Source organism: Vibrio sp. K4, assembly GCF_051122595.1.
GTDB classification, from domain to species: domain Bacteria; phylum Pseudomonadota; class Gammaproteobacteria; order Enterobacterales; family Vibrionaceae; genus Vibrio; species Vibrio owensii.
In genome coordinates this window covers 633,463-748,805 of sequence record NZ_CP178577.1, presented here as the reverse complement: position 1 = coordinate 748,805, position 115,343 = coordinate 633,463, and the positions used below count along the sequence as shown (strand labels likewise).

General features: G+C 46.6%; 111 protein-coding genes (2 of these 111 only partly in view). 32 read left to right on the top strand and 79 right to left on the bottom strand.

Annotation, left to right across the window (positions count from 1 at the left end; genetic code table 11):
• Positions 1 to 1,101, top strand: the 3' portion of a protein-coding gene (sppA, locus tag ACLIIY_RS03515; protein WP_039842432.1) for a signal peptide peptidase SppA. It extends 750 nt beyond the left edge of the window; the window shows 1,101 of its 1,851 coding nt (coding positions 751-1,851); the start codon falls outside the window, past its left edge; the stop codon is at positions 1,099 to 1,101.
• A gap of 113 nt (positions 1,102 to 1,214) precedes the next feature.
• A complete protein-coding gene (ansA, locus tag ACLIIY_RS03510) occupies positions 1,215 to 2,228 on the top strand; it encodes an asparaginase (RefSeq protein ID WP_005439732.1) in 1,014 nt (337 codons plus the stop codon).
• Between the two features lie 79 nt (positions 2,229 to 2,307).
• Here the strand turns inward: ansA and ACLIIY_RS03505 are convergent, their stop codons facing one another.
• Complete coding sequence (locus tag ACLIIY_RS03505; protein ID WP_009707311.1) at positions 2,308 to 2,592, bottom strand: YeaC family protein; 285 nt, start codon at positions 2,590 to 2,592, stop codon at positions 2,308 to 2,310.
• A gap of 101 nt (positions 2,593 to 2,693) precedes the next feature.
• Between ACLIIY_RS03505 and ACLIIY_RS03500 the strand changes: the two genes are divergently transcribed.
• Complete coding sequence (locus ACLIIY_RS03500; protein WP_199483806.1) at positions 2,694 to 3,515, top strand: DUF2989 domain-containing protein; 822 nt, start codon at positions 2,694 to 2,696, stop codon at positions 3,513 to 3,515.
• A 104-nt stretch (positions 3,516 to 3,619) separates the two neighbouring features.
• Here the strand turns inward: ACLIIY_RS03500 and msrB are convergent, their stop codons facing one another.
• Positions 3,620 to 4,033, bottom strand: a complete 414-nt coding sequence (gene msrB / locus ACLIIY_RS03495; RefSeq protein ID WP_005439736.1) for a peptide-methionine (R)-S-oxide reductase MsrB — start codon at positions 4,031 to 4,033, stop codon at positions 3,620 to 3,622.
• A 334-nt stretch (positions 4,034 to 4,367) separates the two neighbouring features.
• Here msrB and gap point away from each other — a divergent pair, with 334 nt between their 5' ends.
• The 3 genes from gap (at position 4,368) to ACLIIY_RS03480 (ending at position 6,862) form a co-directional block, all read left to right on the top strand.
• A complete protein-coding gene (gene gap / locus ACLIIY_RS03490) occupies positions 4,368 to 5,363 on the top strand; it encodes a type I glyceraldehyde-3-phosphate dehydrogenase (protein WP_005432905.1) in 996 nt (331 codons plus the stop codon).
• Between the two features lie 154 nt (positions 5,364 to 5,517).
• Positions 5,518 to 6,402, top strand: a complete 885-nt coding sequence (locus tag ACLIIY_RS03485; protein ID WP_061008730.1) for a D-hexose-6-phosphate mutarotase — start codon at positions 5,518 to 5,520, stop codon at positions 6,400 to 6,402.
• Positions 6,403 to 6,514: 112 nt separating this feature from the next.
• Positions 6,515 to 6,862, top strand: a complete 348-nt coding sequence (locus ACLIIY_RS03480) for a spore gernimation protein (protein ID WP_425668914.1) — start codon at positions 6,515 to 6,517, stop codon at positions 6,860 to 6,862.
• Between the two features lie 10 nt (positions 6,863 to 6,872).
• Here ACLIIY_RS03480 and ACLIIY_RS03475 read toward each other — a convergent pair whose 3' ends face one another.
• A complete protein-coding gene (locus ACLIIY_RS03475; RefSeq protein WP_434528118.1) occupies positions 6,873 to 7,841 on the bottom strand; it encodes a nucleoside hydrolase in 969 nt (322 codons plus the stop codon).
• 364 nt (positions 7,842 to 8,205) lie between these two features.
• Here ACLIIY_RS03475 and ACLIIY_RS03470 point away from each other — a divergent pair, with 364 nt between their 5' ends.
• From ACLIIY_RS03470 to ACLIIY_RS03435, 8 genes are all read left to right on the top strand, one after another.
• A complete protein-coding gene (locus ACLIIY_RS03470; protein ID WP_009707317.1) occupies positions 8,206 to 10,242 on the top strand; it encodes a methyl-accepting chemotaxis protein in 2,037 nt (678 codons plus the stop codon).
• Positions 10,243 to 10,351: 109 nt separating this feature from the next.
• Positions 10,352 to 11,194, top strand: coding sequence for a 23S rRNA (guanine(745)-N(1))-methyltransferase (rlmA, locus tag ACLIIY_RS03465; protein ID WP_434528117.1), 843 nt, complete (start codon positions 10,352 to 10,354; stop codon positions 11,192 to 11,194).
• A gap of 84 nt (positions 11,195 to 11,278) precedes the next feature.
• Positions 11,279 to 12,226 carry a ChaN family lipoprotein gene (locus tag ACLIIY_RS03460; protein ID WP_434528116.1) on the top strand — a complete coding sequence of 316 codons (948 nt, stop codon included), beginning with the start codon at positions 11,279 to 11,281 and terminating at the stop codon, positions 12,224 to 12,226.
• Positions 12,227 to 12,420: 194 nt separating this feature from the next.
• Positions 12,421 to 12,780: a hypothetical protein gene (locus tag ACLIIY_RS03455; RefSeq protein WP_005439760.1), complete on the top strand. Its 360-nt coding sequence runs from the start codon at positions 12,421 to 12,423 to the stop codon at positions 12,778 to 12,780.
• A gap of 711 nt (positions 12,781 to 13,491) precedes the next feature.
• Positions 13,492 to 15,069, top strand: a complete 1,578-nt coding sequence (locus ACLIIY_RS03450) for an alkaline phosphatase (protein ID WP_434528115.1) — start codon at positions 13,492 to 13,494, stop codon at positions 15,067 to 15,069.
• Positions 15,070 to 15,208: 139 nt separating this feature from the next.
• Positions 15,209 to 15,505 carry a ribbon-helix-helix domain-containing protein gene (locus ACLIIY_RS03445; protein WP_005439764.1) on the top strand — a complete coding sequence of 99 codons (297 nt, stop codon included), beginning with the start codon at positions 15,209 to 15,211 and terminating at the stop codon, positions 15,503 to 15,505.
• A 100-nt stretch (positions 15,506 to 15,605) separates the two neighbouring features.
• Positions 15,606 to 16,001, top strand: a complete 396-nt coding sequence (locus ACLIIY_RS03440; RefSeq protein ID WP_045480672.1) for a VOC family protein — start codon at positions 15,606 to 15,608, stop codon at positions 15,999 to 16,001.
• A gap of 68 nt (positions 16,002 to 16,069) precedes the next feature.
• Positions 16,070 to 16,354, top strand: coding sequence for a putative quinol monooxygenase (locus ACLIIY_RS03435; RefSeq protein ID WP_009707322.1), 285 nt, complete (start codon positions 16,070 to 16,072; stop codon positions 16,352 to 16,354).
• Between the two features lie 77 nt (positions 16,355 to 16,431).
• On the opposite strand, the gene ACLIIY_RS03430 is transcribed toward ACLIIY_RS03435, so the two are convergent.
• Positions 16,432 to 18,123, bottom strand: a complete 1,692-nt coding sequence (locus ACLIIY_RS03430; RefSeq protein WP_039842444.1) for a mechanosensitive ion channel domain-containing protein — start codon at positions 18,121 to 18,123, stop codon at positions 16,432 to 16,434.
• Between the two features lie 363 nt (positions 18,124 to 18,486).
• On the opposite strand from ACLIIY_RS03430, the gene ACLIIY_RS03425 reads away from it, so the two are divergent.
• The 3 genes from ACLIIY_RS03425 (at position 18,487) to ACLIIY_RS03415 (ending at position 22,063) form a co-directional block, all read left to right on the top strand.
• Positions 18,487 to 19,881, top strand: coding sequence for a glutamate decarboxylase (locus ACLIIY_RS03425; RefSeq protein WP_009707323.1), 1,395 nt, complete (start codon positions 18,487 to 18,489; stop codon positions 19,879 to 19,881).
• A 77-nt stretch (positions 19,882 to 19,958) separates the two neighbouring features.
• Positions 19,959 to 21,686, top strand: a complete 1,728-nt coding sequence (locus ACLIIY_RS03420; RefSeq protein ID WP_434528114.1) for an aspartate:alanine exchanger family transporter — start codon at positions 19,959 to 19,961, stop codon at positions 21,684 to 21,686.
• A gap of 125 nt (positions 21,687 to 21,811) precedes the next feature.
• Positions 21,812 to 22,063, top strand: a complete 252-nt coding sequence (locus tag ACLIIY_RS03415; protein WP_434528113.1) for a GlsB/YeaQ/YmgE family stress response membrane protein — start codon at positions 21,812 to 21,814, stop codon at positions 22,061 to 22,063.
• A gap of 63 nt (positions 22,064 to 22,126) precedes the next feature.
• Here the strand turns inward: ACLIIY_RS03415 and ACLIIY_RS03410 are convergent, their stop codons facing one another.
• Positions 22,127 to 22,567 (bottom strand): YcgN family cysteine cluster protein, encoded by a 441-nt coding sequence (locus ACLIIY_RS03410; protein ID WP_009707325.1) that lies wholly within the window; start codon positions 22,565 to 22,567, stop codon positions 22,127 to 22,129.
• Between the two features lie 218 nt (positions 22,568 to 22,785).
• Here ACLIIY_RS03410 and ACLIIY_RS03405 point away from each other — a divergent pair, with 218 nt between their 5' ends.
• A complete protein-coding gene (locus ACLIIY_RS03405; protein WP_434528112.1) occupies positions 22,786 to 23,043 on the top strand; it encodes a hypothetical protein in 258 nt (85 codons plus the stop codon).
• Positions 23,044 to 23,160: 117 nt separating this feature from the next.
• Complete coding sequence (locus ACLIIY_RS03400) at positions 23,161 to 23,409, top strand: YkgJ family cysteine cluster protein (protein WP_009707328.1); 249 nt, start codon at positions 23,161 to 23,163, stop codon at positions 23,407 to 23,409.
• On the opposite strand, the gene ACLIIY_RS03395 is transcribed toward ACLIIY_RS03400, so the two are convergent.
• The 3 genes from ACLIIY_RS03395 to ACLIIY_RS03385 are packed head-to-tail and all read right to left on the bottom strand — an operon-like array spanning position 23,406 to position 25,763.
• The gene (locus tag ACLIIY_RS03395) at positions 23,406 to 24,062 is read right to left on the bottom strand and encodes a helix-turn-helix transcriptional regulator (RefSeq protein WP_009707329.1); all 657 of its coding nucleotides are present in this window, start codon (positions 24,060 to 24,062) and stop codon (positions 23,406 to 23,408) included. The two genes, ACLIIY_RS03400 and ACLIIY_RS03395, sit on opposite strands and share 4 nt — an antisense overlap.
• 28 nt (positions 24,063 to 24,090) lie before the next feature.
• On the bottom strand, positions 24,091 to 25,368 hold the full coding sequence (locus ACLIIY_RS03390) for a serine dehydratase subunit alpha family protein (RefSeq protein WP_171370619.1): 1,278 nt from the start codon (positions 25,366 to 25,368) through the stop codon (positions 24,091 to 24,093).
• 14 nt (positions 25,369 to 25,382) lie between these two features.
• A complete protein-coding gene (locus ACLIIY_RS03385) occupies positions 25,383 to 25,763 on the bottom strand; it encodes a RidA family protein (protein ID WP_010643983.1) in 381 nt (126 codons plus the stop codon).
• 314 nt (positions 25,764 to 26,077) lie between these two features.
• Between ACLIIY_RS03385 and ACLIIY_RS03380 the strand changes: the two genes are divergently transcribed.
• The gene (locus ACLIIY_RS03380) at positions 26,078 to 27,337 is read left to right on the top strand and encodes an amino acid permease (RefSeq protein ID WP_033006068.1); all 1,260 of its coding nucleotides are present in this window, start codon (positions 26,078 to 26,080) and stop codon (positions 27,335 to 27,337) included.
• 215 nt (positions 27,338 to 27,552) lie between these two features.
• Positions 27,553 to 28,251 (top strand): aquaporin Z, encoded by a 699-nt coding sequence (gene aqpZ, locus ACLIIY_RS03375; RefSeq protein ID WP_434528111.1) that lies wholly within the window; start codon positions 27,553 to 27,555, stop codon positions 28,249 to 28,251.
• 53 nt (positions 28,252 to 28,304) lie between these two features.
• Here aqpZ and recR read toward each other — a convergent pair whose 3' ends face one another.
• The 7 genes from recR to ACLIIY_RS03340 form a co-directional block, all read right to left on the bottom strand.
• Positions 28,305 to 28,904 carry a recombination mediator RecR gene (recR, locus tag ACLIIY_RS03370; RefSeq protein ID WP_005432989.1) on the bottom strand — a complete coding sequence of 200 codons (600 nt, stop codon included), beginning with the start codon at positions 28,902 to 28,904 and terminating at the stop codon, positions 28,305 to 28,307.
• A 30-nt stretch (positions 28,905 to 28,934) separates the two neighbouring features.
• Positions 28,935 to 29,264, bottom strand: coding sequence for a YbaB/EbfC family nucleoid-associated protein (locus ACLIIY_RS03365; RefSeq protein ID WP_005432961.1), 330 nt, complete (start codon positions 29,262 to 29,264; stop codon positions 28,935 to 28,937).
• An 82-nt stretch (positions 29,265 to 29,346) separates the two neighbouring features.
• Positions 29,347 to 31,536, bottom strand: a complete 2,190-nt coding sequence (gene dnaX, locus ACLIIY_RS03360) for a DNA polymerase III subunit gamma/tau (RefSeq protein WP_434528110.1) — start codon at positions 31,534 to 31,536, stop codon at positions 29,347 to 29,349.
• Positions 31,537 to 31,544: 8 nt separating this feature from the next.
• Positions 31,545 to 32,090 (bottom strand): adenine phosphoribosyltransferase, encoded by a 546-nt coding sequence (gene apt, locus ACLIIY_RS03355; protein ID WP_005452085.1) that lies wholly within the window; start codon positions 32,088 to 32,090, stop codon positions 31,545 to 31,547.
• Between the two features lie 167 nt (positions 32,091 to 32,257).
• Positions 32,258 to 32,662: a YbaN family protein gene (locus tag ACLIIY_RS03350; protein WP_027726854.1), complete on the bottom strand. Its 405-nt coding sequence runs from the start codon at positions 32,660 to 32,662 to the stop codon at positions 32,258 to 32,260.
• A 15-nt stretch (positions 32,663 to 32,677) separates the two neighbouring features.
• The gene (locus ACLIIY_RS03345; protein WP_005380608.1) at positions 32,678 to 32,809 is read right to left on the bottom strand and encodes a hypothetical protein; all 132 of its coding nucleotides are present in this window, start codon (positions 32,807 to 32,809) and stop codon (positions 32,678 to 32,680) included.
• 224 nt (positions 32,810 to 33,033) lie between these two features.
• Positions 33,034 to 34,140, bottom strand: a complete 1,107-nt coding sequence (locus tag ACLIIY_RS03340) for a response regulator (RefSeq protein WP_434528109.1) — start codon at positions 34,138 to 34,140, stop codon at positions 33,034 to 33,036.
• A 283-nt stretch (positions 34,141 to 34,423) separates the two neighbouring features.
• Between ACLIIY_RS03340 and ACLIIY_RS03335 the strand changes: the two genes are divergently transcribed.
• Positions 34,424 to 35,299, top strand: coding sequence for a LysR family transcriptional regulator (locus ACLIIY_RS03335; protein ID WP_005439791.1), 876 nt, complete (start codon positions 34,424 to 34,426; stop codon positions 35,297 to 35,299).
• A gap of 66 nt (positions 35,300 to 35,365) precedes the next feature.
• Here ACLIIY_RS03335 and purF read toward each other — a convergent pair whose 3' ends face one another.
• The 10 genes from purF to fabB form a co-directional block, all read right to left on the bottom strand.
• A complete protein-coding gene (purF, locus tag ACLIIY_RS03330) occupies positions 35,366 to 36,880 on the bottom strand; it encodes an amidophosphoribosyltransferase (protein WP_005439792.1) in 1,515 nt (504 codons plus the stop codon).
• A gap of 36 nt (positions 36,881 to 36,916) precedes the next feature.
• Positions 36,917 to 37,408 (bottom strand): CvpA family protein, encoded by a 492-nt coding sequence (locus tag ACLIIY_RS03325; RefSeq protein WP_005432921.1) that lies wholly within the window; start codon positions 37,406 to 37,408, stop codon positions 36,917 to 36,919.
• A gap of 61 nt (positions 37,409 to 37,469) precedes the next feature.
• A complete protein-coding gene (locus ACLIIY_RS03320; protein ID WP_009707340.1) occupies positions 37,470 to 38,063 on the bottom strand; it encodes an SPOR domain-containing protein in 594 nt (197 codons plus the stop codon).
• A gap of 14 nt (positions 38,064 to 38,077) precedes the next feature.
• Complete coding sequence (gene folC, locus ACLIIY_RS03315; RefSeq protein ID WP_039842456.1) at positions 38,078 to 39,340, bottom strand: bifunctional tetrahydrofolate synthase/dihydrofolate synthase; 1,263 nt, start codon at positions 39,338 to 39,340, stop codon at positions 38,078 to 38,080.
• Between the two features lie 46 nt (positions 39,341 to 39,386).
• Positions 39,387 to 40,313 carry an acetyl-CoA carboxylase, carboxyltransferase subunit beta gene (gene accD, locus ACLIIY_RS03310; protein ID WP_005439795.1) on the bottom strand — a complete coding sequence of 309 codons (927 nt, stop codon included), beginning with the start codon at positions 40,311 to 40,313 and terminating at the stop codon, positions 39,387 to 39,389.
• A gap of 196 nt (positions 40,314 to 40,509) precedes the next feature.
• Positions 40,510 to 41,304 (bottom strand): tRNA pseudouridine(38-40) synthase TruA, encoded by a 795-nt coding sequence (truA, locus tag ACLIIY_RS03305; RefSeq protein ID WP_434528108.1) that lies wholly within the window; start codon positions 41,302 to 41,304, stop codon positions 40,510 to 40,512.
• A gap of 90 nt (positions 41,305 to 41,394) precedes the next feature.
• Positions 41,395 to 45,804 carry a FimV/HubP family polar landmark protein gene (locus tag ACLIIY_RS03300; protein WP_434528107.1) on the bottom strand — a complete coding sequence of 1,470 codons (4,410 nt, stop codon included), beginning with the start codon at positions 45,802 to 45,804 and terminating at the stop codon, positions 41,395 to 41,397.
• A 199-nt stretch (positions 45,805 to 46,003) separates the two neighbouring features.
• Entirely contained in the window at positions 46,004 to 47,017 is a 1,014-nt protein-coding gene (locus tag ACLIIY_RS03295) for an aspartate-semialdehyde dehydrogenase (protein ID WP_005433088.1), read from the bottom strand.
• Positions 47,014 to 48,147, bottom strand: a complete 1,134-nt coding sequence (locus tag ACLIIY_RS03290; protein ID WP_434528106.1) for a 4-phosphoerythronate dehydrogenase — start codon at positions 48,145 to 48,147, stop codon at positions 47,014 to 47,016. The genes ACLIIY_RS03295 and ACLIIY_RS03290 overlap by 4 nt, the downstream gene beginning before the upstream one ends.
• Before the next feature lie 327 nt (positions 48,148 to 48,474).
• Positions 48,475 to 49,686 (bottom strand): beta-ketoacyl-ACP synthase I, encoded by a 1,212-nt coding sequence (gene fabB, locus ACLIIY_RS03285; protein ID WP_005433116.1) that lies wholly within the window; start codon positions 49,684 to 49,686, stop codon positions 48,475 to 48,477.
• Positions 49,687 to 49,814: 128 nt separating this feature from the next.
• Here fabB and mnmC point away from each other — a divergent pair, with 128 nt between their 5' ends.
• Entirely contained in the window at positions 49,815 to 51,833 is a 2,019-nt protein-coding gene (gene mnmC, locus ACLIIY_RS03280; protein WP_434528105.1) for a bifunctional tRNA (5-methylaminomethyl-2-thiouridine)(34)-methyltransferase MnmD/FAD-dependent 5-carboxymethylaminomethyl-2-thiouridine(34) oxidoreductase MnmC, read from the top strand.
• Positions 51,834 to 52,060: 227 nt separating this feature from the next.
• On the opposite strand, the gene ACLIIY_RS03275 is transcribed toward mnmC, so the two are convergent.
• The 3 genes from ACLIIY_RS03275 to ACLIIY_RS03265 all read right to left on the bottom strand — a co-directional run bounded on the left by ACLIIY_RS03275 (position 52,061) and on the right by ACLIIY_RS03265 (position 53,571).
• Positions 52,061 to 52,585 carry an NADPH-dependent FMN reductase gene (locus ACLIIY_RS03275; protein WP_020197100.1) on the bottom strand — a complete coding sequence of 175 codons (525 nt, stop codon included), beginning with the start codon at positions 52,583 to 52,585 and terminating at the stop codon, positions 52,061 to 52,063.
• A 176-nt stretch (positions 52,586 to 52,761) separates the two neighbouring features.
• On the bottom strand, positions 52,762 to 53,025 hold the full coding sequence (locus tag ACLIIY_RS03270; RefSeq protein ID WP_005433127.1) for a YfcL family protein: 264 nt from the start codon (positions 53,023 to 53,025) through the stop codon (positions 52,762 to 52,764).
• A gap of 15 nt (positions 53,026 to 53,040) precedes the next feature.
• Positions 53,041 to 53,571 (bottom strand): elongation factor P hydroxylase, encoded by a 531-nt coding sequence (locus ACLIIY_RS03265; RefSeq protein WP_434528532.1) that lies wholly within the window; start codon positions 53,569 to 53,571, stop codon positions 53,041 to 53,043.
• A gap of 328 nt (positions 53,572 to 53,899) precedes the next feature.
• Between ACLIIY_RS03265 and ACLIIY_RS03260 the strand changes: the two genes are divergently transcribed.
• Positions 53,900 to 54,523, top strand: a complete 624-nt coding sequence (locus ACLIIY_RS03260; protein ID WP_009707348.1) for a trimeric intracellular cation channel family protein — start codon at positions 53,900 to 53,902, stop codon at positions 54,521 to 54,523.
• 85 nt (positions 54,524 to 54,608) lie between these two features.
• Here the strand turns inward: ACLIIY_RS03260 and aroC are convergent, their stop codons facing one another.
• Both aroC and prmB read right to left on the bottom strand, forming a co-directional pair.
• Positions 54,609 to 55,694 carry a chorismate synthase gene (gene aroC / locus ACLIIY_RS03255; RefSeq protein WP_039842461.1) on the bottom strand — a complete coding sequence of 362 codons (1,086 nt, stop codon included), beginning with the start codon at positions 55,692 to 55,694 and terminating at the stop codon, positions 54,609 to 54,611.
• A gap of 219 nt (positions 55,695 to 55,913) precedes the next feature.
• The gene (gene prmB / locus ACLIIY_RS03250) at positions 55,914 to 56,846 is read right to left on the bottom strand and encodes a 50S ribosomal protein L3 N(5)-glutamine methyltransferase (protein WP_005433096.1); all 933 of its coding nucleotides are present in this window, start codon (positions 56,844 to 56,846) and stop codon (positions 55,914 to 55,916) included.
• 61 nt (positions 56,847 to 56,907) lie between these two features.
• On the opposite strand from prmB, the gene smrB reads away from it, so the two are divergent.
• Complete coding sequence (gene smrB, locus ACLIIY_RS03245) at positions 56,908 to 57,438, top strand: endonuclease SmrB (protein ID WP_017817810.1); 531 nt, start codon at positions 56,908 to 56,910, stop codon at positions 57,436 to 57,438.
• A 102-nt stretch (positions 57,439 to 57,540) separates the two neighbouring features.
• On the opposite strand, the gene sixA is transcribed toward smrB, so the two are convergent.
• Positions 57,541 to 58,005, bottom strand: coding sequence for a phosphohistidine phosphatase SixA (gene sixA / locus ACLIIY_RS03240; RefSeq protein ID WP_005438776.1), 465 nt, complete (start codon positions 58,003 to 58,005; stop codon positions 57,541 to 57,543).
• A gap of 377 nt (positions 58,006 to 58,382) precedes the next feature.
• Between sixA and ACLIIY_RS03235 the strand changes: the two genes are divergently transcribed.
• Both ACLIIY_RS03235 and ACLIIY_RS03230 read left to right on the top strand, forming a co-directional pair.
• Complete coding sequence (locus ACLIIY_RS03235; RefSeq protein WP_434528104.1) at positions 58,383 to 61,160, top strand: insulinase family protein; 2,778 nt, start codon at positions 58,383 to 58,385, stop codon at positions 61,158 to 61,160.
• Positions 61,161 to 61,257: 97 nt separating this feature from the next.
• On the top strand, positions 61,258 to 61,512 hold the full coding sequence (locus tag ACLIIY_RS03230; RefSeq protein ID WP_409594148.1) for a CG2 omega domain protein: 255 nt from the start codon (positions 61,258 to 61,260) through the stop codon (positions 61,510 to 61,512).
• Positions 61,513 to 61,579: 67 nt separating this feature from the next.
• Here the strand turns inward: ACLIIY_RS03230 and fadJ are convergent, their stop codons facing one another.
• Positions 61,580 to 63,694, bottom strand: a complete 2,115-nt coding sequence (gene fadJ / locus ACLIIY_RS03225) for a fatty acid oxidation complex subunit alpha FadJ (RefSeq protein WP_434528103.1) — start codon at positions 63,692 to 63,694, stop codon at positions 61,580 to 61,582.
• Positions 63,694 to 65,001 (bottom strand): acetyl-CoA C-acyltransferase FadI, encoded by a 1,308-nt coding sequence (fadI, locus tag ACLIIY_RS03220; protein ID WP_434528102.1) that lies wholly within the window; start codon positions 64,999 to 65,001, stop codon positions 63,694 to 63,696. Before fadI ends, fadJ begins: the two co-directional genes overlap by 1 nt.
• 641 nt (positions 65,002 to 65,642) lie before the next feature.
• Here fadI and ACLIIY_RS03215 point away from each other — a divergent pair.
• The 4 genes from ACLIIY_RS03215 (at position 65,643) to ACLIIY_RS03200 (ending at position 70,048) form a co-directional block, all read left to right on the top strand.
• Positions 65,643 to 66,191, top strand: a complete 549-nt coding sequence (locus ACLIIY_RS03215) for a sigma-70 family RNA polymerase sigma factor (RefSeq protein ID WP_020197092.1) — start codon at positions 65,643 to 65,645, stop codon at positions 66,189 to 66,191.
• Complete coding sequence (locus ACLIIY_RS03210; RefSeq protein ID WP_020197091.1) at positions 66,184 to 66,918, top strand: DUF3379 domain-containing protein; 735 nt, start codon at positions 66,184 to 66,186, stop codon at positions 66,916 to 66,918. The genes ACLIIY_RS03215 and ACLIIY_RS03210 overlap by 8 nt, the downstream gene beginning before the upstream one ends.
• A gap of 298 nt (positions 66,919 to 67,216) precedes the next feature.
• Positions 67,217 to 68,440, top strand: a complete 1,224-nt coding sequence (locus ACLIIY_RS03205) for an outer membrane protein transport protein (RefSeq protein WP_039842468.1) — start codon at positions 67,217 to 67,219, stop codon at positions 68,438 to 68,440.
• Between the two features lie 309 nt (positions 68,441 to 68,749).
• A complete protein-coding gene (locus ACLIIY_RS03200; RefSeq protein WP_009707357.1) occupies positions 68,750 to 70,048 on the top strand; it encodes an outer membrane protein transport protein in 1,299 nt (432 codons plus the stop codon).
• 94 nt (positions 70,049 to 70,142) lie between these two features.
• Here the strand turns inward: ACLIIY_RS03200 and ACLIIY_RS03195 are convergent, their stop codons facing one another.
• The 31 genes from ACLIIY_RS03195 to ACLIIY_RS03045 form a co-directional block, all read right to left on the bottom strand.
• Complete coding sequence (locus ACLIIY_RS03195; RefSeq protein WP_009707358.1) at positions 70,143 to 70,922, bottom strand: MlaA family lipoprotein; 780 nt, start codon at positions 70,920 to 70,922, stop codon at positions 70,143 to 70,145.
• A 198-nt stretch (positions 70,923 to 71,120) separates the two neighbouring features.
• Positions 71,121 to 72,338: a c-type cytochrome biogenesis protein CcmI gene (gene ccmI / locus ACLIIY_RS03190; protein WP_005438757.1), complete on the bottom strand. Its 1,218-nt coding sequence runs from the start codon at positions 72,336 to 72,338 to the stop codon at positions 71,121 to 71,123.
• Positions 72,338 to 72,823 (bottom strand): cytochrome c-type biogenesis protein, encoded by a 486-nt coding sequence (locus ACLIIY_RS03185; RefSeq protein ID WP_005433110.1) that lies wholly within the window; start codon positions 72,821 to 72,823, stop codon positions 72,338 to 72,340. The genes ccmI and ACLIIY_RS03185 overlap by 1 nt, the downstream gene beginning before the upstream one ends.
• Positions 72,820 to 73,374 carry a DsbE family thiol:disulfide interchange protein gene (locus ACLIIY_RS03180; RefSeq protein ID WP_005438756.1) on the bottom strand — a complete coding sequence of 185 codons (555 nt, stop codon included), beginning with the start codon at positions 73,372 to 73,374 and terminating at the stop codon, positions 72,820 to 72,822. Before ACLIIY_RS03180 ends, ACLIIY_RS03185 begins: the two co-directional genes overlap by 4 nt.
• A 3-nt stretch (positions 73,375 to 73,377) precedes the next feature.
• Entirely contained in the window at positions 73,378 to 75,360 is a 1,983-nt protein-coding gene (locus tag ACLIIY_RS03175; RefSeq protein WP_039842472.1) for a heme lyase CcmF/NrfE family subunit, read from the bottom strand.
• The gene (ccmE, locus tag ACLIIY_RS03170; RefSeq protein ID WP_005438749.1) at positions 75,357 to 75,842 is read right to left on the bottom strand and encodes a cytochrome c maturation protein CcmE; all 486 of its coding nucleotides are present in this window, start codon (positions 75,840 to 75,842) and stop codon (positions 75,357 to 75,359) included. The genes ACLIIY_RS03175 and ccmE overlap by 4 nt, the downstream gene beginning before the upstream one ends.
• The gene (gene ccmD, locus ACLIIY_RS03165) at positions 75,839 to 76,045 is read right to left on the bottom strand and encodes a heme exporter protein CcmD (RefSeq protein ID WP_005433154.1); all 207 of its coding nucleotides are present in this window, start codon (positions 76,043 to 76,045) and stop codon (positions 75,839 to 75,841) included. Before ccmD ends, ccmE begins: the two co-directional genes overlap by 4 nt.
• 11 nt (positions 76,046 to 76,056) lie before the next feature.
• Positions 76,057 to 76,800, bottom strand: coding sequence for a heme ABC transporter permease (locus tag ACLIIY_RS03160; protein ID WP_009707361.1), 744 nt, complete (start codon positions 76,798 to 76,800; stop codon positions 76,057 to 76,059).
• 108 nt (positions 76,801 to 76,908) lie between these two features.
• Positions 76,909 to 77,577, bottom strand: a complete 669-nt coding sequence (gene ccmB / locus ACLIIY_RS03155) for a heme exporter protein CcmB (protein ID WP_005438746.1) — start codon at positions 77,575 to 77,577, stop codon at positions 76,909 to 76,911.
• Position 77,578: 1 nt separating this feature from the next.
• Positions 77,579 to 78,196 carry a cytochrome c biogenesis heme-transporting ATPase CcmA gene (gene ccmA, locus ACLIIY_RS03150; RefSeq protein WP_020197085.1) on the bottom strand — a complete coding sequence of 206 codons (618 nt, stop codon included), beginning with the start codon at positions 78,194 to 78,196 and terminating at the stop codon, positions 77,579 to 77,581.
• Positions 78,197 to 78,394: 198 nt separating this feature from the next.
• A complete protein-coding gene (locus tag ACLIIY_RS03145) occupies positions 78,395 to 78,886 on the bottom strand; it encodes a DUF2802 domain-containing protein (protein ID WP_005438735.1) in 492 nt (163 codons plus the stop codon).
• Positions 78,887 to 78,900: 14 nt separating this feature from the next.
• The gene (locus ACLIIY_RS03140; protein WP_005438733.1) at positions 78,901 to 79,395 is read right to left on the bottom strand and encodes a chemotaxis protein CheW; all 495 of its coding nucleotides are present in this window, start codon (positions 79,393 to 79,395) and stop codon (positions 78,901 to 78,903) included.
• 36 nt (positions 79,396 to 79,431) lie between these two features.
• Positions 79,432 to 80,577: a chemotaxis protein CheW gene (locus tag ACLIIY_RS03135; RefSeq protein ID WP_434528101.1), complete on the bottom strand. Its 1,146-nt coding sequence runs from the start codon at positions 80,575 to 80,577 to the stop codon at positions 79,432 to 79,434.
• A complete protein-coding gene (locus ACLIIY_RS03130; protein WP_005438728.1) occupies positions 80,567 to 81,346 on the bottom strand; it encodes a ParA family protein in 780 nt (259 codons plus the stop codon). The genes ACLIIY_RS03135 and ACLIIY_RS03130 overlap by 11 nt, the downstream gene beginning before the upstream one ends.
• A gap of 8 nt (positions 81,347 to 81,354) precedes the next feature.
• Positions 81,355 to 82,470: a protein-glutamate methylesterase/protein-glutamine glutaminase gene (locus tag ACLIIY_RS03125; protein WP_078608322.1), complete on the bottom strand. Its 1,116-nt coding sequence runs from the start codon at positions 82,468 to 82,470 to the stop codon at positions 81,355 to 81,357.
• A 29-nt stretch (positions 82,471 to 82,499) separates the two neighbouring features.
• Positions 82,500 to 84,743, bottom strand: coding sequence for a chemotaxis protein CheA (locus ACLIIY_RS03120; protein ID WP_434528100.1), 2,244 nt, complete (start codon positions 84,741 to 84,743; stop codon positions 82,500 to 82,502).
• A gap of 9 nt (positions 84,744 to 84,752) precedes the next feature.
• On the bottom strand, positions 84,753 to 85,493 hold the full coding sequence (locus ACLIIY_RS03115; RefSeq protein WP_005438710.1) for a protein phosphatase CheZ: 741 nt from the start codon (positions 85,491 to 85,493) through the stop codon (positions 84,753 to 84,755).
• 119 nt (positions 85,494 to 85,612) lie between these two features.
• Entirely contained in the window at positions 85,613 to 85,981 is a 369-nt protein-coding gene (gene cheY / locus ACLIIY_RS03110; protein ID WP_017635949.1) for a chemotaxis response regulator CheY, read from the bottom strand.
• A gap of 45 nt (positions 85,982 to 86,026) precedes the next feature.
• Positions 86,027 to 86,761: an RNA polymerase sigma factor FliA gene (locus ACLIIY_RS03105; RefSeq protein ID WP_005438709.1), complete on the bottom strand. Its 735-nt coding sequence runs from the start codon at positions 86,759 to 86,761 to the stop codon at positions 86,027 to 86,029.
• A complete protein-coding gene (locus tag ACLIIY_RS03100; protein ID WP_005438708.1) occupies positions 86,754 to 87,641 on the bottom strand; it encodes a MinD/ParA family protein in 888 nt (295 codons plus the stop codon). The genes ACLIIY_RS03105 and ACLIIY_RS03100 overlap by 8 nt, the downstream gene beginning before the upstream one ends.
• Positions 87,642 to 87,655: 14 nt before the next feature.
• The gene (flhF, locus tag ACLIIY_RS03095) at positions 87,656 to 89,167 is read right to left on the bottom strand and encodes a flagellar biosynthesis protein FlhF (RefSeq protein ID WP_009707369.1); all 1,512 of its coding nucleotides are present in this window, start codon (positions 89,165 to 89,167) and stop codon (positions 87,656 to 87,658) included.
• A gap of 28 nt (positions 89,168 to 89,195) precedes the next feature.
• Positions 89,196 to 91,295, bottom strand: a complete 2,100-nt coding sequence (flhA, locus tag ACLIIY_RS03090; RefSeq protein ID WP_005438706.1) for a flagellar biosynthesis protein FlhA — start codon at positions 91,293 to 91,295, stop codon at positions 89,196 to 89,198.
• A 239-nt stretch (positions 91,296 to 91,534) separates the two neighbouring features.
• Positions 91,535 to 92,665: a flagellar biosynthesis protein FlhB gene (gene flhB, locus ACLIIY_RS03085; RefSeq protein WP_038896138.1), complete on the bottom strand. Its 1,131-nt coding sequence runs from the start codon at positions 92,663 to 92,665 to the stop codon at positions 91,535 to 91,537.
• A 9-nt stretch (positions 92,666 to 92,674) separates the two neighbouring features.
• Complete coding sequence (gene fliR, locus ACLIIY_RS03080) at positions 92,675 to 93,457, bottom strand: flagellar biosynthetic protein FliR (RefSeq protein WP_005438703.1); 783 nt, start codon at positions 93,455 to 93,457, stop codon at positions 92,675 to 92,677.
• Between the two features lie 8 nt (positions 93,458 to 93,465).
• A complete protein-coding gene (gene fliQ, locus ACLIIY_RS03075; RefSeq protein WP_005433008.1) occupies positions 93,466 to 93,735 on the bottom strand; it encodes a flagellar biosynthesis protein FliQ in 270 nt (89 codons plus the stop codon).
• Positions 93,736 to 93,762: 27 nt separating this feature from the next.
• Positions 93,763 to 94,632 (bottom strand): flagellar type III secretion system pore protein FliP, encoded by an 870-nt coding sequence (gene fliP / locus ACLIIY_RS03070; RefSeq protein WP_032802991.1) that lies wholly within the window; start codon positions 94,630 to 94,632, stop codon positions 93,763 to 93,765.
• Entirely contained in the window at positions 94,619 to 95,032 is a 414-nt protein-coding gene (gene fliO / locus ACLIIY_RS03065; protein WP_005438699.1) for a flagellar biosynthetic protein FliO, read from the bottom strand. The genes fliP and fliO overlap by 14 nt, the downstream gene beginning before the upstream one ends.
• Before the next feature lies 1 nt (position 95,033).
• On the bottom strand, positions 95,034 to 95,444 hold the full coding sequence (fliN, locus tag ACLIIY_RS03060) for a flagellar motor switch protein FliN (protein ID WP_005438697.1): 411 nt from the start codon (positions 95,442 to 95,444) through the stop codon (positions 95,034 to 95,036).
• A 101-nt stretch (positions 95,445 to 95,545) separates the two neighbouring features.
• A complete protein-coding gene (gene fliM / locus ACLIIY_RS03055; protein WP_005438695.1) occupies positions 95,546 to 96,592 on the bottom strand; it encodes a flagellar motor switch protein FliM in 1,047 nt (348 codons plus the stop codon).
• Positions 96,593 to 96,599: 7 nt separating this feature from the next.
• Entirely contained in the window at positions 96,600 to 97,100 is a 501-nt protein-coding gene (gene fliL / locus ACLIIY_RS03050) for a flagellar basal body-associated protein FliL (RefSeq protein WP_005438693.1), read from the bottom strand.
• 38 nt (positions 97,101 to 97,138) lie between these two features.
• On the bottom strand, positions 97,139 to 99,196 hold the full coding sequence (locus ACLIIY_RS03045; RefSeq protein ID WP_434528099.1) for a flagellar hook-length control protein FliK: 2,058 nt from the start codon (positions 99,194 to 99,196) through the stop codon (positions 97,139 to 97,141).
• Between the two features lie 282 nt (positions 99,197 to 99,478).
• On the opposite strand from ACLIIY_RS03045, the gene ACLIIY_RS03040 reads away from it, so the two are divergent.
• Positions 99,479 to 99,793: an NIPSNAP family protein gene (locus ACLIIY_RS03040; RefSeq protein ID WP_434528098.1), complete on the top strand. Its 315-nt coding sequence runs from the start codon at positions 99,479 to 99,481 to the stop codon at positions 99,791 to 99,793.
• A 36-nt stretch (positions 99,794 to 99,829) separates the two neighbouring features.
• On the opposite strand, the gene fliJ is transcribed toward ACLIIY_RS03040, so the two are convergent.
• The 15 genes from fliJ to ACLIIY_RS02965 all read right to left on the bottom strand — a co-directional run.
• Positions 99,830 to 100,273 (bottom strand): flagellar export protein FliJ, encoded by a 444-nt coding sequence (fliJ, locus tag ACLIIY_RS03035; RefSeq protein WP_005438686.1) that lies wholly within the window; start codon positions 100,271 to 100,273, stop codon positions 99,830 to 99,832.
• Positions 100,274 to 100,279: 6 nt separating this feature from the next.
• Complete coding sequence (gene fliI / locus ACLIIY_RS03030; protein ID WP_005433019.1) at positions 100,280 to 101,599, bottom strand: flagellar protein export ATPase FliI; 1,320 nt, start codon at positions 101,597 to 101,599, stop codon at positions 100,280 to 100,282.
• Positions 101,600 to 101,602: 3 nt separating this feature from the next.
• Positions 101,603 to 102,403 (bottom strand): flagellar assembly protein FliH, encoded by an 801-nt coding sequence (gene fliH, locus ACLIIY_RS03025; RefSeq protein ID WP_039842490.1) that lies wholly within the window; start codon positions 102,401 to 102,403, stop codon positions 101,603 to 101,605.
• A 113-nt stretch (positions 102,404 to 102,516) separates the two neighbouring features.
• Complete coding sequence (gene fliG, locus ACLIIY_RS03020) at positions 102,517 to 103,572, bottom strand: flagellar motor switch protein FliG (protein ID WP_005438679.1); 1,056 nt, start codon at positions 103,570 to 103,572, stop codon at positions 102,517 to 102,519.
• The gene (gene fliF, locus ACLIIY_RS03015) at positions 103,565 to 105,307 is read right to left on the bottom strand and encodes a flagellar basal-body MS-ring/collar protein FliF (protein ID WP_005438677.1); all 1,743 of its coding nucleotides are present in this window, start codon (positions 105,305 to 105,307) and stop codon (positions 103,565 to 103,567) included. Before fliF ends, fliG begins: the two co-directional genes overlap by 8 nt.
• Positions 105,308 to 105,322: 15 nt before the next feature.
• On the bottom strand, positions 105,323 to 105,634 hold the full coding sequence (gene fliE / locus ACLIIY_RS03010; protein WP_005438670.1) for a flagellar hook-basal body complex protein FliE: 312 nt from the start codon (positions 105,632 to 105,634) through the stop codon (positions 105,323 to 105,325).
• Positions 105,635 to 105,760: 126 nt separating this feature from the next.
• Positions 105,761 to 107,170 (bottom strand): sigma-54-dependent transcriptional regulator, encoded by a 1,410-nt coding sequence (locus ACLIIY_RS03005; protein WP_041057872.1) that lies wholly within the window; start codon positions 107,168 to 107,170, stop codon positions 105,761 to 105,763.
• A 36-nt stretch (positions 107,171 to 107,206) separates the two neighbouring features.
• Positions 107,207 to 108,238: a sensor histidine kinase gene (locus ACLIIY_RS03000; RefSeq protein ID WP_005438668.1), complete on the bottom strand. Its 1,032-nt coding sequence runs from the start codon at positions 108,236 to 108,238 to the stop codon at positions 107,207 to 107,209.
• 192 nt (positions 108,239 to 108,430) lie between these two features.
• On the bottom strand, positions 108,431 to 109,897 hold the full coding sequence (locus ACLIIY_RS02995; protein WP_005438666.1) for a sigma-54 dependent transcriptional regulator: 1,467 nt from the start codon (positions 109,895 to 109,897) through the stop codon (positions 108,431 to 108,433).
• 286 nt (positions 109,898 to 110,183) lie between these two features.
• A complete protein-coding gene (fliS, locus tag ACLIIY_RS02990) occupies positions 110,184 to 110,594 on the bottom strand; it encodes a flagellar export chaperone FliS (protein WP_005438665.1) in 411 nt (136 codons plus the stop codon).
• A gap of 12 nt (positions 110,595 to 110,606) precedes the next feature.
• Entirely contained in the window at positions 110,607 to 110,912 is a 306-nt protein-coding gene (locus ACLIIY_RS02985; protein ID WP_005438664.1) for a flagellar protein FliT, read from the bottom strand.
• Positions 110,913 to 112,925, bottom strand: coding sequence for a flagellar filament capping protein FliD (fliD, locus tag ACLIIY_RS02980; RefSeq protein WP_354393818.1), 2,013 nt, complete (start codon positions 112,923 to 112,925; stop codon positions 110,913 to 110,915).
• 20 nt (positions 112,926 to 112,945) lie between these two features.
• The gene (flaG, locus tag ACLIIY_RS02975; protein ID WP_009707380.1) at positions 112,946 to 113,374 is read right to left on the bottom strand and encodes a flagellar protein FlaG; all 429 of its coding nucleotides are present in this window, start codon (positions 113,372 to 113,374) and stop codon (positions 112,946 to 112,948) included.
• Between the two features lie 80 nt (positions 113,375 to 113,454).
• Positions 113,455 to 114,585 carry a flagellin gene (locus tag ACLIIY_RS02970; RefSeq protein ID WP_009707381.1) on the bottom strand — a complete coding sequence of 377 codons (1,131 nt, stop codon included), beginning with the start codon at positions 114,583 to 114,585 and terminating at the stop codon, positions 113,455 to 113,457.
• Positions 114,586 to 114,884: 299 nt separating this feature from the next.
• Positions 114,885 to 115,343: the 3' end of a flagellin gene (locus ACLIIY_RS02965; protein ID WP_005438659.1), read on the bottom strand. It continues 675 nt past the right edge of the window; 459 of the gene's 1,134 nt are visible here — the last part of the coding sequence; the start codon falls outside the window, past its right edge; the stop codon is at positions 114,885 to 114,887.

The window sequence follows — 115,343 nt, the reverse complement described above, 5'->3', positions numbered from 1 at the left end:
CTCAATCCGACTATGGATGAATTGCTTGCAGAGATGAAATCGGTAGATGGTGACCTAGCACAACTGGCAGTAAAAATGGGTCTAGTCGACGAACTGGCTACTCGCCAAGACGTACGTAAGCTATTTGCGAAAGAGTTTGGTAGCGATGGTAAAGACAGCTACAACGCGATTGGTTACTACGACTACTTAGCGACTATGCGCCCTAATCTCACTCCTTCAGAGAACGACATTGCAGTAGTCGTCGCAAGCGGCACAATCATGGATGGTCAACAGCCTCGCGGTACTGTGGGCGGCGACACGGTTGCAAGCCTACTTCGTCAGGCACGCAATGACGACAAAGTGAAAGCGGTTGTACTGCGTGTTGATAGCCCTGGTGGCAGCGCGTTTGCCTCTGAAGTCATTCGCAATGAAGTAGAAGCGCTAAAAGAAGCAGGTAAACCTGTCGTGGTTTCAATGTCGAGTCTTGCAGCATCTGGTGGTTACTGGATCTCTATGAGTGCAGATAAGATCGTTGCTCAACCAACGACTCTGACAGGTTCAATTGGTATCTTCAGCGTTATCACGACGTTCGAGAAAGGTTTCAACAAACTTGGCATCAGCACTGACGGTGTTGGCACATCTCCATTCTCTGGTGATGGCATCACGACAGGTCTTTCTACTGGCGCTTCCGAGGCGTTCCAATTGGGCATTGAGCACGGCTACAAACGCTTTATTTCTCTGGTTGGTTCAAACCGAGATATGTCATTAGACGAAGTCGATAAAGTAGCACAAGGTCGCGTTTGGACAGGCCAAGATGCACTATCGTTCGGTCTAGTAGACCAAATGGGTGACTTCGATGATGCCGTGAAACTTGCTGCGAAACTTGCTGAAGTTGAAAACTACGAAATCTATTGGGTTGAAGAGCCTCTTTCACCAACGGAGCAATTCATTCAAGAATTCATGAATCAGGTGAAAGTCTCTTTGGGCATCGATGCAACGAGCTTTCTTCCAAAGAGCCTTCAACCAGTCGCGCAACAGTTTGAACAAGACGCGAGCATGATGCAAAGCTTCAACGATCCAAAAGGTCAGTACGCCTTCTGTCTGAACTGCGAAGTGCAATAGCTTTTCCAGCTTAGCCAAAAAGGGGCATCTCTGTGCGAGATGCCCCTTTTTATTAGGTGTCATTTCGCTATAATCCTCGCCACTGTTCCCTCTACATGAAATAAAGTAGAACGATGACTAGAAAACACATCTACATCGCTTACACCGGTGGCACCATCGGTATGCAAAAATCGGATCACGGCTACGTGCCTGTGGCTGGCTTTATGGAAAAACAACTAGCCAGTATGCCCGAGTTCCACCGCCCAGAAATGCCGGAATACACCATCCATGAGTACGAGCCTCTGATCGACTCATCTGATATGACACCGGCAGACTGGCAGCAAATCGCAGACGACATCCGTGATAACTACGAGAAATACGATGGCTTTGTGATTCTGCATGGTACTGACACCATGGCATACACAGCTTCTGCTTTGTCTTTCATGTTGGAAAACCTAGGTAAGCCAGTAATCGTAACAGGCTCACAAATTCCTCTAGCAGAACTGCGCTCAGACGGCCAAGCAAACCTACTGAATGCACTGCATATTGCAGCAAACTACCCTATCAACGAAGTGACGTTGTTCTTCAACAATCAGTTGATGCGCGGTAACCGCAGCACTAAGTCTCATGCAGATGGTTTTAATGCCTTTACTTCACCAAACCTTCCACCACTATTGGAAGCGGGTATCAACATCCAAATCAGTAACAACATTGCTGTTGGTGAGCAACCAGAAGGTGAGTTCAAAGTACATAACATCACACCTCAACCTATCGGTGTGATCACCATGTATCCGGGCATTTCGCACGAAGTTATTCGTAATACACTTCGTCAGCCAGTTAACGCAATGATTCTACTGACGTTTGGTGTGGGTAATGCCCCTCAAAATCCAGAATTACTTGGTCATTTAAAAGAAGCATCTGAGCGTGGCGTTATCGTCGTGAACCTAACTCAGTGTTTGGCTGGTAAAGTTAACATGGGTGGTTACGCGACAGGCTGTGCTCTGGCTGATTCTGGCGTAATCAGCGGTTTTGACATGACACCAGAAGCGGCACTAGCAAAACTTCACTACCTTCTAAGCCAAGATTTGTCGTACGAAGAAATTAAGCAAAAGATGCAAGAAGTGTTGCGTGGCGAAATGAGCCTGTAAACGGTTCTCTTCAACATCCGAAATACGAAAAAGCCCAATTTACAAAATTGGGCTTTTTGCTTTGAAAGAGGCGTGCTGTTTAGTTCAAGTTTGGGTTCACTCGAACGATGTCTTGCTCTTCTCCACTGAATTGTTTCTTCAATTCTTGCTTAGATTTAAAGCTGATTTCACCACCAGCGGCGACCGTCATGTGCTGCGCCTCGGTGTTATGTTTTGATTGATACAACATCACAGCTTGCATACATGAGTCTCGCTGCTCTTGGGAAAGTGGTGTACCCTCAGGCCATCTTCCTGTCTCTACTGCGTAAACCAATCGCTCATAGACTTCTGGAGTTATCGCATTTAATAATTGTTCTGCGTCCATAATGTACCTTCTTATTACATTCTATTTACAGAACATAACGGTATAGAAAGCAGAGTCAAGAGCTCGAAAATGAATTGGTGTAACGGATCACAAGCAAAACCATGAAACGAACATACTGGTTACTCGCAGGCCTTGCCAGCCTGACATTAACAGGTTGCTTCGAAGGCAACGTCACCACTGAAGAATTGTGCCAAAAGAATCCACAGCTTCGCTGTGAAAACTTAAATATGGACGATGGTCAATGTCGCATACCTCGTACCAATTTGGTTTGGCATCGCTTTGAGCTACTCAAAGATCCATCAGAAGCCAATCAAGTCATCGAATACGGGTTAGTTGCTGAGTATCGCAAATGTTTAGAACTCGCGTCACAGATCACTCCGATTGATCAAAGCGCGCTAAAACGTAAAAGATTTGATGCCTTGGTGCACAGCATTGATGAGCTGGACCGTATCGTCAATAACCTAAAAGGCTCTAATGACCCAGCAACACTTTACTTCTTATGGTCTCAAACGGGTGACGACCAAGCACGTCGTCAGTTTTTACAAATGGAAGGCAAACCAGAGCTCAATACCGCAGAAATGCAGTACGCACTCGCCACCTTCTATACCAACCGCGATCCACAAAAGACATTAACATTACTTCATAATTCGCTATCAATGTCGAACGAAGACAACTTAAAACCAGAAATTTTGAAGTCGTTGGCCAGCATTAACCAAGGTCTAGGTAAGAAAGAACAGGCTTACTTATGGGCCATGGTTGCAAAGCGCTACGATGTCCCGCTTGCTGACGAGCAACAATTGCAGCGCATGTTTAACTTTGCCGACCCAGAGAAATATGAGCAATTAGATGATTTGGCTAAATCTATATCTAAGGCAATAGATAAAGGGAATTATTCACCAAGGATGATTCCTAGCGATTTATAAAATAAAAAACTCCCGTTCATGTCGGGAGTTTTTTATTTCTACTAGTAACGGTTCAGTATTTTATTAATTGAAAGGATGAAACATTCTTTCTACCAAAACTGGCGTTATTGATCGGATTTGTTGAAAATTAACGACACCGAGTTGACACAAAAACGCTCACCCGTTGTTTGCGGTCCATCTTCAAAAACGTGACCTAAATGACTGTCACAAGTGGCACATCGAATCTCAGTTCGGACCATTCCGTGACTCAAATCCTTAAGATAACGCACCGCAGAATCGTTAATCGGGGCATCGAAACTCGGCCAACCACAGCCAGAGTCATACTTGTTATCGGAGATAAATAGAGGGGTGTTGCAACAGGTACAGGCATACACACCTGTCTCTTTATTATGAAGCAGTTTACCGGAGAACGGAGGCTCTGTGCCTTGCTCGCGACAGACGCGAAACTCTTCCTCAGAGAGCTGCTCGCGCCACTGTTCATCGGACTTCGTTACTTTTCTTCCGCTTTGTTCTACCAATTTCTGTTCCTTATTTCTTATTTTTGGCAATGACTTTTTTAGCAAAAAACTTGCTTCTCGTAACAGTTGTAGCACATACTTTCTCACCAGGACACCATGTGTAATTAATTTGATACGAGTTCTTATCTCGAAAGTTATATTACGCCAACTGGAATGTAGAATAACCAGTTAAAAGTTTAAAAAACGAGCATTTGCGAAGAATTGTTAAAAAAAGCGTCGCTTTTTTTTGACTTTAAACAAGTTAAGTCCGATTATCTGTTGCAGATGTTTACTGGATTTTGTAATTTTACTACCAGTTATCTTTAATCAGAAATTAAGTTGTGGAGCAACTATAATGACTATCAAAGTAGGTATTAACGGTTTTGGCCGTATCGGTCGTTTCGTATTCCGTGCAGCGCAAGAGCGCAACGACATCGAAGTTGTAGGTATTAACGACCTTATCGACGTAGATTACATGGCATACATGCTTAAGTACGACTCAACTCACGGCCGTTTCAACGGTACTGTTGAAGTTGAAGGCGGTAACCTAATCGTTAACGGTAAAACTGTACGTGTAACTGCAGAGCGCAACCCAGAAGACCTAAAATGGGATGCTATCGACGTTGACGTAGTAGCTGAAGCAACTGGTCTTTTCCTAACTGACGAGACTGCACGTAAGCACATCACTGCTGGCGCGAAGAAAGTTGTTCTAACTGGTCCTTCAAAAGACGCTACTCCAATGTTCGTAATGGGCGTTAACCACGCTACTTACGCTGGTCAAGACATCGTTTCTAACGCTTCTTGTACTACTAACTGTCTAGCGCCTATCGCTAAAGTTCTTAACGACAAGTTCGGTATCGAATCTGGTCTTATGACTACAGTTCACGCTACTACAGCAACTCAAAAAACTGTAGACGGTCCTTCTGCTAAAGACTGGCGCGGTGGTCGTGGTGCTTCTCAAAACATCATCCCATCATCAACTGGTGCTGCTAAAGCTGTAGGCGTTGTTCTTCCTGAACTAAACGGCAAACTAACTGGTATGGCTTTCCGCGTACCAACAGCTAACGTTTCTGTAGTTGACCTAACAGTTAACCTAAAAGAAGGCGCATCTTACGAAGCTATCTGTGCAGCAATGAAAGAAGCTTCTGAAGGCGAACTAGCTGGCGTACTAGGCTACACTGAAGACCAAGTTGTTTCTCAAGACTTCATCGGTGAAGTTCAAACTTCAGTATTCGATGCTAAAGCTGGTATCGCTCTAACTGATAACTTCGTTAAAGTTGTATCTTGGTACGACAACGAAATCGGTTACTCAAACAAAGTTCTAGACCTAATCGCTCACATCTCTAAGTAATTAGACAGTTAGCAATTAGCGAATAACTTCGTTAAAGAAAAGGCGGCTCTAGAGTCGCCTTTTTTGTATCTGGAATTTGAGAGAATATAAAATCGATATAGCATCTGTTCTGCAAGTATCGACAACGCTCTCCCCCAGCTATAGGAAATAACACATGGATTTAAAAACTCTCCCAGCACTCACTGTGTTATCTGACAATGTCACTATCGTTGAAGTTGATCAGGTTAAAGTCGTTCGCGTTATTCATGAGAAAGCAACGGCAGGTATCGCACTACACGGTGGTCATGTCGTGTCGTTCACACCAGCAGGCCAAGAAGACCTAATCTGGATGAGCGAAAAAGCAATCTTTGATGGCAAAGCGGCACTTCGTGGTGGTATTCCTGTTTGTTGGCCTTGGTTTGGCCGCATTGCAGCGCCAGCTCATGGTTTTGCGCGCACAGCAGAATGGGAATTGGTTGAACACCGTGAGAACGACAACGGCGTGATCGTTGAACTTGCTCTCTTCCCAACCGAAGAAACTCACGACATCTGGCCACATATGTTTGATGCTCGTCTTGTTGTTGAAATCAGCGACGAGCTAAAGGTGACATTGAAAGTCACCAACATTGATGATGCAGAGTGGACATTCTCAGGTGCACTACACACGTATCTAAACGTAGGTGATATCAAACAAGCACAAACAACAGGTATGGGCCCAGAGTACATCGACAGCTTAAAAGCAGGTGAAATCTGCCAAGGCGGTGATGTCCTTCAACTAACTGATACTATCGACCGTGTTTACACTCAGCCAGAAGCGAAAATCTTGGTGAAAGACCCAGTGTTAGATCGCACGTTGAGCGTTGAAAACCAAGGCCATAACTCAGCAGTGTTGTGGAACCCTTGGGCACAAGGCGCACAAGGCATGGGTGACATGGCAGACAACGGCTATGAAACCATGATGTGTGTTGAATCGACAGTGCATGCGCCAAGTATCGAGCAAGGCAAGACGTTACAGCCAGGTGAGACACATGAACTTATCACTGTAATTTCAGCGCAGTAATCCAGTTTAAAGGCCGGTTCACCCGGCCTTTTTTACAATTCCAAAGCACAACACAAGAATCACTCATGCCATACTAAGGCCAACCAAAACGAGTCGAGATAATGGTGTAACGATGAAATACCGCATTTATTCAATATCACTTCTTACGGGCTTATTGTTTGGCTGTGCCAACACTGAGGTCTCGTTACAAGCCGAAAAGAACGTCGCCGAATACAAGCAATTGTCTCCAACACAATATCAAGTCTATTGCCCCACCGGAATCTGCCGCTTCCAAGTTTCTGCGAACCAGAAAACGGCAGTAAGCATTGAGATGTTCTATGCCGAAAATAAACCGTTCAAGAAGATCGAGGGGCTGACCTACGACAATCAGAATCAATATCCGACGTCGAATGTTTTTACTCTTCCAGTAAAATCACACAACGAGAGAATATCTGTGCAAGTCATCGACTATTACAGATAACCCCACTCCGTTATCGCTTTGAATAACGAATAATCGATTCTCGATAAAGTGAAAGCAGTGTATTGCTTTTCACACCGACCCCAACGTTTTGCGCGGAGAAAGCGCTCCACTCATCGTGCATGTATTTGCGTTCATCCGTTTTCTGAATCGTCATCCCTTCGGCAGGTCCATCAGTCACCACTCGAACGGCACCACTGCGCAGAGTAAACAACTCAGGATCAATGACATACGCAATCGCAGAAGGATCATGGACATGGCAACCATCCATTCCAACCTTCTCGGAGTAAAACTTCAAATAGTAGCGGCTCACATCCCAAATGAACTGCCCTACTTCTCCCGCATCCTCTCGCAGTTGGTCTAGGTATTGCCCCGTAAAAAAGCTCTCTTCCGTAACATCCAAACCGATGATGACGACTGGCCACGAAGCCGTGAATACCTTATCGGCGGCATGAGGGTCGTCATGAATGTTTGCTTCCGCAAATGGCGTAACATTGCCTCGATGATCGTTCTCACCAAAAGCGCCGCCCATTACAACCACTTCCTTAACCAAGTTAACGATTTCTGGGTCTGCTTCCAAAGCGAGCGCAAGGTTAGTTAAAGGGCCCACGGCCACCAAGGTGATTTCTCCCGGGTCTGCTCTAACGCTGTCGATGATGAACTGATAAGCAGGCGTATCAATGGCACTTACATCCAGTGCGCTCGGCGCTTTCACATCACCAAAGCCAGCTTCCCCGTGTACGACAACTGTTGCTCCAACCGGCGCTTTTACTAAAGGCTTATCCGCACCTTTCGCAACCAATGCTTTCATACCAAACTTCTGTTTTAGGTAAAGGGCGTTTTGCGTCGCGTTGTCTATCGTCGCATTACCATAAACGGTTGTAATGGCCATAAGGTCGATATCAGGATGCGCTTCAGCAAAAAGAATGGCCATCGCATCATCGATGCCAGGATCTGTGTCTAGGATGATTTTCTTTGTCATATCAGCTTCTATTAAACGCTTGGAAAGCCCCAACAATACCTATAAAAAAACAAGGATAAACGTGACCAAAGCCGAAGGTATGAGCTTTCTTTTAATCACAGCTCCTCACCACTGCTTTAACCAAACAAATGAAACTTCGCCCACTAGCATCCAATTCATTGGTGGCTCAACTTACTCATCCTTATTTGGTCATTCCATTTCTGCAATAAAATCACCCAGTCAGCGGTCATTTGTTATCTAAGCTATTGGTTGCTCTTATTTTTTGACAATTAACTTAATAAATATCAAAAAAACTCGTCATATAAATCGCTAGCATGCCGATACAACATTTATAACACCTATCAATAATCAGGAAAGACACTACATGCTAGACAAATATCGGAATCAAAGTGTCGGTTTCCAGCTCAAACTGGTCATCACACTGTGTCTGCTTATTGCATTTTCAAGCATTGCTGCGCTTGTTTATCAAAACGCTTCAAACGTACTTTTAGAAAACACGCTGAAAGAACATCAATCTAAAGTGGAGTCGATGGCAAAAACCATTGCAGGCCAGTTCAATGCTTACCTGCACACGGCAGAAGTTTTGGAATCAACCTTCCGTAATGGTTATTTGGCGGGCGTCTATGTCGAGAGTTACAACGTCGACTTTCAAGGTCACCAAGTACCAAACATCACCCAATACAGCGAAAGCTTGATTGGTGACACTAAGTTAGTTGATAGCTTCACTCGTGACACTGGCGCTGTTGCGACCCTGTTTGCTCCAATGGGCAACGACTTCATTCGCGTTGCTACTTCACTAAAAGATCCTCAAGGTAAAAGAGCACTTGGTACCACATTGGGACTTAACCACCCGGGTTACCAAAAGCTTAAAAATGGCCAACCTTACTATGCGCAAATCAAACTTTATGGTGAGCGCTACATCACCTACTACGCACCTTTAAAAGACGCGAATGGTAAGGTCAACGGTATCTCATTCATTGGTTTACCTGTTGAGCGCGCGACCCAAGATCTATTCAGCTCGCTACAAAGCGTAAAATGGGGTGACACTGGTTACACCATCATTCTGGATAACGAAAAAGATAACCAAGGTCATTACCTTCTTCACCCAAAACACGAAGAGAGCGATCCACCGATTCAAGAAGTGTCAGACTACAACGGCAACAAGCCTTTCTACCAACTTTTCGAACAAGAAAGTGGCTTAATTCGCTACCCATTTGAATACCAAGGCACCGTGGGTGAAAAGTACCTAGTTTACACTCAAGTACCGGGTTGGAACTGGAAACTGTTAGGTGGCACTTTCATCAATGAAGTCACCAAAGGCAGCCAAGCTTTACTTCAACTGATTGCAACGATTTCTCTCATTGTGGCAGCGGCAACTTTTGTGGTGCTTACGCTTGTCCTTAACCGAACGCTAAATCCACTCACCGTTTTGAATGGCTACATGAACCGTTTGGCAAAAGGCGAAGTGAGTATCGATATTCCGGCTTCAGGCAAAGCATCGAAAAACGAAATCATTAACTTGAACAACGGCGTTGCCAATATGGCGGGACAACTGAACGAGTTGGTTGGTCAAATTCGCTCGACTAGCGACCAAGTTGAAAGTAACTCGACCAGCGTTGTGGATGATGCAAACCGCAACCTGATGCAATCGGACCTTCAACAAGAGCAGGTAGAGCAAGTGGTGACTGCCATTGAGGAGATGGCTTCATCTGCTCAATCTGTAGCTCAACAAGTTGAGCAAATTGCCGAAAATGTTCGCTCTGCAAACACTGACAGCCAATCAGGCTTAGAAGTTGTTGAGGGCGTTTGTATTGATGTTGCACAGTTGAATGATCAGCTAGACCAATCTGCGGCAGCTATCGAGCAAGTGAACCGTGACAGCGAAAGCATCCAAACCGTGACGAAAATGATTGATGAGATCGCAGAGCAAACCAACCTACTTGCACTTAATGCGGCTATTGAGGCTGCACGTGCAGGTGAACAAGGCCGCGGCTTTGCTGTAGTGGCAGACGAAGTGCGAACCCTTGCTCATCGTACCCAGACCTCCGTGAAAGATGTCGTCGAGATCATCGAGAAACTTAAAGGCTCCACCAGCAATGCCGTAAGCATGATGACGGAAAGCCAGCAAAACGCGAATAAGGTCTTGGATAAAGCACAAGAAGCAGGCACAGCACTGGAAGCTATAGCAGGACAAGTTCAGTCTATTGCGTCTCAAGCCGATGCTATTGCTGCAACCTCAGAAGAACAAGCACAAGTTTCTCAAGAGATTGCCGCTAATGCTCATTCAATTAGCGAATTGAACCGCGAAAGCCGTGATACCAGTGCTAAAACATCGCAAAGCGCAACCGAGCTACAGCAGCAAGCGCAAAACTTGAAACAACAAGTGGATTTCTTCCACTAACCCTCCAATAAAACCGATGAAAGAGCCGATAATTCGGCTCTTTTTTGTTTCGCTTGCAGCATCCCTTTTTGATAGAATTTGCCGCCCTACTTCCTGTCCAGAGATCGTCATGAACTATCAATGTCCTCTATGTCACCAACCTCTTGAGCTAACAGCAAAGACGTTTAAGTGTGAAAACAACCATCAGTTTGATTTAGCAAAAGAAGGCTACGTCAACTTGATGCCAGCACACCACAAACGCTCAAAAGATCCAGGTGACAACAAAGAGATGATGCAAGCACGTCGTCGCTTTTTAGAAGGCAATCATTACGATCCGATGCGCCAAGAAGTGGCAAGCCTATGTGCCAAATACACCGAAGGCACAAGCCATCAATTGTTGGATATTGGTTGCGGCGAAGGCTACTACACAGACCAAGTTCAGCAGTCTCTGCACTCACAAAATGAAGAAGCAACGGTGTATGGTCTAGATATTTCTAAAGTCGCCATTCGTTTCGCGTCTAAACGCTACCCAAATTGCGATTTCAGCGTGGCATCAAGCCATCGCTTGCCGTTTGCAGAACAATCTCTAGACGCGATTTTACGTATCTACGCTCCTTGCAAAGCAGAAGAGCTACAACGTGTGATTAAAGACAACGGTGTTGTTATTACAGTCACGCCAGCAGGCCGTCACTTGTACCAGTTCCGTGAACGTATCTACCAAGAGATACGCTTACACAACGAAGAGCCAGAGAACATTGAAGGGTTCGAACTTGAGCATCAACAAAAGCTCAACTACACCATGGACTTAAAAGACGGCGTCGCATTCGACCTACTGCAAATGACACCATTCGCATGGAAAGCCAGCTACGAGCTTCGCGAAGAGCTAAAGTCATCTACACTTTTCCAATGTGAGGCTGACTTTATGTTGCGTGTTTACCGTAAGAAATCGATTCAATCTGAGAATGAAGCTTAAAATGTAACGCTAATTATTCTCATTACCATTGATTCATTTATCAGCCTCCATTAATATCATTCGGACATTTTTGGAGGCTTTTTAATGCGCTTTTCTACACTAAGTCTGATTTTTGCAGGCTTGCTTACTGGTTGTGCTTCAAATGCACCGACCGCTCCCAACGCCGCAACTGACGACGTAACCAGTTTCTACGACTACCAGCTTCACGCCCCTTCCGGTGAAGCCATCTCAGTCAACCAGCTAACTCCAGCCCTACAACAAGCCGACGTAATTTTGATTGGTGAATGGCACACACACGCTGGTATCCACCGTTTTCAAACCGACATGCTAAAGCAGTTGTCTTCTGCTAGTCGCCCTCTTGCGCTTTCAATGGAGCAAGTCACACGCGACAAGCAAGCAATCTTAGATTCATACCTAAACGGCGAAATTGGTGAGCAATACTTTATGAAGCAAAGTAATGCTTGGCCAAACTACGAAAGTGATTACCGCCCGCTGGTTGAGTTTGCCAAGAAAGCTGATATTCCCGTGATTGCCGCAAATGCGCCGAAAAATATTGTGCGTTGCATTGGCCGCCAAGGCATCGATTACTTAGATAAGCTCGGCAGCGATGAGCGCAGTTTTGTTGCGGACGAAGTCAACACAGCAAACAGCCCATACAAAGAAAAATTCATGGCATCCATGCACCACGGCAAGCCGGAGCAGACTGAAAAGCAATACGCAGCTCAGGTAACATGGGATGAGACCATGGCAGAATCCATCGTCAAATACCTAGATAAGCACCCGGGTACTCAAGTCGTTCACGTCGCGGGTAAATTCCATACTGAAGGCGGTTTAGGGACAGCGGCTTCTATCTTGAATCGCAACCCAGACTTAAACGTTGTCGTCATTACCCCTACTGCTGATATCACCTCAGACGGTTCGGATTACCAACTTGAAGTCCTTGCGCCACCGGTACGTTACGTACAAGACGCAAACCGCATGGCCGCGTACAAGCACCTTGCTAAGCGCAATAGCGATCTTCAATGTAAGTAATCAGAAAAATCCGACTACGCCTTTAGATAAATAGGTCTGCTTTTTGCTTTAGTTTCCGAATAGTGGCAGGAAGCGGCAAAAACAGACCTATTTTCGTTCTGATTGATTCAAGAAATAACGTTTGCCGTCGATATAGATATAGCTGCTTTTTACCAGCACTCATGAAGGAGTGTCGTTGTTCGAAGGGGTAACAGATGAATCCAGTAGGAAGCAATTCAGTTAATACATACGCTGCTCAACAAAACAAAGTGGAGCAAGCAAAAAAGGCAGATCAAACTACCGACGCAGCGCCACTAAAGGTTGAACAAAACAAAGTGACGCTTTCTTCTGAAGGAAAAGCGCTGCTTGCCGCTCTACAGCAAATCGACCATGAGAGTAAAAAAGTCGAAGCGGAAAACAAAACCGTTGGTGATAAGGTTGAATCTTTTGCACATGGCGCTCTCGGTATGGACCATCCAGATACTATCGAAGAAGAGGAAGACGGCTCCTACTCGGCAGGCCAATATCTTTCAGCAGCACTGACCGTTGGCGGCATTATTCTGGCTCTTGTTTAACCTCACCCGCGTTAAGCAAGAGTTTCTTTCGTTACGATAACCATCCTCATTTGAACGCGTTTTTTGCTCCAGTCCATAATGGTCGACGATTCATTATTGGACGATGGACTATGAAAAAGGCTTTTCAATCTTGCCCTTCTTCAACTCAATTTCTCCATTTTCCTATTAAGTACGGCCGATAAGTTCTCGCCCGACGAATCCCAAATTTCACAGAATTATCTCGATTATGCTGCTGCGTAAGGCGAGTTCTGTTTGCTGTTCATCATTTGTCTTTAGAAGGGCAAGAGGAGTTGTCACTCTATTCAGACAACATGGTGAGAGCAAAACTGGCCAAACTTGGTTCAGAAAAGGCTTCCATGCCCTCTTCAATCGAGTTTGCTCATCGTGACCCAAAGCTCTGCTTACGCGGTGTAGCTTTAGCTCATGACTTTCGACTCCTAAACTTAACTCAAAGCCCACTTCTGTGGGCTTTTCTTATTTTAAGGTCTGTTAACCTTTCGAGCTTATTTTGCAGCAGTTTGTAGGTTGTTTATACAAGGCGGACGTTAAGAATAGTTGGGCGTCCCATCGAACAAAACTCAACCACGAAGGAGCAACAGCCCCTAGACTTAATGAATAGAAGTGACTTCCACATGAACCTTTTATGACGGTAGCATTTCTGCAATAAATCCTTGTTTTAATTCGAGCGCTTTTATAAATAAGGAATATACAATGAAGCACTTAGTGACCCCAATCGTAACCGCAGTAGCGGCATCCACACTTTCTTTCAATGCGCTCTCTGCAGAAATCAAAAACGTCATCTTGATGATTGGCGATGGCATGGGCCCTCAACAAGTTGGCTTGTTAGAGACCTACGCCAATCATGCACCAAACTCTATCTACAAAGGCGAAACCACCGCACTATACAAACTGGCACAAGAAGGAGTAATCGGCTCCTCTTTGACAAACCCAGAAGACGCCATCGTTGTGGATTCTGCTTGTTCAGCAACCATGCTTGCGACTGGCATTCCGACCGCTTCTGAAGTGATTGGAATCGATAGCCAAGGCAACCACGTTGAAACAATTTTGGAAAAAGCGAAAGCAAAAGGGAAAGCAACTGGCTTGGTTTCAGACACCCGTATGACGCACGCGACACCTGCCGCTTTTGCCTCTCACCAACCTCACCGCTCGTTGGAAAACAGTATCGCCGTAGACATGCTAGAGACCGGCGTAGATGTGATGCTTTCTGGCGGCCTTCGTCATTGGATTCCTAAATCGACCAACGATAAAGGCGACACTTACAAGCAACTTGAGCACCTGACTCAAGGTGACGTCTACCTAAAATCAAAACGTAAAGATGAGCGAAACCTTCTGACGGAAGCGCAGCAACAAGGTTACAGCCTCGCGTTTAACCGCAACATGCTTGAACAAGCAAAGGGCGAAAAAGTACTGGGACTCTTTGCTTATTCCGGCATGAATGATGGCATAGCGTACAGCCACAGCAAAGACGATCCGAAACGTACCCAACCATCGTTAAAAGAAATGACCGAGAAAGCGTTGGATGTCCTTTCAAAGGATAAAGATGGCTTCTTCTTGATGGTGGAAGGCGGTCAAATTGACTGGGCAGGACACAGTAACGATGCAGGCACCATGCTGCATGAATTGATAAAGTTTGATGAAGCGGTAAATACAGTTTATGAATGGGTAAAAGGTCGCGAAGACACTCTTGTTATCGTCACTGCCGATCATGAAACTGGTTCTTTTGGATTCAGTTACTCATCAGCAAATTTGCCAAAACCAGAAAAGCGCAGTGGCGAAGCATTTGCGAACCGCGATTACGCACCCAACTTCAACTTTGGCCAGTTTGATATTCTCGATGGCCTCTACAATCAAAAGCAAAGCTACTACGGCATGATCAGTGAGTTCCAGAAACTCGATGAAGCAGCACAGACGCCAGAAAAGTTGGCTGAGATTGTCAACGCGAGCAGCGACTTCTCCATCACACCAGAGCAAGCTGCGCGCGTATTAGCAAGTAAACCTAACCCTTACCGCCTCGCAAGCCACAAGTATTTGAGTGAAGAGAATGTCCCAGCGGTCAATGACTTTGACGCCTTCTTCCCATACAACGACCGTGGCAACTTGTTAGCTCGTGAGCAAGCGACCAAACAAAACACAGTCTGGGGAACAGGTACACACACGCATACTCCGGTAAACGTTTTTGCATGGGGGCCAGCGGGTACTATTCTTCCGGTTTCGAAAATCATGCATCACTCACAGCTGGGTGAATACCTTATTCAACAAATCAAATAATCCGTAATTTGCACTTACTTTCATCTTTTGGTGAAACCTTCACGCCCTCATTAGAGGGCGTTTTTTTACATAGAAACGGTTGACGCCCCGCACTCAACGTTCCAATATCTGCGGGTTATTTATAAATACGATCAATACCATGTGCGAAATATTTGCTAAGCAACCTCAGGAAAACTACCAATTTATCACCCGCTCTATCCGTATCGATGGCCATGCTACGAGCGTGAAACTAGAGTCCAGCTTTTGGCTGATCTTAGAAGAGATCGCTTCTGCACAAGAGATGACGGTGCCGAAGTTCATCAGTACGGTTTACCAAGAAGCGTTGGAGCATAATGGTGAAGTAAACAACTTTGCCTCCTTGTTGCGTTGCGCTTGTCTAACGTATGCACGCCAGCCTCAAGAGACCATGGCACAAGCCTTGAACGAACTGCATTAAACAAAACACCCACACCAACCCCAACGTTCATTGTCGTACCTGAGTACTACCTATTGCGCGCGAAAACTGACTAGTCTAAGCGCACAATTAAGGAGTACTCATGACAAAAATGATTCATACCATGATCCGCGTAAGCGATCTGGAGCGTTCTCTAAAGTTTTATCAAGACGCACTTGAGCTAGAAATCAAAGACCAATACGTATTCGACGGCTTTTCTCTTACCTACTTAGCGAACCCAGAAACAGGGTTTGAGCTGGAACTAACGCACAATCACGACCAAAGTGAACCTTACACACATGGCACAGGTTACGGCCACCTTGCTGTAAGTGTGGAGGATATTGCGGCGACACACCGACGCCTTAACTCATTGGATATTGAAACCAGTGACATCAAAGTCTTTGACCATCAGGAAAAGCACTTAGCAACCTTCTTCTTCATTACCGACCCAGACGGCTACAAAATTGAGTTCTTGCAGCGTCAAGGTCGCTATCTCTGATAGTAAGTTCTGTCCTAACAGGAACGGCCACTATCCCCTTTAATAACAACAAAGAAGCAAACACAACTATGATTCATTTAACTGCTGCATTTCACGCAAAACCTGACTGCGTATCTCAACTAAAACAAGCATTAGAAGCGATGCTAGAGCCGACTCGAAATGAGACTGGCTGTGTGCGCTATCACTTGTTCCAAGACAAAAATGACCCAAGCCAATTCTTATTCCAAGAGCAGTTTGCAGACCAAGCCGCGTTTGACGAACACTGCAAAACAGCACATTTCCAGACTCTGCTGAGTGAGATTGATGGTTTACTTGCTAGTGAGCCAAAAATCACGTTCTTGGATGAACTGTAATCTTTACTGCTAAACCGATAAAAAAGGCGCTCTAATTGAGCGCCTTTTTGTTGATTTTGGATTCAAGTAAAAGAAATTTATGCTTCTTTCTTTTCCACCATGTGCAAGTGCACATCTTGTTGTGGGAATGGAATCGAAATGCCTTCACGGTCGAAGCGCAGTTTCACTTCTCGGGTCACATCCCAGTAAACATCCCAGTAGTCATCCGTTTTAACCCAAGGACGAACAATGAAGTCAACTGAAGAAGTGTTCAGTGTATGAAGCTTGATCATTGGCTCAGGAGAGCGAAGTACTGAAGGGTGAGACGTCACGATATCTGCCAATACTTCTTCTGCTTTTAGCACGTCATCTGAGTAACCAATACCAAAAACCATATCGACACGGCGAATACGCTCATGTGTCACGTTCTTAATCACGTCACCCCAAATCTTGCTGTTTGGCACGATGATGATTTGGTTATCGAAAGTACGGATTGTAGTGTTCACCAAGCTCATATGGCTTACCTTACCGTCTACACCACCAGCATAAACAAAGTCACCGACATCGAACGGACGGTAGATCAGTAGCATCATACCCGCAGCGAAGTTTGAGAGCGTATCTTGTAATGCGAAACCGATGATCACACCAGCAATACCGAAACCGGTCAGGATTGGAGCAAGGTTAAGGCCGATTTGAGATAAACCAACCATGATACCGATGATCCACACGGCTTTGCCTGACATCGAGATAAAGAAGTCTTGCATCAAGTGTGACAGCTTCAAGTTCTTCGATGCCACCGTCTTGCTAACCACTTTACGCGTTAGCTTCGCCAGTGCGCGGGCAATCAGCAGGATCAGAGCAAACACGAACAACTGGAAGATGTGCTGTGGTGCGTTTTCAGCAAACCAATCCACCATTGAGTTCGACCAATGGCTCAAGATAGACAGAATCACTTTGGTGTTCAGCAAATCATGCGTGATGCTACCCGTCACCTCAAAGATCTGACGCTTGTATTCCGATGTTTCTAGGCCAACTTTATCACCAATGGTGATCAGATTGCGTAGGCTCTCTGTCGCGATATTTAGTCGTTGCTTCAGAATCAGTTGGCTTAGCTGCAGAGACGCTTTTTCTGACTCTGGGCTAGAGGAAATTTGTGAGCCGATGATTTCGCTTTGCTGATTCAGGTACTCAATCGACGCAGACAGCAAGCGCATGCGCTTATCAACGTTGTCTTTGAATGCCGCTTCCGCATCTTCATCTTGCACACCTAGTGTTTTCAGCCAGTTCAGGTTTTGCCAGCTTGATTCGTAGCTTACGTCCAAGTACTGCTGCAATTCACGATAGCTGTTGACTAAAGACAGTTTGTCTTCGTCTTTTGCAGTATTGATTTCTTCATTGAGCGTTTTGACTTTGTCATCTAGGTAAACGACCGCGCCTTCTGAATACTTCTCTTGAGTTTGAACAAGCTCAATCAGCTTCTCATGAGGAATCGACTTGTTGCTGATTGCTGTCGCAAGGCGGCTGCGCAGCTCTTCATTTTTTTGGAACAGCTGCAGTTGCAAGGCATCACGCTCATCGCCACTGGCTTGTTTTAAGCTTTCAGACAAATCGATGATGTCTTGGTTGATGTTATCGATCGCTTTTTCAGCGGCAGAAACCTTTGGTACTTCTACGACCGTTTCTGTGCTTTCTGTTGCTCGAACCACAAAGGAACTCATGGTCAAAGCAAACGCCATAAATAACACCACAAATGGTGTAAAACGCACTTTTAGGGGGGATAGTAACGTCATTTTTACCTCGTAAGAGACAATCTTGATCGGGGTGACCAAGCGCCGGAATGTAAATCCTTGAAATTAGATGCTCTAAGTTTACAACACGAATCCGCAAACCGAGCAGCATTTAGTAAATTAAGCGTCAAAGTTCCTACAGCGGATCCAAATTTTCTTAATCTAAATATGGAATAGCAGTTGCCACTTCTTCTGTATTCTTCGCTCAACTCAGCACAAAGTCTGTGCGACAGCCCAAACAACGAGTCACAAAATCAACGGCTATAAAAATCTCTGCTACGTTTAATTGGCAGTCAAAACTGTCTTATGAACACCAGTCACTACTGATAACAAGCGCAATTGTTTCAATAAGATAAGGGATTTCACATGCCTCTTCATAAAAAATCGACCGTCCGTGGCTCTATTCTCGATGACGTGTACTCATCGAAAGATCTTTCCGTTGTTATGCCCAAGTATCGTATTCCAGATGAAGAACACTCGCCGGAACATGCTTACCAGGTGGTGCACGATGAACTGATGCTCGACGGCAACTCTCGCCAGAACCTCGCCACATTTTGTCAAACTTGGGTAGAAGAAGAAGTACACAAGTTGATGGATGAGTGCATCGACAAAAACATGATCGACAAAGATGAGTACCCACAAACCGCTGAAATCGAGTCTCGTTGTGTTCACATGTTGGCAGACCTTTGGCATGCGCCAGATGCAGAAAACCCGATGGGGTGTTCAACGACGGGCTCCAGTGAAGCAGCTATGCTCGGCGGTATGGCTCTGAAATGGGCTTGGCGCGAAAAAATGAAGAAGCAAGGCAAGCCGACTGACCGCCCTAACCTGATTTGTGGCCCCGTTCAGGTGTGCTGGCACAAGTTTGCTCGTTATTGGGATATTGAACTGCGTGAAATTCCGATGCAAGGCGACCGCCTTATCATGACGCCAGAAGAAGTGATTAAACGCTGTGATGAAAACACCATTGGTGTTGTTCCTACTCTTGGCGTGACTTTTACATGTCAGTATGAACCTGTAAAAGCCGTGCATGAGGCTTTAGATCGACTCCAAGCGGAAACCGGGTTAGACATCCCAATCCATGTCGATGGCGCAAGTGGTGCGTTCCTCGCTCCTTTCTGCGACCCAGATTTAGAATGGGATTTCCGTTTACCAAGAGTGAAATCGATCAACGCTTCTGGACATAAGTTTGGTCTATCGCCACTAGGCGTTGGCTGGGTGGTTTGGCGAGATGCGGATGCGTTGCATGAAGATCTGATCTTCAACGTTAACTATCTCGGCGGGAACATGCCAACTTTTGCCCTCAACTTCTCCCGTCCTGGTGGCCAAATCGTTGCTCAGTACTACAACTTTCTTCGTCTCGGTAAAGAGGGATATCGAAAGATCCACCAAGCTTGTTATGACACTGCTCGATACCTAGCAGAAGAGGTCGAGAAGATGGGCATGTTCAAGATTATCTACGATGGGCACGGCGGGATACCTGCACTGAGTTGGTCACTCAAAGAAGACGCGAATCCGGGCTTCAACCTCTATGATCTCTCAGATCGAATTCGATCAAGAGGTTGGCAGATCGCCGCTTACGCCATGCCAGCAGAACGCGAAGATCTAGTGATCATGCGCATTTTGGTTCGCCACGGATTTAGCCGCGACATGGCCGATCTTTTGATTGCCGATTTACAACACTGCGTCGACTTCTTTGCCAAACATCCGATTGTTAACGGCAGTGATGCAGACGAATCGAGCAACTTCAATCACGGTTAACGCTCTCACCTTACACGCAAGAGCGAGGAATATGGGTTGTACCTCGCTCTGCCACTCACTAGGTAACAGGTGACACTATGTCTTTTCTCTTTAGTTACTTGTCAGAAAACCCATTCGTTTTTCTCTTTTTATCTCTCGCCATTGGTTATCCACTTGGCCGATTAACCTTTAAAGGCGTTAGCTTAGGTACAACCGCCGGCACATTAGTCGTTGGTGTTGCTCTAGCGCTAACCTCCTTTTCTGTTTACGGGCTAAAAATTGAAGAACCGGGCTTGGTGTCAGACATCTTTTTGATGATGTTCATGTACGCCATCGGAATGAAAGTCGGACCGCAATTCTTCTCTGGGTTAGCACGGGGCGGTATCGACTTTGTGGTTATTGGGCTCATTGTGGTCTTTAGCAACTTCGCGATTGTGGTGATCGGCGCAAAATTAATGGGGCTAGAACCGGGCTATGCGGCTGGCATCATTTCCGGGAGCTATACTGTGACCGCCGTAATGGGCGTTGCACAATCTGCTATAAGCTCGGGAGCCTTTACTCCTCCTGAAGGCATGAGTATTGATCATGTCAGTGCCAACATCGCCGCCGGATACGCCATCAGTTATGTGCTCTCAACCGTTTTAATCATCTTATTTATTAAGTACCTCCCCTCCTTATTTGGTATCGATCCCGTTAAAGCGGGCAAAGACGCCGAAGCGGAATACTCCACTGGAGACGACAATGAAAAATTGCCAAGTACTTTTGGCTTTTCCGATGTCGGCGTACTTCCGATTGATGTGAGAGCCTACAAAGTTTCGCACCAAGAACTCGTCGGCCGTTCAGTTCAAGAGTTGTATCAGAAGTTCCCTGATGCCGCAGTACTGAAAGTGGTTCGAGGAGACCAAGTCATTGATGCTTCTGACAATCCAACACTTGAGTTAAATGATGTGATTGGCATTCGAGGGGAATATCACGTGTTGATTGCCGAAGGCGAAGCAGACATCGGCAACGAAGTCGATGAACCAAGAGCAAGAAACGTCGATATCGAAGTGGCTGATATCCACGTAGGCAAATCCGAACACGCAGGGAAAACGGTCGCACAATTGCATGCTGAAGTGGGCTTTGGCGTTTATTTCAAAGCAATATTTCGACAAGGCCACCAGCAGCCTTTGTTGCGGCAAACTAAGGTCGAAGTGGGCGATGTTGTACGTATTGCAGGCTCCCAATGGTGTGTCGAGCAAACCGCGTCCAAACTCAATAGCGTTCCGATTGTTGAGAGCACGGTCACTGAAACCTTCTACCTTGCCCTCTCCCTTCTTATTGGCTATGTCTTTGGCCATTTGAGTGTCACGGTTGCTGGCATTCCATTTGCGTTAGGGACGTCAGCTGGCTGCATGCTAACGGGAATCGTCTTTTCCTTTTTGCGAACCCGTAACCCAAGCTTTGGCGGCCCGATGAGTGAAGGCGCGAGAAGCTTTTTACAAGACATCGGTCTAAACCTATTTGTCGCGGTATTGGCGGCAACCGTAGGGCCGAAAATCTTAGCGTCATTCCAAGGCATCATCGTGATTAAGATTGCACTCTTGGGTGTGACAGCAGCACTCGTACCACCTCTGTTAGCTTGGTTATACGGCTTGTATTTCCGCAAAATGAATCCTGCGATTTTAGCCGGAGCCTGCGCTGGCGGACGCAATAGCACACCTGCAATGAAAGGGGCTCAAGATGCCAGCCACAGTGACATACCTGCTATTGGCTACCCTGTGCCTTATGCGCTGACCTCTGTATTGGTGCTGATATTAGGTTACATCGCTATGGTCATCAGCTAACCCGTCATGCGTTAGCTCGTGACAAGTTAACAAAAGAGCAGTTTTAGCGGGATGAACTATGATTGAATCGTAACAGTTCCAAACGGATAGCAGATAGCTAACACAATAACGAGTAAGGAGAAATTATGGGCTTTCTATCTTGGATTATTCTAGGTTTGATTGCAGGTGCACTGGCTAAGTGGTTGATGCCTGGTAACGATGGAGGCGGCTGGGTTGCCACTATGGTGCTCGGTATTGTAGGCGCTTTCGTTGGTGGTTTCTTAGGAAGCTTTGTAGGCCTTGGCGGTGCAGACGGCGTAAACATAGGCAGTATCGTCACCGCTACTTTAGGTGCTTTCGTTATATTGTTTGTCTATAACCGTTTCTTAAAAGGTTGAGCACTTTTTACTTCATCCAATAACAAACAAGCCTTTCATACTGAAAGGCTTGTTTACGTTCGGCTATGGGCGATTTGGGTGATTCAAAATGTGGTCTTCCCAGTCCACCACATCGATTTCATACACCACTTTGTTTCGTACACTTTCTCCTGCTGCGTGCATGGCAGACTTAGAGCCAGTGATTAATGGGTGCCACTCTGGCAGTGGTTGGTTTTCTGCCAACAAGCGGTATGCACAAGTGTGTGGCAGCCACGTAAAATCATCAATATCTTCACGCGTTAGCTTGGTGCACTCTTCACCTGAAGTGAAACGGTTCGGGTAGTCTTTGCACGAACATGTTTTGCTGTTCAGCCAACTACACGCCACGTTGGTGTAGTAGATTTCGTCCGTATCTTCATCCATTAGCTTGTGCAGACAACATTTGCCACACCCATCACAGAGAGATTCCCATTCTTCTTCTGTCATGTTCTCTAACGATTTACTTTGCCAAAATGGAGTGCTCATACGCTTACTACTTATTTCTTGAATGGGAATGAATTGGGTGCGTTTTATACCCCTCTAACAACAAAAGTTCAAGTTTTGCCGAATTCCGCCCCGTAATACGAACTATTATCAACGTTTGTCCTGTTTTATCAGCAAGGTCGCTCAACATTGATATTTTTACTAATAGTGATTCCTATCCTATGGTTTTAGCTCATAGTGTGAATAAAGGAATCAATATTATGAAACTCGCAATGATCACCATTATCTCTCTTGCTTCGTTCGGAGCTGCGGCGAGTACCGATGCAGAACTTTGTCAGCAATACGGCAAGGATATCGCCTCTAATGTTCAAGAAGGTCAAGCAACGTTTCTAACGGAAATGACCGCTCGTACCGAGGCTGGAACGTGGGGTTTAAGCATGCAAGAGTGCAACCGTTATATACAACAGGCTAAACGCGATCAGAATTTTGAAGTCGCCGATTTACTTAATGATGAGTAAAAAGGACTTAATGATGAATAAAAAGGGTTAAGTTTGTTGGTGTGAATTCACGCACGCCTCTTCCAATCTGGCGAGAAATGTCCATAATGCCCCCTTCATTTTTGCGAGGGCTTTTAGATGGATTGTCGATTAGGTTGTGGGGCGTGCTGTATTGCACCGAGTATCTCTTCCCCTATTCCGGGCATGCCAAACGGCAAACCAGCAGGTGAACGTTGCATTCAACTGAATGACGATAACCTGTGCAAGTTGTTCGGAAAACCAGAACGCCCAAAAGTTTGCCACGATTTCAAACCGTGTCCGATCGTATGTGGCAAAACTAATCAGGAAGCTTTGAGCAACATTACCGAGCTCGAACAGCTCACTTAATCGTTACCCAATTCCCTTAGGTAAAGGTAAATCGTATCGCGCGAGATACCTAGGTGGTTTGCCACCATCAATACCGCATCTTTGTATTTAAAAATCCCCAAGCCTTGTAAGCGTGTCACCAACTCTCGGTTGCGTTTGGAAGGTGTGATTGCCTCATTCGTCCATACTTCTGACTGAACGGTTTCGATCGTACTAATAATGGTTTCGTCGATGTTGCGTGCAAACGTTTCTGGCGAGCTCGCTCCCGTACAGCATGGGTTCTGCTGCTGCGGTAAGATTGAACGCAAGAAGTCCTGCATCGGCACATCCATATCCACGTTGATACAAAGTAGACCGATAGGCTTATTTTTTGGGTTACGAACGATGGTGGTGATCGAGTGCAAGGTCTTTCCGCTCGCGGTTTTAGTCAGATACGAGTCTGACACGTCCTTGCCCTCAAGTAGCTTCATTCTTGCTAAGTTGGTAATTGGAGCGCCTTCTCCACGTTCAGTAACATGGCCATTGGCAATTTTGATGATTTCTGGTGCTTCTGCATCAAGACTGTGAAGAACGACTTCAGTATGTTCACCATACATACGAGCAATGCCATCGACGACGTTCTTCATCGAATTCAAAATATCTAAATCACTTTTGGTGAGTTTCTTAAGCTGCAATTTACTTCCCTTAGCAAAAACTTTGAGGCTAGGCCGACATGATATCGATAATAGATTTGTCAGTATACGGCATACCAAGTCTAACCATAGAGCCTACGTTTCTTATAGTTTGTTCGACTTCGTCGCCTACTATACCTTGATTCTTCACACTGTGGTTACCCATCGCCATCAAATATGAGCGCACCGCCGTAGTTGAAGAAGTGCAGACTTTCATCGCACATGAGGATTTTGCGCCATCGCACACCATGCCCGAACTATCACTGATAACGTTTTGAATCGCATAGCATGATTGCTCAAACGTGCCACCCGCTAGGTACACCAATGCCATAGATGCGGCCGCACTGGTTACCGTGTTACCACAGAAAGCTGACAGAGGTGGGTAGTAAGACTTGATGTATATCGCGCCTAGGTGACTCATGATCAGAGCTCGTGCTAGGTGCTCTTCATCACTTTGGAAAGCTTCCGCTGCGATAACCACAGGCACGGTAGCCGCAATGCCTTGGTTACCACTGCCAAAGTTACTCATAGCTGGAAGGGTCGCACCACCCATTCGAGCGTCGGATGCAGCAGACGTCATCATTTGGATTCTGCTCATCAGATCATTGCCAAGCAAACCCTGTTCGATATTGCCTTTTAATGTGCGGCCAATTTCTAAGCCGTAACCTCGGTCGATACCCTCTTGCGCTAAGGAAGAGTTGAGTTCCGCCGCTTGCAGAATGAATTTGATGTCATCAAATGGCGCTTGAAGGGCAAAGTCATAAATCTGCTTAATAGAGATATCAACCCCTTCGCATACTGATCCTGTCGCGACTCGCTGCTGCAAAGGGGCATCGAACGTCACCGCTCCATTGCGAGTGATCTGGATAATATTAGTGTGTCCACCACTGATGGTCACCGAGACGGTGTCTTCTCCAGCGCTCATGGTGACACTGCAAAAGATAAATTCTTGTGTATCAATGCGAGCAACACTGACTCGCTCTTCATCAATAAGTTGCTGGGCAGCAGTCACATCGTCTTGATTAATTTTAGCGAGTACTTCCAGTTCTGCTTTTGGGTCTCCCGCTAATGCGCCAACTGACGCCGCGATCTTAAGGCCAATTTTCCCAGTGCCGGGAACGTAAACCCCCATTGAGTTTTTAAATAAGTTATCTGAGACACGAACTTCAATCATGTCCGGGGTTTGGCATCCAAGCTCACGCTTTGCAACTGCTGCCGCATATGCAGCAGCAATGGGTTCTGTACATCCGAGGGCAGGTTTTACAACTTGCTTAATGATTTGGATATATTGGTTCCATTGCTGATTCATGCTTCTTCTCCGTATTACTTTTTACTAGCAATCGCTTCAACTTCAATCAAAACACCTAGCGGAAGATCTTTCACCGCAAAGCAGCTTCGTGCTGGGCAATCTTTTTGGAAAAATTCTGCATACACTTTGTTGAATTCCGCAAAGTCGCCAATGTTTGCCAAGTAACACGTCGTTTTTAGAACTGTATCTAAACTGCCGTTACCCGCTTCAAGCACATGTTTTAAGTTCGTTAGAGATTGATGACTTTGAGCAGTAATCCCTCCCTCTACTACTTTACCTGTCGCGCTATCAACTGGGAGCTGGCCAGAAGTAAAAATCAAATCCCCGTAAGTGGTTCCGTGTGAATATGGGCCAATTGCGGCAGGAGCGTGCTCTGAAGCGATCAATTCTTTCATGTTAATCCTCACATAGTTTTTAGTTTTAGTCGTAAAACTCAGCTTTCGCTTTCGTTTCAAAGCTATTCTTTCAACTATATGTGAGCAAAACAACCACTCCAGATCACACAAATCGATCTAAATTCAGATTTTATTGAGTAATTTTGCCGAGATCTCAAATTTATCTGAATTTTCCACAAAAAAATTGTTGTTAATCTTTTTCTCAAATAGATTTGAGAAAAATTCATACTAACAAAGAGAAAACGACAATGAGCGTTACTGTACCTACACAAACTCTTCCAATAACTAAAGAACCACCTCACGTTAAAGCCGGAATGACAGCCACAGAATGGAAAGCGGCGACTAAGTTTGATAGCACTGACTGGGGCTGGGTTATCATGAGTATCGGCATGGCAATCGGTGCTGGTATTGTTTTTCTTCCAGTAAAAGTGGGCGTACTTGGTATATGGGTATTTCTTGCCTCCGCGGTGATTGGCTACCCAGCGATGTACTTGTTCCAACGCCTATTTATTAACACGCTTTCCACTTCTCCGAAGTGTCAAGACTATGCGGGGGTTATATCTGGCTACCTTGGCAATAAATGGGGCGCATTGTTAGGAGTGCTCTACTTCATCATGTTGGTGATTTGGGTATTCGTATACTCGACAGCAATCAATAATGACTCAGCCTCTTTCCTACACAGCTTTGGTATCACTGAGGGGCTGTTGTCGGAAAACCCGTTGTATGGTCTAGCATTGGTTTGCGCTTTGGTAGCAATCGCGTCTCGTGGGGAAAAGATCTTATTTAAAGTCAGTACGGGCTTAGTGCTAATTAAGCTCTGTACCGTTGCCCTGTTGGGTTTCATGATGGTAGAAAAGTGGGATTTAGCTAATGTCGGTACGGTACCAACGGCTGGTGCTGGCCTAAAAGATGCGATTGAGCTGCTGCCGTTCACCCTTACTTCTATCTTGTTTATTCAAAGCTTGAGTCCGATGGTGATCTCTTACCGTTCGAAAGAGAAGTCTATTGAAGTTGCCCGTTTTAAAGCGATGCGCGCCATGAATATCGCTTTTGGCATTTTATTTGTGACTGTGTTTTTCTACGCGATTTCTTTCACATTGGCGATGTCTCATGAACAAGCAGTCCGTGCAGCAAACGAGAACATCTCTGCGCTAGCGATGGTAGCACAAGGCATGGATGGCACGACGCTTAAACTGCTTAGCCTGATGTTGAACATCTTTTCTGTAATGACAGCCTTCTTTGGTGTTTACCTAGGCTTCCGTGATTCTTGCCAAGGCCTTGCGATGTTGGCATTGAAAAAAGTGATGCCTGAAGAGCAAATCAACAAAGATCTCGTGACGAAAGGTATCATTCTATTCGCGATTTTGATGGCGTGGGGCGCTATCGTACTCAACCTACCAGTTTTGAGCTTCACTTCGGTTTGTAGCCCTATCTTTGGTTTGATTGGCTGTTTGATTCCTGCTTACTTGGTGTATCAAGTGCCTTCTCTACATAAATACAAAGGTGCATCACTATACCTAATCATCGCGACGGGCATCTTGTTGTGTATCTCACCATTTATTGCTTTTAGCTAACGCTTCCTCTCGCCTCGGTTATCAAAATCTATAGCGATAGCCGAGGTTTTCCTTTCAACTCATTCACCTACCCTCTCCTTACTCATTTCGTTTCATGTATGAGACAGAAACGCTCATATCTGGCATTTTGGTTAATTTCCGTGCTTCAACTCACACTTTTCTGACAATTCTCTACTATGTTCAGCGGGTAATCTAAATCCGCAATAGGAAACAATATGAATAAATACATGGCAGAGGTTTTTGGTACTTTTTGGTTAGTGCTTGGTGGTTGTGGTAGTGCAGTGTTAGCGGCTGGCTTCCCTGATGTCGGCATTGGCCTGTTGGGCGTTTCTTTGGCGTTTGGTCTTACCGTACTAACAATGGCATTTGCTATTGGCCATATCTCAGGTTGTCACCTGAACCCAGCAGTAACTATCGGTCTATGGGCCGGTGGTCGTTTTGAGACTAAAGACGTAGTGCCTTACATCATCGCGCAAGTGATTGGTGGTGTTATTGCGGGTGGCGTACTTTACGTAATCGCAACCGGTCAAGCAGGCTTTGACGTGGTTGGTTCTGGCTTTGCTGCGAACGGTTACGGCGCGCATTCTCCAGGCCAATATTCAATGGTTGCAGCTTTAGTGACTGAAGTTGTGATGACGATGATGTTCCTAATCGTGATCATGGGTGCAACAGACAAACGCGCTCCGCAAGGCTTCGCACCTATCGCTATCGGTCTATGTTTGACACTGATTCACCTAATCAGCATTCCTGTGACAAACACATCGGTTAACCCAGCGCGTAGTACTGGTGTTGCGGTATTTGTTGGCGACTGGGCGGTTTCTCAGCTTTGGCTATTCTGGGTAGCACCAATCGTTGGTGGTATTCTAGGTGCACTTATCTACAAGAACCTTCTAGGTGCAGAATCAAACGATTAATCGATTCTCGAACCTCACAATCAAAAAAGCCGCTGAATTCAGCGGCTTTTTTATCAAATCTTGTGTCGACCCAGAAGGGAGTGTGACAAGGTAGTCCCGTCCACGAGCTCAAGCTCGCCACCGACTGGTACACCGTGTGCAATCCGGCTGGCTTCCACTTGGTGTTCTTTACAAAGTTCTGCGATGTAATGAGCCGTCGCTTCCCCTTCTACCGTTGGGTTGGTAGCGAGAATCACCTCAGAGATATCTCCGCGGCGCAGACGGTAATCCAATACATCTAGACCAATATCACTTGGACCAATTCCGTCCAGCGGTGATAAATGTCCCATCAGTACAAAGTATCGACCCGAGTATTGGCCCGTTGCTTCTACTGCTGCGATGTCTGCCGGACTTTCTACCACACAAATCTGACCATTTTCTTGGCGTTTTGGGTTAGTACAAATATGACAAACTTCTTCTTCAGTGAAAGTACGACACTCGGTGCAATGGCCAATTTCTGTCATTGCTTGGCTCAGCGCATCTGCCAGTTGCAGACCGCCTTTTCTATCACGCTGTAACAAATGAAAGGCCATACGCTGCGCCGACTTGGGACCAACCCCAGGTAGACAACGTAAGGCCTCCATCAATTGTTCCAGCATATGACTGGTACGCATTGAAAATCCGCTTAGTTAGAATTCAGCAGATTAGAATGGCATTTTCATGCCTGGTGGTAGTTGCATACCGCCAGTTACTGAAGCCATTTTCTCTTTTTGAGTTTCTTCAACGCGACGTGCTGCATCGTTGAATGCTGCAGCGATAAGATCTTCTAGCATTTCTTTGTCGTCTTCCATCAGACTTTCATCGATTTCTACACGACGCACACTGTGACTACCAGTGATTGTAACTTTAACTAGACCAGCACCAGACTCGCCAGTTACTTCCATATTCGCGATTTCTTCTTGAAGCTTTTGCATGCGATCTTGCATTTGCTGGGCTTGCTTCATTAGGTTGCCCATACCGCCTTTACCAAACATGTTTATCTCTCTGGTTTAATTAGGTGTTGCATCTGTTAATGGGGCTGCAACTTTGTGTTTTCAACCCCATTCCGTTCATTTTTTAGATAGGACGTACACTATCTTTATCAAGCTCTGCTGCGAAACGGCGCTCGATGAATTGTACGTGCGGATCGTTTTCTAAACTGTTCAGCGCTTGCTGTAATTTCTCTTGGTAGAGTCTATCTCTCAACTCTAGTGGCGTCTCACCACTTTCGCTAACATCAATACTCAGATGACACTCTTCACCCAACACATGGTTCAGTGCACTGTGCAGCTCACTTTGCGCTTTGTCGGTGTTCAAGTGTGCCTGACTGCCTCTTAATTGTAGCGAAACTGTCGAGCCTTCTTTGTTGAAATGCGAGTTTAATGCAAGTTGTTCGACCAACTTAGGCGTATCCATCTTGCTAATTAGGTTCGCCCACTCACTTTTCTCTAGCGATTCATCAACCAATTTTTGCGCCATTTCTGGCGTCTTTTCGTGCTCTAGCGCTTGCTTGAGCTGCGTAGGTGTCAATTGCGTATTGGCTTTCTTTTCAACCGGTTTGGTTGGTCGCCAACGATACGCTTCATCCTCTGGAGCTTGTTTTTCAGCTTGAGGAGCAGACTTAGGCGACACCTGCGCGGAATTGCCATGCAATTGCGCTAGACGGTCAATAACCGATTCTTTTTGTGCAGATGTCGCGTTAGACTTTTTTGGGCCACCACTTTGCGTTGGAGCTTGTTGCTGTCCCTGACGCTGTGAACGTAATTGGTGACGTAGGCCGCTCAAGTTACCACGAGCAGGTGCCGGAGCACTTTCTTGTGGCTGAGCTTGTTGAGGAGCTTGCTGCGCTGGCGCAGGGTTCTCACTCATCGGCGGAGCCATATCGTATTGTGGTGCCATATCGTAGCCACCCTGATACTCAGGTTGGTACTGCGGCGCTTCATTCATCGAAGCCGGAGATTGTGTCGCAGGCTGACTCATCGACTGAACAGGTGCTTGATGTTGCGCTGACGGCGTTGGTCGGCTTTGCATGTGCTGTGCAGGCGCCTGAGCCACTGGGGCTTGTTGCTGCGGTGGTCGTTGTGCCGATGACTGCGGAGCCGCTTGCGATGATGGGCTCACGCTTGATGTCGGCGCGACTTGAGGCTGTGATGAAGTAGAAATCACGTTCGCGCTATTATTTGCTGACGGACGGAATGCCATCATGCGCAATACGATCATTTCCATGCCGACGCGACCATTTGGTGACAACGTCAGATCTTCACGACCTTTTAAAGCAATTTGGTAGTAAAGCTGAACATCTTGTGGTGTGAGAGCTTTACTCAATAATTCGATTTTTTCGGCATCAGGTTGCGCCTGATCCAAGGTAGATGGCAGAGCTTGGTACATCGCGACACGGTGAAGCTGCGACGCCAATTGTTGCAGCAATCCATCCCACTCGACACCGTTTGATGCAAGTTGTTGGATTTTGTCCATCGCCTGTTGCGGCTGCTTACTGCTGATCGATTCTAGCAAGTGAATCGCTTGGTCTGTATCAATCGTTCCAAGCATGTGGCTCACGATATCGGTTTGAATCGTACCGTTGCCTAGGGCGATAGCTTGGTCAGTTAAGCTCAGTGCATCACGCATACTGCCATCTGCAGCGTGCGAGATCATGCCAAGTGCTCTTGCTTCTGCAGAGACTTGTTCTTTTTCCAGAATATGGTCAAGTTGCTGATGAATATCATCAACACTGATTGGCTTAAGATGGAACTGCAAACAGCGTGACAGAATCGTCACCGGCAGTTTTTGTGGATCTGTCGTAGCCAACAAGAACTTCACATACTCAGGCGGCTCTTCCAACGTTTTTAACAGCGCATTGAAAGAGTGACGCGAAAGCATGTGTACCTCATCGATGAGGTACACTTTAAAACGTCCGCGAGCGGGTTTGTATTGAACGTTGTCTAACAGTTCACGAGTGTCTTCAACTTTAGTACGAGAAGCTGCGTCGATCTCCAGTAGGTCAACGAAGCGACCTTCATCAATCTCACGACAGGTATCACACTCACCACACGGGTTAGCAGTAATACCTGTTTCACAGTTCAGGCCCTTAGCAAACAGTCGGCCAATCGACGTTTTACCAACGCCTCGCGTGCCGCTAAATAGGTACGCATGGTGTAAGCGATTTTGCGCTAACGCGTTCTCCAAAGCAGTTAAGACATGGCTCTGCCCAACTACTTGATCAAACTTATTAGGACGCCATTTTCGCGCTAAAGCTAAATAACTCATTGAATGTATTAGTGTCCTTCAAACTCGCAAATGCTGTATACGTTCAGACCTAGACCTTCTAGGCGCTTATCACCACCGATTTCTGGTAGGTTGATAACGAATGCAGCGTGCTCTAATTCACCACCTAGTTGGCGGATCAGTTTTGTTGTTGCTTCAATTGTGCCGCCAGTTGCTAGCAGATCATCAACAACCAATACTTTGTCGCCTTCTACGATTGCATCAGTATGAATTTCTAGCGTATCAACGCCGTACTCAAGCTCGTAAGATTGAGCGACTGTTGGACGAGGAAGTTTGCCTGGCTTACGCACAGGAACAAAACCTACACCCAGCTCTAGTGCTAGAGGTGCGCCAAAAAGGAAACCACGCGCTTCTGTACCGACAACTTTCGTGAAGCCCATGTCTTTGTAACGCTCAACCAAAAGGTTAATCGTTGCTTGGTACGCTTTTGCGTCTTCAAGAAGGCTAGTCACGTCGCGGAAAAGAATGCCTGGCTTTGGGTAGTCTTGGATGCTTTTGATGCTAGATTTGATCAGTGAAATTGTTTCTGTAGTCATAATACCGATTTACTTAGATTGGCTCATCGCCCTCTGTTCTTATCGCAGTATATATGAGGGCAACAAACAATAGGTTTTCATCCCTATGAGCTCATTTTCTTAAAAAGTCACAGGCGCTGAAAATACAAACGCCCACTCGAAGAGCGGGCACACTATTCTCTACAATCTTAGTGATTTTCTTCTCGGTCAGCAACCAACTCAGTCACAGGTAGACGCATAAACCAACTCAGTAAAACGATTAGCATCACTAAAAGCGCAATTTTTACCCAAATGACTGGGGCAACAAGAATGGATACGGTAAAGCTCAGCACAATAAATACCGCACCGCGTTGTTTTACTTTACGGGTAACGGCTCTGTGCTTATGCCAATTATCGAGCATTGGACCAAACGTTTTGTGTTCGTGCAACCAACGATGAAACGCAGGACTTCCACGCATAAAACACGCGCTTGCCAATAGGATAAAGGGAGTGGTGGGTAATAAAGGAAGAACGATACCGGCGATGCCAAGTATCATGCAGAGTCCACCAGCAATATTGAAAAAGTAACGCTTAATACGAATGGTGGACTCCAGTAAACAATCGCTCGATTAAAAACCTGCGTAACCGTTCATTACGCGAAGCCAGGTTAGCGTTGCAGGTAGAGTTGGGATCAAAAGGACTGCAATGAAACCTAGAAAGTAAAAAATATTATAAGGCTCTTTAAAATCTTTGTCTGCCATGATGCTTCTTCTCACTTGTTGACTTTGCTTCTCCCAACCATGCATCGTTAAAATATCGTTGCATAAATGGGTCATTATTGTTTTAGGCGCTGACTATACCTTAAACATCAAACGCTAAACACCAACAAAAAGTAAGGTTATAAAGGGAAGTAACAAGGGAGAAACGGAATGAAAAAACAAAAAAAGCAGCATCGATATGCTGCTTTCATTTAGTTGATTTATGTTTACATTAAGCGGTTCAAACGAACGATGTTTAAGCTAAAGCTTGATGTTCCTAAACAACCAATAGACAGTTGACCACTCATCGTAATCGGGATCTCACGAGTGATGAAGTTCTTCATACTGCCATCACCAAGACGATTCCCCGCCGCTATATGTTGATTCGTATGACCATCAGACCATTGGCTATCAAGACCCGCTGGTAAAATTGAAACCGTCGATGACGCCAAATCCGCAACACCAAACACGGCATTTACTGCTCCAGCGCAATCCGAGCATTGAATGCCCTTCTCAATGATCTCGACCATGTCTTTCAGATCGGCACTAAAGCTTTTCAGGTTGCGTAAGTAGTCATCAAACAGAGCGCGCACGAGTAAGGTTGTCGCTACTCCATCCTCTTCCAGTGATGCTGAATCGACGAGGTAAAACGCAAACTGACCGTTCATCAACCACCGATAATCAAACACCAACGGCATAACATCCGTAGATTGCAATAATCGGTAAGAGCACTTCCAGTCGCCTTGCGATGCATCTTTCTCCGGAAGCAGTGCATGGAGCAAATCACGTGCAGCATTCGGGTTTTGCTGTAAATACTCTAAGTGCCAATGAAGCTCTTGCTCATCAGGCATTTCTCCGCCGTCATCAACTCTAAACCACTGGCTGGAGAAATCCCTATGGTCAGAATAATGGCAGTCGGCTTCCTCAAGCGTGTTATCGATCGCTTGAGACAAATGTTTATAGTTTCCAATTGGTTTTGGTAAGAAGTCTTTAATGCCAAAACGCAGCGCTTTCGCTACATCAGACATTTCGTCGGTGCCCGATACCACGATCAGTGGCATAGATGGATACTCTAGGCTTACCTCTTCTACAAATTCGATTCCGTCTAGGACGGGCATTGATAAGTCACATAAGACAAGATCAGGCTGGCACTCCCTCAGCTGCTGAAGCGCCTCTAGGCCATTTTCAGCTTCTACTACCTTGAAACCCTGACTTTCCAAATAGGCACTAGTTACTCTACGAAATATAGGGTCATCGTCCACCAACATGATGAGCTTGTGATTGACCACTTCCTGCGCCGAGACCATTGCCGTTTGACTGTGAGTCTTAAACATACCTTTACACCTCACAAAGCTCAGTCAAAAAACAAATTCTAAGTTATTATTGTTGTTGTATTCACATCTTACGAAACGTTGTGCAGCAAGACGTCAGGCCCTTTCACCTTGTTATAAACCGTAGCCTGAAATTGACGTTTATACAAATATTCCATTGTTTATCAGTATTTACTAAGAGCCTCCTGCTGTGTTCAAATGACGCAACATGTTGACTTAAAGCAAACTTTGATCACAAAGTTAATTATAAATTAGCCATAAACGGTAGTTTAATGTGTCTGGAAATATGAAATTAGATGATCTAAACCTATTTCGATTGGTTGTCGAAAATGGGAGCTATACCGCAACTTCGCGAAAAACCATGATTCCGGTGGCAACCATCACCCGACGCATTCAAGCGCTTGAAGACTCTGTCAATCTTCGATTGCTGAACCGTCATGCGCGTAAGCTTTCTCTGACTGAAGCCGGAGAACGTTTTTACCATGAATGCTCACCTTTGCTGCAACGCCTAACCTCGACAGCAGAGGAAATTACGGATGATTGCCGTGGTGCGTCGGGCAAGATCAAGATCTCTGCGCCGTACAACTTGACGAAGCGCATGATGATGCCGATGTTCAATTCGTTCATGAAACAGTACCCAGATATCAACATCGAACTGACAACGGAAAGCAACGCCGATCAACTTGATCCTACAGAGTGGGACGTGATCTTCCGTGTTGGCCCGCAACGTGATTCCAGCCTGATTGCACGTAAAATCGGTGAAGTGAAAGACATTCTGGTCGCGAGTCCTGATTACTTGAGCGCAAACCCTGCGCCAAATCACGCTGAAGAGCTTTCTAACCACTCTTTGCTAAAAGGTTCACCACTTATCAAGTGGACGCTGATTAACAGCAAGGGCGAGTCTGTGGTGAACGTAGAGCGTGGTCGTTTTCAAGCAAACGCACTGAACGTGGTTCGTAGCTCTTGTTCGGAAGGTCTTGGCATTACGTTGATGCCTGATGTGATGATCAAAGAGTACATCGAAAGTGGCGATCTCGTGCGCATATTGCCAGATTGGAGCGCAAACCCGCGTGACATCTACATGCTTTACAACCACAAAGATCACCTACCAGAAAAAGTTCGACTATTCATCGACTTCGTGATCGCCTACAACATTCATTAATGTTGAGCACAGATACAAAAAACCAGAGCAGAAGCTCTGGTTTTTTTATGTCTTTAGTAGCGCGATTTAAGCACCTTCGTTGTGCAGTTCTAGGTTTGCTAAATCTTGCTGAATCTCGAGTTGCGTTTTCGCATCATCGTTGCGTAGGCCATCAAGGAAATCTAGATATTGCTGATCGATATCACCTGTCACGTATTCACCGTTAAATACAGAGGTATCGAATTGCGTGATGTCTTGATTGCCAAGACCAACCGCTTCAACTAAGTCATCCAAACGCTGATAAATCAGGGCATCTGCGCCAATTTGCTTACAGATGGTTTCGTTATCACGACCGTGTGCAATCAGTTCTGTTGCACTTGGCATATCGATACCGTAAACGTTCGGGAAGCGCACTTCAGGAGCCGCTGAAACCATAAACACTTTGTTCGCACCGGAATCACGAGCCATCTCAATGATCTGCTCTGAAGTTGTGCCACGAACAATAGAATCATCGACAAGCAGTACATTCTTATCTTTGAACTCAGAACGAATAGCATTCAGTTTACGACGAACTGATTTCTTACGTTGCTGTTGACCCGGCATGATAAAGGTACGGCCGACGTAACGGTTTTTCACGAAACCTTGACGGTATGGTTTATCAATGGCTTGTGCAATTTGCAGCGCAATATCACACGATGTTTCAGGAATTGGGATAACCACGTCGATATCAAGATCTGCGTAATCTTCGCGGATACGGTCACCCAGCTTTTTACCCATTTCAACACGAGCGCTGTAAACCGAGATCTTATCAATGAATGAATCTGGACGAGCAAAGTAAACGAATTCAAAGATACATGGGTTCAGTTTTGGATTGTCGCCACATTGCTTGGTAAATAGCTCGCCTTCAAACGTTGCGTAAATCGCTTCACCTGGTGCGACATCACGAACAAAGTCAAAACCAACTGCATCAAGTGCTACAGATTCTGAAGCCACCATGTACTCTGTTCTACCTTCGACTTCACGCTTACCTAAACATAAAGGGCGAATACCGTGTGGGTCACGGAAAGCAATCATGCCATGACCGATGATCATCGCTGCGACAGCATAAGCGCCACGGATTGTGCGGTGTACATTCGTTACAGCGCGGAAAACGTCATCCGCCGTTACGTTACCTTTTACCGTATCGATCTCATGTGCAAGTACGTTTAGAAGTACTTCTGAGTCTGAAGTGGTGTTGATATGGCGGCGATCTTTTTCAAACAGCTTCTGACGAACTTCGTGAGCGTTAGTCAGGTTACCATTGTGGGCAAGTGTAATACCGAAAGGAGAGTTTACGTAGAAAGGTTGAGCTTCAGAGGCACTTGAACTGCCAGCGGTTGGGTAACGAACATGACCGATACCAACCTCACCTTGTAAGCGTTGCATGTGTCTTGCTTCAAACACATCCTTCACTAAACCGTTCGCCTTACGCAGACGAAAACGATTGCTTTCTATGGTACAAATACCAGCGGCATCTTGGCCACGATGCTGTAACACCGTTAACGCGTCATAAATAGACTGGTTTACAGGCGTTGTGCCCACGATTCCAACAATACCACACATGTCCTAATCCTCGATTTGCGACAGTAGCTGGCACTACTAGATAGTGCCAGACAGAAAACTTGATGTTGCTTTTAAATGCTCGAAGAATGGGGCGATGATACGGCTGAACTCAGGGACCAACTGTGACTCTTTCCACCAATCCGAGCTTGGGAATGCAGTAAACGCATCCATAAAAAACAGCACCGCAGAAACAATCAGTACTCCGCGTAAACCACCAAACACCACACCGAGAATTCGATCGGTACCTGATAGCCCTGTTTTTTGTACCAGTTGACCAATGACGTAATTCACCACTGCACCAACCACTAAGGTTGCGACGAATAACGCCGCAATTGCGGCTCCGTTTCGAAACATTTCATCTTCGATGTTGGTGAAGTACACCGCCAATTTGGCGTAGTAGTTGCTGGAGATAAAAAATGCTCCAAACCAAATCACCAAAGACAAAGCTTCTTTAGCAAAACCGCGAACTAAACTGATCAGAGCTGAAAATCCGATCACACCTAAAATGACAAAATCTAACCAATTCATGTTTTCTTCATCTTAAGTTGGCGCGCATTTTAACAGAAAAAATGCTGACGCAAACGTTTTCTTATGGATTTAATGGCTTAAATTTAAGCAATTGACCTTTTGAGCCTGTAATTTTTTGTAATTCCTTGACCTGTCGTTCAAGTTTACTTTTTGATACATCAGGACCAACAATCACTCGAGTAAAAGCTGTCTCTTTTTTTACATGAGCTTGGTAACCACGCTTCTGTAAATCCTCTACTAATGCAACAGCATTCTCATGATTTTTCAGTGCCATCAACTGAATGATCCAAGCAGAATCTTCATATTGATTTTTTTCTTCAACTGGACGAACCGCAACTTCCACCTGTTCAGGTTGTTTCGTTTCTTCTGGTTGGGTAACTGGCTCTGGTTCTGGCTCCGAAACGGCGACTTGAGGCTCTTCAGATTCATCTACCGTTGCCGTAACCGGAGATTCAGGCAAAGAGACATCATCTTCTACAGGCTCTAGTATTTCGAAGTTCTCCACATCGCTATCAAGTTCAGGTTTGATAGGAATACTGGCAAACTCTTCTTTGTAGTGCAGTTTCTTACCATCTAGTACATCTGGAAGTACGATGACCCCCACCGCCACTAGAATGATGGTGCCGACTAAACGACTTTGGAATTTACTTGCCATCAAATTACCTTTGATTACTCATTATTTGATTGCCAATGCTCCAACACTTCGCCCACTGTATGGAAGGAACCAACCACCAAAATAACATCGGCTTGAGCGGCGTGTTTCTGCGCGCTCTCAAACGCTTCGACTGGGGTTTGGAACTGAACTTGACCTTGAGGTAAGTATTGGCACAGTTCATCTGCTGTCGCCGCGCGTGGGCCAGTTAGCGATGCTGGGTACCATTGTGTTGCAATTGGAGTTAATGCTTCGATTGTTGCCTTGATGTCTTTATCGTGCAGCATCGCGACCACAACGTGGATATTCTTATCCGCGTATTGGCGTTTCACCTTCTCAACTAAATATTCAGCTGAGTGAGGGTTGTGCGCGACATCAAGAACGATTTCTGGGCCCGTTTGCAGAACCTGCATTCGGCCAGCTAGACGAGCATTATTCAAGCCATTAACGATATTAATGTCAGTGATTTGCAATTCTGAAGCGCCAAGTGCCATTAAAGCTGTTGCTGCATTTGGTAGCGGTAGCGATGGAACTGGTAGGTCTTCTAATGCAAATGCACCACTGGTCCACTTCCAGCCTTTCTCAGTCAATTGGTAATCGAACTGGATGCCAACTTGGAAGAACTCAGCTTGAATGTCATCAGCGTGCGCAGCAACGGTTGCTGGCGGCGTTGGTTGGCCACAAATCGCAGGTTTACCAGCACGGTAGATGCCCGCTTTCTCAAAGCCAATCACATTGATGTCATCACCAAGCCAATCAACATGGTCGATAGCCAAGCTGGTAATAACAGAGACATCATGATCTACAACATTTGTTGCATCTAAACGCCCGCCGAGGCCAACTTCTAGCAGAACTACGTCGACTTTCTCAACTTGGAAAATACGAAGTGCGGCTAACGTACCGAATTCAAACAAGCTTAGACTAATATCGCCGCGTTGCTGCTCAACGTAATCAAACGCCTCACAGTGTTTGCTGTCCTCTGCATCCACGCCATTGATGCGCACACGTTCGTTGTAACGAATTAGGTGTGGAGAGCTGTATACACCCACTGAGTAGCCTGCATCTAACAGAATGGCTTCCATCAATGCACACGTCGATCCCTTGCCATTGGTGCCGGCAACAGTAATCACAGTAGGAGCAGGTTTGGTGAGGTTGGCTTTTTGCGCTACCGCTTGAACACGGTCTAAGCCAAGGTCGATAGCTGAAGTGTGGAGATTTGTTAAATAATCAAGCCACATCGTTAGAGAGGATGTGGCTTGAGGAATAGAGTTTTGGGTCATCTAACTTTAACCATTAATTTCTTTGGTTTTTATGTTAGCTGATACTTTACCCTTTTTCGTCCGCTTCTGGTACAGAATATGGTTCTTCATTTGGAGATTCGTTAACCGAAACCACCATAGGAGACTTGTGGTTAGTTAGCTTAGCCACTAGACCACCCACACGCTGACGCATTTCACGACGGTCAACGATCATGTCAATCGCACCGTGCTCAAGAAGGAACTCACTACGTTGGAAGCCTTCAGGAAGGTCTTCACGTACTGTCTGTTCGATTACACGACGACCTGCAAAGCCGATAAGTGCTTTAGGTTCACCAATATTGATGTCACCTAGCATTGCCAAACTCGCAGATACACCACCCATTGTTGGGTCAGTCAGTACAGAGATGAATGGTAGGCCTTTGTCAGAAAGACGCTCAAGTGCTGCACTGGTTTTCGCCATTTGCATTAGAGACATCAGTGCCTCTTGCATACGCGCACCGCCACTTGCTGAGAAACAAACAAGCGCGCAGTTGTTTTCAATTGCTGCTTCTACCGCTTTAACAAAGCGTGCACCAACAACAGAACCCATTGAACCGCCCATGAAAGAGAATTCAAACGCACACGCCACTAGTGGCATGCCCAGTAATTCACCTTGCATAACGATCAGTGCATCTTTTTCGCCGCTGCTCTTTTGCGCTGCAGAGATACGCTCTTTGTAGCGTTTAGAATCTTTAAACTTCAGTTTATCTTGTGGCTCAAGTTCAGTGCCAAGCTCTACGCGTTCACCTTCATCTAAGAATGTTTCTAGACGACGACGCGCTTTCATGCGCATGTGGTGATTACACTTAGGACAAACTTCTAGGTTGCGCTCAAGCTCAGCATGGTACAGAACCTGCTCACAAGAAGTACATTTGGTCCACACGCCTTCAGGAATAGAGGCTTTACGTGAACTTACTAGGTTGCTTTTCTCTAAAATCTTTTCAAGCCAACTCATGGAAGACCTTTTCTCTCAACTCTTCCGCTTCATTGCGAAAGATATAAATTCGGGAATATTGCGGATGGATTAAAACATATCTTGCCGCGACTGTAGATAAAAAACTGGTTGTACCTATTTTTGATATCATTAATAACGCACAGTTTCTGCACGTATCCAGTCTAAAGTACCGATATTTTGAAACAAAATCGCAAATTTAGTTCAAATTATCTGGCAAAAACAGCGGACCGATCGGAACTTGTGGCAATCCAAACTCTTCTGGGTAGTCCACATCCACTAAATACAGACCTTCAGCTTTCGCCGTTGCACCTGCTAATTTGCGGTCTTTTGCTTCAAGTAGCCACTTGATCCATTCTGGTTTTTCTTCGCCACGACCTACCTTGATCAGGCTGCCAGTAATGTTACGCACCATATGGTGGACAAAAGCATTCGCTTTAATATCAATCACGATGTAGTCACCATGACGAGTCACATTAAGGTGCATCAAGTTACGGAATGGGCTCAACGACTGGCAATGCGCAGCGCGGAATGAACTAAAGTCGTTCTCACCTAACAGGTACTGACCTGCTCCATGCATTTTCTTCTCGTCTAGCTCACCGTGATAGTGGCTAACGCCAGAATTTAAAATACCAGGACGCAATGCGTGGTTGAAGATGATGTAGCGGTAACGACGTGCGGTTGCTGAGAATCGAGCATGGAAATCATCGTTCACTTCCACTGCCCAGCGGACAGCGATATCACTTGGCATGTTCGCGTTTGCGCCCATGGTCCAAGCCACCATTTTACGACTCACGTTGGTGTCAAAGTGAACGACCTGACCAGTGCCATGTACGCCAGCATCGGTACGACCTGCACACTGTACTTCGACAGGGTGGTTCGCGACCACAGATAATGCTTTCTCTAGCTCTTCTTGGACACTTTTCACGTCTCTTTGGCGTTGCCAACCAAAGTAGTTTGTACCGTTGTATTCGATACCTAATGCGATTCTCATTTTAACCTTCGAACTCTAAAATGGGGCGGGAAGTATATACGTAAGTCCTTCCAGATACAAAAAAGGGCAGCGTTTGCTACCCCTTTTTACTTATCGACCGTTAATCGTGTCGATGAGAGTTTTAGCCTCTCGGCGAATATCGTCCTCACCGTAGACGATCGCTTCCTCTAACAGTTTAATCGCGCCTTGAGGGTCGTTCATTTCAAGGTAGATCTTTGCTAGGTCTAGCTTGCCAGCTGCTTCAGCATTGGTATCTACGTCAACATCACCAATATCGCCAATCACATCCGGAAACTCATTCAAACCCACATCGAGTTTGAGCTCTTGCTCTTCAAACTCACCACCGTCTTTGTCTACCTGAGCCATCAATTCATCAATGGTCATGAATTGATTTTTCTTCGGATCAAAATCGGTTAGGTCGTCTTGCTCACCCCAGTTTTCTTGCGCGATCTCTGGCTGTGCAAGTGCTTCTGATGAACTCCACACTTCACGCTGGTCTTCTGGAACCTCTGCCGTTGATGAGGTGTTTTCTGGCGACAGCTTAAAGCCATCCCAATCGTCACCAACATCCAGCATGGTTTCAAAGTCCATACCTGCACTTGCAATGGTGTCGCTGTCTAACTTGCCATCAAATACTTCAGATTCAGCATTTTCAGACAACAAGTTCGCCATCGCAGACTCTTCAAAGTCATTTAATTCCGACTCTAGGTCATTGCTCGGCTCAGGCTCTAAATCGGCACTGAAAGCGTCTGGTTGCGCGAAGACTTCAAACAGAGCGTCATGGTCATTCTCTGCTTGTTGTACAGCTTGAGAGACTTCTGAGTGCTCTTTAACAACCTCAGGTTCAACAGTGTCAGAATCAGAACTTGCTACCTCTTCTGTCACTGATGCCAAAGCATCTTCTTCATTGAACTCTGGTAGTTCGAAGTCATCAAAGTTGAACTCTTCTTCTGCTTCCGCAACTGGCGCTGCAGGCTCAGCGATTTTAGATTCCGCTAGCGCTGGCTCTTCGGCCATTGAAGTCAATGCGTCTTCTTCGTTGAACTCTGGAAGCTCTAATTCATCGAAATTGAATTCTTCTTCCGCTTCCGCAACTGGTGCTTCAGGCTCAGCGATTTCAGATTCCGCTAGCGCAGGCTCTTCGGCCATCGAAGCCAATGCGTCTTCTTCGTTGAACTCCGGAAGCTCTAGCTCATCAAAGTTGAACCCTTCTTCTGCTTGCGCAGCTGGCGCTTCAGGCTCAGCGATTTCAGATTCCGCTAGCGCAGGCTCATCGGCCATCGAAGCTAATGCATCTTCTTCGTTAAACTCTGGAAGCTCTAACTCATCGAAGTTGAACCCTTCTTCTGCTTCAGCAACTGGTGCTTCAGGCTCCGCGATTTCAGATTCCGCTAGCGCAGGCTCTTCGGCAATCGAAGCTAATGCGTCTTCTTCGTTGAACTCCGGAAGCTCTAACTCGTCGAAGTTGAACTCTTCTTCTGCTTCCGCGAATGGCGCTTGAGGCTCAGCAATTTCAGATTCCGCAAGCGCTGGCTCATCGGCCATCGAAGCCAGTGCGTCTTCTTCGTTGAACTCCGGAAGCTCTAACTCGTCAAAGTTGAACTCTTCTTCATCAATAGCCGATTCAGTCGAGCTCGCCGCGACGGGTTCTTGTTCAATTTTGTTTTCAGGTTCTATCTCATCAACCAGCCAATCTTCCTCTTGAGGAATTCCAAATTCGTTTTCAACCGTATTTGGTGTTGGCGTGAACGCTGGAGCCGGCTCAGTTTCCGGTTCTACCATCGTTTCTTCTTGTGGCTGAGACGCTTCCGTTAAGCTTTCTGCTTGAGGATCTAACGCTTCAGAAACTTCAGCTGAATACTCTTCAACTGTCTTTTCTGCTAGTTCGTTACCTTCAACCAATGGTTCAGCCGGAGCTTCAGGTTGCTGCTCCGCATTCTCACTTGCTACTGGCTCTTCACCAATTAAAGCATCAAGTTCTGCTGCAAAGTCTGAACGCTCTTGCTCACTTGGTAGCAACGCTTCGTTGTTACTTTCGAATAACTCATCAAGCTCCGTCATTAACGGATCATGCTCTGGAGAAACGTCCTCAAGGTCGCCTAAGAAATCTTGGCTATCAAAATCATCAATTGATTCTGGTTGCTCTTGTTCAATCGGCTCACTTGGAAGTTCTGCCTGAGTTTGGTTATCAACTTCAGGTTGGTTCTCACTCAGCAGAGCATCAATATCCAAACCAGAATCTAGACCAAGCGCTGCTTTTTCCTCTTCCAGATCGGCAGCAGGCTCAACATCTGCCATTGGCTGAGGTTGTTGAGCACCCTCTTTAGCTTCTGGCTCTAGATCATCAAAGCCTAACGAAGCAAGGAGATCGTCGTCACTCTGCTTGTTTTCTGCTTGCTCTAACTCGTCATCTTCACGAATCAGTTCATCAAATGGATCGATTTCACTGCTTGTTTCTTCCTGCTCTTCTACGCCCTCGTCGCTAAGCAGTTCGTCCAGCAGATCAACACTGTTTTCATCAATGTCTTCAAGAGAATCGTCACCATCGAACCCCGACAGCTTTTCTAGCTCATCAAGCGGGTCAAAGTCATCATCGGAGGCATCTTCATCATCGAAGCCAATGAGCTCATCAAGTAAATCTGTGCTGTCTTCATCGATGGTAGGCTCTTCACTTAAACCTGCGATGTCTTCCAACTCTTCAAGTGGATCAAGTTCGTTAAGCGGTTCGCCATCGTCTTCACCGATCAACTCGTCAAGTAACGCAGATGCCTCTTCTTCACTTGAATCGCTATCAGATAAACCAGATAACGTTTCTAGCTCATCAAACAAATCCTCATCAGTGTCTTTTGGCGTTGGCTGTTCGTACTGTGCAAGCAACTTATCGATGTCGTCATCTGTCGCTTCACCTGCAGAGAATGCGGTTTCTGATACCGTTGGCTTATCATCTTCAACGTCTAAGTTGAGGTCGTCACCATCAAGGTCAGCAAACAGATCATCGAGCATTGCTTGATCAAGCGCATTGCTTTGTAACTCTTCCGCAGGATCATCTGCCGCGAGTAATTCAGCAAAGGCGTCGTCAGACATCGCGTCAGAGCCGTCTTCGTCAGAAAGATCGAAGCCTGCATCATCATCGTCATCGAGCACTTCAAGCTCTGGCGTCACCTCATCGAGTGCGCGCTCCATCTCTTCAAGGCCAAGGGCTTTTTCTTCGCCATTAACTTTGATGCCATTGCTAGAAGAATCAAACTCATCAAAGCCGACATCCAGCTCGCCATCGTCGCCAATGCCAGCAAACGGATCTTCGCCGTCGTCGCCTTCTAGATTGAAGTCGAGATCATCGTCATCGAGGTTACCGAAAACGTCCTCTTCTTCAGGCTGCTGTTCTTCTTGCTCGAATAGGTTTTCTGTTTCGTCGTCATCGCCGAACAGGTCATCATCTAGGCTTAGCTCTTCATCTAATTCGTCAGCAGCCGCTAAACCGATTGGCGCCGCAAGAGGATCAACGTTTTGCTGTTCTTGTGCAGCCGCTTCTTCCTCTTTCGCTTTAGAGCGTCGACCAAGTAGCATAACGACTAGCAACGCAATCAAAGCACCAGGAATCAATGCCGCAAGACCAACAAGCCAACCATTGGACAAAATTTTGTCCATGGTGCTCGGTTGCATGCGTTGTTGTTCAGCGACACGTTGGCGCTCTTCTGCCAGCAGTTTTTCTACTTCTGAGCGAATGCGTTCTTCATCGTTGAGCGAGGTTTTTAGCGTTTCGACTTCACTCTGTACTTCAGAAAGCATTAAACGCAGGCGATGGTTCTTCTCTTCTAAAGATTCCAACTCACTTTGCGAACCTTGCAGCTTGTCTTTTAGCGCACTGACTTGCTTTTCACCCTCAGGTGATGTGCTCACTGCAGGCACTGGAGTGGTTGGTTCTACTGCTTTAATTGGCTCTGGTTTCGGTGCTTCTGGCTTAACTGGCTCAGGTTTCGGCTCTGGCTTTGGCGCTTCAACCACAGGCTTCGGCGGCTCAACTTTCGGTTTTGTAGGCTGAGCAGGCGTTGGTTTTGGCTGAGTAAGGCGAGCTTCATGCGCTTTCATGATCGCAATCGCTTGTGCCGTTGTCGCACTTTGCACTTGCTCTAGAGAAGGCACACGCAGGCGACTTCCCGGAATAAGCTCGTGGATATTTTGCTTGTCAAACGCTTGAGGGTTTATGCGATAAATGGCGAGTAGCGTTTGTTGTACGGAAACATTTCGAGAAGGTCGTAATTCAGAAGCAATCGACCAGAGAGTCTCGTTTTGACCAGTCGGACCGAAGAAACGCGACGGTTGGTCATTTTCAGGTGGAGCGGGTAATGCTCGTTCAATCTCCTCAGCGTAGCTCGGAGATGCTTGCACTTCACCAGAGGGTCCTACAAGACGAATACCTTCGGCTTGAACCACTGACGATGTCTGAGTCGCGCTCATCAGCACAAGGGCTGCTAACAAACGCTTATAATTTTGACGCATAGAAGGCTCAGTTAGGTGCTAGTAACAATTTGAAATGGTGATCGGTTAAATATATCGGATAAAGCACGCAAAACTATAGCGTTGAGGGTAAAAAATGTGTGGCTCTCACCATATTCGTACTAATCTCACACAATTTTACGCCGTTCGAACAAAAAAGCCTCGCATAGTGCGAGGCTTAAAGGTTCTTAGCGAGGTCGACTTAGTAGTAGTCGCGGATCAGAACTTCTGCGATTTGAACCGCGTTAGTTGCTGCGCCTTTACGAACGTTATCTGCAACAACCCATAGGTTTACGCCGCTGTGATGGCTGATATCGTTACGGATACGACCTACCATTACGTGGTCTTTACCGCCCGCATCGCGAACTTGTGTTGGGAAGTCTTCGCCGTGGAATACTTCGATACCGTCAGTTTGCTCAAGCAAGTTAACGACTTCTTGTGCATCGATTGGTGAGCGCGTTTCAACGTGAAGTGCTTCTGCGTGGCCGTAGAATACTGGCACGCGCACACAAGTTGGGTTTACTGTGATTGATGGGTCGTTAAAGATCTTTTGCGTTTCCCACACCATTTTCATTTCTTCTTTGGTGTAGCCGTTTTCCATCATCTGATCGATTTGTGGAATACAGTTAAATGCGATCTGTTGAGAGAATTGCTTCTTGTCTGCTGGCAGACCGTTTAGCAACTTCGCTGTTTGACCTGCTAGCTCATCAATACCCGCCTTACCTGCACCAGAAACCGATTGGTACGTTGATACGTTAATGCGCTCAATACCCACTGCATCGTGAATAGGCTTTAGTGCCACCAGCATTTGAATGGTTGAACAGTTCGGGTTCGCAATGATGTTACGGTTACGAAACTCTGCAATCGCTTCTGGGTTTACTTCAGGCACAACTAGAGGAATATCGTACTCGTAACGGAAGTGTGATGTGTTGTCGATAACAATCACGCCTTCGTCTGCTGCGATTGGAGCCCATTTTGCTGACAGTTCACCACCAGCAGAGAACAGAGCGATGTGCGCTTGTGACCAATCAAACTCTTCCACGTTTTGTACGCGAATTGTTTTACCGTTGAAACGGTAAGTCTTGCCTTCACTGCGTTCACTTGCCAACAGGAAGATTTCGCCTACTGGGAATTTGCGCTCTTGAAGCACTTCCAAAATTGTTTCACCGACCGCACCGGTCGCACCTAATACGGCAACATTGTATTGCTGGCTCATTGACTTACCTCAACCTGAAAACCTAGTTCTGCTAATGGTGCAAGATTGCATGTTTCATTACCCACTAGCGTGACAGCGCTGTACTCGCGGCGATCCCAGTAGTTTTTACGCATCAGGTCAAAAGAGCCTGGCTTACTGATTTCGCGGCGGAAAAGAGCGTCATCTTTACGCACATCATAGATTAACTGCGTGATGTTGTGCAGCGTTGCTTCATCCCATGCTCTGTCCAATACCATAGTAGGGACAGGCGCGGTCGGCAGTAAATCGCTGGCATGCGCACGTAATTCGTTATTTAAGAACTCACAGTAGCTGTTGAAAATCATCGTCGTACCGCGAGCTTTCCCTTCCAGACCATAGCCTGCAACGTGAGGGGTTGCGAATGCTAGCAGAGGCAGAAGCTCCATATCAACCTCTGGTTCAAATTCAAATACGTCGAGTGCCGCTGTAAAGCCGTCGTTTTTCAGCAAACGCTGCTTCAGCGCTTGGTTGTCCACAACTGGACCGCGTGCAGCATTAATAAGAATTTGATCGCTACGAAGACCACTTAACACCTTCTCATCAATCAAATGATGGGTTGGGTGTGGACCATCTTTAGTGATAGGTGTATGCAGCGTGATGATATCAGAACGTTCGATAAGCTCTGATAACGGAGTGAAACTGCGAGAATCGCCCTCTTTTTGCTTGAATGGGTCATTGATGAGCACGTTGATGCCCATGCCTTTCAAACATTTCTCAAGGTAACTGCCCACTTGGCCCGCACCGATGATGCCAACGGTTTTATCGAAAACAGAGAAGCCTTGCTGTTGTGCTAGCACCATCATGACGCTGAACGCATACTCAGCAACGCCAACTTTGTTACATCCTGGTGCTGCGGTGAAGAAAATGCCTTTATCTTTTAAAAGCGCTTGGTCAACATGATCCATACCCGCCGTTGCCGTACCAACGAACTTCAGCTTGTTTGCTTTGCTGATCAGTTCTGCGTTTACTTTGGTAACTGAGCGAATCATTAGTGCATCTACATCCACTAAATCATCGGCTGTCAGTGTACGACCGGGTTTTAGAATCACTTCACCGAGTTGGCTGAATAGCTCTTCAGCGTACGGCATATTTTCATCAACAATAATTTTCATAGCGCCAGCGTTTAACATCCATTTGTATGAGTTCGTTTATTCGCAAGATGCGAAGCTAAAGCGATTGTGCCCTTTTCTTGAAAAATCTCAACAACTATACCCAAGTGACTTTCAAAAGCAGGTTTCAGAAAAGAAAAAGCCCGGCTAAATTAGCCGGGCAAAGTTCCAGAACAAAAGGATCCTATCCCGCTCTCCTTGGGATAGAGTCTGCGTCTGTTCGATCAGTCTGACTGATCAAGCTCTGGAAACTGGTTTGTTGGTCCGTTTACGCCGTATGGGAAATCACAGTGATATTCCGACCAACAAATTCAGTTAGCTTTGGGTCGCTTACGCTTGGTACTTTTTGATTACCAATGTCGCGTTTGTACCACCAAAACCAAAGCTGTTTGACATAACTGTCGTTAGCTCAGCATCGCGAGCTTCCGTTACGATGTCTAGACCTTGTGCTGCTTCATCCAAGTTAGAGATGTTCACACTTGGCGCAATGAAGTTGTTGTCTAGCATTAGCGTTGAGTAAATCGCTTCGTGAACGCCAGCTGCACCTAGTGCGTGACCTGTCATTGCTTTTGTTGCAGAAATCGCAGGGCTGTTGTCGCCGAATAGCTCTTGAATAGCACCTAGCTCTTTCACGTCACCTACAGGAGTAGAAGTACCGTGTGTGTTGATGTAGTCGATAGCGTCAACATCTTGCATCGCCATCTTCATACAACGAACTGCGCCTTCACCTGATGGTGCTACCATGTCGTAGCCATCAGAAGTCGCGCCGTAACCTACGATTTCACCGTAGATTTTCGCGCCACGTGCTAGTGCGTGCTCTAGTTCTTCGATAACCAGCATGCCGCCGCCACCAGAGATAACGAAACCGTCACGATCTGCATCGTAAGTACGAGATGCTTTTTCTGGCGTTTCGTTGTACTTAGTAGATAGTGCGCCCATTGCATCAAACATCATAGTTTGAGACCAATCTAGCTCTTCACCACCACCTGCAAAAACGATGTCTTGTTTACCAAGTTGGATAAGCTCCATCGCGTGACCGATACAGTGTGCAGACGTCGCACAAGCTGAGCTCATTGAGTAGTTCACACCACGAATCTTAAATGGTGTTGCAAGACAAGCTGATACTGTTGAAGACATAGTACGTGGCACCATGTAAGGGCCTACGCGTTTTACGCCTTTCGCACGCATCGTGTCAGTTGCTACTGTTTGGTTTAATGCAGAAGCACCACCAGAACCAGCAACGATACCTGTACGATCGTTTGAAACTTGTTCTTCAGATAGACCAGCGTCTTCAATTGCCTGCTGCATTGATAGGTATGCATAAGCAGCCGCATCACCCATAAAGCGCATCTGCTTACGGTCAATAAACTCTGCAGGGTTGATTTTCAGATCACCCCACACCTGCGAACGCAGACCGTTTTCTTTAAACTGCTCAGACGCAGTGATGCCAGATTTGCCCGCTTTAAGAGACGCTAGAACTTCTTCGACGTTGTTACCGATACTTGAAACAATACCCATACCGGTGATTACGACTCGTTTCATTATGACATTCCTATAATTCAAAAATCCGCTAGATAATAACTAAGATAGTCAACAAAAGTGGTCAGCTTTCCCAGAAATTCGTACAATCGCCGAATTCTAACCGCGCCAAATCACATATTTGCACCATTATGACTTCGATTAAAAACGCAGAACTTGGTTGGAACGAAGCTGGTACACCGGTTTCTGACCAATTTGATGATGTTTATTTCTCCAACGTAAACGGTCTCGAAGAGACGCGTTACGTGTTCCTCAAACAAAATCATCTACCAGAAAGATGGCAGGAATTTGACCAAAGACGTTTTGTTATTGGTGAAACCGGATTTGGCACAGGGTTGAACTTCTTAGCCGTGTGGCAATGGTTTACCGAATTTCGTCGCGAATATCCAGAGGCAACGCTAAAAGAATTGCATTTCGTTAGCTTTGAGAAGTACCCACTGAGCAAAGCTGATCTAGAAAAAGCGCACCAATCATGGCCAGAGTTGGCAGAGTTTGCTGAAAAGCTGCAACAACACTACCCAGCGGCTGTGCCTGAGTGCCATCGCATTGTTTTAGAAGATGGCGCTATCACGCTCGACCTATGGTTTGGTGATATCAAAGATTGCATGCCGCTTGTTCCTTATGCTGAGCAAGGCTTAATTGATGCGTGGTTCTTAGATGGGTTTGCACCAAGTAAAAACCCAGAGATGTGGAACCAAAACCTATTCAACGGCATGGCAAAATTAGCGAAGCAGGATTGTACGGTCGCAACCTTTACGGCAGCGGGCTTTGTACGCCGTGGCTTAAACGAAGCGGGCTTTGCAATGAAAAAAGTCAAAGGCTTCGGCACCAAACGTGAAATGATCGCAGGTTCGATGGAACAACGTGAAGCGCATTCAAACCACCTACCTTGGTTCAACCGCACTGCATCGACCAATCATGATTCCATCGCGATTATTGGTGGCGGCATTGCTAGCGCGGCTTTGGCTAAAACGCTGGTTCGCCGCGGTCAAAATGTCACGCTTTACTGCAAAGACGCTCAACCTGCAGAAGGCGCGTCGGGCAACCGACAAGGTGCTGTGTACCCATTATTAAATGGTCCACACAAAGGCGTTTCACGCGTGTTCGCTCCGGGCTTTTTGTTTGCCCGTCAGTTTGTTGACCAGGCTGCGCAAGATATCCAATTTGATCACGATTGGTGTGGCATTACTCAGCTGATGTGGGATGACAAATCCGCAGACAAGTTAGAGAAAATGCTCGCAGGCAATTTCACGCCAGAGTTGATTCACAAACTATCTGCTGAAGAGACGGCTGAGAAGATTGGCTTGCCGATCGATATGGCATCAGTCCACTACCCTCTTGGCGGTTGGTTATGTCCTGCTGAACTGACCCGTGGTTTGATTGCTCAACTGGATAAAACAGAGCTTTTTGAAGTGAAGTTCGAACATCAAGTCGAGTCACTAGATTGGGATGAAGCGCGCAAGGTTTGGGTATTGAAAGCGAACGATCAAAACTTTGAACATTCAACTGTCGTGGTTGCTAATGGCAGTGAGTTCCAAACACTAAGTCAAACTGCTGATCTACCAATGGGTCAGGTAAAAGGTCAAGTTAGCCACGCTCCTGCAACTGAAACGCTGTCTAAGCTGAAAACAGTATTGTGTTACGACGGTTACATGACACCTGTTAACCCGAATAATCAGCACTTGTGCATCGGTGCAAGTTACGACCGCAGTCACCTAGACTACGAGTTTGACGAAGAAGCACAAAAAGACAACGCCGAGAAGTTGGTGAAGTGTTTGCCGAACCAAACTTGGACAAAAGAAGTGGATACCTCTGGGAATTTATCACGCCAAGGCATTCGCTGTGTTAGCCGTGACCACCTGCCATTTGTCGGTAACGTAGGCGACTTTGAAACCATCAAAACGCAATATGCAGATCTGCAAAATCAACAAGAACAAGACGTTGAAGCGATTCACCAGTTCCCTAACCTATTCTGTTTCCTAGGTTTAGGCTCTCGTGGTTTGAGTTCTGCGCCTCTAATGGCAGAAGTGTTGGCATCACAAATCTGTGGCGACCCGTTACCACTGCCTGTTGATGTGCTGACTGAGCTGCACCCTAGCCGTATGTGGGTAAGAAAGCTACGTAAAGGTAAGGCGATTACTGAGTTATAACGCGTTTCGAGTGCGTAAAGACCCCCTCCTAGCCTCCCCTTAAAAAGGGGAGGAACAAATTCTTAACCCCGCATTGGTCCTCCCCCTTTCCAAGGGGGAGTTAGAGGGGGGTAGCTCTGAGAACAAACAACCACCCCTCGCCTCGTCTTAAAAAGTGAGGAACCAGTTCTTAGCCCCGCATTAGTCCTCCCCCTTTCTAAGGAGGAGCTAGAGGGGGTTACAAGTGTTTAGTTCAACGCCGCCACGGCCGCTTTCACCTGCTCTGCAATTTCCGCATTACGGAACTCACCCGCTTCCAAATCAAAGTTATCGTAGAAGCTTGGAATAGATTGCGATGCTTTCACTTCAGCACCAAAGTAAGGTGCAGAGCCTGTCGCCGCAGCGAGTACCGTTTGTGCACCACCAGGGCCAGGTGAAGTCGCTAAGTACACCGCTGGTTTATTTTGGAATACGTTGCGATCGATGCGTGTCGCCCAATCGAATAGATTCTTATACGCCGCTGGGTAAGAGCCGTTGTGCTCAGCAAAAGAAATCACCAAAGCGTCCGCCGTTGCGATATCAGCAAGAAACGCTTTTGCGCCTTCCGCCTGACCGATTTCTTTCTCTTTGTCTTCACTGAACAAAGGAACATCGTAGCTATTGAGGTCTAACACTTGAACTTCTGCACCTTCGACAAGGTTAGCAGCGTAAGTTGCAAGGGTTTTATTGATAGAGGTAGAGCTAGTAGAAGCGCCAAATGCGATAATTTTCATGGTTGTAATCCTTTGTTCACGTTTTGTACTAACAAGAGTAAAAGGTGAACGGGTGTGCTACAACCACAAAAATTTTAAGGAGAGATTCGAAAATTTCGAAGGAGTTTATTTCAACTCTTTTTGCTTCTACCAGAAGCTTAGCGCTGCCAATCGAAGCATATATAACTGAATGAGACTTAAGCTTGCGCTTGAAGCTCTTGCCATAGATCGCTCACGATCACGCGATCAGCTGGCGTTAGTTCTGAACGTGCTTCTTCAAGACTGTTTTCGATGCGAGATTTAAGCTCAGTTACATCGTTAATGCCTTCTTCTTCACACGCTGCAGCAGACAGAGAAATGTGACCACGTAAATAACCACCAGCAAACAGTTCATCATCCGATGCTGTCTCAATGCGAGCATCAATCAGTTCTAGTAGTTTTTCTTCAAATTCAATAATCATGGCGTTTCTCTGAGGTTATTTAACGATAAAGTCAGATGGTTCCAGCGGCTTGGTTTGGTAAAAGGCACGCAACGCATCCGATAGCATTTTCACGCGAGGCGGAAGACCGTTTTCTAGAATACCCATTACTTCATTGTGCACTTTGTGCATAAAACCAAGACGATCTGGTTCAAAATCGCCGTGTAGATTGTCACAACTGACGTTAAAAGGGAAGTCAGCACTTTTCGCTAGAATCCACTCGTAAGCTTGAGGGCGAATTTCAACTTTTTCGAACTCAGCTTGAACCTCTGCTGTACGACCATCTGGTTCGTACCAGTAACCAAAATCTTCCAACAAACGACGCTCTGGTCCTGCTACGCACCAATGGGCAATCTCGTGTAGCGCTGACGCATAAAAGCCACGAGCAAAAATAATCCGATGATGCGGATGTTCTTCATCTGCTGGTAAGTAAATTGGCTCATCGCCGCCTAGCTCTAACTCCGTGTTAAAAGGCTCAAGAAATGTGTCATTAAAAATAGCGATAAGGTCTTGATATTCGTAGTTCATCATCGATTCTGTACGTCAAATTGATATGCGGTGCGCATTGTCGCTGTTTTTCTTACACAGGTAAAGCCACACAACATGTTTGGTTATTAGCTGAGTTAATCTGAAAGTCGCTTTCTCCATACAATTTCTCATTCGTCACAGATCACATTTCCCACTACACTCACGCCTTATTTTTACGCTTAACGATGGCAACTTCAACGCCACTTGAAGCGAGATTCTTTTTGGGTTTAAGCCTCTCCCCAAGGTTTAAGTCTTGTTGGTAAGTTTTGCTGCTGTTTTCCTTAATCTCAAGGATCATGACAGAGCCCTTTTATTTGAGTGTCCCCTTATGCTGCTAAGTGTGTTGTACATCATTGGTATCACGGCTGAAGCCATGACTGGTGCATTGAGTGCCGGCCGAAGAAAAATGGATTGGTTTGGTGTTATGTTGGTAGCCAGTGCAACGGCTATTGGCGGCGGTACGGTTCGCGACATTCTTCTTGGCCACTACCCATTAGGTTGGGTGAAGAATCCAGAATTTTTGGCAATCACTTGTGTAGCTGGCGTTCTGACGACTGGCTTAGCGAAATGGGTGATTAAATTCAAAGGGCTATTTATCCGTTTGGATGCACTGGGCTTGATCGTATTTAGCATCATCGGCACCAAAGTCGCGATTGGTATGGGCTTACACCCTGGCATTTGTATGGTGTCTGCGCTAGTAACCGGCGTATTTGGTGGTTTGCTACGTGATTTGATTTGTCGTCAAACACCGCTTGTGTTGCATGAAGAGCTTTACGCCTCTGTCGCACTTATCGCATCAGGTTTGTACCTAGCGCTACTTGAGTTCAACGTACCAGACGTAACTGCGACGATTGTGACTCTAATTACTGGTTACATGCTGCGAATGGCGGCAGTACGATTCAAATGGCGCTTGCCTTCATTCCACTTGGAAACCGAAGGTTCTATTCACTGATTCGAATCGAAAGCTATTGAAAATATACGAAAAAAGGCTGCTCACTGAGCAGCCTTTTGCATTTCTATCGAGTTAAGCTTCAAACTTAAATCTTTGGAGTCTCGGTTTGTACGCCATGGTTTTGACCACGATGACGTAGCAAGTGATCCATAACGACAATGGCCAGCATCGCTTCTGCGATAGGCACGGCGCGAATCCCCACGCATGGATCATGACGACCTTTAGTGATCAACTGAGTTGGTTCACCTTCTTTAGTGATGGTTTCACCCGGAACCGTAATGCTTGACGTTGGTTTAAGCGCGATGTTTGCAACAATCTCTTGACCAGTAGAGATACCGCCAAGAATGCCGCCTGCGTGGTTGCTACCGAAGCCTTCTGGCGAAAGCGTATCACGGTGCTCGCTGCCTTTTTGGCTTACCACGTCAAAACCATCGCCGATTTCCACGCCTTTCACCGCATTAATGCTCATTAGCGCGTGTGCGATGTCTGCGTCTAGACGATCAAATACAGGTTCACCAAGGCCAACAGGTACGTTCGTTGCCACAACCTGAATTTTTGCGCCAATAGAGTCGCCTTCTTTTTTCAGGTCACGGATAAGTTGATCAAACGCTTCTACTTTGTCTGCATCTGGGCAGAAGAACGCGTTGTTTTCAATTTCATTCCAATCCACTTTATCGATTGAAACGTCACCCATTTGCGACAAGTAAGCGCGGATTTCCACACCAAACTCGTCTTTTAGGTATTTCTTAGCGATTGCACCAGCCGCCACACGCATTGCCGTTTCACGAGCAGACGAACGGCCGCCACCTCGATAGTCGCGCACACCGTATTTTTGGTGGTAAGTGTAATCAGCGTGTCCTGGACGGAACTTGTCTTTGATGTCTGAGTAGTCTTTAGAACGTTGGTCTGTGTTCTCGATCATCAGACCAATTGAAGTACCTGTGGTTTTACCTTCAAAAACGCCAGAAAGAATTTTTACTTCGTCCGGTTCACGACGTTGGGTAGTGTAACGTGATGTGCCAGGACGGCGACGGTCGAGATCCGTTTGCAGATCTGCCTCAGTGATTTCCAAACCTGGAGGGCATCCGTCTACGATACATCCTAGTGCGATACCGTGACTTTCTCCGAATGTCGTTACTCGGAAATGTTGTCCGATACTGTTTCCTGCCATTACTTCCTCAAGTTCTTGTCGCCACGCTCTCCATGAGCGCAACTGCTTTTCAATTCTTCGTGGAATCATAGTGGCGGTATTACGTTTTGATGTAAAGCCCGATTTGGCGGAAAAAACAAAACAGCCGAAATTTTCCAAGCTCAGTGCGAAGCGGATAAAAAAACACCGAGCACTGGGCTCGGTGTTTTCATTGTTTTTAACTGTTTTGTTTCGACTGGCTTAGTCTTTGTACAGTTTGAACTCTTCTGCACATTCAACCAGCTGGTCACGCGTTAGCATGAATACGCCGTGACCGCCGTTCTCGAACTCAATCCAAGTGAATGGAATTTGTGGGTACTGTTCCATCATGTGGACCATCGAGTTACCGACTTCACACACAAGAATACCGTCGTCTGTTAGGTAGTCTGGCGCATTAGCAAGGATACGACGAACCAGTTTTAGACCGTCAGTACCAGCAGCTAGACCTAGTTCAGGCTCGTGCGTGAACTCGTCTGGCAGGCTGTTCATGTCTTCTTCGTCCACGTAAGGTGGGTTAGACACGATCAGGTTGTATTTCTCTTTTGGAAGATCGCGGAACAAGTCTGAGCGGATTGGGAACACTTGTTGTTCCATTCCGTGATCTTGTACGTTTTGCTCAGCCACTTGTAGAGCGTCTGTAGAGATGTCGATCGCGTCAACTTCTGCTTCAGGGAAAGCGTGCGCACAAGCAATCGCGATACAACCAGAACCCGTACATAGGTCCATGATACGCGTAGGCTCTTCCACCAACCAAGGTTGGAATTCCGCTTGAATCAATTCGCCGATTGGAGAACGTGGCACAAGAACACGCTCATCAACGAAGAACTCAAGACCGCAGAACCATGCTTTGTTCGTTAGGTATGCAGTCGGTGTACGCTCGTTGATGCGTTTTACTACGCGCTCAACAATACGCAAACGCTCGCTTGTCGTAAGGCGAGAGTTCAATACGTGCGGAGGCACATCAATCGGCAAGTATAATGTTGGCAGGATAAGCTGAACCGCTTCATCCCACGCATTATCAGTGCCATGACCGTAAAACAGGTTAGCGGCGTTAAAGCGGCTTACCGTCCAACGAATCATATCTTGAAGGGTATGGAGCTCCGATACCGCCTCTTCTACAAAAATCTTATCCAAAATTGCCTCCGAAAAGCGCTACAATACTGCCATAAATTGTAAAAATGAAATTGTTTACCTAATGAGCAAAAAAGACACCGAACACGATGACGATTTCGCCTTGTTTAAGGATGCAGTACAGGGCGTAAAAAAGTTGCGACAGGATACCATAATCCAGCAACCAAAAAAAAATTCTAAACAAAAAGAAATCAAACGCTCAAACCGTGAAGCGAGTGATTCTGAGTTTTACTTTTCTGATGAGTTTGTTCCACTTCTTAATGAAGAGGGACCAACTCGTTATGCACGTGACGATGTGTCCACTTATGAAGTGAAACGTCTTCGTCGTGGCGTGTACGTACCTGACGTCTTCCTAGACATGCACGGCATGACACAGCAAGAAGCCAAGCGAGAACTCGGTGCGATGATCGCGTACTGCGTGAAAAACGAAATCCACTGTGCGTGTGTACAACACGGTATCGGTAAGCACATTCTGAAGCAGAAAGCGCCGCTTTGGTTAGCTCAACATCCAGACGTAATGGCATTCCACCAAGCGCCTCTAGAGTTTGGCGGCGATGGTGCCCTACTGGTGCTGCTGTCCATTCCAGAAAAATAACTCACCGACTTCGACAATATTTCGCTGACGAGCAAGAACGACAAAGGCAGGTTAACCCTGCCTTTTTGTTTTTCTCGAGCCATTGTCTCGAGAGCTAGTGTTCTATGGCGTGATATGCCAAAGCACTTCACCGCGTTGTGTTTGCGGGTCAAATTCAATGCACACCAAGCCAGATGTTGGAAACATTGGTGGCGTCATGTCTTTCACAAATTCCGAGGTAAGGTAGCCCACCAGCGGCAAGTGCGACACAAACAAAAGAGATTCAAGCTTCTCAACTTCAATCAACGCATTAGCGAAATCAAACACTTGGTCGGATTGACCGTAAGGCGTGATGTCTTCACACGTTTCGATGCTCTTAGCCGAAAAGTGTGCGCTGATTTCTTGCCAAGTTTGCTGCGCTCGAATGTACGGGCTCACCAGTACTTTGTCGAATTGAGCAAAACCTTGCTCTTTACATGCTCGGGCAACTGCTTCCGATTCAGTTCTGCCTCTTGGGGTCAGTTGTCTTTCTGCGTCGGTGTTCGCAAAATGCTCAGCTTCACCGTGACGCAAGATAAATATTTTCATGTTATTTCCTAGGGATAGCTAACGCTACCAAAAGGTTGACTGCTATCTTTATACGGATAGCGGGCTAACTTTAATAATGTCGAAACAAAAATACTGATATAATTATCGGTTCATTATACCAATTCGCTTGCTAAAGATAGCGACTTTCTTAACAATCTATTAAAAAGAATATACTCAGTTCATCACATTCTACGATGAAGTTATGAACTCAGTGCATTCCTTCAAATAGCCCGAACCCCATAGCAATTTGCTGATGGGCTTATGCAGTACTCTTACGAATAACAAAAATGCGGCAAGCAGTATTTGTCGAAGCGCAAACTTTGCGCCTCCCCACTCGGGGATCATAATTACTGTAATGCGAAATCTGGAGACGCATCGTGCACCTAAGTCCAAACGATTCAAATCAATACCGCTACATTACATTGAGTAATGCCCTGCGCGTGTTGCTGATTCATTCCGACACAGCTCAACAGTCGGCAGCAGCCCTAGCAGTAAACGTTGGACACTTCGATGATCCGATGGATCGCCAAGGTCTGGCACACTATCTAGAACACATGCTTTTTTTGGGTACGGAAAAATACCCTAAAGTGGGCGAGTTTCAAAGTTATATTAGTCAACATGGTGGCACCAACAACGCTTGGACGGGCACCGAGCACACCTGTTTCTTCTTCGATGTCACACCAACTGCTTTTGAAACTGCGCTTGATCGCTTCAGCCAATTTTTTACCGCACCACTGTTTAACGAAGAAGCGTTAGACAAAGAACGTCAAGCGGTCGACTCCGAATACAAGCTCAAATTGAATGACGATTCTCGCCGTCTGTATCAAGTCAACAAAGAAGTCATCAACCCAGAGCACCCGTTTTCAAAATTCTCTGTCGGTAACTTAGATACACTTGGCGATCGCGATGGCAAATCCATCCGCGACGAGATAGTTGAATTTCACCACTCGCAGTATTCTGCCGATTTGATGACGCTGACTTTGTTTGGTCCGCAATCTCTTGATGAGCAGCAAGCGTGGGTAGAAAGCATGTTTGCCGACATCCCAAACCACCAGCTACGCGGCAAGTCGATCGATGTGCCTATTGGTACTGAAGAAAGCACAGGCATCTTGGTTCAAGTCGAACCAATCAAAGAGTTCCGTAAACTGATTCTCACGTTCCCAATGCCGGGAATGGACGCGCACTATAGCGTGAAGCCCCTTTCCTACTTTGCTCACCTGTTGGGTTATGAAGGTGAAGGCAGTTTAATGCTTCAACTCAAAGAGAAAGGCTGGATTACCTCCCTCTCTGCAGGTGGCGGTGCGAGCGGCAGTAACTACCGCGATTTCACCGTAAGTTGCACCCTGACGCCAAACGGATTGGATCATATCGATGACATCGTTCAAGCGGTATTCCAATATCTCTCTATGATCAAACAAGATGGTATGGATGAGTGGCGCTACTTGGAAAAACAAGCGGTGTTGGAATCTGCTTTTCGCTTCCAAGAGCCCTCGCGTCCAATGGATTTGGTCAGCCATTTGGTGATCAATATGCAGCACTATCAGCCGGAAGACACGGTTTATGGTGATTACAAAATGGCAGGCTATGATGAAGCGCTTCAACGCTCATTACTCCAATATCTTTCGGTTGAAAATGTTCGCGTCACCTTGATAGCGAAAGGCTTGGAATACAACCAGACCGCAGAGTGGTACTTCACGCCTTACTCGGTAACGCCGTTTAGCGAAGAACAGCGCCGTTTCTATCAACAAATCGACCCAAGTTGGCAATTCGTTCTCCCAGAAAAGAACCCATACATTTGCTACGAACTCGATCCAAAACCGTTTGAAAACGGTGGCTCATTACCGGAATTGGTGGAAGATGTAGAAGGCTTCCGTTTATGGCACTTGCAAGACGATGAATTCCGAGTACCAAAAGGCGTCGTTTACGTCGCCATCGACAGTTCACACGCGGTAGCATCACCGAAAAACATCGTGAAAACGCGTCTATGTGTTGAGATGTTCCTCGATTCTCTAGCCAAAGAGACTTATCAAGCTGAAATCGCAGGTATGGGTTACAACATGTATGCTCACCAAGGCGGCGTCACGCTTACCCTATCGGGTTTTAGCCAGAAACTACCTCAACTGTTGGAAATGATTCTGCATCGCTTTGCTGCACGTGAGTTCAGTCCTGCTCGCTTTGAGACCATTAAGCAACAACTGTTACGCAATTGGCGGAATTCATCGCAAGATCGTCCTATTTCACAGCTTTTTAATGCACTAACAGGCTTACTCCAACCGAACAATCCTCCATTCGCAACATTGGTTGAAGCATTGGAAGAGATTGAAGTGGATGAGCTGTCAGTGTTCGTTGAATCGATTCTGGCTGAGCTACACGTTGAGATGTTCGTTTATGGCGATTGGCAGCGTCAGCAAGCTCATGACATGGCAAACACATTGAAAGACGCATTGCGTGTGAAAGAGCAACGTTACGAAGAGGCGCTTCGCCCACTCGTAATGCTGGGTGAAAACGGTAGTTTCCAACGCGAAGTAAACTGTAACCAGCAAGACTCAGCAGTAGTGATTTATCATCAATGTGAAGACATCTCGCCGCGTAATATTGCACTTTATTCCTTGGCGAATCACTTAATGTCGGCAACCTTCTTCCATGAGATCCGAACCAAACAACAGTTAGGCTACATGGTTGGCACGGGGAACATGCCGCTTAATCGTCATCCGGGGATTGTGCTTTATGTGCAGTCACCGAATGCTGCACCAGCAGAACTGGTTACCTCAATCGATGAGTTTTTAAATGCGTTCTACATGGTGCTGTTAGAGCTCAATGAATACCAATGGCACAGCAGTAAACGCGGATTGTGGAACCAAATTGCAACGCCTGACACCACATTACGCGGGCGAGCGCAGCGCCTATGGGTAGCAATTGGTAACAAAGACACCGACTTTAATCAGCGTGAAAAAGTGTTGGAAGAGCTTAAAGAGTTAACTCGCACTGACATGATTCGCTTTGTGGTCAATGAGCTTAAACCTCGTACTGCGAATCGTTTGGTAATGCATTCACAAGGCATCGCTCACGCGGACGAACCCCGTATCAATCTCGGTTTAGAAGTGGGCTCGATCGAAGAGTTTCAACTGCGTCCAAAAGACTTCGGTCTCGGGTGAGAGACTTAAGTATAGAAATGGCATGAAATGGTAAAAGTAGTCATTTCGTTTATGCTGTAATTACCTTGTTCAATAATTACGCAAACACGAGGACTAAATGAAAAAGCTACTTTTACTTGTTGCTGTACTTATGCCACTCGCGCCTGTTGCCCATGCAGACATCACAATTAAGGGTGACGATTTCGAACTGAGTGAAGACTGTTTGCGCCTCGATGGTGATAACGTATCAATAAAGTCCGACGATTGCTCCTCAGGGAAGCATGACAAAGACCACAAAGGTAATTCTAGTGTCCACGGTGATAACAACCCAGGCAAAGGTCACGACAAGGACAAAAAAGACAAGAAGAAATAACGTCTCATAATCTCAAACACAAAAAAGGCTTGCATCACGCAAGCCTTTCTATTTTTAGCGCAAGCCATTAATCGTAGAAGTTACGACCTTCACCCGCACGAGTGAGTAAGCCATCACATGGCGCGTAACGATCGCCGTATTTCGATGCGAACTCGTTCATTTTCTCAACCAGTTCTTTCAAACCGAATTGATCCATGTAACGGAATGGACCGCCTAGGAATGGTGGGAAGCCAATGCCAAAGATCGCACCGATATCACCATCGCGTGGAGAGCGGATAATACCGTCGTCTAAACAGCGAACTGCCTCGTTTAGCATTGGCAGTACACAACGCAATGCAATGTCGTTGTCGCTCAGCTTAGACTCTGGCGTCAGGTTCAATAGCTTGTAGACGGACTTATCGACTTCTTTCTTCTTACCTTTGTAGGTGTAGAAGCCTTTCCCACTCTTACGACCTTTTCGACCGTCATTCAGTAGTGTGTCGAATACGTCTGGACCTTTAAATCGTTCGCCTAATTCGTTAACCAAGATCGGCATGATCTTAGCACCGATATCCACACCGACTTCGTCCAACAAGGTGATAGGACCTACTGGGAAACCGAAGTCAAGCAGCGCTCCATCAAGCTGTTCGATCGGCTCATTTGCCAGCAAAATGTGTGCAGCTTCGTTCATGTAAGGCGCAAGAATGCGGTTTACATAGAAGCCTGCTTTATCTTTCACTACGATTGGTGTCTTGCCCTGCTTCTTCGCTAGTGCAACAACGGTGGAAATGGTCTCTTCTGACGTGGTTTCGTGAGGAATCACTTCCACCAATGGCATTTTTTCTACTGGGCTGAAGTAATGCAGACCGACGATGTTTTCTGGACGCTCTGCTTTTTCCGCAATTTTGTGAATTGGCAGCGAAGACGTGTTGGTCGCAAAGATGGTTTCTGGTTTTGCGTTCGCTTCAATATCCGCAACCATCGTCTGTTTCAGGTCAAGATCTTCAAACACGGCTTCGATAACCACATCAATATGGTTGAAGCTTGTGAAGTCAATGCCACCAGACAGTTGCAGCATTTTAGATTGCAGGCCCGCTTTAGAGATAATGCGGCGCTTACGCTGCTTTTCGAACAACTTGTAGTTGTAGTTCAACGCGTTAAGCACACCATCATTGCTAACGTCTTTAATACGTACTGGCACTTTCGCTTTCGCAACAGAAACATGGCTGATGCCTGCCCCCATTAGACCGCCACCCAAGACGCCAACTCGGTTGACAGCTGCAGGCTCGGCTTCCGCACCGTTTTCTTTCTTCATTTCAGTGGTAGCAAAGAAAATAGAGCGCAGTGCTTTTGATTCTGAGCTCATCACCAATTCGCCAAAGCGCTTTGCTTCAAGCTCTTGACCTTGAGCAAAGCCTTTTTCAAGACCGTGCTGAATGACTTCGAGAATCGCAACCGTTGCTGGGTAGTTACCGCGGGTCTTCTCATTGGTTTTCTTCGCGGCTTGCTCAAACACAAACTTACGACCTAAACCACTACCCGACATCAACTTCTCTTTTGTCGATTGCTTCTTCTTACCTTTGTTCTTCCCTTTTTCAATAAGCTGCTTCGCTACATCAAGAAGAATCGTATCTGGTACACACGCATCAACAACGCCCAGTTTTTTCGCCTTCTTGGCACGCAGTTGTTTGCCAGTAAGGATGAGGTCTAGCGAAGGCAACAAACCAATCAGACGAGGAAGGCGCTGAGTACCACCAGAACCAGGCAACAAACCAAGTTGCACTTCAGGCAAACCAAGACGCGTTTTATCAGAATCAGTACACACACGGTAGTCACACGCTAGAGCAAGCTCTAAACCGCCACCTAGACATGGGCCGTGAATCGCAGCAACAACCGGATAAGGCAGATCAGACAACTGCTGGAATAACTCTTGACCTTGCTTAGCCAATGCTTCCGCTTCACTCGCAGTTGTGCACGCTTCAAGCATACGAACGTCGGCACCAGCAACAAAGTTATCTGGTTTTAGGGAATGAATGATCATCCCTTTCACACCGCTGGTGTCTTTGAGTTGAGCGAAAATCTCTTTCATCTCATCTGCAAATGCCGCTTGCAGCGTGTTCATTTTCTCGTTTGGCACATCGATGGCTAGCCAAGCAATGTTCTGCTCATCAATCTTTAAACTAAATGCTTTTTGCTCGCTCATTACTCAACCTCCAAAATCATTGCTGCACCAAGACCACCTGCGGCACATGCGGTATTCAGCGCAAGACCACCGCCACGACGTTTAAGCTCACGCAGCGTTTGCGTCATCATACGTGCGCCAGTTGCGGCAAATGGGTGACCATAGGCAATCGAACCGCCAAGGACGTTGAACTTATCCATGTCGATCTCACCTATCGCTTTCGAGCGACCTAGGTTTTCTTGGGCAAATTTATCAGAAGCAAACATCTTCACGTTCGCCAATGCTTGAGCAGCAAAGGCTTCGTGCATATCGATAAGCGTTAGGTCTGAAAGCTCGAGACCAGTATTCTCCAACACTTTTGCCGTCGCGTATGTTGGTCCCATTAGCATGTCCATTTCCACACCAATGGCTGAGAATGCATAACCGCGAATGTAACCAAGTATTTCCATACCAAGCTCTTTCGCTTTGCCTTCGCGCATTAGCATCACAGCAGCACCGCCATCGGTTAATGGCGTACTGTTCGCGGCTGTTACGCTGCCATATTGGCGGTCGAAAGCCGGACGCAGTTTCGCGTAGCCTTCTAATGTCGAGTCATGACGAATGTTGTTATCTTCAGAGATCCACTTTTTGTAAGGTTCTGGGAAAGCAGTCATCACTTCGTCTTGGATCTTGCCGTCTTTCCAAGCTTGCGAAGCTAGAGAGTGAGAACGGTGTGCCAAAGCATCTTGCTCTGCACGAGTAATGCCATGTGACTTCGCCATTTGCTCGGCAGTTTGGCCCATTGAAAGACCCGTCGAATACTCAGCTACCGCTGGCGGTACTGGCATTAAATCTTTAAGGCTGAGTTTTTTAAGAATGTTGAGCTTTTGACCCAGCGTTTTGGTTTTGCTTAGCGCAAGCAAGTTAGAGGCAAGTTTCTTAGAAACACCAATAGGTAGGACAGATGAAGAGTCCGCACCACCCGCGATACCAACATCAATGCTGCCCGCCATAATGCTCTCAGCAACGTTGACTGCAGCTTGGAAGCTGGTCGCACACGCGCGAGTAACACTGTAAGCGTCAGTGTGGATGTGCATTCCTGTACCAAGCACAATTTCACGTGCAATGTTTGGCGCTTCTGGCATTTGAACGACTTGTCCGAATACCACTTGTTCGATGAGTTTCGGATCGATGTCTGTGCGAGCAAGCATTTCGCTCACTACCATTTTGCCTAAATCGACCGCTGGCACCTGGCTGAACTCAGTGCTTTGACGAGCAAAGGGGGTTCGTAGCCCTGCGACAATAGCAACACGTTCACCGTGGCGTGTTTTCACTTCCTGCTTGCCCATTGTTTCTCCTTAAATACAAGAGGTCTGACCTGATGCATTGTAATCAGTTTGTTAAATTTATCAAACGTGCGTTTAAATAAACGTGAAGCGAGTAGATCTATTGCTCTAGTTCATTGATTCTTAGGCGATTAAGAATGATTAACTATAGTGAGTAAAACAGAGGAGAAGTGTGCGGAAGGTAAAATTGAAGCAAAAAAAAACCACACAAAACTGTGTGGTCGGAATATCTATAAAACAATTAACATACGCCAATTGTAAAATTAATCAGTTTCCTGATTAGGAGAAAGTAAAGTCAGCCTTCAAAAGGAAGTGTCATCTTGCTCAACATGTTAGTCGTCAATGACTAACTAGATGACAAGATGTACTATAGCCCCTTCACTGCGCGAGATTTTGAAATAGATCAATTTTATGGCGATTTTACGGGTTCCCACCGTATCAAAGTTCGAATAACTTCAAATCGCCCCAAAAAAGGTGTAGGAAAGTACCCCATTAAAACGATATAGAATAAATTATCATCACTTCAAATAAGTGCTTGATCGTAGAAGAAGTATATTGTGCTGCTGCTAAACTACATACAGATGTAGTCAAATCGAACTATGACCTCACAGAGCAAGACGGAGGCTCCTGTGGCAATATTTAAAATGTTTGGAAAGAAAAATTCCAACAGTCCGGTCAACTCTGATATGGACAGACAAAGAAAATACGAAGCTCTTGTTCGGGGCTATCACAGAGACTTGTATCGCTACGCTTACTGGTTGTGCAAGGATAAGGCGGTTGCAGAAGATTTGGTTCAAGAAACCTGTCTGCGTGCATGGAAGTCGCTGGATAGTCTTCAAGATGAAAAGGCTGCAAAATCTTGGCTTATTACCATATTAAGACGAGAAAACGCACGCCGCTTCGAGCGTAAACAATTTGATTTGGTTGATATCGATGACTACGGCAATGATGCTAAAGTCAGCGATGACCCACATCATCAACAGGAATGGCTGCAAGCTCAGATCATGAAGCTTGACGTCGAATACCGTGAACCTTTATTTCTTCAAGTTGTAGGCGGTTTCAGTGGAGAAGAAATCGGTGACATTCTTGATTTAAACAAGAACACAGTAATGACGCGCCTATTCCGTGCCCGTAATCAATTAAAAGAGATGTTGGATTCTCAAGATACTCAGAGAGGACAAAAAAATGGATGATTTAGAATTTCGTCGTCGTATTTTGTCGGATCCAAAACAGAAGGATGAAGAGATTCTGCAAGCTTTAGCTGAGAACGACGCTAACAGCAAGTTTGTTGATGACGTTTTGGATCTCGACCTTAAAATCAAGCAAGCCATGAATGTGGATGTGCCTGAAGACCTTGCCGACAAAATTCTGTTTAGCCAAACGTCAAACGCGCTAGATGACGACAAAGTGGTAAGACCGAATTTTGCTCGTAAAGCGATGGCACTGGCGGCATCTGTTGCGTTTACTGCTGGTCTACTTGTAGGTCAAATCAACTGGGGCAATGTTATTGTTTCTCCAGCGCAAGCAAGCCTAGCTGATACCGCAATGAAGCACGTCGTGGCAGAGAAAGAGTTCGTTAACCAATTAGACGAGAATGTTTCTAATAGGCAAGTAAACGCCAAGATGATGCCTTTCCATTATCAAATCAATGGCGACTTCCCTTACCACGTCTACTACCTGAATCATTGTGGCTTTGGTGAGTCGAACAATGCCCTTCACATGGTCTTCCAAGGAAAAGAAGGCAAAGTAACCATGTTTGTTACTGACGTGAAGAGTGATCAGAAAGTCGACTTTGATAAAGATGGTATGAGCGGCGTTGTGAAACCCGTAGGTAAAGCAAGCATGATTCTTGTTGGTAACAGTGGTGAAGACGTTGAAGCCATCGCAGCGAAACTCGCTCCTATGATGGAACCGATGTAAGAACTTCATCGAAACCACATTACTAAACAGTCAAAAGCCGCTAAATTTCGAAATTTAGCGGCTTTTTGTTTATAAATTCAAAGCAAAACATTCACCCCACCTATCGAGTTTAGAGTCAAAACTCTAAATTATGCACTTTAGGTGCAATTTCCCGACATTTAGACATCATTTCTGCAATTTTTATTCAAATTTATCCAATGGTCGGATTTGTATGGTCCACTCTTAATACTACTATCTGCGCCACTGAGCAAAAGCTCAACTTATCGTCCAAAGAGACGAAACTAATAAGGAATAAATAATGACTCAGAATACGCGTCTGTTTAAAAAGACTCTCCTAGCAGTGACGGTTGCAATGGCATCTGGTCAAGCAATGGCAGCTGGTTTCCAGCTAAACGCACAATCAGCGACTGGTATCGGTCGTGCATTCGCAGGTGATGCAGTAATTGCAGATAACGCATCTGTAATGGCTCGTAACCCAGCAGCAATGGCTCTATTTGACAAAATGGAACTGTCGCTAGGTTTTGAAAGCATTACTTCAATGATTGAGGTTAAAGATGCAACGTACCGCGGTGTAACAGCTCCTCTAGGTACATCATCTAACTACGACGATGCAGGTGACACTTCTATCGCACCAAATATCCACCTAATCGTTCCAGTTAATGACAAATTTGCTTGGGGTGTAAATGCATACTCAAACTTCGGTACTAAAACTGAATTTGATGACAGCTTTGCAGCTCGCGAGTACGGCGGCCTAACAGATGTGAAAAGCGCAAACTTTGGTCTAGCAGGTTCTTACCGTCTAAACGACCAATGGAGCTTTGGTGCAGGTATCGACCTAATCTACGGTCAAGGTACAATGAAACGTGAAGCAGAAATTCTACCAATGCCTCTACTAGATGTAGATGGTGCTGATGGTTGGGCTGTTGGTTTCAATGTGGGTACTGTATTTGAACTAGACGAAAACAACCGCTTTGGTTTCTCTTACCGCTACAGCCCAGAGATGGAAGCTAAAGACGACAAAGGCCAGAAGATTACTTTACCTCTACCAGATATGGCAGAGTTCTCTGGTTACCACAAAATTCAAGATACTAAGTTTGCCGTTCACTACAGCATCCAATACATCGGTTGGGGAACATTCGACCAAATTGAATTCCGCAACCTAAAAGATTCTGTACTGTCAGGTAGCTACGACAAGCCGTACGAATGGCAAGATGGTTGGCACTACGCTATTGGTGGTACTTACTACCTAAATAATGATTGGACACTGCGTGCAGGCTACATGTACGACACAAGTGCTCAAGCTGATCTAACGTCAGTTTCTGTGCCTGACTCTGATCGTCAATGGTTCTCTGGTGGTTTCACTTATCACCTAGATTCAAGCTCGAACATCGACCTTGGCTTTACATACCTGGTTGGTAAGGATGTAGATGTTGTAGAGACAAGTGCTCCAACAGGCTCTTTCACTGGTACGACTCGTGCAGATGCGATTCTATTCGGCTTACAGTACAGCCGCAGCTTCTAAGCATTACGCGACAAGCTAATATAAGTACTCTCTATATAAAAGGCTGGAATTCCAGCCTTTTTTCTTATCTATTGTTTTCCATTCACCGAGATTGGGCGCACACGTGTAATCAAAAGCTATAATTATGACTCACAGGTGTTCGCTGAAATTTTTTCACACGGCCGTTACAGTTAGATAGATCATCTACATATCTCTATATAAATAGATTATAGGACTGAAAACACTGTTTTATTGGCTTTTCATTTTTAAAGTAATAACTCTAGTCGTAAACTTTCGCTCCACGTTATAAATAACTCAGCGAACATTACAATGAAAACCAACAAGACTCTCCTATCAACAGCAGTGGCATTCGGCCTACTTAGTACTTCAGGCGTTGCAAACGCAGCAGGTTTCCAACTTGCAGAATACTCTGCGACAGGTCTAGGTCGTGCATACGCTGGTGAAGCAGCAATGGCTGATAACGCAAGTGCACAATGGCGTAACCCAGCAATGCTAACTTACCTAGAAGGCACACAAGTGTCTGTTGGCGCTATTTACGTAAACCCAAATGTAGATGTTGACGGTCAAATGCATGTTGGTGGTGGTGCGACTCTTCCAGCAAGCTCTCATGACTTTGCACACGACGCTGTTATCCCTAACTTCTACCTATCTCATCAGTACAACGACAAGTTTGCTATTGGTCTAGCGTTTGGTACTAACTACGGTATGGAAACGGATCTAGGTAAAGATTTCGCGGCGGCTAACTTTGGTAACGAAGCGAGCGTAACGTCGATGGAAGCTAACCTGAACGCGGCTTACAAACTGAATGAAGCGCTAAGCATTGGTGGTGGTATTCGTTACATCATCGCAGACGGCAGCATTGGTGCATCAGTACCAAACCATTTCCCTGCAATTCCTTCTAAGAACTTAAAGCCTCAAACAACGCTAAAATACATGGAAGGTGACGATACCGCTTGGGGTTGGCAAGTTGGTGCAGCTTGGCAAATCAATGACAACAACCGCCTTGGCTTTGCTTACAAATCAGCAGTAGATCTAACACTAGAAGGTCATGCAACGGGCTGGGCATTCAACCCAATCAACCCTAACGCTAAAAAAGCAGGCTCAATGGACTTAACATTGCCAGCAACAGCGGAACTAGCAAGCTTCCACCAATTAAGTGACCAACTAGCAGTTCACGCGAGCATTAACTGGACTGATTGGAGCAGCTTTAAAGAGCTAGTGGCAGATTTCCCAGACAAATCAGATCTAATCAAATCTGAAAACTGGGAAGACAACTACCGCTTTGCTGTAGGTACTACTTACAAGCTTGACCAAAAATGGACACTGCGCTCAGGCGTTGCTTACGACATGTCAGCGGTTGATGACAAGTACCGTACAACGACTATTCCAGAAACTGATCGTCTATGGCTAAGTGTTGGTGCTGGTTACGAATGGTCTAAAAACCTAACGCTAGACGCAGGCTTCACTTACATCTTTGCTAAAGATGCATCTATCAGCGAACCTCGCGATGCGTCTGATAACGAAGCAGCTCTTCTAGGTGGCGCGTTTACAGGTGAAGTAACTGGTAACGTATGGCTAATCGGTGTTCAAGCGAACTACACGTTCTAATCTGAACGCTATTTCTCGATAAAAGAAAGTTACCGACAAAAAAGAAAGGCTTGGTGAAAACCAAGCCTTTTTATTTTGCTATTTGCTGAAGCGATTAGAAGTCTTCTTCTAAATACTCGTCCAAGTATGCTTCTTCGTCTTCATCCACTTCATCAACATTGTTGATTTCCGCTTTGAAGTCTTGACGCTGTAAGTAGACATCACGCGTTAGCACATATGGATCTGGAGATGCTTCAAGCTGTGCTTCTTGTGGAACCAATAGCGCACGCTTCTCCATGCCCTCTAGTGCCCACTTACCAAGACCAGCCCAGAAGTTAAGGTAAGACAAGGGTACATACATACCATCTACAGTATCTGTCACTTCACGTAGCGTATATGGACCATAACCAGGAATCATAAAGTATGGGCCGTTACCAACGCCATAGTGCCCGACTACGCTGCTGAATTCTTTGTTGTCGTATTTAGTAATACCCGCGGCCGTTGCAATATCGAACAAACCGAAAATACCGAACGTGGAGTTAATCCAAAAACGGTTAAAGTGATCAACGGCTTTGGTGCCATTACCCATAACAAGGTTGTTTACCACACTTGCTGGCTCATCTAAGTTTGCTAAGAAATTAGCAATACCAGAGCGAACCGGCACTGGTGTGTAATCCACGTACGCAAGAGAGATCGGACGAACCAAATACGGGTCTAAGTAATCGTAGTTGATGTCCCACATTGCGCGGTTGAAGCCTTCTAATGGATCATAAGCATCAGAAGTCGTTTGATTAGTTTCGTTTTCTTCAGTTACTGCCTCCTCAGGCGCACTTGAACAGCCAACCAGTCCAACTGCGAACAGTAACAAGAAGATGGATTTACCCTTGTTATACATTCTTCGTTCCATAACGACTATTAATATACCTAAGCAACCTTTTGATATAAGTAAGGAAAGCACCGAAAGAAAAGTCACTTGGGTATATAAATAAAGGCCAGCAATCGCTGGCCTTTTTCATTCTACTCGATAGTTGCTAGTCATACCACAATACAGAGATGGCAATCACTAAGTGTCAAATATCAGAGACGATTATGCTTATTGATACTGCTTATCGATCATCACTTCAACTGGCTGACCGAAATCAACCACGGCGCTCTCACCGTGCCAATCTTGGTCGCGAGTCGCCACGTTGCCATCAGAGTCGACACGAACGCGAACCATCAGCTTCTCTAGAGAAGAAAGCTTCTGTCCGTCCATCATCGCATTACCATCATCCAGTACCACTGTACGAGGGAATGTACCTAATGGGTAGCGAGCTGCTGCAACTGGCATCGGAGAACCATCTGCACGGTGGATTGAAACGATCAATACCGCGTTTGGATCCAACTGAGCTTCTGGCGCAACGTTAATTGTCACCGCCACACTCTTGTCTGGAGAAACCGCTTCGCCCATTTGCTTGCGCGCGCTTTCGATACTGCGGCCTAGCATTTCGTAGCGGCTGTCTTCTGGACCAATCATTTGCTGCATGATGCCCCAGTATTTGATTGCCGCCGGGAAGTCTTGACGCTCAAATGCATCAAACGCTAGTAGCGAGAATACACGTAGATCAACGTAATCCTGCTGCATCAGTTTACCAAGCAGAGAACGAGCCGTTGCTTGATCCATCTCGTCTTGAGAAAGCATCAGTGCCTGTGCATAACCAAGTTGAACATCTGGGTCTTTTGGCTCTAGCTTGTACGCTTTTTCCATCGCATCAATGGAAGTCGTCACGTCACGGTTAGCCAAAGCAATTCGACCTAGTAGCAACCACCCCGTTGAATCTTCAGGCTGGTAATGCAGACGAGTACGCAGTGCTAAAGATAGGTCAGCCATTTCATCTTCACTCAAAGGTTCAGATGACGCAGACATTAGCTTTTTAGAAAGCTCTGGCAGGTTCTCGTTAACTTCTTGCCACTTGATCACATCTTGAGATGCACCAAATTTGTAGTACAAACCGTAGCTTAAAACTACTGTCAGAATGACTGACGGGATTAAGACTGCAATAGGAGAAACCTTGGTTTCTTTTTGCGCTTTATCACCCGGAATATCGTCAAGTAGAGACTGCTTTAGATCTGAAATCAGATCGTCTTCGCTTTCCACCAGACCTTCGTCTGTTTCTTCAGCAAGCTCAGATAGACGGTCTTTATAGAATGCCTTGTTGAGCTCATCACGTAACACTTCATCGTTGTTGGCTTTTTGCTTTAGCAGTGGCAATGCAATCAATGCACATGCCACAAGCGTAAGAACAACGGTTGAAACCCAAAATAGTGTCATTATTTCTTATCTCCGTTGTTCTCTTCATCAAGTAATGATTTGAGACGCGCTTCTTTCTCTTCGTCCCATTGCTCATTGCTTGCTTGAACTGCTTTTGCTTTGGATTTACGGCTACGTAGCACGATCAAACCAAAGCCGCCTAATACCACTGCTAGCGGGCCAAGCCACAAAATTGCAGTCGCAAAAGTAAACGGAGGATTGTAAGTTACGAAGTTACCGTAACGAGCAATCATGTAGTCCACGATCTCGTCCTTCGACTTACCTTCTTTGGTCATTTCGTACACCTTGTGGCGTAGGTCTTGAGCCAATTCCGCATTCGAATCTGAGATAGTGTTGTTCTGACATTTTGGACAACGCAGAGTATGGCCTAGCTCTTTGAACTGCTGCTCTTGCTCTAGGTTATCAAACTCATACACTTCAATCGCTGCGTGGGCAGCAAGAGAGAATGTCATTGCAGCCAATGCCGCTAAGATAAACTTTCTCATTGCTTCGCCTCCTCAACCAACTTGGTGTAAAGCGGCTCTAGTTTTTCCGCCCAGTTGCGAGGGTTTACGTCACCTACATGGCGGTAGCGAATCACGCCATTTGCATCGATGATAAATGTTTCTGGAGCGCCGTATACGCCAAGGTCTAGACCTAGCATGCCGCTGCCATCAAACAAGCTGATTAGGTATGGGTTACCCAGGTCGTTTAGCCAACCCACGGCTTTGTTGCGATCATCTTTGTAGTTCATACCGATGATCTTCACACCTTTACCAGCAAGCTCGTTTAGGTATTTATGCTCTGCGTAACACGTTGGGCACCAAGTTGCCCACACGTTAAGTAGCAAAGGCTCACCTTTAAAGATCGATTGGTCGTATTGCTTGCCCGGCTCCGCCAAATCTTCCAGATGGAACTCAGGTACAGCTTTACCAACCAGTACTGACTCCAATTTTGTTGGATCGTCACCCTCTTGGTTACGAACCAACTGAGTTGCGAAGATACCCGCCAGTACCATGAACGCCACTAACGGGATAAATAGGACTTTCTTATTCATTTCTTATGCCTCCTTCTCCGCTAGCTTTGACTTTTCGTCTTTCTTAGCCGTTTTGCGGAAGCGGTAACGTCTATCAGAAATAGCAAGCGCACCACCTAAAGACATGATCAATGAACCAGCCCAGATCCAACGAACGAATGGTTTGTAGTAAATACGTACTGCCCAAGAACGATTATCGTCTAGGCGCTCACCCATTGCGATGTATAGGTCGCGAGTGATGCCACGGTCGATAGCTGCTTCTGTCATCATTGACTTCGCCGTACGGTAGAAACGTTTTTCAGCGTGTAGCGTGTTCACGTACTTACCATCATTGGTGATTTCAAAGTCCGCGATGTAACCATCGTAGTTTGGACCATCTTTGTCACGTAGACCTGAGAAGTAGAAATCGTAACCGTAAATCTTGAAGTGCTCACCAGGCGCCAAACGCACGTCACGCTCGATGCTGTAGTTTTGCACCATCGCAATACCAATCACAGTAACAGCTAAACCGATGTGACCAAGCATCATTGCCCAGTGGCTACGTTGAAGTTTACGAACACCTTCGCCGAAGCTGTGACGGTGAGTAGCACGCTCGTACAACTCAAAGCCATGCATTGCAATAATCCAGATTGCCATTACCCAACCGATGTAAGCCATCGCTGAGAAGAAGTCTGCGAACAGGAATACGCACACTGCACCTAGTGTGAAAGCAAGCACACCAGAAACAATCATTGGCTTAATAAGCTTAGATAGATTGTCGCGCTTCCAACGAATCATAGGGCCAATACCCAATAGGAAAGCGAACGGCATCATCAGCCATGCGAACAGCATGTCGAAGAATGGTGCACCGATAGATACTGAACCAAGACCAATTTGTTTGTGAACCAATGGCAACAAGGTACCAACCAATACTACGACTAGCGCAGCAATCAGAAGCACGTTGTTAGCAAGTAGCGCGTTCTCACGCGATACCAAATCGAAATTACCACGTACGCGAACCGCTGCCCCTTTCACTGCGAATAGCAGGAGTGAGCCACCGATTACGAAGACTAGGAAACCTAGAATAAACATACCGCGTGACGGATCAGACGCGAACGCGTGCACCGATACCAAGATACCGGAACGAACCAAGAAGGTACCCAACAAACTTAGTGAGAATGCCGAGATCGCCAGTAGTACTGTCCAAGCTTTAAATGTACCGCGTTTTTCGGTTACCGCTAGAGAGTGCATCAACGCAGTACCCGCTAGCCAAGGCATGAATGATGCGTTTTCTACTGGATCCCAGAACCACCAGCCCCCCCAGCCAAGTTCGTAGTAAGCCCACCAAGAACCTAGTGCGATACCTAGTGTTAGGAATACCCAAGCTGCGGTTGTCCAAGGACGAGACCAACGAGCCCAAGCCGTATCAAGACGACCAGTCATCAAAGACGCAATTGCAAACGAGAACGCAACCGAGAAGCCTACGTAACCCATGTAAAGCATAGGTGGGTGAACGATCAAACCTGGGTCTTGAAGAAGTGGGTTCAAGTCACGTCCATCTACCGGGAAGAACGGCAACGTGCGTAGGAATGGGTTTGACGTCAGGATGATAAACAGCAGGAAGCCCACTGAGATCATGCCCATTACCGCAAGTACACGTGCAACCGATTCTTGTGGCATGCCACGACTGAAAGTAGCAACCGCCACTGTCCATGCTGCTTGGATAAGTACCCAAAGCAATAATGAACCTTCGTGCGCCCCCCAAACCGCAGTCAGACGGTAGTACCAAGGCAATTGGCTGTTTGAGTTACTTGCTACGTATTGCAACGTAAAGTCGTTGGTGTAGAAACCCCAACACAGAATAACGAAAGAGAAAAATAGCATGATGAACATCGACCACGAAAGCGGTCGTGCTGTGTTCATCAGCATCGTGTTGTTGTTTGATGCACCCCATAGCGGCAATACGCTGAGCAACAATGCCATTGCTAGCGAGAGTATGAGGGCAAAGTGACCGATTTCAGCAATCATTGGCCGCTTCCTTGTTTTTGTTCGGTTGTGTACTGCAAAGGCTCATGAGTCTTCTTCATCGCTTCTGCAATCTCAGGTGGCATGTATTCTTCATCGTGTTTTGCCAACACTTCAAAAGCTTTTACGGTTGTTGCGTCTTCAAGAACACCTTGAGCAACGATACCTTGACCTTCACGGAATAAGTCAGGAAGGATACCTTCATAAACGATGGTCACTTCAGGACCGACATCGTGCAGCTCAAAGCTTACTTTTAGAGATTCAGGATCACGACGAACTGAACCTTCAACAACCATACCACCGATACGTAGACGCTGGCCTACCTCAGGCTTTGTGCCGTCTGGCTTACCGTTTACCAATTCCGTCGGCGTGTAGAATAGATCCATGTTTTGGTTCAGTGCGTAAAGCATCAAACCGATGGTTGCACTAATACCGATAAAGATCGCTAAAACAATGCCTAGCCTCTTTTTACGTCTCGGGTTCATAACGTGTTCTCCATATTCTTCGCCGCGTCGATACGCGCTTGACGATCAATTTTCGCTTTCACTTCTTTTAACAACGCATCCCCACGGCGGATACTCGAAATCAAAAGAATGAGCATAGACAAGAAAGTAATACCAAACGCGCTCCATACGTAACCTGCGTAGCCACCCATGGCAAATAGTTCGCTCAGAGAATCAAAATGCATAATCAATTACCTCACTGAGTTTTTTCAGCTGCGAGTTTTTGCACCCAAGGGCGATGACTCTCTTTGCTGATAATTTCGTTACGGAAGCGCACCATCGTTACCGCGCCAAAGAAGAACGCAAAACCAAAAATGTTCAGCAACAAAGGCCAAAGCATGTTGGATGAGATCGATGGTTTTTCAAATTTGGTGATAGTCGCGCCTTGGTGAAGCGTGTTCCACCACTCAACTGAGAAGTGGATAATTGGTAGATTCACCACACCAACGATAGCCAAAATACCTGCGGCTTTTGCGGCGGTCTTTTGGTCATCAAATGCGTGGTAAAGTGCAATAACACCAAGGTACAAAAATAGAAGAATTAATTCGGAAGTAAGGCGTGCATCCCATACCCACCAAGTACCCCACATAGGTTTGCCCCAAACGGCACCCGTTAGTAGAGCAATAAAGGTGAATACTGCACCTATCGGCGCCATAGCCAATGCTGCCATGTCAGACAGGCGCACTTGCCAAACCAAGCCGATAAATGCGGCAATGGCCATCGACATGTAAACACCCATCGACCAAATAGCCGAAGGTACATGGATGTAGATAATTCGGAAACTGTCACCTTGTTGGTAATCAGAAGGCGCAAATGCAAGGCCCCAGACAGTACCAACTGTTAGGCATACGAGGGCCAATACAGAAAACCAAGGTAGGAACTTACCACTCAGGTGATAAGCTGCTTCAGGCTTGGCATAAGGATGTAGCCATTTCCACATGTTAAGTTCTCACTCTTACTTCAGGGACACTGTCCAGAGGGCCGAGACCGTAGCAGTGCTTTAATAATAATTCTTTGATCAAACGTCGCTTAAATCGCATTTATTGAGTTAGTTAACACTAACTCGCAGTGCTGCGCTGATAGCAAACGGTGTGAGGGTGACAGCCCCCATCAACATTGCGCCTAAAATCGCCAGTTGTCCGTTATACGCCATACCTAGTGCTGCAGCATCAATCGCGGACGTAGCGAAAATCAGAATTGGGATGTAGAGCGGAAGAATGAGCAAACTCAAAAGAACGCCGCCTTTTTGCAACCCAACCGTCAGTGCCACACCAATGGCACCGATAAAACTCAACGTCGGCGTACCAATCACTAGAGTCAGTACGACAGACAGCCAAGTGTTGAAATCAAGAGAAAGCAGAATTGCCAACAATGGGCTGATTAAAATCAGAGGCAATCCCGTTAGCAACCAGTGAGCTATGACCTTAGAAATCACAACAAGTTGCAATGGAATTGGCATTAGCATCATTTGCTCTAGTGCGCCGTCTTGAAAATCATCACGGAATAGACGCTCTAATGATAATAAGGCGGACAGCAGAGCAGCAACCCAAACAATGCCAGCTGCAATACGTGCTAACAAATTAGGCTCAGGACCTATGCTAAGAGGGAAAAGTGTGATCACAATGATGAAGAACCACAATGGGTTCAAAATGTCCGCTTGACGACGAAATGCGATCAGAAGCTCGCGGCGAATAATGGTTGTCATGGCCGAAATCATATCAATCACCCAGTTTTATTTTTCTAAGTTTCGGGCTGTCTGCAAACATATCTTGGTGCGTGGTTAGCACGACGATGCCGCCATTGTCAGCATGGCTAACAAACAATGCCTCTAGCACTTTCACGCCTTGTTTGTCGATTGCAGTTAAAGGTTCGTCCAGAATCCATAGGATTTGGTTGCTTAGCCAAAGCCTTGCCAACGCCACACGACGCTGTTGGCCAGCAGAAAGCTGTGCTACAGGCACATCTTCTCGACCCGCAAGCCCTACTTGGGCTAAAGCAGCAAAGATTTCTTCATCGGAGGAGCGATTATTATGGATAGATTGGTAAAAGCGCAGGTTTTCAAACGCGGTAAGTTCGCGTTTAACGCCAGTTTGATGCCCTAAGAACAGAAGGTCTTGATGGAAAACGTCACGAGATTTTTCAACCTCTTCGCCTTTCCATTTAATGGTGCCTTCTTCTCTGTCCCCTAACCCTGTAACGATACGCAGCAATGTGGTTTTGCCTGTGCCGTTGCGTCCTTCAATCTGGACCAATTCACCAGGCTTGATTTCGAATTGCAGGTTTTCAAACAGGACCCTGTCATCACGGATCGCAGTTAGGTTAGAGACTTCTAACATAGGGCTTCAACTAAAAAATGAACGAGCCGCTATATTAGCACAGCTTAGTTGTGACAAAACAGGATAAGAAAGCGATGATGTATGTAAGTTCGTGAGTTTTTGTTAACTTATAGTCACATTTTGATAAAAATAACCATAAGTGATTATAAGTTTTTATTTTAAAAATAAAAAAAGAAGCCGAAGCTTCTTTTTTAATCTTTATCGACGTCTTCCACGGGGTGGATAAGTCGGGTCATCAGAGGGTTGACTACTTAGCGGTGGGATTTTCTCTTTCCCTGCCAGTTTTTTCTGCAGCGAAAGCATCAATTCTGCTTCTGCTTTTGGCAATTCACACTCTTCAATCAACTCATTGATGTCGGCACCAAGTTGAACCATTTTCGAAGCGCGGCTGTACAAACGTCCGTCTGTATCTGCGTGTTCAAGTTCACGAATGCGTTCATTAAGATGTTGAATCACATCTTGTTGTTCAGTCACTTTTTGACCTAGGCCTACCACCACTGAACGCACTTCCAACAGTTGCTTGTTTAGTTTTTGTGTTTCTTTGTCAGCATGGCGTGACTGTGCACGTTGCTGATCCATCTGCTTTTGCAAACCCGCACGCACGCGCAGTTGAAGCAAAAGCAGCACTAAGAATACAAACGCTAGGCCACCCAATATGAGCGGCAAAGATAGCAAGGTTTCTTCAGCCATGATTCATCAGCCAATTATAGGTGAGCCATCTCATCCCATTCGTCATCAGTTAGCAGCTTGTTCAAATCAACAAGGATAAGCAACTTACCGTCACGGTTGCTTACGCCTTGGATGAACTTCGCGCTTTCGTCAGTACCTACAGAAGGTGTTGTATCGATCTCAGAAGAACGTAGGTAAACCACTTCAGCAACGCTGTCTACTAGAATACCGATAACTTGACGCTCAGACTCAATCACGATGATACGCGTGTTGTCTGTTACTTCGCCTTCCATTAGGCCAAAACGTGAACGTGTATCGATAACCGTTACAACGTTGCCACGTAGGTTGATAATACCTAGCACGTAATCTGGCGCACCTGGAACTGGAGCGATTTCTGTGTAGCGAAGAACTTCACGAACTTGCATTACGTTAATGCCGTACGTTTCTTCTTCTAGTTGGAACGTCACCCACTGAAGAACTTCGTCGTTCGATGTATCTTTCTTCACTTCTACTTCAAAAGCTTGAGACATAGTTAATCCTCGTTAATGTCGTTCCCGACCAAAAATCTAATTCAGTGATTTTACATCTAAACCCGCGTTTAGCATGTCTATAAGTGCTTGGACATGAATTAAAGCACACATTTTTTCTTTCACCATGCCCGCTAGCCAAGGGCGTTTGCCTGCTTGTTCACGCCAACGGACTTTGTCGATATTGAGCGTTTCAGTCCCCATCAATTGGTTACTGGCCAACCCCCACATGCTTTCACCAAGCATGACGACGTATTGGTAGTTATCTTTGTAGTTATCGTCGCGAAGCTTATCCGCCATCACCCACTTTGCAGTGTCGACGACATCAAATTGTTGCTCACGACTGGTTTGTAAACCTAAGTACCATGCAGGGCGACCAATCAAGTGGTTCAGCTCTGTGATGCGGTGAATACCACCTAACTCATCAAGCGGCACCGCAAAAGTCACACCATTTACATCAAAGTAAAGCACTTGAAAGTCCGCGCTACGCTGCGTGCTCTCCCAAGTATTGGGTAACTTTGCACCCGCTTCGGTTTCCAGTTCGGTTTCTGTCTCAGTGTGCTGCTCAATCTCCACTTCGACATCAACTGTGAGTTCAACCATTTCAATTTCTGGTTGCTCCCAAACTGGCTCAGGTTGTTCAACCTCAACAGTCGGTGCTGGCTCTTCGTCGATCACCCACTCTTGAATTTCTTCAACGGTTTCCACCGCTGTTTCGATTTCAACTTCTGTCTCCATTGCTTTTGCTTCAGTCGCAATATCAATGGTGTTTTGTTCCAGAATGTCATCGATATCCAACTCTGCCACCACATTGGTGGACTCAAGTTGGCTAAGCAATCGCTGAACGTCTTCCAGATTAGGCGCTTCTAATTCTGGCGAGTACGAATCACTGTATTGATACGACTCCGGTTCTGCGTATTGCAGCTGTAATTTTTGCTCTGGCTCTGGCTCTGGCTCTGGCTCTGGCTCTGGCTCTGGCTCTGGCTCTGGCTCTGGCTCTGGCTCTGGCTCTGGCTCTGGCTCTGGCTCTGGCTCTGGCTCTGGCTCTGGCTCTGCAGATGATAGTTCTTGAGCGAGCAAGTCAAGCTCTTCTTCTTGCCCAATAACTTCGACCTCTTCGCCAAGCAAAGCACTGAAGTAATCATCAAGTGCTTGTTCACTGGAAAGTACGTCGTTATTGCTCATCGAACGCTAACCTCTCCAAGTAAATCAACAGTTGCTTGTAAGCGAACACGCCACGACTACCAGACGCAAAATGCGAAGCTGGCAGATGCTTTAAGCTCGCATCGCGGAATTTGGTGTCAATCGGTACTGCTGAAGTCCACACTTGATTTGGGTAGTCTTTCTTAAGCTGAGTCAGTGTCTGCAAAGAGGCTTTCGTGCGCTTATCGTACATAGTCGGTACGATAGTCACTTTGAAGCCGCCCGGACGAGACTTTTGCATGATGGTCAGAGTGCGAATCATGCGCTCCAAACCTTTCATCGCAAGAAATTCAGTTTGAACCGGAATCAAGATGCGGTCACTGGCTGCTAGTGCGTTAACCATCATCACACCAAGAATCGGCGGACAGTCAATCAACACATAATCGTAGTCTTGTGCAACCGCTTGTAACGCACGCTTCAAGATCAAACCCATTCCGCTTCGGTTGCCCATTACGCGGTCTAGCGTAGCAAGCGACATGTGCGCAGGAATGATGTCCATACCTTCAAGATCCGTTTCTAAGATCAACGGCTTTACCGTCTCACGTGAAAACGTCTTCAGCTGAAAAAGATCGAACAAGCTTGTTGTTACGGCATCCGGATCATAACCAAGATAAGTCGTCAGCGACGCGTGCGGATCGGTATCCACCATCAACACTCGGTGACCTTTTTGGCTCAATAAACCAGCTAATGTCACGGTTGATGTGGTTTTACCTACCCCACCTTTTTGGTTTGCTACACTCCAAACGATCATGATCTTTCCTACGCTAAGCCCACTTCCACCAGCATGCGTTCTGCAATGCGTTCAAGTGGTAAATCTTCAGTAGAGATGCCCGCTTTCGCAACCGCTTGTGGCATGCCATAAACGACGCAACTTTCTTCGTCTTGAGCCCAAATGGTGGAACCTGCTGATTTCAGCATACGTGCGCCTTCACGACCATCTGCGCCCATGCCTGTCAGTACCATCGACAACACTTTGTCGCCGTAGACTTTTGCAGCAGAGCCGAAGGTTACATCGACACACGGTTTGTAGTTCATACGATCGCCGCCATCGATAATACGAAGACGAGCAGCACCAGCACGGCCGTCAACCATCATCTGTTTGCCGCCTGGGGCAAGATAAGCCACACCCGCTTGTAACACATCACCATCTTGCGCTTCTTTCACTTGGATTTTGCATAGCGTGTTAAGACGACTTGCAAATGCCGCTGTGAATGTCGCTGGCATGTGCTGGATAAGCACGATTGGATGTGGATAGTTAACTGGCAAACGAGTCAGAATTTTTTGTAGCGCAACAGGGCCGCCAGTCGACGTACCAATCGCTGTTAGCTGATACTTCTTACCTGATGCGCGGAATTTCGCTGCCATCGGACGGCTTGGCGCAGATGCAGTCGGCGCAGCAGTGCGAGAAGTCAAAGGACGCGCTGTTGAACTGGTCGCAGCAGTCGCTGGTCGCGCAATTGGACGACGCATAAACGCGCGCTTAGACGCAATTTGAATCACTCGCTGTTGAAGCAGTGACACTGCTTCATCACGGTTGCGGGCAATGTCTTCGAACTTTTTCGGTAAGAAATCCAACGCACCCGCATCTAGTGCGTCAAGCGTTGCTTTCGCCCCATCGTGAGTCAGGGACGAAAACATCAGGATTGGCGTAGGAGACGCAGCCATGATTTCACGAACGGCAGTGATACCATCCATGACTGGCATTTCAATATCCATCGTGATGACGTCAGGCTTGAGAGTTTTGGCTTTCTCAACCGCTTCTCTGCCGTTAACCGCAACGTCAATCACTTCTAGGCGCGATTCTGAGTTGATGATTTCGCTAACGCGACGACGGAAAAAACTCGAATCATCAACGACTAGTACTTTAATCGCCATTTTATTCCTTTTATCGACTCCAGCTTCGCTTAGATGCGCGAAGCTGCAGCGTATTGCTTAAGTAGGTCTGGCACATCAAGAATCAATGCGATGTGGCCATCACTGGTGATCGTCGCACCTGCCATACCTGGCGTGCCTTGCAATAGGTTATCTAGCGGCTTGATCACCACTTCTTCTTGGCCGATCAATGTATCCACTACAAAACCAACGCGTTGGCTACCGATCTGTACGATAACAACATGACCGTGGCCTGTACGCTCTTGTACACGTGGAGACTTAGAAGCCAACCAATTTTGTAGGTAGAACAATGGGATAGATTTATCACGCACGATGATCGTCAACTGACCATCGACCACGTTAGTGCGGCTTAGATCTAGGTGGAAAATCTCGTTCACCGACGCCAGTGGCAGAGCAAACGGATGACCGCCTACACCAACCATCAGTGTTGGAAGAATCGCCAGTGTTAGTGGAACTTTGATGGTGATCTTAGTGCCCTTGCCTAGCTCAGAGTCGATATCGATAGAGCCGTTTAGGGTGTTGATTGCGGTTTTAACCACGTCCATACCTACACCACGACCAGAGATATCTGAAATCTTCTCTTTGCTTGAGAAGCCTGGTGCAAAGATCAGGTTGAAACACTCTTTATCTGACAGGCGTGCTGCCGCATCTTCGTCCATCATGCCGCGTTTCACCGCGATGCCACGAAGTTTGTTCGGGTCCATACCGCCGCCATCGTCAACGATAGCCAGTTCGATATGATCACCTTCTTGTGATGCAGACAGGATCACTTTACCAGTACGAGATTTACCTGCTTTCGCGCGGTCGTCTGGCATTTCGATACCATGGTCAACCGAATTGCGCACCAAGTGGATCAATGGATCCGCAAGCGCCTCTACAAGGTTTTTATCTAGGTCGGTTTCTTCACCGCGCATTTCAAGCACGATGTCTTTATTTAGGTTACGTGCCAAGTCGCGAACAACGCGTGGGAAACGGCCAAATACTTTCTTGATTGGCTGCATGCGCGTTTTCATCACTGCACCTTGAAGGTCTGCAGTCACGACGTCTAGGTTTGCTACCGCTTTCGACATTTCTTCGTCGTTGCTGTTCAAACCAAGGCTTAGTAGACGGTTACGTACCAATACAAGCTCACCCACCATGTTCATGATGGTGTCTAGTGTCGAAGTATCAACACGTACAGTTGCTTCTGCTTGTGGCTTCTTAACCGCTGGCGCTTTCGCTTCTTCTTTTACCGCAACCGGTTTTGCTTCTGGCTTAGGAGCTGGTGCAGGAGAAGGCGCAGCCGCTACTGGAGCTGGTTGAGGTGCAGGAGCTGGTTCTGCTTTTGGCGCTTCTGGTGCCACGTTTGCCGATGCAGGTTTGGTTGCAAAGTCTAACTCTTCAAGAGTCGGTCCTTTACCAGCACCGTGTAGTTCATCAAGTAACTTCTCAAACTCTTCATCCGTCATTAAGTCGCTGTCGTTTGAGAATGAAGATGCCGCTGGTGCAACCGGTTCTGGTGCTTTTGGTGGTTCTACTGGAGCAACATCTGATGCTGATGGGCTTTTGCCGACACCGTGTAGCTCGTCCAATAGACGTTCAAATTCATCATCAGTAATATCGCCGCTATCTGCCGCAGGCGCACTTGCCTGAACAGGCGCAGCTGGAGCTACTGGCGCTGACGCCCCCGGAGCAGTACCTTTACCGTGCAGCTCGTCCAATAGCTTTTCAAATTCGTCTTGAGTGATTTCGTCAACAGAGCCAACACTTGAAGATGCAGGCGCAGGCTCAACTGGCGCAGCAGGTTGTTCGATGACTGGCTCAGGAATCACAGGTTCTGGTGTTACGACTGGCGCTTCAACAGCAGCGACCACTTCGTCTTCAGACTCTGGTTTGCATAGGCGGTGAAGCTCTTCTAGCAACGCAGGATCCGCCGCATCTAGTGGCTCACGATCTTGAACCGCTTGGAATTGATGGTTAACCGTATCAAGCGCTTTCAGCATGGTGTCCATTAGGCTTGGCGTCACTGAACGTTGACCGTTTCGCAACACGTCGAACACGTTCTCAGCACCGTGACAGGTATCAACCAGTTCTGCCAATGATAGGAAACCAGCACCACCTTTCACCGTGTGGAAACCGCGGAAAATCGCGTTTAGGAGATCTTTGTCTTCTGGATTATTTTCCAGTTCAACTAACTGCTCAGACAGCAGCTCAAGGATTTCCCCAGCCTCAATTAGAAAGTCCTGAAGAATATCTTCGTCTAAATCGTAGCTCATACGTTACCTTTAAAATCCAAGACTGGACAACAAGTCGTCGACTTCGTCCTGCGACGAGACCGCATCTTCCCTTTGCTCAGGGTTAAGAATTGGGCCTTCTGCTTCGCTTGATTGTTTAATCTTTTTATCTGACGGTTCTGGCAAAACTTGAGTCTGTTCTTCTGGTTTATTGCCAGAAAAGACGGTCAAGATCTCAACCAGGCGATCTTCCACTTCATTGACAAGCGTGATCACGCGGCGAATGATTTGACCCGTTAAGTCTTGGAAGTCTTGTGCCATAAGAATTTCGGTCAGCTGACCGCGCAATTCAGTGCTATCACCTTCGACTTGAACTAACAGCTCGTCGATACGATGGCAAAGCGCTTTGAAATCGCTTAATTCAATGCGTCCGTGCATGAGTTCGTTCCATTGAGGGCGAACTTGTTGAAGGCACTCATGCAGGTTATCGGCGATAGGCAAGCAGCACTCAACCGCATCCATCGTTTTATTTGCTGCTAACTCAGTTTTATCAATCACATATTGCAGACGGTCTCTTGCATCAGGGATTTCCGCCCTGGCAATTTCTGTCATGCGTTGATCGATGTTGAAGTGCTTAAGTGAATCATGAAGGTCGCGGGTTAATGTTCCGATTTCTTTTAGCATCGGATTCCCATCGCTTTCATATATCGAGGCAACAAGCGCATTTGCTTGGTCCTGTTCCCCGTTTTCTAGCATCTGAACGAGCGACTTCGCCTGCTCTAGTGAGATCATCCTGAATAGACCCTTTTTTACGTTTAGTTCTTTCTTTTCGCTTTTTTAGCGTCAAACGAGCCACCCTTTAGTATTAGGTATTAGGAGTGATGACTCGATTAACAAAGAGAAAGAGAGAGTTATAAACGTTCGAAAATTTTATCTAATTTTTCTTTTAGTGTTGCAGCAGTAAACGGCTTAACGATGTAACCGTTAACGCCTGCTTGAGCTGCTTCGATGATCTGCTCACGCTTTGCTTCAGCTGTGATCATTAGAACAGGTAGGTGCTTAAGTTCTGCATCCGCACGGATGTGTTTAAGCAGGTCGATGCCTTGCATACCTGGCATGTTCCAGTCAGTTACAACAAAGTCGAAGTCACCTTTTTTCAGCATAGGTAATGCAGTTAAACCATCATCCGCTTCTTGAGTGTTATTGAAACCCAAGTCACGAAGCAGGTTTTTAACAATACGGCGCATTGTTGAGAAATCATCAACAATAAGGATCTTCATGTTTTTATTCAAAATTGCCTCCACTGAATCGTAAAATCAGTGTGTTTAGTCATTTTGTGTCCACGCACTGAGCTTGGTGCGTAAACGTTGCATCGATTGACTCAGTATTTGACTTACGCGAGATTCGCTTACGCCCAACACATCGCCAATCTCTTTCAAATTGAGTTCTTCGTCATAATAAAGCGAAAGTACTAGCGCTTCACGCTCTGGAAGCTGTTTTATTGATTCAACCAGTGCTTTTTTGAACGATTCATCAGCAACGCCCTTAAATGGGTTGCTGTCATCGGTTTCATCAGCCGGTGAAATCACATCATCAGAGACGCCTAAATCTTCAATTCCCACCAGTTTTGAACAGTTTATGTCGGTAAGCGCACTATGATATTGGTCTAGTGTCATGCCGAGATGTGCTGCTACTTCTGAGTCCGATGGGTCACGATTTAGTACACCTTCCAGCTCTGCGATCGCTTGGTTAATTTCGCGGTTGTTCTTATGAACAGAACGAGGTACCCAGTCGCCTTTGCGAATGTCATCCAACATTGCACCGCGAATTCGGATACCTGCATAAGTTTCAAAGCTCGCACCTTTAGAACCATCATAATTCTGCTGAGCTTCGATAAGGCCGATCATGCCGGCCTGAATTAAATCTTCTACCTGAACACTCGGCGGTAAACGGCCTAACAGGTGATGAGCAATACGCTTAACCAACACCGAGTAACGTTCAATGAACGCCTGCTGGCTATTAAATTTGCCATGTTGGTCATAGGTAATCGCTTTATTCACCAAAAGGGTCCTCTGCCAATTCAGTACGATTTAGCAACCTTTCAACGAAAAATTCTAGGTGTCCACTTGGTGTCTTAGGCAGTGGCCACGTCAGTGCTTTGTTCGCTAATGAGCTGATCGCTAAAGCCGCAGGAGAACGAGGGAATGCATCCACAACAATCTTCTGTCTTTTCACGGCTTGACGTACTTTGTCATCCAATGGAATACATGCTACGAGTTCGAGGCTGACATTCAAGAAGCGCTCTGTGACTAGAGTCAACTTTGCGAATAATTCTCTGCCTTCACGGTAGCTTCTGACCATATTTGCAACAACTTTGAAGCGCTGAACCTGATGTTCTTTACTCAACAGCTTGATTAATGCGTAGGCATCGGTGATTGAAGTTGGCTCATCGCAAACCACAACCACAACATCTTGAGCTGCACGTGAAAAGCTAATTACCATGTCAGAAATGCCCGCTGCTGTATCAATCAGCAGTACGTCCATTTCTTCTTCAAGACTACCAAATGCACGGATGAGTCCAGCATGTTGAGCGTGAGACAGCTCGGTCATGCTTTGTGTGCCAGAAGTTGCAGGGACTATCTTTATACCATAAGGGCCTTCAACAATCGCATCTTTTAGCTCACATTCACCCGCAAGGACATGCCCTAGGTTACGTTTTGAACGGATTCCGAGCATAACGTCCACATTCGCCAGACCTAAGTCCGCGTCGAGAACCATCACCTTTTTGCCTTGGCGCGCCATACAAATCGCCAGACCCAGTGTTACGTTTGATTTACCCACACCACCTTTACCGCCAGTAACAGCAATTACCTTAGTCAATGATGGTTGTGTTAAGCGACGGAGGCCGCTTGCTTGATCGTGTATCATATTCTCAGTCATAGTAGTCCGCCGCCCTAGAGTCCTTCGCTGTCACTGTTCCAAAAGTGAGGTTCGTTCTCTGTCGACTTCTCTAACAGTTCATTTGCTTTCGCAATCATGTATTTTGGTTGTGCTATCACAATGTCTTCTGGTACGCGCTGGCCATTGGCAATATAAGCCACTGGCATCGCGTTCTGAATCACCACGCTGATGAATTCGCCAAGACTTAATGATTCATCAAGCTTAGTCAAAATACAGCCCGACAGCGGAATGCGTCGGAAATGATCCAGTGTTTCTTGTAGAACACGACGTTGTGCGGTAGCTGGCAAAACAAGGTAGCTGTGAATCACTTCTCCGCTCTCTTGCATCAAGGTATCGAGCTGCTCAGAGAGTCTTACGTCTCGCTGCCCCATCCCTGCCGTATCGACCAAAATCAGTCTTCTGTTTCTTAGCTGATATATAACATCGGCTAACTCGTTAGAATCTTTAGCAACTCTTACAGGACAACCCATAATTCTTCCGTAAATTGAGAGCTGCTCATGTGCACCTATGCGATATGTATCTGTTGTCACAAGGGCGACATTGTCGGCACCAAACTCCATTGCCGCACGCGCTGCAAGCTTTGCAACCGTGGTGGTTTTACCAACACCTGTCGGCCCAAGCAGTGCAACCACACCACCACGCTTCAAGATGTCTTGTTTTGGAATGCTGATTTGATCCGCCACGAGAGAAAGCAATGCCTTCCACGCTCGCGCCGGCTTAGTGTCTTCTGGAATGTAGCAAGCCATTTGATCTGCCAACTCCGGAGAAACGCCCATTCGCTCAAGACGCTTAATCAGCATCGCGCGCAATGGTTCACGGCGTTCAACCTCTTGCCACATCAGACCGGAAACTTGGTGCTCCAACAAACGACGAATTGATGTCATCTCTTCGCGCATGTTCTCTAATTCACTACTAGACTCTTCTCGCTCATCCGACGGACGACGACGGTCATAGCGTGTTGGATCCAACTTAGGTGTTGGGCGCTCAAATCGGTTGTCTTGTGCAATCAACTTCGCCAGTGGCGAATCGGGTTGATATGGCGCTGGCTTTTCTTGGTTATAGCTTTCACGATGCTTGTTTTGGCGCTGCAGTAATGCCGACAAAGAATCTTCGTTCTCTGCCACATGGTCATCTGACTCAGCAGCACCATTGCTGTATTGCTTGAGCATGTTCGCGAAACGTTGCGTCATTGAGCCTGATTTTTCATTGTTCGCGTTTAGGCTAATTCTGTCTTCATCCAAACGGCGATCTTGATAACGCTCTGCTGCAGATGACGGCAATTGACGTTGTTCGCTATAACGATTTGGTTGAGCTGCGCCACGGTTAGGAAGAGAGTGCGCCTGTGAAGTCGGAGCTGCATTGGACTCGCCGTCGATTGCCGCTACGATCTCTACACCGCCTGCCACTTTCTTATTCGACATGATCACCGCTTCTGCACCAAGCTCTTCTTTCACTTGGAGCAGCGCTGTTCGCATGTCTTTGGCAAAAAATCGTTTAATTTTCAAACTATAAATCCATTAATGATGCGCAGGCTTAGTTGCCCACGGCTTGCACAATTCTGATCTGCTTTTCGTCCGGTATTTCTTGGTAAGACAGTACGCGGAGGTTCGGTATTGTGTTCTTAACGAACTTCGCTAATGTGGAACGCAATACGCCAGATGTCAGCAGAACCGCAGGCTCGCCTTTCAGTTCTTGCTCTTGTGTCGCTTGGCTCAGAGAGGACTGAAGTCGCTCAGCTAATCCCGGTTCAATACCAGCGGATTCGCCGCCTGAAGCCTGCATGGTTTGATGCAAGATTTGTTCCAGCTCAGGAATGAGTGTTATCACTGGTAGTTCAGGCTCTATACCATTGATTTCCTGAACAATTAGACGTTTCAAACTGATACGAACTGCGGCAGTCAAAATGTCAGGTTCTTGACTCTTACTCGAGTACTCCGCCAAGGTTTGCACGATGGTTCGAATATCGCGAATTGGGATCGCTTCATTGAGCAGGTTCTGCAGCACTTTCACCACTACACCAAGCTGAAGTTGGTCAGGAACAAAGTTCTCCACCAATTTAGGCGCACTGCGACCGAGCATTTCCAATAGGTTCTGTACTTCTTCATGACCAATCAGTTGTGACGCGTTGTTGGTCAGCAGTTGGCTCAAATGGGTAGCTAGTACCGTGGATGAGTCCACCACGGTATAGCCTAATGCTTGGGCGTGTTCACGCTGCTCTTCACGAATCCAAACCGCTTCTAGACCGAATGCCGGATCCATGGTTGGCTCGCCTTCAATCATGCCGTAAACCTGACCCGGGTTAATTGCCAACTCTTGGTCTGGACGAATCTCGGCCTCACCAACGGCAACACCCATTAAGGTGATACGGTAGCTGTTTGGCGTTAGTTCTAAGTTGTCACGGATATGAACCGCAGGGATAAGGAAACCAAAGTCTTGAGAAAGCTTTTTACGCACCCCTTTGACACGCTCAAGCAGCTCACCACCTTGGTCACGATCCACCAACGGAATCAAGCGATAGCCTACTTCTAGACCGATGATGTCGACGGGTTGCACGTCATCCCACGACAATTCGCGTTGAGAAATCGGTTCACTGCCATCTTCCGCTTTGGCGGGTAAGGCGGGTTCTTTGGCTTTTTGTTTTTGCTTCTTGTCGAGCCAGTAAGCTGCACCACCAGCAATAACCGCTAATGACAAGAATGAGAAATGAGGCATACCCGGCACGATACCCATAACACCAAGAATCGCGGCGGTGATCATGAGGGCTTTCGGGTTGTCGAACATCTGGAAAATCAGCTGCTCGCCCATGTCTTCATCAGTATTTTGACGCGTTACCATCATCGCAGCCGCGATAGAAAGTAGTAGCGATGGAATTTGTGCTACCAAGCCGTCACCGATAGTCAGCAAGGTGTAGATTTGCATGGCTTCAGAGAAGCCCAAACCATATTGCGCCATACCAATTGATAGACCGCCAATGATGTTGATGAACAGAATTAAAATACCTGCAATCGCATCACCTTTTACGAATTTAGACGCACCGTCCATTGAGCCGTAAAAGTCCGCTTCTTTGGTCACTTCAAAACGGCGTAAACGCGCTTGGTCTTGGTCAATCAAACCGGCGTTCAAGTCCGCATCGATCGCCATCTGTTTACCCGGTAAGGCATCCAAGGTGAAGCGAGCACTTACCTCAGAAATACGACCCGCACCTTTGGTTACAACCATGAAGTTAATGATCATCAAGATAAGGAAGACCACCAGACCGACGGCGTAGTTACCACCGATAACAACGTTACCGAAAGCTTCGATTACGTTACCAGCTGCATTGCCCCCTTCGTGGCCGTATAGAAGTACCACACGGGTTGAAGCAACGTTCAACGCCAAGCGTAATAACGTCGCGATAAGCAGAACGGTTGGGAAAGCCGCAAAGTCGAGTGGACGACGTGTGTAAACGGTCACTAACAACACCACCATGGCTAAGGCGATGTTAAAGGTGAAGAATAAATCCAGCAGGAATGCAGGTATAGGTAGCACCACCATTGCAAGGGTGGCCAATACCATAACAGGCGCACCAATGGCGGGCATGGAGCGCTGTGGAATTTTGGGTAATTTATCTGCAAATGGCAGGCTTAACTTCATACTGCGAGGTGTCTCAATCGGTCTGGAGCATCACGTAACAGAGGCATGTAAGTACACACATGTAACTAGTATTACGCGACAGCTTTCGCCTAAAAGTTTAGGTATTGTTGTTGATTAGCGCGATTTAAGCAATGTGTGTACCATGATTAACGCCAAAATAATGACTAGTTGCTCAAAGAAATCACAATCCTTTGATCTAATGTGAATTTTTGTCTAATCACACCATGCAATTATTTTCATTAGTGACGATGTTCAGGTGGGATTGGTAGGTCGTAATCCTGAATTTTCGGTCGTTGACCGCCACGTTTACGATACTGCTTAAGTTGGAAAACGAACGCCAGAACTTGCGCTACGGCGGTAAACAAGCCGTCTGGAATTTCCTGCTCCAACTCTGTGGTGTGGTAGAGCGCACGCGCCAATGGCGGAGCGGGTACGATAGTAATATCGTGTTCGCGCGCTACTTCTCGGATCTTCATTGCCATATGGTCAGTACCTTTGGCAATCACCACTGGCGCACGGTCGGTTTTCTGCTTATAACGCAACGCGACAGAGAAGTGCTCTGGGTTGGTAATGATAACGTCCGCCTGTGGCACATCGGCCATCATTCGACGCTGAGCTGCTTCACGTTGCAACATACGAATACGACCTTTCACTTCAGGCTTACCTTCGGTCTCTTTGTATTCGTCTTTGATCTCTTGTTTGGTCATTTTAAGCTGATCAGCGTGTTGCCAAATCTGAAACGGAATATCAATCGCCACAACGATGAGCAAAGAACAACTGATCAGCAGGATGAAGTTGAGCAAGATATCCAAAGCATGAAAGATGTTTTGCGGATACACATCCATGCTTAGCTGAATCAAATCCGCTTGTGACGCTTGAATCAGGTAGATCGCCATCCCTGTTACCAACGCAACTTTTAAAATCGATTTGATCAGCTCAACCCAACTTTGCATGCCCACCATACGCTTTAGACCACTGAGCGGGTTCATCTTGGAAAGCTTTGGCATTGCCGCTTCAGCAGAAAAACTTATGCCCCCCACCCCTGCGGCTCCAATCATGGCAGCAACAAACAAGGTAATGAGGATTAGGAATAGTGGGAACAGCAGATCCGTCATCGCACCAAACGCAATGTCGAATAACTTAGCGGTATCGAAGATTTCATCGCGTTTGAGATCAAACAAACGACTCATGATCGAAAACAGCGAGCGCGCCAAAGACTCGCCAAACCACATTAAGGCGATAGCACCTACAATCAGCACTGAAGCTGATGCGAGCTCTTTAGACCGAGCAACCTGCCCCTTTTCTCTGGCTTGTTGTAACCGTCGGGGCGTGGCTTCTTCGGTACGTTCCTGACCGTCTGACTCTGCCAATCCAGCCTCCTAGCAATCCAAGCGAATGAGGTTACAAATCTGTTCCTCACCCACTGCCCAGAACAATTCATAATGACTGTACAAGCCAGCCAGAATGTACCAACAAAGTAACAAGCCCACCATCAAGGCAAAGGCAAAACCAAGCGAGAAGATATTCAGCTGTGGTGCGGCACGTGTCATTACACCGAATGACAAGTTAATCGTGAGCAGCGCGATAATGCCCGACAACGACATACTCAATGCCGTCTTAAACATGATACCAAGCCAACTCGCCATTTCACGGAAATCGACCGCATTGAGCGAGCCAGACCCAATCGGCAAGGTTTTGAAACTAAACACCACCAATTGCAGCATTTTCAAATGCCCATCGGTAGCAAGGAAGAACATGGTCGCCAAGAACATAAATAGCTGACCAAGCAAAGGGGTGTTTTGGCCGTTAGCAGGGTCCACCATAGAGGCAAAACCCAAGCTCGATTGCATACCTAAGATCTGACCAAGTAGTACAAAGGTCTGGATCATAAACTGGGTCACCATGCCCATCGCAACACCAATAATGATTTGCTCGGCAATGGTCATAAAACCACGGAAAGAGAGCAGCTCAATATCTTGAGGTACAGCAGGAATCGCAGGGGCAACCGCAAAGGTAATGGCTAAACCGAGGTAGAGACGAATTCGAGGCGAGACAAAACGAGCCCCGGTTACCGTCATTACCATCAACATGGCAGAAATACGGGTATAGGGCCAAAAGTAGTTTGCGATCCAGTCGAGGACGATATGGGTCGGATACTCCATACGCGCCTCTAGTAAAGCACCTGGGGTAGGCGTTCAATCAAGCCGAAGAAGTATTCCATCAACATTTGGGTCATCCAGTGGCCAAACAACATTAACGCCAACAAGGTCACAATCAAACGCGGTAAAAAACTCAACGTTTGTTCGTTGATAGAGGTTGCCGCTTGGAAAATAGCGACGACAAGACCAATAAGCAAACTTGGGATAATGATGGCACAGACCATGATCAGCACCATCCACAGTGCATCACGGAAAAGCTCGACAAACATTTCTGGAGTCATGTCTTACCCTCTTCTCTCTGTGCCAATCTAAAGGGCAAAACTGCCGGCGAGTGTCGACAATATCAAGTTCCAACCATCCACCAGCACAAACAGCATCAGCTTAAATGGTAGCGATACGATCATTGGCGAGAGCATCATCATACCCATTGCCATCAATACCGAGGCGACAACCAAGTCGATGATCAAAAACGGCAAGAACAACATGAAACCGATTTGGAACGCTGTCTTAAGCTCTGAGGTAATGAAAGCAGGAATCAACACTGCCATCGAAACGTCTTCTGGGTTTGTCACCTCTTCGCCAGACATATTGACGAACGTTTCCAAATCTTTAATTCGAGTCTGTTTAAGCATGAACGCTTTCATCGGTGCTTGTGCCGCATCAAAGGCTTCACGTGCTGTCACTTGCTCGTTCAAATAAGGTTGTACCGCTTGATCGTTAATTTCATTCAAAACAGGTGACATGATAAAGAACGTCAAAAATAGCGCGATACCAATAATGACTTGGTTAGATGGTGTTTGTTGTAGACCCATAGCCTGTCGCAAGATAGACATCACCACCACGATACGGGTAAACGACGTCATCAAAATCACCATGGCTGGCAAGAAGCCAAGCATGGTCATCAGCGCAAGAATTTGTAGCGTAACCGAGTAGTCTTCGCTGCCATCGGCATTGGTCGTCATGGTAAAGGCAGGAATCCCTCCACCATTGCCCACTGACATACTTCGGCTTGAGCCCGACTCGTTTTCCATCGCCTGAACCGTCACACTATCACCTTGTGCAAGGTTAGAAGGCAATGGCGATTCCTCTGCCTGCGCAAACGAAAGTGAAGAAAACAGCACGCCAACGAGCAGCATAAAAGTGCTCAGCATTAGGCGGATTGAATTATCCTTTGTCATGTTTTTTTATCAGTTGGCTAAATTGACTCGCGAAGGCGCTGGTCGCCAACTCTTCCTCTTTCAATGGCTTTTCAAGCTTGGCTAGGGTTTGGATAGATTGGCTGGTAATGCCCACCAAAAACTGTTCTTCACCGACTTGCACAACCGCAATGCGCTCTTTGGTACCGACTGGTAACTGGCTAACAATTCGTAGCCCTTTTTGTTGACCCATTGCTGGTACTTGCATGCGCTTTAGCAACCAAGCCAGGAATAAAATCACACCAATAACCAGCACTAAAGAACCTAACGTGGTCGCAAGATCCAAACTCGTTGGCGCGGCAGCAAATGCATAAGGAGCACTCAGCATTAAGCCGAGTGCTCCTGTAATTTGCTTCAATCGCGTTTTGATTGAACTGCTCATATTAACGCAGCTTTTTGATGCGTTCAGTTTGGCTGATCACGTCAGTTAGACGAATACCAAACTTATCGTTGACGACAACGACTTCGCCGTGCGCAATCAAAGTACCGTTAACCAGTACATCGAGCGATTCACCCGCTAGGCGATCAAGCTCTACAACCGAACCTTGGTTCAATTGCAGTAGGTTACGGATACTGATTTGTGAGCGCCCCACTTCCATCGAAATGGTCACTGGAATATCCATGATAGTGTCGAGCTTACGACGCTCATCTTCCGTAATTGGAGCCGAGGTGTCTTTTAACTCTTCCAGTGGCGCTGCCAATATTTCATCAACATCAATTGAAGGTGCAGACGGGTCTTCGCCAAGAGCGGCTGCCCATTCGTCTGCTAGCTTTTGATCGTCACTTGGTTCCATTTTTCTGTCCTGTGTTAAACCTTACTGCGCCATACTTCTGGCTTCATTCTTTGTTGTCGATAACAGAGAACAAAGCGAGGCGATTGTAATGAGTAAGGGTTTTAATCGTCTGTATCGTCGTCGTTTTCAAGTTCAGACATGATGTCTTTACCCAAGAACGCTAAATCTGTTTTTACTACGTGTGGGCGTTCGATCTCTTCAGAGATCTGCACCGCCATCTTGTCTTCGGAGCGACCCATTTTCACACGGTAAGTTGGTAAGTCTTCGATGAACATGGTGGCGTGTTCTGGCATTTCAATCGGGATCACGTCGCCCGGTTGCAGCTCCATCAAATCACGCAAAGAGATGTCTTTCTCTAGCAGATTCACACGGAAGTTGACTGGGCAATCCATGATCTCTTCACGCAGTGCCGAGCTCCAACGTACGTCAGTTTCCATCTTGTCGGATTGAACACCCGCATCAAGCAGTTCGCGGATTGGTTCCACCATCGAATAAGGCATAACCACGTGGAAATCACCACCGCCGCCATCGACTTCGATATGGAATGAGCTCACGACGATCACTTCGGTCGGGCTGACGATGTTCGCCATGCTTGGGTTTACTTCAGAATCGAGGTATTCAAATTCCACACCCATTACTGGCGACCACGCTTCTTTGTAGTCTTCGAAAACAATTTTCAGCAGAAGCTGGATGATGCGACGCTCAGTTGGGGTAAATTCACGACCTTCAATTTTGGCGTGGAAACGGCCATCACCACCAAAGAAGTTCTCTACCAGAATAAACACCAAGCGTGCTTCCATGGTGATCAGCGCCGTACCTTTAAGTGGACGGAAGCGCACCATGTTCAAACTTGTCGGAACGTACAGGGTATTTTGGTATTCACCAAACTTCATCATCTGCACGCCGTTGATCGACACTTCAGCGGTTTTACGCAACATGTTAAACAGGCTGATTCGCATGTGTCGGGCAAAACGCTCATTGATAAGTTCGAGCGTCGGCATTCGACCACGGACAATCCTGTCTTGAGACGAGAAATCGAAACTGACGGCACCCTCGGTGTCGTTATCTATGGGTTCATCGACGTCATCAACATCGTCAACCCCATGCAGAAGCGCATCAATCTCGTCTTGGCTTAATAGATCGGTCACGTTATACCTATTGAATTACAAAATCTGTAAACAGTACTTTCTCAATCACTGGCTTACCAACAGCGGCATTCAGTGCGGCTTTGATATCATCAGAAGCGCGATCACGTAGCTCAGTTCGTCCTGTTGGAGAACGAAGTTGCTCCACGGTCGCTGAAGCAAATGTTGATAGCAGTGAACTCTCTATCAGTGGAGAATGGTAACGAGCTAATTGCTCATTCTCGCTGCCACGCACCATCAGTTGCGCTTTGATTTGTACCAGTCTATCGCGACGATCTCCCGTCACGTTAAAAATAAACGGTTGTGCAATGTTCACGTACGCAATTGGCGCTGCTGCCGTTTGCGCTTGTGCCTGCTCGGTTTGTGCCGCTTGCGCAGGTTCATCAGAACCCATTAAAAAGAAAGCTGCCGCACCACCACCGATAAGCAAAACCACCACTGCGATAATGATGATCAGTAACTTACTCTTTCCTTTTGGTGCATCCGCACCCTGTAGCTGTTCTTCTGCCATTACTGTCTCTTATTGTTCTGCTTTTTTAGGCCGCTATTTTATGCGTAAAAACTAATTCCATCACGCTTTGAAACCACATTCAAATCAAGATTCGTGTCGGCATCAAAGTTTTCATCTGACTGACCAGAAAATCCACGACCTTGAGAGCCTTGACCGTTTTGTTCCGCATTCGCGTAGCCACTTTGTTGCTGACCACTGCTCTGTTGCTGAACCGAAGAATCCGCTAATTGCATACCTTGCTGAGCCAACATCTCTCTCAGGCGAGGTAAAGTTTGTTCAATCAAGTCACGAGCTTGCGGGTTTGCCACCGTAAAATGCACATTGGCAAGATCGTTGTTCATTGTCATGCGGATCTGCATACGACCAAGCTCTGGCGGGTCAAGACGGATATCGAGGTTCTTTAAGTTCTTCGACATCATCATTTGTACTTTCTCTGCCACTTGGTCGTTGGCCAGTTCTTTGGTTAGTTGCAATGGTAACTGTGCTTGCTGCGCAGCATCGACTCGCGCTTGTTGCTGAGCTGTCACGCCTTGTTGACCTGCTGTCGCTTGAATTTGTCCCGCTAAACCATGTTGTGGTTCCGGTTTATCTTGCTTACTTGAAGCGCCCTTCAATGCGCCTGCAGCAAGACCAGCATTCATCACTTTCTTGCTTAGCTCTGCACTAGAAGCAGCCTGCGCCGCTGGGTTCAAATTTGCTGCCACTAGCGCTTCTGGCATTGCAGATAACGCTGCTTTGTCAGCATTTGGGGATACGGCTGTATGCGCACTCGCTTGAGCTGCAGCGTGCTTCATGTCCTGCGTGGCTAGCTGATGAGCTTGTTGAGCCGTCACTGAAGACGCCGCAACACGAGTTTGGCTAGAAGCGGCTTGATGCTCTGCTATCGCCACTTTTACATCGCTTGGTAAAGCCGCGAATTGCGCTAATTCTTGCACAGGAATATCCGCAACCAGCTCACCCGTTTTTAGCCCTTCAATCACATCAAGTTCTTGTTGTGAAAGAGGCTTACCCTGCGCTAACTTAGTATCAATGACGTGCAGCTCATCAAGAGAAATACGTTTTACTTCAGAGATTTCAGCCTCGACTGGCAATGCCGTTTGCAATACTTCTCCACCAACCATCGACTGAGCACCTTGAGCCACAACTTGACCGTTAACCGCGGCTTGAGTTGTCGCATTCACCGTTGCTTCTGCGTGAACAGCCTGAGTACTTGGCGAGTTCCAATCAATTTGCGCGGCAACTGGAGCCGCTTGATTTGTGTTTGCTGCTTGTACATTCGAGGCTGATTCCGTCGTCAATACAACGGGTTTGCCATTGGCATCCAACGTCACTTTGTCACTGCCAGCAGGCTGCGCCGCGCCGCTTTGTGGGTCGGATTGCTTAGCAAAAAGCATTGCTTGTTGTTCTGGAGTAAGCGGGGTGCCTTTTTCCTGTTGAGCAACGCTTTGTGTTGATACTGCCTCTGGTGGCAATGCTTTGCCGCTATCAACTAATTGCTCATTAGGCTTAAGCGTTTGGTTTGCTTGCTCAATACGACCCAACAATTGTTGGCCTTCACCCATCGCACTTTTCACTTGAGCATTGGGCGCCTGTTCAGAAGCGTCGACATCATTAGGTTGCGTTTGTTTTGTTATCGTACCTTGTTCAACTTGGCTTGACGCACCATTTGCTGCTGACTGGATTGCATCGCCTTCTGATGAATTTGTTTCTTTAACGCTGCTAGAAGCCGATTCGCTATCTGAAAGCTCACCCACTTTGCTGCTCGCAACTTGTTTACCGTCGCCTTGAGCAAGTAGCTCATCGGTTGATTCTGCAGATGCCACTTTCTCGCCATCCACAGTATCAACGACTTTTTCTTGGCTCTCACCTTCTGGGCCTGCCGATGCTACTTTTGTCGCCTCATCTGTGTTTTGTACCGATACGTCTGGCGCATCAGATTTTGCCACCGCTTTTTCGGCTTTTTGTGAATCAGTAAATACCCCGGCTAAGGTTTCAAAAAAACCTTTGCTTTCAGGGTTTTCTGCAGCAACTTTACTTGAAGAATCGGAAACCGACGTCTTATTGGTTGCAGAAACATTGGATAAATTCACATTCATATAGAAACTCTCGTCATCGGCAGCGTTGAGTAACTCGCTGTCGGATTGCACATAGGCGGCAAACTTAGGTCAAAAGACCCGATACTGACGGCTAAATTGCAAAAATCACGCCAACGCATAGTGTGGAATTTCTGACGGTTAAGTGAGGCAACATCAGTGGAACAAAGATCAACTTTGCGATATCCCTAAACGACATCAAAGATGCGTAAACCATCATCATAATTTGACTATTCATTGGTGGGAGCGTAAACAGAAGCCTTGCTCAATCAACAAGGAATCGCTTTGAAAGTCACAGAACTCCGCCAATATAAAATTAAGACTGGCAAAACAGAGCTATGGTTAACATGGATGAAAGACGAGTTGCTGCCCTACCAGCGTTCCAAAGGCATGCGTGTCTTAAACACCTATGTTCACACGGGTGAAGATGGGCATGATTACTTTGTCTGGTTGCGTGAGTTCGACAGTGAACAAGCGCGACAAACGATATACGCAGAGACCTACAATGAATGGTGGATTCGCGAGATTCGACCAAAAGTGTTTGAGTTGATAGAGCAAGACTCCGTCAAAGTGACCTTGCTTGAATCAGTAGATATATAACCAGCAGCACTTGCGCGATATAACGATGAGAAACGCTTAAAAACGTTGCGGTTTCCGGCTATACAGCAAGGTAGAAAACTCATCCATCTGCTTTTGCTCACGTTTAGCTTCCGCAATTTGCTTTTCTTTCTCGCGCTTTTCAATCATCCACTCGTAAGACATCCGTTCTTTACGCATGTTTAACCAGTAATCTTGGCAGTTCACCACCTGCTCTTTAAAGTGGTTTTCTGCCTGCTTTTGCTTGGAAAGCGTTTCATCAAGCTGGGTTAAGAAGCGGTTTAAGTGGCCGTATTGGCTTGCGGTGAGTCCCGCCATACCACGGTCTACCAACTGCTGGCAGTAATCTAAGCGGTACTTTTCAATTTGCTCTACTTGGCGGTAGTAATCTTCAAGCTCCGAGCGTGCTTTATTGAGCGCGAGTACTGCTTGATCTTCGCGCTCTTTTGCCTGATCAAGTAGGAACTCCATGGCGTTATTCATACGCTATTACCCACCCAAGATGCTCTTCAACATGTTGACGCACATGTCATAAGGCACAGACTCTTTCATGCGCTGCTGCAAGTACTCGTCCAGTTTTGGCTTGAGGGTGAATGCGCCATCGATAGCAGGATCGGTACCCGGTTTATAAGCGCCAATCGAAACCAAGTCTTGGTTTTTACGGCAAATCGACAACACCTGACGCACCGCTTTCGACATCAACACGTGCTCTTCTGTGGTGATTTGTGGCATAACACGGCTCACCGATTTCTCGACATCGATGGCTGGGTAGTGTCCTGCGTCCGCCATTTCACGAGATAAGACAATGTGACCATCGAGGATCGCACGTGACGCATCGGCGATCGGATCTTGTAGATCGTCACCTTCGGTCAGAACAGTAAAGAACGCGGTGATCGAACCTTGATCATCACCACCGTTACCAGCACGTTCCACCAAGGCAGGCAATTTAGCAAATACCGAAGGCGGATAACCTTTGGTTGCAGGCGGTTCACCCACAGACAATGCAATCTCACGCTGCGCTTGAGCAAAACGCGTCAGAGAGTCCATCAATAGAAGAACATCTAATCCTTGGTCACGAAAGTATTCGGCAATCGTCAGTGCAGTTTGACAGCCCTTCAGGCGCATCAAAGGCGAAGCATCGGCTGGAGCAGCTACCACCACAGAACGACGGCGTCCGTCTTCACCCAAAATCTCTTCAATAAATTCTTTTACTTCGCGTCCACGTTCACCAATCAGACCAACGACAACAACTTGTGCCGTCGTGCCTCGCGTCATCATGCCAAGGGTGACCGATTTACCCACACCAGAACCCGCAAACAGACCGATACGTTGACCTTTACCGACCGTCAATAAGCCGTTGATGGCTTTTAAACCAACATCAAGTGGCTCAGAAATCGGCTTACGCGCTAATGGGTTAATTGGCTCAGCGTTGAAAGAAGCGCGGTGATCGGTATAAAGCGGGCCAAGGCCGTCAAGTGGGTTACCCACACCATCAATCACACGCCCAAGCAGTTCCATACCAACGGGCAAACCCGCTTCGCTGGTTAAAGGCGTCACTTTCGCGCCAGGTAAGATGCCCGTGATTTGCTCACTCGGCATTAAGAAAAGGTTATCACCGGAAAAGCCCACCACTTCCGCTTCCATATGACCGGACATGGTTTCGACCAAACACAAACTGCCAATCGGAGCACGACAGCCTGTCGCTTCCAAAGTTAAGCCAACAACACGCACAAGCTTGCCTGAAGCAACCGGACGCGTGGTCAGCCCTTCAACTTTGTAGTTCTTTAAACGGTCAGCTAAGGCTTGCATGGATTATTCGCCCCCTTGATGGCGGTTTGCGCCACAAAAGCTGTTCAGCACGCTTTTCACGCGCTCTTCCATGCGGTAGTTAATGCTCGATTCGCCAGCAGCAATTTGTACATCACCACGATTTAATGCTGGCTCTGCAACCAATGTCCAATTGCGGCAATCAAGTTCTTCTTCGCCGTATGCGGAGCGGATGATCGCGACATCGTCTGGGTTCAGGTGCAAAGTAATTGGATGGCCAGAAATTGGCAACGCTTCGACAGATTGTTTTACGGTATCGAGAATAATTTGAGGGTTGGTTTGCACTTCCACATGCACAACTTCTTTAACTAGGCACAGCACCATGTCCACCAACTGCTTTTCAACCTGAGCGTTCATCAGCTCTAAAGGTTGAGCAAACTGGTTAGCCAAGTTCATGAAGGTTTCCACCTGCTGCTGGATGTACTCTTGCCCAGCGGTAACACCTTCCGCTTTACCGAGTTCAAGACCTTCTGCATGGCCTGCTTGAATGCCTTCTTCTTTGCCTTTGTCGTAACCTTGCTTAAAGCCTGCTTCTTGACCTTGATACAGACCTTCTTGATAAGCGCCTTGCTTGATCAACTCAATCTGTTCTTCTGTCAGTTCAAGCGCTTGTTCTTCTTCTGGCTCGTCAAAGTTTGGCACCCAACCTGGATCGTAGTTAAACGCGGTTTGCTTGGCTTGCTTTGCTTTCGGCTCACCATAATCAGGCAACCCCCAGCGCTGCGGTTCGATCATCGCATCGTCTTCATCAGGACGGATAAATCCACGTTTTCTATCGCCAGCCATGCTTAACCTACAATCTGTCTATGTTGAAATTGATTTTAAAAATAAAGTGCTTTGAAAAATGCGCGACTAAGGAAGTGCATTCCTCCCACTTAAGCAGGAGGAATAAGAAAGGATTATAAGAACTCGTCTGCGCCGCCAGACAGCATGATTTCGCCAGCATCTGCCATACGACGAGCAATCGCCAAGATTTCTTTTTGCGCCGCTTCCACGTCTGCAACACGAACTGGTGGCATTGCTTCGATATCGTCACGCATCATCTCAGCTGCACGCTTAGACATGTTCTTGAAGACTTTCTCACGTAGAGAGTCATCGGCACCTTTAAGTGCACGTTGCAGAACGTCTTGAGGAACGTCACGCAGCAATTTCTGAATACCTTGGTCGTCCACTTCCACCAAGTTCTCGAATACGAACATGAGATCTTGGATTTGTGTTGCCATGTCTTCGTCTTGGTCGCGGATTTGCTCCATCAAGATACCTTCGACGTTGTTGTCTAGGTAGTTCATGATTTCTGCTGCTGCCTTCAAGCCGCCAATCTTCGCTGCTTGTGCACCTGCTTGACCTGCGAACTGTTTCTCCATGATTTCGTTCAGCTCTGCCAGTGCCGATGGCTGAACTTCTTCTAGGTTGGCAATACGCATCATCAGATCCAGACGCACACGCTCTGGGAACTGAGAAAGGATTTCTGCCGATTGGTCTGCTTCCAAGTACGAAAGTACGATGGTTTGAATCTGCGGGTGTTCGTTGACGATGATACTTGCCACTTGGCGAGGGTCCATCCACTTGAGTGAATCCAGACCTTTCGAGCCAGTACCCAATAGGATTTGGTCGACCAAGTTGTTTGCTTTGTCTTCACCCAGAGCAGCCACCAGCGCATTACGCATAAAGTCTTCGCTGCCCATACCGATGTTGGTGTATTTCTGGATGTCTTCTAAAAACGCACGATGCACACCAGACACTTTGTCTTGGCTCAGATCTTTCGCGCGCGCCATTGCACTACCAACACGTTGAACCTGCTTTGGTTCCAAGTGACGGATGATGCCAGCGGCGTCGCCTTCGTTCAGGCTGAGCAGCAAAATCGCCGCTTTTTCTTCACCTGTCATGCTAGAGACATCAAACTCCGCAGGAACACCTACGCCATTTTCATCTTGAGGTACGATATCGTTAGCCATTTTCGTTCATCCAGTTTTTCACAACTTGAGCAGCAAGTTCTGGTTCGTTTGCTACCAGAGCACGTACTGCTTTAAGTACATCTTCATCTTTGTGAAGGTTAGGCAAATCAATGCTTGAACCAAACTCAAACAGTTCACCGCTTTCGATGTCGCTACCAATTAGGCTGGTTTCACCATCCGCACCAATTGGCAAGCCATCTGGTCCGTACATTTCGTCTTCGTCGGTGCTCGCAGGGTTAAGCAGTTTCTTCATTGCTGGGCGAACCAGAACCAAGATAACCACGATGATCACCAACGCACTCGCGAACCAACGAACCCAATCGTTGAAGTTTGGATGTTCCCAAATTGGTGGATCAACCATTTGCTCAAGCTCTGGCTCAGCAAACTTCACGCTAAGAACGTTTAGCAAGTCACCACGGTTTTGATCAAAACCAACGGTACCAATCAGCACTTGGCGAATGGCATTAATTTCTGATTCTGAGAGCGGCGTGTAAGTCACTTCACCCGTATCTGGGTTTACGGTGCGACGGTCTTTGATCGCTACCGAAACGGTTTGACGCGCCAATGTGCCAGTTTGCTTACGCTCGTGACTGATGGTGGTGTCGAGTTCAAAGTTACGGGTTGATTCTTTACGTACTGAGCCTTGGCCAGTCAGCGAACCGTCTTTCATCTGCGCCACATCTTGAGGAATCGACGCATCGGCCGGCGGTTGGTTACTCAGAGCACCAGGAATGCCCGCAACCATATTGCCGTTGTTGTAATCTTCTAGCGCGTATTCACTGCGCGTTGCTGGGGTATTCGGATCGAAGTTCTTACGAGTTTGCTCAACAGTGCTGAAATCCATTTGGATATCGACCTGAGCGGTGTAGTTACCAAAACCTAGGATTGGTAGGAGAACAGAATCAATCTTCTCGCGCAGCGCTTGCTCTTGGCTGCGCTCTAGCTCTTGTTCTTTACGACGAGCCGCAGACGCAGGGTCTTGAGAACCTGAGCTAAGCAGACGACCGTGTTGATCGGTTACTGTAATACGAGAGGTCTTCATGCCCGGAACAGCACTCGCCACCATATCAACGATGGAATCCACTTCTTGTTGTTTTAGGTTTGCGCCTGTAGAGAGCGTCAAAAAGACTGAAGCAGACGCTTCTTGGTTATGACGAACAAACACACTGTGTTTTGGCAGAGCGAGTAACACACGCGCTTTGCGTACCTGCTTCATCTCTTCAATCGCTTGCGCAAGTTGGCGTTCGCGGCTGAGCTTCAAACGTTCTTGTTCCAAACGTTGTGATACACCAAAGCCCATGTCTTGTAGCAGAATGTCATCGCCTGCCGCTGTTGCTTGGTTCACGCCCGCACGCACCATGCCCAGCTTGATCGAGTTGTAATCACTCGATTCCACAGAAATGGTGTTGCCATCTAGCTTGTAATTGATTTTTTGCTGGTCGAGGTAATCCAGCACTGGGATCAGTTCTTCGGTTTCGTATGCACCAAGCGGGCGCATTTCCGGTTCTTTCACCCAGAAGAAAAGCATCACGATCAACGCAACACAGATAGAGATGGACAGCACTAATACGACCTGACGAAGTAAATCGAGGTCCCCTACTGCCATATCGAATTTTGACGCACTGCGCTCTTCAAGATCTGGGTTTTGGCTATCCACATCCAAATCTGAGCCAGCGATCAGTGCACCATCTGCGCCGCCGTCAGTGACGGTTAAATCTGTAGACTTGTCTGCCACACTTATTACCTAAAATTACACTGGCATGTTCATGAGGTCCTTGTAGGACTCAACGAGCTTATTGCGGATTTGTACAGTGGCATCAAATGCAACACTGGACTTGTTACGAGCAATCATAACGTCAGAAAGGGAAACATCGGCATCACCACGGTCGAAACGCGTTTGCAGATCGCCCGATGCTTTTTGAAGTGAGTTTACGTTATTGATGGCTTTCGTTAGGAGATCACCAAAATCTGCCCCAACTTTCGCACCTGTTGCAACGGGAGCGGTATTGGTCGCTTCCACCATCATGGCGCGCATTTCTGCCTGAATACCATCAACTTTCATTGTCACCTCTAAGCCAAAAGTTTGACTATTAAATAAAACTGATTATTGACACAGCAATTACTGTGCCATAAGACAATAGTGCCGTAGTGTACCCACACTTTTGTCCTATGGCTATTTATGTGAATACTAAGCCGGAATATCGATACCAGCGTCACGCATTTTGGCAAGTTTATAGCGCAAAGTACGTGGACTGATGCCCAGCTTCTCTGCCATTTCTTTACGACGACCGTTACATTCGATCAGCGTTTCCAAAATGATCGCGTATTCTTGGTCACGCAGTTCACCACCGAGTCCTTCACCACCAGCGGCAACACGGTTGATAGATTCTGCTTGCGCGACTGGCTTAACATCTGGCACCACGACTTCTGCATTTTGTACAACACGTTGCAAGCTGCTGGCATCTTGCCAATCTACACCTTCTAGCAAAATGTGTTCTGCATCAATGTCACCGTTTTCACTCAAAATCAGAGCACGTTGAACCACGTTATCCAACTCACGAACGTTACCCGGCCATGGGTATTGAAGCAGCTTATCTAACGCGACTTGAGAGAACTTAGGCACTGGCATGCCCATTTTACTGCAATGGCGTTCAGCAAGGTGCTGCGCAAGTGGCGAGATGTCACCTTTACGCTCACAAAGTGCAGGCCATGAGATTGGGAATACGTTCAAGCGGTAGTACAAGTCTTCACGGAAGTTGCCTTCTGAAACGTACTGCTTAAGGTCACGGTTACTGGTTGCTAATACACGAACGTCCAGTTTGATGCTCTTACGGCTACCCAAACGCTCCACTTCACGCTCTTGAAGAACTCGCAGTAGTTTCGCTTGTAGGCTCAAATCCATTTCACTGATTTCATCCAGCAAAATCGTTCCGCCTTGGGCTTGTTCAAACTTACCCGGACACGCTTGAACAGCGCCAGTAAACGCGCCTTTCTCGTAACCAAATAGTGTCGCTTCCAGCATGTTGTCTGGAATCGCCGCACAGTTAATCGCAACAAAAGGACCGTCTTTACGATTTGAAGCATTGTGGATGTAACGAGACATCACTTCTTTACCTGAGCCGCTTGGGCCCAAGATCATTACGTTAGCATCAGTGCGTGCCACTTTGTCAGCTAACGCAAGTAGGCGCAGACTTTTCTCGTCCGCAACGACGGCATCACCGTTGTCATCACTTTTGATTGGTGCGTAACGGCTCACCATATTCAGCAAAACTTCTGGTGCAAATGGCTTTGCCATGTAATCAATCGCACCTTCTTTCATTGCCGACACTGCGTCTTCAATGTTTGCGTAAGCCGTCATAAGAAGAACTGGCAAGTTTGGCCAATTCTGTTTGATATTGCGTAGCAGAGCCAAACCGCCCATGCCCGCCATTTGTACATCAGAAACCACGATATCCACCGCGTTCGACTTCAGCTTCACTAAAGCGTCTTCTGCACAATCGGCTTCTAACCACTCGTACCCTGCCAGAGCCAGAGTATCCACTAGGGCTTCACGAAGACCTTCATCGTCTTCTACGATCAGCACTTTGCTTTGCGCCATTATGATTCTCCAGTAATTGTTATCGACAAAAGCCGCTTATTGCGCTTCTGCTTGCACTCGCTCTAGCGGAATGCACATGGTAAAGCAGGCTCCATCACCCTGCTCTGAAATAAGTTCCAATCGACCGTCATGGGCACGGCAAACCATTTGAACCACAGCGAGCCCTAACCCGGTTCCTTGAGAACGCGTGGTAAAGAATGGCTCCATGATTTTTGCTTGCAGTTCTTTTGGTACACCCGGACCGCTGTCTTGCACAGAAATGCGCAGTTCACCGTTCACCGGGCGGAAAAAGACATCTATTTGCGATTCCTTTCCAGACATCTGAATCGCGTTCATCACTAAATTACTCAGTGCTGAAGCAATGGCGTTAGCGTTGCCTAACAGCTCAGTGTTCTCTTCTTCGACTTCTAGGAAGTAGTCGATGCTGTTGTTCTTCAGCGCGGTTTCCACCATCGGCTGATATTCGGCAACAAGCTGAGCAATGTTAAAAGGCTTAATGACTTTATTATCACCACCTTTGGCAAAAAGCAGCATATCATTAACCTGCTTCTCCAAATCGTGCAGTCGATCCATTAATTTGCTTTGGAATCGCTCTCTTGTCGCCGGAGGGAGATTTGGCGCACCTAAATTGGATGCATATAGCATGGCGCTCGATAATGGCGTTCTCACTTGGTGAGCCAAAGAAGCCACCATGCGACCAAGCGATGACAAGCGCTGCAAGTCACTCACGCGAGATTGCAGCAAACGCGTTTCTGTTAGGTCAGTGATCAGGATAAGTTGACCCGTCGCAGAGGCCGAGATCGCCAAACGAACCTTACGGCCATTACGCAGTGAGACTTCATGACCATCATCTTCGCGCGGATCAAATACCACTTGGATGATGTTGAACCATTTCTCGTTGACCAGTGGGATCTCAAGGATACGGTGCGCTTCTGGGTTGGCTTCGCGTACCACACCGTGTGTATCCAATAAGATCACACCTGCGGGCATCACATCCAAAACCTGCTTATAACGCTCGACCTGATTCTCTACCGAGTCTAAATGGGATTGGTTGGTATTATTGTCCATTCACTGCCTGTCGAAATATCGCCATTTAAAAACTAAAATAGCTTGGTAAGCAATTAGCGTACCAAGCTATTTTCTATATTTATCATAGCGTTATACTAACGACAAGAAGTTGACACTAGGAAAAGTGTGCTTTTCTTGTCGGAAAAGACAACAAGCGCAATGGAAAGTGCTTACTTCGGCGTCAGATAAAACCTAGCGTTGTAGGTTGTATTTGCGCATCTTCTCCACCAAAGTCGTGCGTCGCATACCCAGCATGTCAGCAGCTCTTGCTACGACACCACCTTGTGCTTCTAACGCTTGGCTGATCATGTTGACCTCCATATCGGCTAGAAGCTCTTTCAAGTTCACGCCTTCTGGCGGTAAAGCTTGAGGGGCATTCATGTTGTGGTCCAGATCGCTTTGATCTTCAAAACTGAAGTTCTCAGAGAAGATGTCTTGGAACACGTCACGCTCTTGTTCTTCAACCGAAGTAAACGGGTTACCTTCTGGTTGGAACTCAGGAATATCACTGTAACGGTACTTGGTCGGCAGATGGTTTACATCGACCAAACTGTTTGGGTAGAGAATGATCATGCGCTCAACAAGGTTGGCAAGTTCACGAACGTTACCCGGCCAGTTGTGTTCCATCAACGAGTTAATCGCACGAGGAGTGAAGCAAATAGGTTGTCCGCCTTCTGCTTCCAAGCGCGTCATTAGCTCTTGTAACAACAAAGGGATGTCTTGCTTACGTGCTTTTAGCGCAGGCATCTCGATTGGGAAAACATTCAAGCGGTAGAAAAGGTCTTCACGGAACGTGCCGTCGTCGATCATAGTTTCTAGATCGCGGTGCGTTGCGGCTACAACACGAACGTTTACTTTGATCGTGGTGTTGCCACCTACGCGCTCAAAACAACGCTCTTGCAGAACACGCAGCAACTTCACTTGCATCGACATTGGCATATCACCAATCTCATCAAGGAAGATCGTACCACCCTCGGCTAGTTCAAAACGGCCTTTACGTGAGGTCAACGCGCCAGTGAACGCTCCTTTCTCATGACCAAACAGCTCACTTTCCAGAAGCTCTGGTGGGATCGCGCCACAGTTGATTGGCACAAACGGGCCATTACGATAGGCAGAATGGTAGTGAATGTTACGTGCGACGACTTCTTTACCCGTGCCAGACTCACCCAAGATCAGCACATTTGCTTCTGTGCCTGATACTTGTTCAATCAAATGACGAACTTCTTGAATGCCTCGGCTTTGACCAACAAGACTACGGAAAAGGGTATTTTTGCGCGCACTTGCGACGACATTAACGCCTTTGCGACCAAGGAAGTCTTTGCAGTGACGTAACGCCTCGCTAAGTTGTGGGTAGTTTAAAGGTTGTTCTAATTCACCGACAAAATTTGGCAAGTCATCGACAGGTAGTGGGAAAGAACCCAGAACCAGAAGGGGGATATGGTACGCTTCGTTGAGGTGGGTCATCACCGCTGTCGCAGCACGACCTGCAGAGATGTTACCAACAATGCAACCTGACCAAACGCTAGACCAGTCTACATCGCCTAGCTGATCAGAACTGACAGCTTCGCAACTTTCTCCAACAAATTCCAATATATTGCTTATATTCAAACGACTTGGTGCATCGTCATCGATTACAAGCAGCTTTGCCAAACCTTGCATAAGTAAGAATGATTGCCTTTATTATGGGTGTGTTGCGGCCAAACCTTGATTTGCGCAATTGAGTGTCAGAAAGGTGGGACCACTCTCAATTAACGATAGACAAAATAGGAAAATCAGCAACAAAAAAAAGCCATTAGGGGCCACTAATGACTTCTATTTTATTTGAATAAAAAAATAAGGCAACCAAGCAATAAAGAGGTGTGAGCTTGATTGTAACTTTACTGAACGACTTTCTGTGCAATCAGACACAATACCCTACCAAATAAGTAAGGTATTGTTTTATCTATTAAATGCCTACTTCAGCAGCCGTTAAGTTGTGAAACTCAGTTGGGATCTGGTCCCAAGCTGATTTGATCTCACGAATAATGTCGATAACATCGTCGATCGGTTGAGGATCGTTTTGGTGGTTCGCTGCCGAGATCTGAGTGATCATGAACTCGTAAAGTGAATCTAAGTTTGATGCAATATCACCACCGTCGTCCATAGACAGACAGCTGCGCAGTGCGATGATGATGTCCAACGCTTTACCCAGACGCTCACCTTTTGCAGGAATGTTGCCTGCTTGCATTGCTGCTTTACCTTGGATCAGACGCTCAATTGCACCCGCCATTAGCATTTGAATGACTTTGTGCGGAGAAGCCGCGCTCAATTGGCTGTCGACTGATACCTTTTTGTATGCTTGCAAAGAACCGCGCATAGTATTCCTCTTTTATATAAATTTTTTGTACTGCTGAAGCGAACGTTGACCATAACGGAACTTGTGAAGCTCTTTACCAACATTAGTGGTCTCGTTTTGCATCAGCTCTACAATTCTTTTGGTACGAATGAGCAAGTCTTGCCACTCTGCTTCCTGCTTGACCGATGGATTGCTTTCAACAATGGTTAGCAGGTTTTGCAATAACTGTTCCCTGATATCGACCAAACGTTGAATTTCTTCAGCGTTAAAGTCGACTTTTTCCAGTTCTTGCGTAATTAGTTGATCAATATCACTAATTTCAATGAGTTCGTTTTTCATCTATTGACCCAGCGCGTTCATCAACGCCCCCAACTGCCCTTGCATCTTACCTGTGGCGTCTTGCATTGCAGCGAATTTTGCGTGGGTACGTTTTTCTAAACTGTCCATGCGGCGATCTAATGCCGCTTGGTCGTCGCCTAATCTGTAGTTTTGTTCTGTCAGGCTCTTTTCGCGAGTACGGATACTGCCAGTAAAGCCCGTGATGCCTTGAATCGCATCTTCCACACGTTTGGCAAAACCGGTGTTGCCGCCAAAGAACTTCTCTAACTCGTTAAAGTTGTTGTTCAGTTGACGATCCAACATGTCGTAATTGATTTCCAACGAACCTTGGCGCGTGGTGGTAATACCGAACTCAGTTAAAGATTTCAGATCTTCTGGGGCTTTCTCAATGGATGTTGAGAACACCGATTTTAGGCGTGCATCGGCGTTACGTACTGTGCTATCGCCCGCGAGCGGCCCTTTCTGGCCTGTTGTCGGATCGACGCTAGCGAGCGCTTTTGAGGTTTGGTAGAACGAGTTGTACGCTGAAACAAAGTTTTCGATGTCTGCGCGAACGCTTTGGCGGTCGTACTCAACGCCAATTTCAGCTGGAGGCTTACCCAGTTCGGATTTGCCTTTCAACGTGAGGTTTACACCTTCAATGGCGTCTTCAATCACGTTGTTATGGCTCGACAGTTGTGCAACGCCATCAAGCATCACTTGCGAATCCTGACCCGCTTGCACTTCAGTCATGCCTGAATACACTTCAAAGGCTTTTTGCGCTTCTGCGATCTTTGCCTCTGCGACATCAATTTTCTCAAGACGCTCACGCTCTTCAGGCTCTAGTTTGGCACGATGGATTTGTTTCGCTTGCTCTTCCGTTAACTCGCCACGCTCAACCTTTTTGTCAAGCTCTTGCTTTTCATCGGCAATCTTTTGCTCGATTTCAGCTTTCTCTTGTTCGAGCTGTTGCTTGGCTTCTTTGGTCGTCACGTACGAATCGGTTAGCGTTCCAGATGCGGCATTGTTCCAACCCGGTACGTCTGGAGCTTTAGCAATGGCTTCTTCGTCCAACTCTAATTCTGGCGGACGGTAAGAGTCGAGAAGTGTACCTGAAGCGGTTTCAGTCCAGCCTGGGATACTGTCTTGCGGGCGCATACCCGCTCGTTTATTGGCAGCATCAATTGCTTCTTGCCCTGCTTTCGCCGCAGCGGCACCAGCTGCAGAGATCGGTTCATCCGCTGCGCCATCTTGCGCATTCTCTGCCGCTTTTTGTTCTTCAGGAGGTATAGGATTGCCGTTTGCATCCACCTGCTCAGGTTGGTCTGCATCGGTCTTTGACTCTGGTTCTTTCAGCGGGCCAAGTACGGCTTCTGCCGCTTCACGAGCTTCTTCAAGCGCGTTCACTCGGTCTTCCAGAGTTTTGTATTCGAAATGTTTCAGGGGATTACCGGCTTCGGCTTCCACACTGACTTTGATTTGATGGTCCTTGCCTGAAAGGTTTGAGGCAAGGATCAAACGCGGCCCTTCTACGTCGTTAATTACGGAAGCACGTACGCCAGGGTTATCCTTAGCGCCGTTAATTCCACGAACGACATCAACTAGCTTGGAGCTAGAACGGACATTAACGTCGAAGGTGTCATCACCAAGAGAAATCTGCAGCTTACCAGCACCAAACTTGGCGTCTTCTGGCAATACGTCAGAAGCCACTTTATGGCTCTGTGCAAGCTGCAACACATCGATAGCATACTTACCGGCTATAGCGTCAGTAGTTGCGGTTGCGGATACGATTTTATCATCGGTGGTTTCTACCGTACGAACGGCAAAAGCCTTCTCCTGACGAAAATTCGCCATGAGATTTTTCATCGTATCCAACGATTCTCTGAGTCGCCCATAGGCACTGATGCTGGCGTCAATTGTCATACGCTCGTTGTCGATGCGTTGCTGCTTTGGCACACGCTCGGCATCTACAATTTTGCTGACCATGGAATTGATATCCATGCCGCCAGACATCCCCAAAGGGCCTAAACTCATCAAATCACCTCAAAAACGACTTACACCTTTTCAACTAACAAACCGCGGTTAGCTGTGTGCTCAGCTAGGCGACGCAATACCACGAGCATTTCTTCATCAGGGATCTGACGAATTACATCACCAGTTGTGGCTTCGTAAATCGTCACGACGTCTCGGCCCGATTCTTCATCGACTCGAAACGCTACCCCTTTATTCATGGCGCTCACAAATTCATTCATTTGCTCGACCATTTTTTCGCGTTCTTCTTTGTTCAGCTCTTGGCGAGATTCCGCCATTTCAATCGCAGCTTGAACAGAGAGTTCGCGTTCGGCATCGTTCGGTTTTTCAACGGGAACGGTGCCGTTAGAACTTGCTGTGCTAGGCGTGCCTATGCCATTTTCTTTAGCAACTTTTGTGCCACTCGGTGTGCCGTAAGGCTGGATGTTCGATGCGTAGGAGGATATTTCCATTACAATCTCCCTTCCACCTTATGAGCTAACGATTAGGTCTATCGCTTTGGTGATGGTATCACTAGGCTGAGTCGACCCAATTAGCCCAACAAGCTCAGCGCTGCAGATGGTGACTGCTTCGCTTGTGCCAAGATTGAAGTACTTGCTTGTTGAAGGATTTGCGACTTAGTCATTGCTGTCGTTTCCTTCGCGTAGTCAGTATCTTTAATACGGCTGTTAGACGCGTTAACGTTCTCGTTAATGTTGTCTAGGTTGCTGATAGCGTGGTTGAAGCGGTTTTGGAATGCACCAAGAGACGCACGTTGGCTGTCTACTGATTTTAGTGCGCCGTCAATGATCGCTACTGCTTCTTGAGAACCTGCAACTGTAGTTACGTCGATGTCTTTAACCGTTACGTCTTTTGCATCGCCGAAACCAATTTCACCCGCTAGGTTGCCAGAGAACTCAACATCGCCAGTTACTTTTTGAGAAGCAGCAAATACTTGTAGCTTACCGTCTTCGCCTACTGATGCTTTCACATCGTCGCTCTGACCGTTGATGTAAGTTGCTAGCTGCTCGATATCATCGCCTTGTTTCGCGTTGATAGTCAGCTCTTTCTCTTCACCTTGCTTGTTGGTGTAGCTCATCTTAAGTTCAGTTTTGTCACTTACTGTCCAAGACGCGTCTTTACCATCTTCTGCTGCGTAGCTCTTGCCGCCCATTGCAGAAGTATCAGAACGTAGGTTACCCATAGAAAGCATTACTGCTTCACCAGAGTCCGCACCGATTTGGAAAGATTGAGTACCGTAAGTACCGTTAAGAAGCTTGTTACCACCGAAAGAGGTTGTTTCAGCAATACGGTTTAGTTCGTCGTTAAGTGCTGTAACTTCTTCTTGGATCGCTACACGTTCTGATTTTGAGTTCGAACCGTTCGCAGATTGAAGCGATAGGTCACGCATACGTTGTAGGATGTTGGTAGATTCATTCATTGCACCTTCAGCAACCTGTGCAATAGAAATACCGTCGTTCGCGTTTTTCACAGCCATGTCCAGACCACGGCTCTGTGCGTTCAAACGGTTAGAAATCTGTAGACCGGCAGCATCGTCTTTCGCGCTATTGATTTTATAACCCGAAGACAAACGCTCCATTGATTTTTGTTGACCTTCAGCCGCTTGGTTTAGGTAACGCTGTGCGGTCATCGCAGAAACGTTAGTATTAACGTTAATCGCCATAGTTGATCTCCTTAAGGCTTTAGTTGATGCACCGTCGTGTCTCTCACCTCACTTAGGTACATCTCATTTCTCTCAGTCCCTTTAACGGCGGCCTATAAATATCCTTTAGGAGAAATTTTCAATTTTTTGCGATTATTTTCTTTGGCTTACTGAAGTGTGATGAATCTCTAATATTGTAACTGGAAGTAACTCAAGCTTGTCCAAACCTCAAAAACAGACGTAAAAAAACCCAGCCGAAGCTGGGTTTACTCGCTCATCTCTCACCACGAGCCAATGAGGTTCTTCTCTTAGGTTAGAAGTTAACCTAGAAGACTTAGCGCTGAGTTAGGCGCTTGTTTCGCTTGCGCAAGGATTGAGCTTGACGCTTGCGATAGAATTTGTGACTTGGTCATTTGAGTCGTTTCTTTCGCGAAGTCAGTATCTTTGATACGGCTCTTCGACGCGTTCACGTTCTCGTTGATGTTATCCAAGTTGCTGATTGCGTGGTTGAAACGGTTTTGGAAAGCACCTAGCTCTGCACGGTGGCTGTCTACGTATTTCAATGCCGCATCAATGATAGCCACAGATTCTTGTGCGCCACCTACTGATGTTACGTCGATAGTATCAACCGTTACTTTCTTGCCGTCGCTTAGACCTAGCTCACCAGATAGGCCACCTGAGAATTCTACGTCGCCTTCAACTTTGTTATTACCAGCGAAAACTTGCAGTTTGCCGTCTTGGTCCACTGACGCTTTTACTAGGTCAGTTTGACCGTTGAT

What these genes read in the sequence shown, in the direction of transcription:
- ansA (WP_005439732.1), top strand. Translation starts at nt 1,215, where the DNA reads ATGACTAGAAAACACATCTACATCGCTTACACCGGTGGCACCATCGGT.
- ACLIIY_RS03505 (WP_009707311.1), bottom strand. Translation starts at nt 2,592, where the DNA reads ATGGACGCAGAACAATTATTAAATGCGATAACTCCAGAAGTCTATGAG.
- ACLIIY_RS03500 (WP_199483806.1), top strand. Translation starts at nt 2,694, where the DNA reads ATGAAACGAACATACTGGTTACTCGCAGGCCTTGCCAGCCTGACATTA.
- gap (WP_005432905.1), top strand. Translation starts at nt 4,368, where the DNA reads ATGACTATCAAAGTAGGTATTAACGGTTTTGGCCGTATCGGTCGTTTC.
- ACLIIY_RS03485 (WP_061008730.1), top strand. Translation starts at nt 5,518, where the DNA reads ATGGATTTAAAAACTCTCCCAGCACTCACTGTGTTATCTGACAATGTC.
- ACLIIY_RS03480 (WP_425668914.1), top strand. Translation starts at nt 6,515, where the DNA reads ATGAAATACCGCATTTATTCAATATCACTTCTTACGGGCTTATTGTTT.
- ACLIIY_RS03475 (WP_434528118.1), bottom strand. Translation starts at nt 7,841, where the DNA reads ATGACAAAGAAAATCATCCTAGACACAGATCCTGGCATCGATGATGCG.
- ACLIIY_RS03470 (WP_009707317.1), top strand. Translation starts at nt 8,206, where the DNA reads ATGCTAGACAAATATCGGAATCAAAGTGTCGGTTTCCAGCTCAAACTG.
- rlmA (WP_434528117.1), top strand. Translation starts at nt 10,352, where the DNA reads ATGAACTATCAATGTCCTCTATGTCACCAACCTCTTGAGCTAACAGCA.
- ACLIIY_RS03460 (WP_434528116.1), top strand. Translation starts at nt 11,279, where the DNA reads ATGCGCTTTTCTACACTAAGTCTGATTTTTGCAGGCTTGCTTACTGGT.
- ACLIIY_RS03455 (WP_005439760.1), top strand. Translation starts at nt 12,421, where the DNA reads ATGAATCCAGTAGGAAGCAATTCAGTTAATACATACGCTGCTCAACAA.
- ACLIIY_RS03450 (WP_434528115.1), top strand. Translation starts at nt 13,492, where the DNA reads ATGAAGCACTTAGTGACCCCAATCGTAACCGCAGTAGCGGCATCCACA.
- ACLIIY_RS03445 (WP_005439764.1), top strand. Translation starts at nt 15,209, where the DNA reads ATGTGCGAAATATTTGCTAAGCAACCTCAGGAAAACTACCAATTTATC.
- ACLIIY_RS03440 (WP_045480672.1), top strand. Translation starts at nt 15,606, where the DNA reads ATGACAAAAATGATTCATACCATGATCCGCGTAAGCGATCTGGAGCGT.
- ACLIIY_RS03435 (WP_009707322.1), top strand. Translation starts at nt 16,070, where the DNA reads ATGATTCATTTAACTGCTGCATTTCACGCAAAACCTGACTGCGTATCT.
- ACLIIY_RS03430 (WP_039842444.1), bottom strand. Translation starts at nt 18,123, where the DNA reads ATGACGTTACTATCCCCCCTAAAAGTGCGTTTTACACCATTTGTGGTG.
- ACLIIY_RS03425 (WP_009707323.1), top strand. Translation starts at nt 18,487, where the DNA reads ATGCCTCTTCATAAAAAATCGACCGTCCGTGGCTCTATTCTCGATGAC.
- ACLIIY_RS03420 (WP_434528114.1), top strand. Translation starts at nt 19,959, where the DNA reads ATGTCTTTTCTCTTTAGTTACTTGTCAGAAAACCCATTCGTTTTTCTC.
- ACLIIY_RS03415 (WP_434528113.1), top strand. Translation starts at nt 21,812, where the DNA reads ATGGGCTTTCTATCTTGGATTATTCTAGGTTTGATTGCAGGTGCACTG.
- ACLIIY_RS03410 (WP_009707325.1), bottom strand. Translation starts at nt 22,567, where the DNA reads ATGAGCACTCCATTTTGGCAAAGTAAATCGTTAGAGAACATGACAGAA.
- ACLIIY_RS03405 (WP_434528112.1), top strand. Translation starts at nt 22,786, where the DNA reads ATGAAACTCGCAATGATCACCATTATCTCTCTTGCTTCGTTCGGAGCT.
- ACLIIY_RS03400 (WP_009707328.1), top strand. Translation starts at nt 23,161, where the DNA reads ATGGATTGTCGATTAGGTTGTGGGGCGTGCTGTATTGCACCGAGTATC.
- ACLIIY_RS03390 (WP_171370619.1), bottom strand. Translation starts at nt 25,368, where the DNA reads ATGAATCAGCAATGGAACCAATATATCCAAATCATTAAGCAAGTTGTA.
- ACLIIY_RS03385 (WP_010643983.1), bottom strand. Translation starts at nt 25,763, where the DNA reads ATGAAAGAATTGATCGCTTCAGAGCACGCTCCTGCCGCAATTGGCCCA.
- ACLIIY_RS03380 (WP_033006068.1), top strand. Translation starts at nt 26,078, where the DNA reads ATGACAGCCACAGAATGGAAAGCGGCGACTAAGTTTGATAGCACTGAC.
- aqpZ (WP_434528111.1), top strand. Translation starts at nt 27,553, where the DNA reads ATGAATAAATACATGGCAGAGGTTTTTGGTACTTTTTGGTTAGTGCTT.
- recR (WP_005432989.1), bottom strand. Translation starts at nt 28,904, where the DNA reads ATGCGTACCAGTCATATGCTGGAACAATTGATGGAGGCCTTACGTTGT.
- ACLIIY_RS03365 (WP_005432961.1), bottom strand. Translation starts at nt 29,264, where the DNA reads ATGTTTGGTAAAGGCGGTATGGGCAACCTAATGAAGCAAGCCCAGCAA.
- dnaX (WP_434528110.1), bottom strand. Translation starts at nt 31,536, where the DNA reads ATGAGTTATTTAGCTTTAGCGCGAAAATGGCGTCCTAATAAGTTTGAT.
- apt (WP_005452085.1), bottom strand. Translation starts at nt 32,090, where the DNA reads ATGACTACAGAAACAATTTCACTGATCAAATCTAGCATCAAAAGCATC.
- ACLIIY_RS03345 (WP_005380608.1), bottom strand. Translation starts at nt 32,809, where the DNA reads ATGGCAGACAAAGATTTTAAAGAGCCTTATAATATTTTTTACTTTCTA.
- ACLIIY_RS03340 (WP_434528109.1), bottom strand. Translation starts at nt 34,140, where the DNA reads ATGTTTAAGACTCACAGTCAAACGGCAATGGTCTCGGCGCAGGAAGTG.
- ACLIIY_RS03335 (WP_005439791.1), top strand. Translation starts at nt 34,424, where the DNA reads ATGAAATTAGATGATCTAAACCTATTTCGATTGGTTGTCGAAAATGGG.
- purF (WP_005439792.1), bottom strand. Translation starts at nt 36,880, where the DNA reads ATGTGTGGTATTGTTGGAATCGTGGGCACAACGCCTGTAAACCAGTCT.
- ACLIIY_RS03325 (WP_005432921.1), bottom strand. Translation starts at nt 37,408, where the DNA reads ATGAATTGGTTAGATTTTGTCATTTTAGGTGTGATCGGATTTTCAGCT.
- ACLIIY_RS03320 (WP_009707340.1), bottom strand. Translation starts at nt 38,063, where the DNA reads ATGGCAAGTAAATTCCAAAGTCGTTTAGTCGGCACCATCATTCTAGTG.
- folC (WP_039842456.1), bottom strand. Translation starts at nt 39,340, where the DNA reads ATGACCCAAAACTCTATTCCTCAAGCCACATCCTCTCTAACGATGTGG.
- accD (WP_005439795.1), bottom strand. Translation starts at nt 40,313, where the DNA reads ATGAGTTGGCTTGAAAAGATTTTAGAGAAAAGCAACCTAGTAAGTTCA.
- truA (WP_434528108.1), bottom strand. Translation starts at nt 41,304, where the DNA reads ATGAGAATCGCATTAGGTATCGAATACAACGGTACAAACTACTTTGGT.
- ACLIIY_RS03300 (WP_434528107.1), bottom strand. Translation starts at nt 45,804, where the DNA reads ATGCGTCAAAATTATAAGCGTTTGTTAGCAGCCCTTGTGCTGATGAGC.
- ACLIIY_RS03295 (WP_005433088.1), bottom strand. Translation starts at nt 47,017, where the DNA reads ATGAGCCAGCAATACAATGTTGCCGTATTAGGTGCGACCGGTGCGGTC.
- ACLIIY_RS03290 (WP_434528106.1), bottom strand. Translation starts at nt 48,147, where the DNA reads ATGAAAATTATTGTTGATGAAAATATGCCGTACGCTGAAGAGCTATTC.
- fabB (WP_005433116.1), bottom strand. Translation starts at nt 49,686, where the DNA reads ATGAAACGAGTCGTAATCACCGGTATGGGTATTGTTTCAAGTATCGGT.
- mnmC (WP_434528105.1), top strand. Translation starts at nt 49,815, where the DNA reads ATGACTTCGATTAAAAACGCAGAACTTGGTTGGAACGAAGCTGGTACA.
- ACLIIY_RS03275 (WP_020197100.1), bottom strand. Translation starts at nt 52,585, where the DNA reads ATGAAAATTATCGCATTTGGCGCTTCTACTAGCTCTACCTCTATCAAT.
- ACLIIY_RS03270 (WP_005433127.1), bottom strand. Translation starts at nt 53,025, where the DNA reads ATGATTATTGAATTTGAAGAAAAACTACTAGAACTGATTGATGCTCGC.
- ACLIIY_RS03265 (WP_434528532.1), bottom strand. Translation starts at nt 53,571, where the DNA reads ATGAACTACGAATATCAAGACCTTATCGCTATTTTTAATGACACATTT.
- ACLIIY_RS03260 (WP_009707348.1), top strand. Translation starts at nt 53,900, where the DNA reads ATGCTGCTAAGTGTGTTGTACATCATTGGTATCACGGCTGAAGCCATG.
- aroC (WP_039842461.1), bottom strand. Translation starts at nt 55,694, where the DNA reads ATGGCAGGAAACAGTATCGGACAACATTTCCGAGTAACGACATTCGGA.
- smrB (WP_017817810.1), top strand. Translation starts at nt 56,908, where the DNA reads ATGAGCAAAAAAGACACCGAACACGATGACGATTTCGCCTTGTTTAAG.
- sixA (WP_005438776.1), bottom strand. Translation starts at nt 58,005, where the DNA reads ATGAAAATATTTATCTTGCGTCACGGTGAAGCTGAGCATTTTGCGAAC.
- ACLIIY_RS03230 (WP_409594148.1), top strand. Translation starts at nt 61,258, where the DNA reads ATGAAAAAGCTACTTTTACTTGTTGCTGTACTTATGCCACTCGCGCCT.
- fadJ (WP_434528103.1), bottom strand. Translation starts at nt 63,694, where the DNA reads ATGAGCGAGCAAAAAGCATTTAGTTTAAAGATTGATGAGCAGAACATT.
- fadI (WP_434528102.1), bottom strand. Translation starts at nt 65,001, where the DNA reads ATGGGCAAGCAGGAAGTGAAAACACGCCACGGTGAACGTGTTGCTATT.
- ACLIIY_RS03215 (WP_020197092.1), top strand. Translation starts at nt 65,643, where the DNA reads ATGTTTGGAAAGAAAAATTCCAACAGTCCGGTCAACTCTGATATGGAC.
- ACLIIY_RS03210 (WP_020197091.1), top strand. Translation starts at nt 66,184, where the DNA reads ATGGATGATTTAGAATTTCGTCGTCGTATTTTGTCGGATCCAAAACAG.
- ACLIIY_RS03205 (WP_039842468.1), top strand. Translation starts at nt 67,217, where the DNA reads ATGACTCAGAATACGCGTCTGTTTAAAAAGACTCTCCTAGCAGTGACG.
- ACLIIY_RS03200 (WP_009707357.1), top strand. Translation starts at nt 68,750, where the DNA reads ATGAAAACCAACAAGACTCTCCTATCAACAGCAGTGGCATTCGGCCTA.
- ACLIIY_RS03195 (WP_009707358.1), bottom strand. Translation starts at nt 70,922, where the DNA reads ATGTATAACAAGGGTAAATCCATCTTCTTGTTACTGTTCGCAGTTGGA.
- ccmI (WP_005438757.1), bottom strand. Translation starts at nt 72,338, where the DNA reads ATGACACTATTTTGGGTTTCAACCGTTGTTCTTACGCTTGTGGCATGT.
- ACLIIY_RS03185 (WP_005433110.1), bottom strand. Translation starts at nt 72,823, where the DNA reads ATGAGAAAGTTTATCTTAGCGGCATTGGCTGCAATGACATTCTCTCTT.
- ACLIIY_RS03180 (WP_005438756.1), bottom strand. Translation starts at nt 73,374, where the DNA reads ATGAATAAGAAAGTCCTATTTATCCCGTTAGTGGCGTTCATGGTACTG.
- ACLIIY_RS03175 (WP_039842472.1), bottom strand. Translation starts at nt 75,360, where the DNA reads ATGATTGCTGAAATCGGTCACTTTGCCCTCATACTCTCGCTAGCAATG.
- ccmE (WP_005438749.1), bottom strand. Translation starts at nt 75,842, where the DNA reads ATGAACCCGAGACGTAAAAAGAGGCTAGGCATTGTTTTAGCGATCTTT.
- ccmD (WP_005433154.1), bottom strand. Translation starts at nt 76,045, where the DNA reads ATGCATTTTGATTCTCTGAGCGAACTATTTGCCATGGGTGGCTACGCA.
- ACLIIY_RS03160 (WP_009707361.1), bottom strand. Translation starts at nt 76,800, where the DNA reads ATGTGGAAATGGCTACATCCTTATGCCAAGCCTGAAGCAGCTTATCAC.
- ccmB (WP_005438746.1), bottom strand. Translation starts at nt 77,577, where the DNA reads ATGATTTCGGCCATGACAACCATTATTCGCCGCGAGCTTCTGATCGCA.
- ccmA (WP_020197085.1), bottom strand. Translation starts at nt 78,196, where the DNA reads ATGTTAGAAGTCTCTAACCTAACTGCGATCCGTGATGACAGGGTCCTG.
- ACLIIY_RS03145 (WP_005438735.1), bottom strand. Translation starts at nt 78,886, where the DNA reads ATGGCTGAAGAAACCTTGCTATCTTTGCCGCTCATATTGGGTGGCCTA.
- ACLIIY_RS03140 (WP_005438733.1), bottom strand. Translation starts at nt 79,395, where the DNA reads ATGTCTCAAGCTTTTGAAGTAGAAGTGAAGAAAGATACATCGAACGAC.
- ACLIIY_RS03135 (WP_434528101.1), bottom strand. Translation starts at nt 80,577, where the DNA reads ATGAGCAATAACGACGTACTTTCCAGTGAACAAGCACTTGATGATTAC.
- ACLIIY_RS03130 (WP_005438728.1), bottom strand. Translation starts at nt 81,346, where the DNA reads ATGATCGTTTGGAGTGTAGCAAACCAAAAAGGTGGGGTAGGTAAAACC.
- ACLIIY_RS03125 (WP_078608322.1), bottom strand. Translation starts at nt 82,470, where the DNA reads ATGGCGATTAAAGTACTAGTCGTTGATGATTCGAGTTTTTTCCGTCGT.
- ACLIIY_RS03120 (WP_434528100.1), bottom strand. Translation starts at nt 84,743, where the DNA reads ATGAGCTACGATTTAGACGAAGATATTCTTCAGGACTTTCTAATTGAG.
- ACLIIY_RS03115 (WP_005438710.1), bottom strand. Translation starts at nt 85,493, where the DNA reads ATGATCTCACTAGAGCAGGCGAAGTCGCTCGTTCAGATGCTAGAAAAC.
- cheY (WP_017635949.1), bottom strand. Translation starts at nt 85,981, where the DNA reads ATGAAGATCCTTATTGTTGATGATTTCTCAACAATGCGCCGTATTGTT.
- ACLIIY_RS03100 (WP_005438708.1), bottom strand. Translation starts at nt 87,641, where the DNA reads ATGACTGAGAATATGATACACGATCAAGCAAGCGGCCTCCGTCGCTTA.
- flhA (WP_005438706.1), bottom strand. Translation starts at nt 91,295, where the DNA reads ATGAAGTTAAGCCTGCCATTTGCAGATAAATTACCCAAAATTCCACAG.
- fliR (WP_005438703.1), bottom strand. Translation starts at nt 93,457, where the DNA reads ATGGAGTATCCGACCCATATCGTCCTCGACTGGATCGCAAACTACTTT.
- fliQ (WP_005433008.1), bottom strand. Translation starts at nt 93,735, where the DNA reads ATGACTCCAGAAATGTTTGTCGAGCTTTTCCGTGATGCACTGTGGATG.
- fliP (WP_032802991.1), bottom strand. Translation starts at nt 94,632, where the DNA reads ATGACAAAGGATAATTCAATCCGCCTAATGCTGAGCACTTTTATGCTG.
- fliO (WP_005438699.1), bottom strand. Translation starts at nt 95,032, where the DNA reads ATGAGCAGTTCAATCAAAACGCGATTGAAGCAAATTACAGGAGCACTC.
- fliN (WP_005438697.1), bottom strand. Translation starts at nt 95,444, where the DNA reads ATGGAACCAAGTGACGATCAAAAGCTAGCAGACGAATGGGCAGCCGCT.
- fliL (WP_005438693.1), bottom strand. Translation starts at nt 97,100, where the DNA reads ATGGCAGAAGAACAGCTACAGGGTGCGGATGCACCAAAAGGAAAGAGT.
- ACLIIY_RS03045 (WP_434528099.1), bottom strand. Translation starts at nt 99,196, where the DNA reads ATGAATGTGAATTTATCCAATGTTTCTGCAACCAATAAGACGTCGGTT.
- fliJ (WP_005438686.1), bottom strand. Translation starts at nt 100,273, where the DNA reads ATGAATAACGCCATGGAGTTCCTACTTGATCAGGCAAAAGAGCGCGAA.
- fliI (WP_005433019.1), bottom strand. Translation starts at nt 101,599, where the DNA reads ATGCAAGCCTTAGCTGACCGTTTAAAGAACTACAAAGTTGAAGGGCTG.
- fliH (WP_039842490.1), bottom strand. Translation starts at nt 102,403, where the DNA reads ATGGCTGGCGATAGAAAACGTGGATTTATCCGTCCTGATGAAGACGAT.
- fliG (WP_005438679.1), bottom strand. Translation starts at nt 103,572, where the DNA reads ATGGCTAACGATATCGTACCTCAAGATGAAAATGGCGTAGGTGTTCCT.
- fliE (WP_005438670.1), bottom strand. Translation starts at nt 105,634, where the DNA reads ATGAAAGTTGATGGTATTCAGGCAGAAATGCGCGCCATGATGGTGGAA.
- ACLIIY_RS03005 (WP_041057872.1), bottom strand. Translation starts at nt 107,170, where the DNA reads ATGGCGCAAAGCAAAGTGCTGATCGTAGAAGACGATGAAGGTCTTCGT.
- ACLIIY_RS03000 (WP_005438668.1), bottom strand. Translation starts at nt 108,238, where the DNA reads ATGGACAATAATACCAACCAATCCCATTTAGACTCGGTAGAGAATCAG.
- ACLIIY_RS02995 (WP_005438666.1), bottom strand. Translation starts at nt 109,897, where the DNA reads ATGCAAGGTTTGGCAAAGCTGCTTGTAATCGATGACGATGCACCAAGT.
- fliS (WP_005438665.1), bottom strand. Translation starts at nt 110,594, where the DNA reads ATGCGCGGTTCTTTGCAAGCATACAAAAAGGTATCAGTCGACAGCCAA.
- ACLIIY_RS02985 (WP_005438664.1), bottom strand. Translation starts at nt 110,912, where the DNA reads ATGAAAAACGAACTCATTGAAATTAGTGATATTGATCAACTAATTACG.
- fliD (WP_354393818.1), bottom strand. Translation starts at nt 112,925, where the DNA reads ATGAGTTTAGGCCCTTTGGGGATGTCTGGCGGCATGGATATCAATTCC.
- flaG (WP_009707380.1), bottom strand. Translation starts at nt 113,374, where the DNA reads ATGGAAATATCCTCCTACGCATCGAACATCCAGCCTTACGGCACACCG.
- ACLIIY_RS02970 (WP_009707381.1), bottom strand. Translation starts at nt 114,585, where the DNA reads ATGGCGATTAACGTTAATACTAACGTTTCTGCGATGACCGCACAGCGT.